This is a genomic window from Pseudomonas sp. 91RF, assembly GCF_003576265.1.
In the GTDB taxonomy this organism is placed as follows: domain Bacteria; phylum Pseudomonadota; class Gammaproteobacteria; order Pseudomonadales; family Pseudomonadaceae; genus Aquipseudomonas; species Aquipseudomonas kribbensis.
Map to the genome: position 1 here is coordinate 1 of NZ_QWFC01000013.1, position 111398 is coordinate 111398.

Consider the following 111398-nt stretch of genomic DNA (forward strand, 5'->3'; position numbering starts at 1 on the left):
AGATGTGTATAAGAGACAGAAGTCGTTCCGGCGGCACCAACTACGCGGCCCTGGCCTCGCTGGGCATGATGGCATTCCAGGCCTATCAGGCCTGGCAACGCAGCCAGGCGTCAGCCGCGCCGCAACAGACACCGCAGACCGCGGACCTGCTGGCCGGCCCGCAAGTCGAGGAGCACAGCCACGCGGTATTGCGCGCACTGATCGCGGCGGCCAAGGCCGACGGGCGAATCGACGAGTCGGAGAAGCAGCTGATCGGCAGCGAAATCGGCCGCCACACCGATGACCCCGACCTGCAGCAATGGCTGGACGCCGAAGTCGCCAAACCCCTCGATGCCCGCGAAGTCGCGCAGGCGGCGAACAATGATCCGGCGGTGGCTGCCGAAATGTATATCGCCAGTGTGATGCTGGTGGACGACCAGCAGGACGCCGAACGCAATTACCTGGATGAACTGGCGGCGGCACTGCAGATCGACCCCGAGTTGCAGGTGCATCTGGAGCAGCAGGCCAAACGCTCCGCCTGAAACACCTCAACACCCGGGCCCCGGACGATTCCATCCGTCCGGGGCTTTTTTATGTCGATTGAATTTTTCCGCGCCGGCGTCGCTCTTCTGCATAACAGCACCAGACTGCAGCAGGAGCCGCCATGAACAGGAACCTCGACGACTACAACCGCATGCGCGACTTCTCGGCGACTTCGGAACCGGCAGCGGTCAAGCGGCGGGGCAAGAAGGCAGGCACCGAACACGCGTTGCAGTTCTGCATCCAGAAGCACGACGCTTCGCACCTGCATTATGACTTTCGCCTGGAGCTGGACGGCGCACTCAAGAGCTGGGCGGTGCCCAAGGGCCCGTCGCTGGATCCCAAGGTCAAGCGCCTGGCGATCCACGTCGAAGATCATCCGCTGGATTACGCGACTTTCGAAGGCAACATTCCCGAAGGGCACTATGGTGCAGGGGATGTGATTGTCTGGGACCGCGGTGTGTGGATTCCGCTGGAGGATCCGCAGAAGGCCTACGCCAAGGGCAAGCTCAAGTTCGAGCTGCAGGGCGAAAAGCTTGGCGGGGTGTGGAATCTGGTGCGTACCCACATGCCCGGCAAAAAGGAGCAGTGGTTCCTGATCAAGCATCAGGACGGCGCAGCCCGGCCGCAAAGCGATTACGACGTGCTGGTCGCCGAGCCGGACAGCGTGCTCAGCGAGCGAACTCTGGTCGACAGGCCCAAGCTCGACGCCAGGCAGGTCAAACCACTCAAAAAACCTGCGCGCAAACCTGCCTCGGGAAAGCTTGTCGGTGCACACAAGGCCCGGATTCCCGCGCAGTTGAAACCGCAACTGGCGACGTTGGTGGACAGTGCGCCAGAGGGAAACTGGAGTTACGAAATCAAGTTCGACGGCTACCGGATCATGGCGCGCATCGATCATGATGACGTACAGCTGTTCACCCGTAACGGCCATGACTGGACGCACAAACTGCCGGAGCAGGCCCAGGCACTCGCAGCGCTGGGGCTGGAGTCGGCGTGGCTTGACGGTGAAGTGGTGGTCACTAACGAAAACGGCATTCCGGATTTTCAGGCGTTGCAGAACGCCTTCGACGACAGCCGCAGCAGCGACATCCTTTATTACCTGTTCGACCTGCCTTACCTCAACGGTGTCGACCTGCGCGAAGTTCCGGTGGAAGAGCGGCGCGCGGCGCTGGCCACGATATTGAAGGCGCACAAGAGTCCGTTGCTGCGATTCTCCGAAGCTTTCGACGAAACCCCGGAGGCCTTGCTCAACAGCGCCTGCCAGATGCAAATGGAAGGCTTGATCGGCAAACGTCTTGGCTCCCCCTATGTGTCACGGCGCAGCAGCGACTGGATCAAGCTCAAGTGCAAACATCGTCAGGAATTCGTGATCGTCGGTTACACCGATCCGAAGGGTTCGCGCAGTGCCTTTGGTGCTTTGTTGCTGGGTCTGCACGATCGCGACAGCGGCGAGTTGCGTTATGCCGGGAAGGTCGGAACGGGCTTCAACGAGGCCACCCTGAAGACAGTGCTTGCCCGGCTCAAGCCGTTGCGGGCGAAGAAGACCGCGCTGGCCAACCCGCCCAGTGGTTTCGAGGCCAAGGGGGTGCACTGGCTTAAACCGAGTTTGCTGGCCGAGGTGGCGTTTGCCGAAATGACTCGCGAGGGCTCGGTTCGCCACGCCGTGTTCCATGGCCTGCGCGACGACAAACCGGCCAAGGACATCACCGAGGAGCGCGCCAAACCCATGAAGACTTCAAAGGCTCAAACTACCGCGCCGTCTCAATCCGGCCTGGCCGACGGCAAGGTACGCATCACTCATCCCGACCGCGTGATCGACGCCAGCAGCGGTACCACCAAGATGCAATTGGCCGAGTATTACGCCAGCGTCGCCGAATGGATCCTTCCGCAGCTCAAGGATCGGCCCGTGGCACTGATGCGGGCGCCGGATGGTATCGCTGGCGAATTGTTCTTCCAGAAGAACGCCGAACACCTGGCGATCCCCGGCATCCGCACGTTGGACAAGGAGCTGACCGGACAACCGATGATGCTGATCAACAACGCCGAAGCGCTGATCGGTGCGGTGCAGATGAGCACCGTCGAACTGCACACCTGGAACGCCACCACGGTAGATCTGGAAAAACCCGACCGCTTCGTTCTCGACCTCGACCCGGATCCGGCGCTGCCCTGGAAAAGCATGGTCGAAGCCACCGCCCTGACCCTGACCGTGCTGGATGAGCTCGGTTTGCGGGCATTCCTCAAGACCAGCGGCGGCAAGGGCATTCATCTGGTGGTGCCGCTGATTCGCAAGCACGGTTGGGATGAGGTCAAGGATTTCAGCCATGCGATCGTCAGTCACATGGCCAAACAGTTGCCGGAGCGGTTTTCCGCGGTGTCCGGACCGAAGAACCGCGTGGGGAGGATCTTCATCGATTACCTGCGCAACGGGCTCGGCGCCACTACGATTTGTGCTTACGCCGCGCGGACCCGCGAAGGGCTGCCGGTGTCGGTGCCGCTGTTTGCCGATGAAGTGAAGGCGATCAAGGGCGGCAATCAGTGGAATATTCATAACGTCCACGAACGGCTGGCGGACGTCGGCGATGAACCTTGGGCGGACATGAAGAAAACCCGCCAGAGCATTACCGCCGAAATGCGCAAACGGGTCGGCCTGAAAACGTGATCAGGCGTCGCGCAGCAAGTCGTGGGCGTTGAGCAGTTCGAAGGCGATTTCCGGGTGTTTTTCCAGCCCGCGGCGAATGGCGGCGGGGATTGCCTGACGGGTCTTGCGACACATCCCCGGCAGCTCATCGATCTCGATGGCGATGCCGCGCATGGTCCGCACTTCGTTGAGGCCCGGGGCGATGGCCATGCGAATCCCCAACTGTTCGAACATTCGCTGTTGCAGGCGTTCGAGGTCAGCCAGGCTTTGCAGGTTTTCCAGGCGTTCGAGCAGACGCTTCTCCTCCTGCCGCGTGAGCAAGAGTATGCGCAGATCCGCGCCGGGCATTTCCAGCAACGGATCGCGCCCGCAGATGCAGGCGCCGGGCGGGCAGGGGGAGCGAAGTGGGGCGGCAATCGTCATGGCCTCCATCATAGAGGCCGTTCGACGGTTTTGCCCATGGTCGCCCGGCTGCCGTCCATCGGCAGAACGCAGAGGTGGCAAATCCGTCAGCCACCGTCGTCGAGCGCGCGGCTGTTACTGCGACAGGCCTTCGTAGTGGACCAGGATCGCATTGGCCAGCTCTTCATCGCTGGCGTTCAAGCCCGGGTTTTGCTGACGAACCTGTTGCAGCGCCGATTCCAGATACGCGCCACGGATGGCACCGCCGCTGGCAACGAATGCGGACAGGTCGTCACGGGCCGGAATCACCATTTTGTGATCCTTGAAGGTGGAATACAGCGACGCGGAAACACCGGCCGAAGTGGCGACATCCCCCGCATCCACGCGGGCGAAGGCCGAGCCAAAAGGCAGGCAGAGCACAAGAGACGAAACGAGTAATAAACGACGCATGACGGTGTTCCTCCAGCAGCGTAAAGCGAAAAGGAAGTACCACATAATGTGAGAGGTGCGGCGTGGCTCGGGAGTTCCATGCGCCGGAACAAGTTCTCGGGGCTGCAAACCGATAACTGCCGCACAGAATTCTTCTTTACCGGATGTGACGACATACCTTGAGACGCTCTAACCCGGCGGGTTCGCGGAAATAGGCTTAACTGAAGCGTTGAAAGCGCTGTGCGGCGCGACCAGGGAGGAAATCACCGTGTCGATCAAACTGCGTTTGGTGCTGCTGATCGCGACCAGCCTGCTGACGGCGCTGATCGTGAGCCTGGTCAGTTATGTCGGCAATCAGCGCATGGCGTCGGCAGTCAGTGCCAACGCGGTGAGCATGAGCGCGCTGCGCAATCACATGGAAGCCGACATGATGCACGACGCCCTGCGCGCCGATGTCTACTCGGCCATGTTGGTGGGGCTGGGCAAAAGCACCGGCACGGCGGACGAGGTGCGCAGTTCTGTCGAAGAGCACGCCGGGCATTTTCGCGAGGTGCTGGGCGAGAACCTGAAACTGCCGCTCGACACCACAATCCGGTCTGCACTGGAGCAGATCAAGCCAAGTCTCGACACTTACATCAACGCGGGCGAACGGATTGTCGGGCTGGCGCTGGACAATCCCGACACGGCGCAACGGGAGCTTGGCACCTTCAGCACTGCGTTCAGCCAGCTCGAAGAGCAGATGGCGTCTCTGAGCGAACTGATCGAAACCAACACCCGACAGACCAGCCAAGGCACCGAAGTCGCGATCCGCAATGCCAACATCTCCCTCGGCATCGTGTTGATCGCCAGTCTGTTGCTGCTGTTGGTGCAGGGGCGCTGGGTAATCCTGAGCATCACCGGCCCGCTGAAAACCGCCAGTCGCATCGCTGAAAGCATTGCTCATGGCAATCTCAGCGAGCCGATCGCCGAGCCCTCCGGAAAAGACGAAGCCAGCACGCTGATCCGCACCCTGGCGACCATGCAGCGGGATCTGCGGGACATGATCGACGTGGTGCGGCGCAACGCCCATGGTGTCAGTGGCATGAGCGAGCAACTGAGCCACGGCTGCCATCGGGTGGCCGACAGCAGCCAGCAACAAAGCACCGCTGCCGGCACCATGGCCGCTGCCGCGAGCCAGATGACCGCCAGCATCGAGGAAATCACCCGGCACGCCGAACGGGCCCTGAGCATGGCGAATCAGGCCGAGTCATTGGCAAAGAACGGCGGACAGGTGATTCATCAAGTGGTCAGCGACATGGACGACATCGCCCGCTCTGCCCAACAGTCGGCACAGGTGATCCGCACGCTGGACCATGAGTCCGAAGGCATCTTCAACATCATCCAGGTGATCAAGAGCATCGCCGACCAGACCAACCTGCTGGCGCTCAATGCGGCCATCGAAGCGGCCCGGGCGGGGGAGCAGGGCAGAGGGTTTGCGGTGGTTGCCGATGAGGTGCGCAGTCTGGCAGCCCGCACCAGCGCCTCGACCCAGGAAATCGCCGCGATGGTCGCGCGCATCCAGAACAGCACCCGCGAAGCGGTCAGCAGCATGGAGGCGGGTGTGGCTCAGGTCGACAAGGGCATGGCCGTTACCGCCGATGTCGAACGCGCCATCCGCGAAATCCTCGACGCCACGTTGAACACTACGCAACTGGTCAACGACATCACCCGCACCATCGGCGAACAGAGCCAGGCCAGCAACGAAATAGCCCATCAGGTGGAAATGATCGCCGGCATGTCGGAAGGCAACAGCAAGGTGATCGGCGAGACGGCGAATACCACGGATGAACTGTCGAGTCTGGCGGGGAGGCTGGCGCAGTCGGTGGATCGATTCAGACTGTGAGCCTGGCGCCCTCAACCTCATTTGTAACAAGCGCAAGGCTGCAGGCGAGCGAGGGGAAAGGCCATCAAGTAGCTGAAAGGCTTCAGCCAGAGGCGTTTCCGGGGTCATGTTCGGCGATTGGCCGCCGATAAGTCTTTGGCGGATAAAGACCATCAAGTCGGGAACAGACGCGCGGGTTTGCCCTGACGTGATATTCTTCGCGCCACTTGGTTTGACCTAATTCAGTCTGGCGCGCTTTTTTGGCGAGCCGACCGAACCCCTGTCGCTCAAGTAGCTGAAGCCAATAATGATAAAAAGTCAGTTCAGAAGGGACATATAACTGAGGTCGACGCAGCCTGTCGGCCTTGTGTGCCCACCCGTCAAAATTGAAGTGTGCCGGAACCCGCGACGCTGGCCTGAGTGTCGCGAAAAAAGGGGAACGCATACGCACAACAGCGGCGGGCGGAAGGCGTTTTATCATAGGTGCAACAGATGTTTAAAAAAGTGAACACAGCCTTGCTGGGGCTGGCTTTGGCGATGGGGATGTCGTCCGCCAATGCCGCAGAAGCAAAGAAAGTCGACGTCCTGCTGATCGGCGGCGGCATCATGAGCACCACCCTGGGTGTGTGGATCAATGAGCTGGAACCTAGCTGGTCGATGGAAATGGTCGAGCGCCTCGACGGCGTCGCCCTGGAAAGCTCCAACGGCTGGAACAACGCCGGTACCGGTCACTCCGCCCTGGCCGAGCTGAACTACACCCCGGAAGACGACAAGGGCAACGTAACGATCCCGAAAGCCGTCGAGATCAACGAAGCGTTCCAGGTTTCCCGTCAGTTCTGGGCCTGGCAGGTTCAGCAAGGCGTTCTGAAAAACCCTCGCTCGTTCATCAACACCACTCCGCACATGAGCTTCGTGTGGGGCGATGACAACATCAAGTTCCTGAAAAAGCGCTACGAAGCCCTGCAGGCGAGCCCGCTGTTCGCCGGCATGCAGTACTCCGAAGACCCGGCTGTGATCAAGAAGTGGGTCCCGCTGATGATGGAAGGGCGTGACCCGAACCAGAAAATCGCGGCCACCTGGAGCCCGCTGGGCACCGACATGAACTTCGGCGAAATCACCCGCCAGTTCGCCGGTTACCTGCAGACCAAGCCTAACTTCGATCTGAAACTGTCGAGCGAAGTACAGGACATCACCAAGAACGCCGACGGCACCTGGCGCGTCAGCTACAAGAACCTGAAAGACGGCACCAAGACTGAAACCGACGCCAAGTTCGTGTTCATCGGCGCCGGCGGCGGTGCCCTGCACCTGCTGCAGAAGTCCGGTATCGAAGAAGCCAAGGAATACGCTGGCTTCCCGGTAGGCGGCTCGTTCCTGGTGACCGATAACCCGGCCATCGCCGAGCAGCACCTGGCCAAGGCCTACGGTAAAGCGTCGGTTGGCGCGCCGCCGATGTCCGTTCCGCACCTGGACACCCGTGTCCTGGACGGCAAGCGCGTCATCCTGTTTGGCCCGTTCGCAACCTTCAGCACCAAGTTCCTGAAAGAAGGCTCGTACCTGGACCTGCTGACCAGCACCACCACCCACAACATCTGGCCTATGACCAAGGTCGGCATCAAGGAATACCCGCTGGTCGAGTACCTGGCCGGTCAACTGATGCTGTCGGATGAAGACCGCATGAACGCGCTGAAGGAATACTTCCCGAACGCGAAAGCCGAAGACTGGCGCCTGTGGCAAGCCGGCCAGCGCGTGCAGATCATCAAGCGTGATGAAGCCGCTGGCGGCGTGCTGAAACTGGGCACCGAAATCGTTGCTTCGAAAGACGGCTCCATCGCCGGTCTGCTGGGCGCATCCCCAGGCGCATCGACCGCTGCACCGATCATGCTGAGCGTGCTGCAGAAAGTCTTCAAGGACAAGGTCGCTACCCCTGAGTGGCAAGCCAAGCTGCACCAGATCGTTCCAAGCTACGGCACCCAGCTGAACAACGACCCGGCCAAAGTGGCCGAAGAGTGGGCTTACACCGCCAAGATCCTGCAACTGCCAACGCCTCCGGCGATTGGCCAGGCTGCACCTGCGGCGGCACCAGCTTCGGCTGAAAAGCCACAGGCTCCGAAAGAAAGCGCTGCACGTGACATGGCTCTCTAATTTAGAAGCCTGACACACAAAGCCCACTGAACCGGTGACGGTCAGTGGGCTTTTTTGTGCCCGGACTTCAGGCTTTGGCGTTGGCCAGATAAGCCCCAAGCCGCCGTCCCATCTCTTCCCCCAACGCCTGTAACCCGCTCAACGGCCGCACCATCACCTCGAATTCAACAATCTTCCCCTGTTCATCGAAGCGGATCATGTCGATGCCTTTCAGCTCTTTCGCCCCGACCTTCGCGCTGAACTCCAGCACCACGTTCAAGCCATCCGCTGTCGCCAGTTCACGGTGGTATTTGAAGTCTTCGAACACGTTGAACACGGTGTTGAGGATCATCGAGACCACCGGTGCGCCGGGGTAAGGCGTGTGGGCCATCGGCGAGCGGAACACGGCTTGCGGATCGAGCAGGTCGGGCAGGGCCTTCAGGTTGCCGGTACGGATCATGTCGTGCCAGCGGTTAAGGGATTCGGCGGCGTTGGGGTGCAGGTTCAGTTCGGACATGGTTTCACTCCTGTATTTTTTGTTGTTCTTTGCGCGGCGCCCATGACTCTAGATCAAAGCGGCGCATTGGAAACCCTCTGTACCGGTCTGAATATCGATACATGCGCGGGCCGAATCCATCTGATCCGCTTTTTCCGGTTGAATCTGCATCTGTAACCGTCTCAGCCATAGGCCCAAAATACCCTTGCCGTTCGGCCATACGCGACGCGCTTCATTCCGAAGCACCCGGTGCGCCGGACATTCAGTATTCAGGAGGCCTTCATGGCTAAGATGGCGTTTTTCCTCGGCGGCTTTCTCGTGTTGACCATCATGATCGGCGTTCTGGCCACGATCTCTCCGGTCTGAGCCGTCCCGCGTCAGTCGTTTTTCCGCAGGCCCAGACTGGTGCCTGCACAGTATCTGAACTAAACCGGGGTATCCCTTCACTGGAGTACCCACCGTGGCGCCTACGTCATGGACTCGCTGATCAACGCTGCCGGCCGCGCCCTGGCGGCGGGTGACCCGTTGGCCGCGCTGAATTTTGTGGCGCTGCGCGAAGACCCTCCGGCCCTGGCCTTACGCGGAATCGCCATGGCCCAGCTCGGCGACATGGTGCGGGCCAAGGCATTGCTGCAACGCGCGGTAAAAGCGTTCGGCGCCAACGAGCCCTTGTCCCGGGCGCGCTGCGTGGTGGCCGAGGCGGAAGTGGCGCTGGCGGCGCGGGATCTGGGCTGGCCGGTGAAGGCGCTGGAGGCGGCGCGGCAGGTCTTGCAGGATCACGGTGACCGGCTCAATGGGGCGCACGCGCGCTATCTGCAGATTCGTCGGTTGTTGTTGATCGGGCAGTTGAATGAGGCTGACGCGCTGCTCGATGAACAGGACCCGGCACCGTTACCCCCGGCCTTGCGCGCCGCCCATGAACTGATGTCAGCCGGGATCGCGCTGCGGCGAGTGCAGGCGCACAAGGCGCAATCGGCGCTGGAGCGTGCGCAACGGGCGGCGCAACTGGCCGATATTCCGGCGCTGCTGGCGGAGATCGAACACGCCCGGCAAACCCTCGACGCTCCCGCCGCCCGATTGCGCATTGCCGGTGACGTGAAAACGGTGACGCTCGCACAGGTCGAAGCCTTGTTTGCGTCTGCGACGCTGGTGGTGGATGCCTGTCGCTACAGCGTGCGCGGTGCCGGCATGACGCTGGCGCTGGCAACCCGACCGGTGTTGTTCAATCTGCTGCAACTGCTCGCCGAAGCCTGGCCCGGGGATGTTCCCCGAGAGACGCTGATCGCCAGGGCCTTTCGTTTGAAACTCGATGATGAATCCCACCGCGTCCGTTTGCGGGTCGAGATCGGCCGGCTGCGCGCCGCACTGAAACCGTTGGCCGGAATCACGGCGACGTCCCGTGGCTATGCGCTGGTCGCGCAAGAGGTGGCGCTGCTGACGTTACCCCTCGAAGACAAGCACGCGGCACTGCTGGCCCTGCTTGCCGACGGCGAGGCGTGGTCGAGTTCGGCACTGGCGCTTGCGCTGGGCAGCAGCCAGCGTCAGATACAACGGGCCCTGGAAACCCTGGCCGCGCAAGGCAAGGTCCAGGCATTCGGTGTCGGTCGTGCACGTCGCTGGCTGACACCGCCGGTGCCGGGTTTCGCGACGATCTTGTTACTCCCGGTGTCGTTGGGCAATGGCTAGGCTGGACTCACCACTCAACGAGGCAACCGACATGAAACAGGCAAACGCAGAAATTCTTCGTGAATACGGCCCGTTCGAAGGCATCCACGGCGTCCATGGTGTGACCTTCGACGGCCAGCAGGTCTGGTTCGCCAGCGACGGCCAGCTCAATGCGCTGGACCCGGCCAGCGGCGAAACCGTGCGTACGATCAAGATCGGGGCCGATGGCGGCACGGCATTCGACGGCAAGCATCTGTACCAGATTGCCGATCGGCGTATCCACAAGATCGATCCGGCCACCGGCAAGGTGCTCCATACCATCGCGGCTCCCGGCGGTGGTGGTGATTCGGGCATGGCCTGGGCCGAGGGCACGTTGTGGGTCGGACAGTATCGCGAGCGCAAGATCCATCAGATCGACCCGGAAACCGGCAAGATCCTTCGCACGCTGGAGTCAAACCGCTTTGTCACCGGCGTGACCTGGGTTGACGGGGCGCTGTGGCATGGGACGTGGGAGGGCGATGAAAGCGAGATCCGGCGTGTCGATCCGGGCAACGGCGAGGTGCTGGAAAGCCTCGCGTTGCCCAGCGGCATCGGCGTCTCGGGGCTGGAAGCCGATGGCGGTGAACGCTTCTACTGTGGCGGCGGGGACACCAGCAGCGTCCGGGCGGTGCGCCGGCCGAAGTGAGTCAGGGCGCGCCGAACAGCATCGTCCAGTACACACCGTTGTCACTGCGGGCATCACTGGCAAAACCGGCGCCGACCTGGGTGAACATCGGGTTCATCAGGTTGGCGCAGTGACCGGGGCTGGCGAGCCAGCCGGCCATCGCGCTGCCGGGAGAACTTTGCCCGGCGGCGATGTTCTCGCCGATCTGCCGCCCACGGTAACCGGCGGATCTTGCACGGTCTGCAGGCATGTCGCCGTCCGGGTCCTGGTGAGCGAAGTAGTTGCCGTAAGCCATGGCCTTGCTGTGACCCTGGGCAGCGGCGCCGAGGGCCGGGTTCCAACTCAGGGGCCGGGCGGCGGCGAAACGCTGGCGTCCGCACATCCGGGGCCGGGCGCGGGCAGCGTTGACTTGCGCCAGCAGGGCCTTGCCGACGCTGCGGTTGTCGCCCATGCGACTGTCGATCACCGGCCGCGCCAACACTACTTGCCATTCACTGCGGGCGCGGCTGATGCCGATGTCGGCGTACTGCGCGTCGATCAGTGCGCTGCAATGTTCGTCCTGCAATTGATCGAACGCCTCTTCGGCATCCTCGGCCCCGACAATGCGGATGCTGCGCACGGCCACCGCCGCATAACCGGAAGCCTTCAACTGCTCGCGCAACCCGCCGCCGTAGCCATAGCCGATGGGCAACGCAATGTTCTGCTTGAGCGCCAGTGGCACCAGGCGTTGTCCCGCGCGCCGGTCACAGCGTTGCGGATGGGCGCGCAGGTCATTGATGGCGGCCGCCAGTTGTCGCTCCGAGCCGGCATGGGCAGAGGGGGCGAGCATAGGGGAGAGGATCAACAGGCACAGCGATACGAAGCGAGACGAACGAACGGCGTGGCGCATGGGACGCAGGACTCTGAAAAAAGACAGCGCTGACAGGGAGTTAACCGCGAATGCGGCGCGAGTAGGACTGGCCTTTCTGCACTTGGTTCACGGGGCGCCCATGGCTTTGTCCGGACGCCGACGAACTGCGCAGTGGCCGCTCACCGGTTCAACACTTCCTTCATCCATTGCAGGTATTGCGGGCGTTCGGAAATCGAATTGTGCGTCGCCTCCGGCACTACTTTCAGGGTCGCCACGCCATCCGGGAAATTGCGCAGCAGAGTTTCGCTGCTGACCCGTGGCACCACCTCGTCATCACTCGCTGCCATCAGCAGGGTCGGCGCGCGGATATGCTCGGCGTATTTGCCCGATTCGTAACGCTCCTTGAGCAGCCATTTCACCGGCACCCACGGGTAATGCCGGACGGCGAGTTCCTGGAGGCTGTTGAAGGGTGTGACCAGAATCAGCCGGGTCACCGGCCGCTGACTGGCGAGCCGCACAGCGACGCCGGAGCCGAGGCTACGCCCGATCAGAGCAATCTGCGGATGCCTGGAAAACACCTGATCGAACAACCCCAGGGCATCCCGGGCAATCGCCTCTTCGGACGGCGAACCGCCGCTGCCGCCAAAACCGCGATAGTGCAGCAGGTAGATCGCGTAGTCGGGAAACGCCTCGGCAAAGGCCGGCAGATTGCGCGAAACGTCCTCGGCATTGCCGCCGAAGTAGATCAACGCCCGCGCCCCGGAATGCTCGCGGACACTGACCCGAATGTCCGCATCGGGCATGGTCAGGGTCATCCGCGATTCCGCCGAATCCACTGAGCCCGACTGCGGAAAATAGATCAGCGAGCGCTGGAACACGAACAGCGCTGCACACAGGATCAGGTACAGGGCCAGCAGCAAAGCGACGAGTGACATCAGGATTCTGGACATTCGACTAACTTTAACGGGGCGTGAGGGTTCGCCAATGCAGTGTAGTTGAGCCTTCCCCGGTGACCGCCGCCGCACACAAGGTGCAACAGATCCACCCGACAGAGAAGCCAGCATGAGCCACACTGAGGGCTATTCCCGCCGCCGTCTGCTCGAGCTGGCAGCGGGGATAACGACCGTTTTCACGTTTGACCGGGCGTTGGCTGCCGCCACGTCGTCGAGTGCCCCAGGAGGCCAGACCATGCAGACCCGCGCCATTCCTTCCAGCTCCGAGTTGCTGCCGTTGGTAGGGCTGGGCACCTATCGCGGCTTCGACGTTGCGCCCGGCGAACCGGCCTATAAACAATTGCCGGCGGTGCTCGACGAGTTGTTCAGGAAGGGCGGCACGCTGATCGACAGTTCACCGATGTATGGCCGCGCCGAAGAAACCACCGGCGAGTTGCTGTCGATTCACGAACCCCGTTCACCGGCGTTTCTGGCGACCAAGGTGTGGACCCGCGGGCGCGAGGAGGGGATCGCGCAGATGGAAAACTCCTTTCGCCTGCTGCGCACCGATCGCATCGACCTGATGCAGATCCATAACCTGCTGGACTGGCAGACTCATCTGCCGACCCTGCGGGAATGGAAGGAACAGGGCCGCATCCGCTACATCGGCATCACCCATTACACGCCCTCGGCCTACGAGGAGGTTGAAGCGGTGTTGAATGCCGAACCGCTCGACTTCCTGCAAATCAATTACGCCCTCGATGACCGGGGCGTGGAAAAACGCATCCTGCCGTTGTGTCGCGAACGGGGTGTGGCGGTGATCTGCAACCGGCCGTTTGGCGGTGGCGGGCTGTTGGCCCGGCTCAAGGGCAAATCCCTGCCGGGCTGGGTATCGGACGTGCAGGTCAACAGCTGGCCGCAACTGGCGCTGAAGTTTTTGCTCTCGAACACGGCGGTGACTTGCGTAATCCCCGGCACCGGCAATCCACGTTACATGGCCGACAACGCCGGCGCCGGGTTCGGGCCGATGCTGACGGATGCGCAGCGGCAGCAATTGATTGCGCTGGTCGGGTAATTTCTATCGGAGGAGTGAATGGCGCACCAGCACCCCATGCTAGTGCGCGAGCGGATCAGATCATCGTCGGCAACGAATCGAGAATCTTGTCCAAGGTAATCGGATACTCCCGCACCCGCGCTCCAGTGGCGTTGTAGATCGCATTCGCCACCGCCGCGCTGACCCCGCAGATGCCCAGTTCGCCCACGCCCTTGGCCTTCATCGGCGAAGAGATCGGGTCGTTTTCATCGAGGAAGATCACCTCCTGATGCGGTATGTCGGCGTGCACCGGCACCTCGTAGCCGGCCAGGTCGTGATTGACGAAAAAGCCCAGGCGCTTGTCCACTGCGAGCTCTTCCATCAGCGCCGCCCCGACGCCCATGGTCATCGCGCCGATCACCTGGCTGCGGGCGGATTTCGGGTTGAGAATCCGCCCGGCAGCGCAGACCGCGAGCATACGTCGCACCCGCACTTCGCCGGTGGCGGCATCGACCGCGACTTCGACGAAATGCGCACCGAACGTCGACTGCTGATACTGCTTGGCGAGATCGGCGAATTCGATGCTGTCCTCGGCTTCAATCGCCCCGTTTTGTGCGGCGTTGCGCAACGGCACCTGTTTGTTGCCGAGCTGCACCTGGCCATCGGCGAACACTGCGTCACCCTCGGTCATGCCCAGTTTCGTCGTCACCGCTTCGCGCAGTTTCATGCACGCGGCGTAGACCCCGGCGGTCGAGCAATTGGCGCCGAACTGGCCACCGGAGCCGGACGACACCGGAAAACTCGAATCCCCCAGATGCACCACCACATCCTCCAGGCCCACGCCCATCATTTCGGCGGCGGTCTGGGCGATGATCGTGTAACTGCCAGTGCCGATATCGGTCATGTCGGTTTCCACGGTGATCTTGCCGTCACGCTCAAGCCGCACCCGGGCGCCGGATTTCACCAGCAGGTTGTTGCGAATCGCCGCCGCCACGCCCATGCCGATCAGCCAGCGACCTTCGCGACGGGTGCCGGGCGTTGCATTGCGCTTGTCCCAGCCGAAGTGTTCGGCGCCGGTTTGCAGACATTCGATCAGGCGTCGTTGCGAGAACGGCCGTTCGGTTTTTACTGGATCGACCTGGGTGTCGTTGAGGATGCGGAACTGGATCGGGTCGAGTTTGAGCTTTTCCGCCATCTCGTCCATGGCGATCTCCAGCACCATCAAACCCGGTGTTTCGCCGGGCGCGCGCATGGCGTTGCCTTCCGGAAGATCCAGCGGGGCGAGACGCATGGTCACCAGACGATTTTCTCCGGCATACAGCAGTTGGCTCGGCTGCGCGGCGACTTCGACCTTGCCCTCGGCCAGGTTACCCGACCAGCCTTCGTGGGCGATGGCGGTGAGTTTGCCGTCCGCCGTGGCGCCCATGCGGATGCGCTGGATGGTGGCGGGGCGGTGGGTGGTGTTGTTGGCGATCTGCGGGCGGGCGAGGGCGACTTTCACCGGGCGGTTGGCCAGGCGCGCGCCGAGGGCGGCGAGGATCGAGTCGGCACGGATGAACAGCTTGCCGCCGAAACCGCCGCCGATGTAGGGCGAAATCAATCGCACTTTTTCTTTGGGCAGGCCGAGCGTAGCGGCGATGTCACCGACGCTCCAGGCAATCATCTGATTCGAGGTCCACAGGGTCAGTTCATCGCCTTGCCACGCGGCGAGGGTCGCGTGGGGTTCCATCATCGCGTGGGACTGGTCCGGGGTGCTGTAGGTCTGGTCGAACTGCACCGGGGCGGCGGCAAACGCGGTGGCGAAATCGCCGTGTTTGACGTCCGGCAGTTCCTCCTTCGGCTCCTTGCCCTGATCGCGTACGGCGGCCAGTTCGAACTGGCCTTTGTCCGTCGCGTACTCGACATGCACAAGCTGCGCGGCGGCCCGCGCCTGTTCGAAGGTTTCAGCGACCACCAGCGCCACTGCCTGGTGATAGTGCTGCACCTCGGGCCCGGCCAGCAGGTGTGCGGCATTGTATTTGCCCTTGCCGAGTTTGCCGGCATTGGCGGCGGTGACAATGGCCAGCACGCCAGCGGCGGCGTGGGCCTCGTCCAGATCCATGCGCGTGATGCGACCCTTGGCAATGGCCGCACCGACCATGACGCCGTAAGCCTGATTTTTTGCCGCTTCATGTTGTTCGTAAGCGTAAGGCGCCTGACCGCTGGTCTTCAGCGGGCCTTCGATGCGGTCGGCGGGTTTGCCGATGACCTTCAACTGGTCAATCGGATTGGTCGCGGCGGGTGTGTCGAATTTCATGCTTCGTCCCTCGCTTGGGCCAGCACCGAGGCGAGCGTGCGCTCCACCAGCGTTACCTTGAACTGGTTGTCATGGGTGGGCGTGGCGCCGTCGAGCAGACGTGCACTGACGGCTTTGGCGCCTTGAGGCAGCAGCGCTTCTGCGGCCTCGACGCGCCAGGGTTTCGGCGCGATGCCACCGACGGCAATGCGGCCGCTGCCGTCCTTTTGCAGGATCAACCCGACAGACACCAGCGCAAACGCGTAGGACGAGCGATCCCGCACCTTGTGATAGACCTGGGTGCCGCCAACCGGGGTGGGCAGGGTTACGCTGGTAATCAGTTCTCCGGGTGTGAGCGCGGTTTCGAGATGCGGCGTGCTGCCGGGCAAAGAGTGGAAATCGCCCATGGCGATGCGCCGGGTGCTGCCATCGGGTTTGAGGGTTTCGATCTGCGCATCCAGCGCCCGCAGGGCAATCGCCATGTCGCTGGGGTGCGTGGCGATGCACGCGTCGCTGACACCGATGATTCCCAGTTGGCGGGTGACCCCGCCAATCGCTGCGCAACCACTGCCGGGATTGCGTTTGTTGCAGGCCTGGTTGGTGTCGTAGAAGTACGGGCAGCGGGTGCGTTGCAGCAGGTTGCCGGCGGTGGTTGCCATGTTGCGCAACTGTCCCGAAGCCCCGGCCAGCAAGGCACGGGAGAGCAGGCCGTAGTCTTTGCGCACACGCGGGTCGGCGGCCAGGTCGGTGTTGCGCACCAGTGCGCCGATGCGCAAGCCGCCGTCGTCGGTCGCTTCGATCCCGTCGAGTCCCAGATGATTGACGTCGATCAGGTGTGGCGGCGTTTCGATGTCGAGCTTCATCAAATCCAGCAGATTGGTGCCGCCGGCGATGAACCGCGCGCCTTGCGTTTGCGCCGCTTGTGCCGCGGCTGCGGCGGGGGAGTCGGCGCGACTGTAATTGAACGCTCTCATGCCGAGACCTCCGCGACTTCGCTGATGGCTTCGATGATGTTGGAGTAGGCGCCGCAACGGCAGATGTTGCCGCTCATGCGTTCCTGCAATTCACTGGCGATCAGTTGCGGCGGCTCGGTCAGACTGGGGCTGACGTGACTGGGAATGCCGTCGCGGATTTCCTTGAGCACGGCCACCGCCGAGCAGATCTGCCCCGGCGTGCAATAGCCGCACTGATAACCGTCATGCTTGATGAACGCGGCCTGCATCGGATGCAACCGGTCCGGCATGCCGAGGCCTTCGATGGTGGTGACCTTGGCGCCGTCCTGCATCACGGCCAGGGTCAGGCATGAATTGATCCGCCGGCCATCGACGATCACCGTGCAGGCGCCGCACTGGCCGTGGTCACAGCCTTTTTTGCTGCCGGTCAGGTGCAGGTGCTCGCGAAGAGCATCCAGCAGCGTGGTGCGGGTATCGATATCAAGGGCCTGCGGCGTGCCGTTGACCTCAAGTGTCACTTTGCTCATGGCCGGTTGCTCCAGACTGGCCGCATAGGCCTTGAGGCTGATGAAAGGCGGTAGCGCAAAGGCTGTCGCGGTCACGGCACCGAGAATCAGGAACCGGCGTCGGGACATCCCCGATGGCGGATGATCGTTCATGGCTGGGCTTCCTCTGATCAGGTCGGCGGGTCGCGGATGACCCGCACGCATGCCGGCGTGGTTGCCAGTCTTGGTCTGTTCTAGGAGTGACCGCCAGGGAGAGGAAAAGGTTTTGTCGGATTTTTGTTCGGGCATCAGGCCCGCCACGCAGGGGCTACCGAGGCGATCAACGGTCATGGGCCATCAGTGAATCATCGGTGTTTTCCCCGGTCGAAACCGCGTCTGCGCGCATTGCGCTGACCACTTCCGTCGTCAAGACCTTGGTTTTAGGGAAATTCTGAATGATGCGTGCAACAAGCCTGTTGCTGACAGTTTCTGCCGCCGTACTGCTGGGCGGTTGTGTGGCGGACTTTGATGATGACTACCGCCATGGCCGGCATTACGACCGCGATCATGGCCGTTACTACGATCATGACCGGCGTTGGGATGATCGCGACTATGACCGGCGCGACGGGCGTCGCTATCATCGCGGCGATAACGACGACCAGTAATGGGCAAAAAGGGGCGTTCCCTCACGGGAACGCCCCTTGGCATTAAAAATGAGCGTTCGCCCGGACGCTGGATCGCGCAGGCACGGAGGCCTCGATGTCCAGCAAATGGGTGGCGAGTATGTCGCTCAGAAAGCGGAACTGATCGTTGAGGCCCACCACTTCATTGCTGAAGTGATTGCTCGCGGCGGGCATCAGCAGATCTTCGAAATCTTCGTTGAACACCAGCGGCTGTGTCTTCAGCGACACCGGGTGCTGGTCGTAATAGTTGTTGCCGAAGACCGGGAAGCTCACGGCGAGGGTGACGGTATGACTCATGATGTGAACGCCTCGTGGTGTGTGTCTCGGATGGGTGAATCCTGCGCCGGACGCGTCTGATGCGGAAGGCAATCGTAGTAATGGTGATCATCGACGTCAGTGATGGTTGGAACAAAAGCTGAAATCCCGCGCCCGGATCGAGGATCGATACAACCGGACAAACGGCTGAAACCCGCACCTATACTCAAGTCGTTACCTCCAGATCTGACCACCAAAGGACACCGCCACCGTGAACCTGCGTGCGCTGATCGTCGCCGCACTGATGTTGCTGGCCGGTTGCGCGAGTTCGGCGCGGGGCCCGGCGAGCGCGCCGGCGGTGGTAGTTTCGCCGGCCACCTGGCAGCAGATCGACCGGGATATCGTTGTGGCTTCCCGACAGTCCACCGAACAGGTCAAGGCTTTTGCCCGCGGTTCAATGGAACATTGGCGCATTCGGGTCTACGAGCAAACTGAAGAAAAATTCATTCCGTGGTTCAGCAGCTACTGGACCCAGGAATGGCTGTCGATGAAAGTCAGCTGGTACACCCTCAGTGCCGGTGGCGAACAGGATGCTTCGTCCAAGCGCCTGGCTGCCTATTTACTGGAGCAATATCAGGAGCGGGTGCTGGTGCCCGTGGCTCAGGAGATCGATCCGGACGCGATCCTCGCCCAGTCCACCGCGTTCTACGCGCAACTGATGGCGCAGCAGATGCCGGTCATCGCCCAGCGCTACGGCGTGCCCGTCGCCCAGCTCAACGGGCACTTGCAGAAAATTCCCGCCATCGCCCTCGGGCCGCCGCCGGCCCGGGATGCCTCGCTGTATCAGGTCGTCAGCACCGAGCCGCTGAACACCTTGCCGGCCTATGCCGCGCTGATCGACAAGATCCACACCGAAGGCGGGGCCAAGGGCATCGCCTCGACCGATGCCGGCATGGCCCCGGTGGCCAAACGTGCCAGCCAGCGCATGGAGGCGGAGATGGCGCCCCGGGGCGCTGCCAGTGCAGTGGCGGCGGCGGCCGGCAAACTTGTCGGCGGGGTGATCTCGGTCGGCGTGGCGGGCATCCGCGCCATTCTTCAGGCCAATGATCGCCCGGACAGCGAAGCGCTGATCCGCAGCAGCCTGGGCAACACGTTCGACAAGGCCTGGTTGAAACTGGTGCAGAACCCGACGACCGGTGTGATGGCCGGTACGCTGCACATGGCGGCGCAGGTCGAGGGCAATCTCGGGGGAGCAGAGGAACCGTCGGTCGGATTGGGCGCTACACCTGTCGAATGGCATCCGCCTGAGTCGACTAGTCAGCAGATCGATCCCTAAACCCGCAGGAGCACGACCATGGCTTACATCGATGTTTTTGTCGCACCCGTTCCGAACGCCAATCGCGAACAGTACAAAAAACACTGCGAAATCGCCGAGAAACTGTTCAAGGAATACGGCGCTCTGGAGGTGGTTCAAGGCTGGGGCGATGACGTGCCGGACGGCAAGGTCACCTCATTTCCGATGGCGGTGAAACTCAAGGAAGGCGAAACCGTGTCGGCTGGTTGGCTGGTATGGCCGGACAAGGCCACCCGCGACGCCGGCATGGGCAAAATGATGGAAGACCCGCGCATGCAACCGGACGTCAATCCGATGCCGTTCGATGGGATGCGGATGATTTTCGGCGGCTTCAAGAACATTCTCGAGCCTTGAGGCAGAACAGCCGGATCACTCCGCCGACGGGGTGATCCGGCAGCCTTTGCGGTTGCGAATCTGCTCGTCCGTCGGCCGCTCGCGCACGAATTCGAAACGCGGTTCTCCCTCGCTGTAATGCACCAGCCAGCCCCATTCCAGCTCGTTTTCATCCTGTCCGGGATTCGGTGGCCGAGCCCACCAGGGTTCTTTGCTGAGGATCTCGCGCATGGCGTCCTCCGGTTGTTGGCAATCGTTGAACTATAAACCCCATGCCGAGAGTCGCCAGAAACGGGCGTGTAGAATCCAGGGATCTCGACGAACGAAGGAGCGTGGCCATGACGGACGAAACACGCGGGGATCAACCGTTCAAGCGGCTGTTCTTTGCCCTGGACTGCCCGCCGGCACAGCGCAAGGCAATTGCCCAGTGGCGCAGCGAACTGGGGTTGCGTACCGGCAAACCGGTGCCGGCGGACAACTTTCATCTGACGTTGCTGTTTCTCGGTGCGGTGCCGTTGGCGCAGATCGGTGAAGTCTGTGAGGCAGCGTCCAAAGTGCGCACGCCGGGTGAGGCGCTGAAAATTTCGCTGGATCGTTTGCAGGTCTGGCATCGTGCCGGGGTGTTGTCGCTGGCGCCGGAGCAGGCACCTGCGGGTTTATTGCGACTGGTTTACGGACTGGAGCAGGCGATGCTGCCGTTCGGGTTTGAAGAGGCGACGCGTGAGTATCGTCCGCACCTGACGCTGGCCCGGGACTATCGCGCTCCGGAGCCGGAATCTGCGACGCCGCCGGAGTTCTTCCTGCGGGCCGAACGCTTTGCGCTGTTCGAATCCCACAAGGGTCGTTATCGGATTGTTCAGGATTGGCCGCTGACCTGAGCCCACAAAAAAAGGCGCCCGAGGGCGCCTGAATTCACCTGAACCGAGGGAGACCAGGTGAGGCCGTTCAGAGCGAGGGTGCAGCGGTGGTAAGGCGCTGCGTGAACGGAAATCGATTTAGAAACACAATCCCTGTGGGAGCGAGCCTGCTCGCGATGACGTTGGCGGATTCAAAACCAATGTCGCCTGAAACTCCGCTATCGCGAGCAGGCTCGCTCCCACAGAACTTCAATTACTTGCCGAGTTTTACGCGGGTCCATCCCCGGGTCATGATCCGTTGCGTGGCAATCGGCTGATCCGGCACCGCATACAGCGTGGCCATCACTTCCTGCGACGGGTACGAGCCCGGGTCGTTGCGGATCGCTTCGTCCACCAGTGGCGTGGCGGCGGCGTTGGCGTTGCTGTAGCCGTTGCTGTTGGTGATCTCGGCGATGATGTCCGGACGCATCAGGAAGTCCATGAACAGGTAAGCGTTCTCGACGTTCGCCGCATCGCGCGGGATGGCGACCATGTCGTAGAAGCTGCCGGCACCTTCCTTGGGAATGCTGTAGTCGATCACCACGTTGTTGCCCGATTCCACCGCGCGAGCCTTGGCCTGCAGCACGTCACCGGAGTAACCGACCGCCACGCAGATGTTGCCGTTGGCCAGGTCCGAGATGTATTTCGACGAGTGGAAGTACGCCACGTTCGGGCGAATCTTCATGAACAGCGCCTCGGCTTCCTTGATGTGCGCGGTGTCCTTGTCGTTCACCGGATAGCCCAGATAGTGCAGGGCCGCCGGGATCATTTCGGTCGGCGAGTCGAGGAAACTGATGCCGCAAGCCTTGAGCTTCTCGGCGTTCTCCGGTTTGAACAGCAGGTCCCAGGAGTTGGTCGGCGCGTTCTTGCCGAGCACTTCCTTGACCTTGGCCGGGTTGAAACCGATGCCGATCGAGCCCCACATGTACGGGAACGCGTGAGCGTTGCCCGGATCACTGGCGGAGGCGTTTTTCAGCAGCACCGGGTTGAGATTCTTCCAGTTCGGCAGCTTCGATTTGTCCAGGGTCTGATAGACCCCGGCCTTGATCTGCTTGGCCAGGAAACTGTTGGACGGCACCACGATGTCGTAGCCGGATTTGCCCGCGAGCAGACGCGCTTCGAGGGTTTCATTGCTGTCGAACACATCGTAGGTCACGCGGATGCCGGTCTCGTCTTCGAACTTCTTGACGGTGTCCGGGGCGATGTAGTCCGACCAGTTGTAAACGCGCAGCACCTTGTCGTTGGCCTGGGCGCCCGTGGCGATTGCGCCCAATAAGGACAGTGTCAGCAGAGTCCTGCCAAACATTTTCATCGGTACAACTCCATTCTTTTTATTCAAAAGCTTTATTCAGAAACACAAAGCGGAATTTCAGTGAATCGGTGGCGGGGGAGAGCCTCCCTCGCCACCCGGTACTCAGGCTGTCGCTGCCACTCGTTGAGGTTGCGGTTGCTGCCACGATTCGTTGGCGGTCTGATCCATCGCTTCCTGAATCGCACGCTTGCGGTTGGCTTCTGCCTTGCGGCCGAAGTACCAGACCAGGAAGGTCACCAGCGACACCGCCAGCAGAATCAGGCTGGCCACGGCGTTGATCTCGGGCTTCACGCCCAGACGCACGGCCGAGAACACTTCCATCGGCAGGGTGGTGGAACCCGGCCCCGACACGAAGCTCGCCAGCACCAGGTCATCCAGCGACAGGGCGAACGACATCATGCCGCCCGCTGCCAGCGACGGCGCGATCATCGGGATGGTGATCAGGAAAAACACCTTGAACGGTTTCGCGCCCAGATCCATCGCTGCTTCTTCGATCGACAGATCCAGCTCACGCAAGCGGGCGGAGACTACCACCGCCACATAAGCGGCACAAAACGTGGTGTGGGCGATCCAGATCGTGACGATGCCACGCTCCTGCGGCCAGCCGATCAGTTGTGCCATTGCCACGAACAGCAGCAACAGCGACAGACCGGTGATCACCTCAGGCATCACCAGCGGCGCGGTCACCAGACCACCGAACAATGTACGACCCTTGAAGCGTGGCACGCGGGTCAGCACGAACGCGGCGAGGGTGCCCAGCGCCACTGCGGCGACAGCGGTGTAGCAGGCGATTTCCAGCGAGCGCACCACCGAGCCCATCAGTTGCGTGTTGTCGAGCAGGCCGACGTACCACTTCACCGACCAGCCACCCCAGACCGTCACCAGTTTCGAGGCATTGAACGAGTAGATCACCAGAATCAGCATCGGCAGATAGATGAACATCAGGCCGAAGATCAGCATGAACTTTGAAAATCCGAAGCGTTTCATCCACGTCCCTCCATCTCTTTGGCCTGGCTGCGGTTGAACAGCAGGATCGGCACAATCAGGATCAACAGCATCACCACCGCCAGGGCGGACGCCACCGGCCAGTCGCGGTTATTGAAGAACTCTTGCCACAGCACGCGACCGATCATCAGGGTCTCCGGGCCACCCAGCAGCTCCGGAATCACGAACTCGCCCACCACCGGAATGAACACCAGCATGCAGCCGGCGATGATGCCGTTCTTGGCCAGCGGCACGGTGATTTTCCAGAAGTTGTTGAAGTTGCTCGAACCCAGATCCTGCGCGGCTTCCAGCAGGCTGCCGTCGTGCTTCACAAGGTTGGCGTAGAGCGGCAGCACCATGAATGGCAGATAGGCGTAAACCACGCCGATATACACGGCCGTGTTGGTGTTGAGGATCTCGATTGGGTGATCGGTGAGCCCGGTCCACATCAGGAACGCGTTGAGCAGACCGTTGTTGCTGAGGATGCCCATCCACGCATAAACGCGGATCAGGATCGCGGTCCAGGTCGGCATCATGATCAACAGCAGCAGGACGTTTTGCGCTTCCTTGCTGGCCTTGGTGATCGCGTAGGCCATCGGGAAACCGATCACCAGGCACATCATCGTGCTCAGTGCCGCGACCTTCAGCGAACCGAGGTAGGCCGACAGGTACAGCTCGTCTTCGCCGAGCATGGTGTAGTTGCCGATGTTCAGGAACAGCTGGAATTTCTGTTCGGCGTAGGTGTAGATCTCCGAGTACGGCGGGATCGACAGCGCGGCTTCCGAGAAGCTGATCTTCATCACCAGAAAGAACGGCAGCATGAAGAACAGGAACAGCCAGATGAACGGGATGCCGATGACGAACTTTCGCCCGCTGGGCACCAGGCGCAGGAATTGCTGATTGAAGGTTCTCATGAGCGCAGTACCACGCCGCTGTCGTCTTCCCACCAGACGTAGACCTTGTCGTCCCAGGTCGGCCGCGCGCCCCGGCGTTCGGCGTTGGCCATGAACGACTGGACGATCTTGCCGCTCGGCAATTCGACGTAGAACACCGAGTGGCCGCCGAGGTAGGCGATGTCATGCACCTTGCCTTCGGACCAGTTGTAGCGAGTCTCCGGTTTGATCGTGCTGACCAGCATTTTTTCCGGGCGGATCGCGTAGGTGATCGACTTGTCCTGCACCGACGTGCTGACGCCATGACCGACGTAGATCTTTTGCTGCAAGTCCGGGCTGTGAATGATCGCGTGACCTTCAAGGTCCTCGACCACGGTGCCGTCGAAGGCGTTCACGTTGCCGATGAATTCGCAGACCATGCGGCTGACCGGTGCTTCATAGATGTCGACCGGGCTGCCGATCTGGGCGATCCAGCCCAGGTGCATGATCGCGATGCGCTCGGCCATGGTCATGGCCTCTTCCTGGTCGTGGGTCACCATCACGCAGGTCACGCCGACGCGCTCGATGATCTCAACCAGCTCAAGCTGCATCTGCGAACGCAGCTTTTTATCCAGTGCGCCCATCGGTTCGTCGAGCAGCAACAGCTTCGGACGCTTGGCCAGGGAGCGGGCGAGGGCCACGCGCTGACGCTGACCGCCGGACAGTTGATGCGGGCGGCGCTTGGCGTATTGGGTCATGTGGACGAGGCGCAGCATTTCTTCGACGCGGGCGTCGATTTCGCTGGCCGGCAAACGGTCCTGCTTGAGGCCGAAGGCGATGTTCTGCGCCACGGTCATGTGCGGGAACAGGGCGTAGGACTGGAACATCATATTGATCGGCCGCTCGTACGGCGGCATGTCGGTGATGTCGACGCCGTCGAGCAGAATGCGTCCTTCAGTCGGCCGTTCGAAACCGGCGAGCATGCGCAGCAGGGTCGATTTGCCCGAGCCGGAGCCGCCGAGCAGGGCGAAGATTTCGCCCTGATGGATCTCCAGGGACACATCGTCCACCGCAGTGGTTTCGTCGAACTTCTTGGTGACGCGATCGACTTTCACCAGAACCTTTTTCGGTTGCTGATGACCTTCAAGAGCCTTCCTGTAAGTGCTGGAGGCGTTTGCCATGTGAAACTCCCAACAGGTTTCAGTCGCCGGGCCAACACGGCCTGGCTTAAGAGTGGATTGCAGACCCGCACCGTGCGGGTTGTTCGGCGCCGCCGTCCTGGCTGCCGGGTGGTGCTTTTTGTTTTCGCGGTGTGTTGCTGATCGCGGATGACGGATGCGCAAGCGCGCAGCCGCCGACCCCGCGGGGGCAGTAAATGGTTTTGCAATCGTTGGGTGGCGTCAGCGCTGGTTGCGTCGCGCCGCACGCTGGCGGCAAGCCTCGCCGAATGCCTGGAAAATCCGCAGGTAGTTCGGGTTGTCCAGCACTTGCCATTCCGGGTGCCATTGCACGCCGAGGGCGAAGGTCGGGCTGTGCTCCACCGAGACCGCCTCGATCAGGCCATCCGGCGCCACGGCTTCGGCACGCAGGCCGGGAGCGAGGCGGTCGATGCCCTGACTGTGAATCGAGTTGACCTGGAATTCACCCGGCAGCTCCAGCGCTTCGAACACGCCACCGGGCAGTACCGACACGGCGTGGGCCGGGGCGTATTGCACGGCGACATCCGGACTGTCGGCTTCGCGGTGATCGAGCATGCCCGGCAGCTCATGCACCTTCTGGTGCAGGCTGCCGCCGAACGCCACGTTCATTTCCTGGAAACCCCGGCAGATGCCGAGTACCGGAACGCCCGCCGCGATGGCTGCACGCAATAGAGGAAGGGTAGTGGCATCCCGCGCCGGATCGTGATCCGTGCCGGGAGCGCTGGCCGGGCCCTGATAGTGGAAGGGTTCCACATTGGACGGCGAGCCGGTCAGCAACAGACCGTCGAGCTGACCCAGCAGGTCTTCGATTTCAGTCAGTTTGCCAAGGGAAGGAATGACGACGGGCAACCCCAGCGCCGCAACGCTGACAGCGCGAACGTACTTGTCGCCGCTGATGTGATAGGGGTGCAGGCCAATCTGTTTGACGCACGCAGTAACGCCGATCAATGGCTTGAATGCCATTTTTATTCACCTCGAAGTTTGACACTTGAACGAGCTTTTCCGGAGCTTAGCCTCGTTGATTTTAATTAACAACTCCCATGTAAAAAATTCTAAACGCCGTTCATCAAATCTTCATCAAGACCGGGGCTCTGGCGCCTGTGTTGGCACGAGAGTGTTAAAAAAAGCCCGAAAAATAAACGCTGAACGGCCATGTGTTCGCTATTGACTTCACTTTGCCGTTCGGGTTGACTGGCTCCGCGAAACAGCAGTGAACATAATAATTAACAGCTAAATAGGTGCATCATGTCGGTCCCTCTGCGTGCCGTTCAACTCAACGAAGCAAACGCATTCCTTAAGAAACATCCTGAGGTTTTGTACGTCGACCTTCTGATTGCAGACATGAACGGTGTGGTGCGCGGCAAGCGCATCGAGCGCACCAGTCTTCATAAGGTGTACGAAAAAGGCATCAACTTGCCGGCCTCGCTTTTCGCCCTCGACATCAATGGCTCCACGGTGGAAAGCACCGGCCTGGGCCTGGACATCGGCGACGCCGACCGTATCTGCTACCCGATCCCGGGCACCCTGAGCATCGAGCCTTGGCAGAAGCGTCCGACCGCTCAACTGCTGATGACCATGCACGAGCTGGAAGGCGAGCCGTTCTTCGCCGACCCCCGTGAAGTGCTGGCCAACGTGGTGCGCAAATTCGACGAATTGGGCCTGACCATCTGCGCCGCGTTCGAACTCGAGTTCTACCTGATCGACCAGGACAACGTGAACGGCCGTCCGCAATCGCCACGTTCGCCAGTCTCCGGCAAGCGTCCGGTATCGACTCAGGTTTATCTGATCGACGATCTGGACGAATACGTCGACTGCCTGCAAGACATCCTCGAAGGCGCGAAAGAGCAGGGCATTCCTGCCGACGCCATCGTCAAGGAAAGCGCCCCGGCGCAGTTCGAAGTCAACCTGCACCACGTTTCCGATCCTGTTAAGGCGTGCGACTACGCCGTCCTGCTCAAGCGTCTGGTGAAGAACATCGCCTACGACCACGAGATGGACACCACCTTCATGGCCAAGCCGTATCCGGGCCAGGCGGGCAACGGTCTGCACGTGCACATTTCGATTCTGGACAAGGAAGGCAACAACATCTTCGCCAGCGAGGATCCCGAGCAGAACGCCGCGCTGCGCCACGCGATCGGCGGTGTGCTGGAGACCCTGCCTGCGCAAATGGCTTTCCTGTGCCCGAACGTCAACTCGTACCGCCGTTTCGGTGCACAGTTCTACGTACCGAACTCGCCGAGCTGGGGCATCGACAACCGTACCGTGGCCGTTCGTGTGCCAACCGGTTCGGCAGACGCCGTGCGCATCGAGCACCGTGTCGCCGGCGCCGACGCCAACCCGTACCTGCTGATGGCTTCCGTTCTGGCCGGTATTCACCACGGCTTGACCAACCAGATCGAACCGGGCGCCCCGGTCGAAGGCAACAGCTACGAGCAGAACGAACAGAGCCTGCCGAACAACCTGCGCGACGCCCTGCGTGAGCTGGACGACAGCGAAGTCATGGCCCGCTACATCGATCCGATGTACATCGACGTGTTCGTCGCGTGCAAGGAAAGCGAGCTGGCCGAGTTCGAGAACTCGATCTCTGACCTTGAGTACAACTGGTATCTGCATACCGTCTAAGGGCTAACCGAAAACCTTGTGGGAGCGAGCCTGCTCGCGATTACGGAGTGTCAGCCGACATCGTTGTTATCTGATGCACCGCTATCGCGAGCAGGCTCGCTCCCACAGGGGATCGTATTACCAAAGTTTTGATGGGTGGGCACCTGCTCGCCTTTCACCAACTATTCTGTGTGAGTCACCCCCATGACCATGACCCGCAACGACTGGGAACAACGCTTCCAGTCCCTGACCCTCGAATCCCGTGCCTTCATCAACGGCGAATACCGCCCGGCCATCAGCGGCGACACTTTCGAATGCCTGAGCCCCGTCGACGGCCGTTTCCTGGCCTCCGTCGCCAGCACCGATGAAGCCGACGCCAACCTCGCCGTCGAAGTCGCGCGCCAGTCCTTCAACTCCGGCGTGTGGGCCAACAAGGCCCCGGCCGAGCGCAAGCGCATCCTGATCCGCTTCGCCGACCTGATCCTGCAGCACCAGGAAGAACTGGCGCTGCTCGAAACCCTCGACATGGGCAAACCGATCAGCGACTCGATGAGCATCGACATCCCGGCGACCGCCAACGCGATCCGCTGGAGCGCCGAAGCCATCGACAAGATCTACGACGAAGTCGCCGCCACTCCGCACGATCAACTCGGTCTGGTCACCCGCGAGCCAGCGGGCGTAGTCGCGGCCATCGTGCCGTGGAACTTCCCGCTGATCATGGCCAGCTGGAAATTCGCCCCGGCGCTGGCGGCAGGTAACTCGTTCATCCTCAAGCCTTCGGAAAAATCCCCGCTGACCGCGATCCGCATTGCGCAACTCGCACTGGATGCCGGTATTCCGAAAGGCGTGTTCAACGTCCTGCCAGGCTTCGGCCACACCGTCGGCAAGGCGCTGGCGCTGCACATGGACGTCGATGTGCTGGCCTTCACCGGCTCCACGGCGATTGCCAAGCAACTGATGATTTATGCCGGCCAAAGCAACATGAAGCGCGTCTGGCTCGAAGCAGGGGGCAAGAGCCCGAACGTGGTGTTTGCCGACGCACCGGACTTGCGCGCGGCAGCACAAGCGGCGGCCGGCGCCATTGCGTTCAACCAGGGCGAAGTCTGCACCGCCGGCTCGCGTCTGCTGGTGGAGCGTTCGATCCGCGAGCAATTCATCCCGCTGCTGGTGGAAGCGCTGCAAGCGTGGAAACCGGGTCATGCCCTGGATCCGGCGACCACCGTCGGTGCCGTGGTCGATCAGCGTCAACTGGACAACGTGCTGCGCTACATCAGCATCGGCCGCGAGCAGGGCGCCGAGCTGATCGCCGGCGGCCGCCGCACCCTCGAAGAAACCGGTGGCACCTACATCGAGCCAACGATTTTCGACGGCGTGACCAACGCCATGACCATCGCCAAGGAAGAAATTTTCGGCCCGGTGCTGTCGCTGATCACCTTCGACACCGTTGAAGAAGCGCTGCAGATCGCCAACGACAGCATCTTCGGCCTCGCCGCCGGGGTCTGGACCAGCAACCTGAGCAAGGCTCACACCTTCGCCCGTGGCCTGCGCGCCGGCAGCGTGTGGGTCAACCAGTACGACGGCGGCGACATGACCGCACCGTTCGGTGGCTTCAAACAGTCGGGCAACGGTCGCGACAAATCGCTGCACGCGTTCGACAAGTACACCGAGCTGAAAGCGACCTGGATCAAGCTCTGACTCTTTTACAGCGGTGGTCGCCTGCAACCGGCGACCCTCGGAGAATAAAAAAATGAAACAACAACACGTGAACAGCTACTACGCCGCCACCCGCAACGAAGTGATCGATTTCCCGGTCCTCGAAGAGTCGGTGGAGTGCGATGTCTGCATCATCGGCGCCGGCTACACCGGCCTGTCCTCGGCACTGTTCCTGAGCGAAGCCGGCTACAAGGTGACGGTGCTGGAAGCGGCCAAAGTCGGCTACGGCGCCAGCGGTCGCAACGGCGGTCAACTGGTCAACTCCTACAGCCGCGACGTCGACGTGATCGAAGAACGCTACGGCGACAAGACCGCGGAAATCCTCGGCAGCATGATCTTCGAAGGCGCCGACATCATCCGTTCGCGCATCAAGGAATACGACATCAAGTGCGACTACCGCCCGGGCGGCATTTTCGCGGCGATGAACAACAAGCAGCTCAAGGGCCTCGCCGAACAAAAACGCAGCTGGGAACGTTACGGCAATAAAAACCTGAAGATGCTCGACGCTGCGGACATCCGTCGCGAAGTCGGCTCCGACGCCTACGTCGGCGGTCTGCTGGACATGCAGGGCGGCCACATCCATCCGCTGAACCTGGCCCTCGGTGAAGCCGCGGCCATCGTGCGTCTGGGTGGCAAGATCTACGAGCAATCCGCAGCGGTGGAAATCAAGTACGGCGAGCCCAACGTCGTGCGCACCGCCAAAGGCCAGGTCCGCGCCAAATACCTGTTGATCGCCGGCAACGCCTACCTGCCGCAAGGCCTCGACAACCGCGTGACGGCCAAGAGCATGCCGTGCGGCTCGCAGATCTGCGTCACCGAACCGCTGACCGAAAAGCAGGCTCGCAGCCTGATCACCAACAACTACTGCGTCGAAGACTGCAACTACCTGCTCGACTACTACCGCCTCACCGCCGACAACCGTCTGCTCTACGGCGGCGGCGTGGTCTACGGCGCCCGTGAACCGGACGACATCGAAACCCTGATCCGCCCGAAGATCCTCAAGACCTTCCCGCAGCTCAAGGACGTGAAAATCGACTACCGCTGGACCGGCAACTTCCTGCTGACCATGTCACGCATGCCGCAATTCGGCCGCATCGAGAAAAACGCCTACTACATGCAGGGCTACAGCGGCCATGGCGTCACCTGCTCGCACCTGGCCGGCAAACTGATCTCGGAAATGATCCGTGGCGACGCCGAACGCTTCGACGCTTTCGCCTCGCTGCCACACATGCCGATGATCGGCGGCCGCACCTTCTCGGCCCCGCTGACCGCCCTCGGCGCGGTGTATTACTCGCTGCGCGACCGTTTCGGCATCTGATTTACCTCGCCGGCGACGCCCCCAAAAAGGGCGCCGCCGGCTTTTTCATGTGCCGTCCATCGAACCTGCTGAGCAACACCGACAAACGTGATTTAATAGCCGCCTTTCACGGTTCCGGGACACGGGAGCAACGTGATCCGCGCGCCTTGCGCGGCACCCGCCACCCACCCCCATTACCCTTAAGTCGTTCTCACATAAGGCTGTCATGGATACGGGTTCTCGACTCAAACTAGTACGCGAAAGCTACAAACTCTCCCAGCGCGAGCTGGCCCGGCGTAGCGGCGTGACCAATGCCACCATCTCCCTGATCGAACAGAATCGTGTCAGTCCTTCCGTCAGCTCACTGAAAAAGCTGCTCGAAGGCATCCCGATGTCCCTGGCCGACTTCTTCACCTTCGACCAGCCCCCCCGCGAACACCAATACGTCTTCCGCGCCAACGAACAACCCGACCTGGGCCGCCACGGCCTGCGCCTGCTGCTCATCGGCGCCTCGGTCCCCAGCCGCCAGATGCGCCTGCTGCGCGAGCAATACGCACCGGGCGCGAGCTCCGGGGAAGAGCCGATTGTGCACGCGGAAGGTGAAGAGTGCGGATTGGTGACGCGCGGCACTGTGGAGTTGACGGTGGATGGGCAGGTGAGCGTGCTGAGTGCGGGGGATGGGTATTATTTTCCGACGACGCTACCGCACAAGTTCCGGAATATCGGGGCGGATGAGGCTGAGATTATCAGTGCGAATACGCCGGCGAATTTCTGAGTTTGATTTTTCACAGCGCTTTCGAGTGATCTATAAAAAACCGCAGAAGTGCGGTTTTTTTGTGCCTGATTTTCAGTACCCCGATTCGGTTCATGTGATAAATTTGGCGATGTCCATATGCCATCATTTAGGGCGAGAGCGAAAATAATCGCTAAGGCTCGCGATAAAGGCGCGTGATTTATTGCCCTCGTTGCTGCGGTTTCCACGTGTAAGGTCTTGAGAAAGTGGACGTGGCGATTGATTGAAATGAAAGCGACGAAAACCTTCTTCACGGGTTTTCGGATTGTTGAGCCAATGGGTTTTGATTGAATTTGTAATTGGGGTGAGTCTTGCTTGGGAAAATTGCTGGTTTGTTAGGGATCGTGAGTAAAGACAGATCAACTCCAGCTGTCATACTTAATACAAGGCGACTCAATCGTTTCTCGAAAGGTTTGTTGTGTTTTTCTTTTTTTCTGACGTTGATGGCCTATTCGCTCTGGATTTACCCGGTATTTGAAGAAGTCGATATCACAAACTCGGCAGTGGTGGGTGTTGTGACTTCGAAGGAGTATCAATCGATCACGAATGGGCAGTTTGAAAAGCTCGCTTCTTATAATGAAGGGTCTTTAAGTGAAAATGATTTTGTAAGGTATGACCTTCATGGGGTTCAGGGTTTTAAAGGTGTAGTTGTAAAGTTTGACCTTAATCTTGTTCCTGTGTCGGAAGAAAGGTCTGGAGGAGGGCATAAATACAAGTATGAGAGTGTTTACAGGTTGAGTTTGAACTTCGTTCACCTGGTTGTGTTTTTGATCATTGAAGCCTGTATTTTGTTGTTTGGCTGGTATTTTCTTCTTTGGAAGCCGCCCGCGGCGCAGATTGAGTTTGAAGAAGATGTATTAAGGAATTTTTTTGCTTTTGAAACGGGTGAAAACGCTTCCAGTAACTTGAGCGTGGAAGAGCGTGTAGAGTTGCTTTTTCGGAAATTCCATCGTTTCGCGAAAGACTTGAGTGTACGCAAGCGTAATCGTCCGGCACTTTTGGTGGAGGATGAGTACGATGTTCAGTATCTGGTTTTCGCATTGTTGAGAATGTATTTTTCAAATGTCAAATCAGAGGACATCGCGCCAAACGTCCTGGGTGGAGGGTCAAGGGTGGACTTCTCGATTCCCGATGAGGAACTGGTGGTGGAAGTCAAAATGGCACGAGCGAGTATGACTGATCGCTCGCTTGCTGATGAGTTGATTCTGGATATCGCCAGGTATCAGTCGCACACGGCGTGCAAGACAATTATATTTTTTGTGTATGATCCGGACGGTCATATAAGAAATCCGACTGCCTTGAAAAAGGAGTTTTGCGCGGCTTCGGATAAGTTGAAAGTCATTGTGGTGTTTGCTCCCGATTACTAAGTCTAGAGAAAAGGTGACAGATTTATTTATGTGAATCTGTCACCTTCAAATGTTCTATCCAGGAACATCAAACCCTCGTTGCTCTATGACTCGAAACACATCACTTACGTCTTGCACCATGAGTCTGGCGATGGTGCTGACGGTGATGATGTCGGGGAGGTGGATGCAGGCCATCAGATCCAGGTATTTGAGAACTGCGTTGAGACGCTCACTGGCACATGCATGCAGGTCGCGCAATGGCGCGTCGGCATCAATGAACAGGACGGGCTGATCGGTGGCGGGGTGGGACATATTCGCGTAATTGCGGAGCGGTTTATCCATCGGCATAAGTAAAGCTTCCTCGTATCCGTGAGAAGAGCTACTGCCGTTCGCTGCGAGTCGAAGGGTGGTAGCCATGTGCGGGTTCGCAGACCGAGGATACGAGGAACCCGGCAGACCCGAAGATCTCCCACACACAGCCACCATTACGCGGTTGTCGGACGCTATTGCGACCGTCACCGTTTTTGGGGGGCGTCAGGTTACTACACGTATCGTCAGGGCTGCGAAACCCTATCGCCAAATTCGTTCAGCGACAGACCCACTCTAGGCATCGACCCCCACCGTCGCAATCAGCCCGTAGGACACAATATCACCACGTCTGGCCAGAGAGTTCACTCCCGTTCGGCGGCACAACCGACGTAAATCAAGGGCTACGGAGTGCCAGGAAAAATGACTCGACCAATTTCGGCCTGCTTCGTATCCCATCGAGAGCAAGCTCCCTCACCACGCGCGGTCATTTCCTACGAAGTTTTCAGATCCCAAAATCCAGTCCTCATCCCCGTCCCGGAACTTTCCTGAAAAGCGATGCCAATTTGATGGCATGTCGCGACGCTCATTTCGAACGGATCAACCAGTGCCTGGCTGTTTTCCGGCAAACCCGAGGAAGTGTGAGATGAAACTGATTCTTGCGATGTTGTTGCTGTTCAGCGGTTACGTTTCCGCCAGTTGAGCCAGCATCAGTGACCCTGACAAGCGCAACTATTGCCAGGCCATGGAGGAAGGCAGCAGCTGTTATTCCATCGACAATTACGATTTGCGCACGGCCTGCCAGGCAGAGAAGGGCGGCTCATTCGCGGGTATCGAGGATCGTGACCAGCGCGCCTATTGCGACGCCAAGAAAGGCAGTAGTTGTGCCTCGATCGATAATTACGATCTGCGCACGGCTTGCGAAGGGGAGAAAGGCGGTTCATGCGCGAGTATCCAGGATCGTGACAAGCGCTCCTTCTGTGAAGCGAAGCAGGGCAGTAGCTGTGCGAGCATCGGCGATTGGGACCTGCGCAACCAGTGCGAAGCCATGAAACGTTGATTGATCCGCAAACCCCGAACGCAAAAAATGGACACCCGGTGTGTCCCTTTTTCATGGGCGTAAATCTTCAACGTCATTCGATGTGCATGAAGGCCGATGCCCAGGTGGGCATCGGCGTTTTTTGCATCGGAAACGTCAGGCGGCCTTGCTCAGCAGCGCTGCAAACTTGCGTTTGGCATCTTCCACTGCATCGGCAATGTCGCGGGCGGCATTGCTTGATTCGGCGCGGTAGCTGTCGGTCAGGCTCTGCATGTCGGTCTGGAAGCTCAGGGTCGCATCGGCAAGTGCGCGAACCGAATCGACCTTGATGGTCGAGCCGTAACTGGCTTTGACCGCGGCTTCAATCTGTTGATTGCCGGCAGAGCCCAGCGTTTCGAGCCCTTTGCTGATGCCTTCGGTGGTGGCGTTGAGTGTGTGGGTCGCTTCGGCCAGGCCGCTGTTGCTGGTGAAGGATACGGCGAGGCCGGTCAGTACCACTTCGTTGGTGGAGAAGAACGAGACCATGCGCTGATATTGGCGTTCCTTGATCACATGCACCTGATTGATCCGGGCAAACACCATTTCAGCAGTGTTGTACCCGACCTTCAAATCATCGGCGATGTCCTTGACGATCTGGTAGCGCTTGTCTTCATCCTGCAAGGCACGTACGGCTTCATCGCGTTGCAGCTCCAGACTGGCGCGCCGGGCCGGCTCGGAAGTATCGGCAGCGGAGACCAGAGCACTGGCGTCGTTCAGCGCTTGAGTGCGTTGCTCCAGCGCTTTGCCGGCCACAGCCAGAACTTGCTGGGCGTCGACTTCGGCGGCTTTCATTGCCATCCGGAAATCCATGTACGCCTCAAGTACCACGCTTTCCCGGGCAATCTGGTCATTGGCCGATTTGCACACCTGCAAGTAGCTTTCGCGGATGTCATTGAAGCGGCTGGGAATCGAGCCGCGGCGCAGGTTCATCCAGTTCAGCTTGAGTTTTTCCAGGGTGTCGAGGCGGCCGTCGTCCATCCATTCGGCCATGGACGAAGCGTCTTCACGGATCGAGGTGAAGCGCTGGGTGATGTCCATGAAGCGCGTGGAAATGTCCATGCCTTCAATCTGCTCGCGGACCATGCTGTTGAACGCGGTCGACTGCTGCAGTACCGAAGCGATGGCGGTGACTTTGCTGTTGTCGTACTGAGCGACGCGGTCGAGCAGTACCAGCACTGGTGCATCGTGAACCGGTTGAAACAGGTTGATGCCGATCGTGCGCAGACCCGTGAGTGCCCGTTCGAGGTAGTTGGTCATCGAGTGTCCTTACGTGGTGTCGTCTGTTCTGGGGTGGGGGCAAAGATAATGCTCAGCGGGCAGGTTTGCCGTGCAGCTCTTCATTGCGCGCCTGCATCGCCAGCAGCATCAGCTCGTTCTGGCGATTGCCAGCGTAGTTGATGCGTTTGGCCAGCAGGCCGTCGAGCCAGCGCTGGAAAAAACCGAACGCGTATTGGTCGGTGCCATAGGCTCGATCGCGCAGGAAGACATAGGCTTCGTTTTCACTGTAGGCGCGCAGTTTTTCCCTGCATTCCTGGCGGATGTCTTCGTAGTCTTTGGCACTGTGGGCCGGCGTCTGTCTGGCGGTCGATTGACTGGTCGATGACGCCTTGTTCTGGGTGGTTGAGGTCATTGCTGTACCTGTTGAGTCGCTGGTCAAGGGAAGAAATTGCAGGCTGAAAGTCGGCCTGGTCAATACAGCGACCAATAGCCTGCTGCCCTGAGTTTTTGTCGTGTCTGAGTGATTTTTTTCTCGGCGGCGTTCGAGTCGCCCTTGTTCAGGTCGGTTTCGATTTCCTGCAGGCGCGACTGCAAGGATTCGCGTAGTTCTGCTGGAAATTCCTTGCGCTCAATCCGTGCCCGCAAGCCTTGGAAGCGGCTGGTCTGCAACTCCAACAGGCTGGTATCGCCGAACAGATCACGCGACAGCTCCCAGTAAGCGGCATTCGCCGCCCCCTGATCGTCATCCATGTTTTTCAGCGCCAGATCAATCTCGGCCAGGCGTTCATCGAGGTTGCTCGACTGGGCAATGGCGGCGGCACGTTTCGGATCTTTCAGTAATTCCTGGACCTTTCGGCGTGTGCCGAGAATACCGCTGGCGCGCTGGATGTCTTTGTCGGCCGCGTAGGTGTCCCGATTCAATTGCAGACGTTGCCGCTCAAGGTCGTTGATCTGCGAGTCCAGGGCCAGGACGTTATCGCGGGTGACTTGGGTGTTACTGCTGATATCGGTCTGCAGGCCGCGAGCCGGGAGTTTCTGTTCGGCACGCTGGAGCAGGCGGGTCGCGGTTTCGTCCGGCTGTTGTGCGTTTTCGTGCTGAACCTTTGCCAGCAGCGTCCGAAGCTTCTCAAGCTCTGTGTTCTGATCGCGCAGACTGCCGGACAGGTTATGCGCAGCTAATTTGACTTCAATAAGCTTCAGGTCGTCCCCGCCGGAAGCCCACTGCTTTTGCAACAGCAGGCCACCCCCGAGTACGACTCCCAACAGCAGCAGGATCCCGAACCGGGGCAGCAGGCGTCGAATGCGACCGGCCAGCATCTGCCGATCAACCAGCGTCCTGATCAGCCACGAGTCGACAGGATGGGTTGGCGGCGCCTCGAGGATCAAGCGCCGGGCAAAGAATTGATGCACGCCCTGTTCGATCAGGTCGTCGTCCACGGGCAGGTCCTGGCTCAGGTAATAGGCACGGATGCGCTCGGCGATCTCTGCGCGGCGGCGAGGCAGGTCGAGGTGCTCCTGGACCTGCTTGCGCTGATACCGCAGTTCGTCGATCAGGGCTACGACCTTCATTTGTTCCGAGAGTGAAATGCTGCGCATCAGGAGTCCTTTCGTGAGGGGGCCAGGCAGTCGGTGGTTTATAGACTGAGGCCAAACAGCTCATCGTCGATATCGCGGAACGTGGAGAACGCATCGCCGTAAGCCTTCTCGTTGTTGATACGCTCAAGCTGTTGCCCGAGCAGGGTCAGTCGCTGTTTCAGACTGCTGGACTGTTCGATCCTGGCGACATTCTTCGGGTCCTGGCGGATGTCACGCAGGGTCTGGCGCATCCAGATGATTGCACCGGCATACTTCATGTCGATGTAGATCTGTTCAGAGTCGGCTTCGAACCGCCATTGCTGCGCGTTGAGTGCCATGACCTGCGATTCCATCAGGTCCAGATTGTCCTTGGTGATTTTTATATCCACCCCGAGATCCGTGCGAAAAGCGCTGGCGGGCACTCTGGACTGCGCATGTTGGAGCAAACGGCCGACGTTCGCGTTCGGGTGCTCGGCGTTGCTCTTGCGCAACACCGCGAGACGTTTGGTGATTGACTGCATTTTCTCGTTCAACTGGAAACTTCTGTCGCGCAACGTCCCGGCATTTTTGACGACGCCGTCAACTCTCCCGGCATCCTTGTAGTGGTGAGTCGCCCACAGGGTCAGCGCGCTGGATAACAGGATCAGCAGCATGAGCGGCCACCGGCGTCTGTTTGCCGGTTTGACGCTCGCTGGCGAAGCGCCGCGGCGGCAGAGCCACTTGACCAGCCACGCATCGAACCCGTTGAGCGCCGGTGTTTCCAGCGTCAATCTATGGGCGAAAAATTGCCGCACACCCTGTTCGATCAGTTTGTCATCGAACTCTATGGCGTTGCTGATGTAGTAGGCGCGGATGCGCTCGGCGATGTCCGCGCGGCGGCTGGGCAGGTCCAGATGATCCTGAATCTGCTTTTGCTCATGGCGCAGTTTGTCGATGAACGCCATCGCCGTCAGTTGCTCGGAGAGTGCGGTGCTGCTCATGGGGGGTGTCCTTTTCAATCTGTCATTCTCCCGAACCACCCCAGCGGCGCCAGTAGCCTGCATCTTTCATCGAGCTGATCAGATGATTGATTTTTCGCTCGGCGGCCGTCGAGTCACCGGCTTTCAGGACCTGGTGGATGACTTCGACTTTTCTGCGCAACTGGGTTCGGATTTCATCCGGTACCCAGCGGGAGGCGATGCGCTCTTTCAGCGAGCGGTAGCGCTTCGACTGCAGTTTGAGCATGTCTTGTTCATAGTCCCAGAGATCGCTACGCAGATCGTTGTACGCATCTTGTGCATCCTGGTGACTGTCGTAGTCGTTGACTTGCTTGAGCAACTGGTCGATTTCCGCCAGGCGCTGATCCAGATTGCTGGAGTGGGCAATCCCGATGGCAAACTGCGGGTCTTGCAGCATTGTTTTAAGGTCATTGCGAGTGTCGAGGATACGTCGGGCGTACTTCACGTTGTTTTCAACATCGCTCAGAGACCGGTTGATCGCATACCGGCCCTCCTCGAGTTCTTTGACGCGGGTATTGATCGCGCCCGCGTTTGCCGATGTCACGGGTTCGGAAAGGCCGATAGACGTACGCACGTCGGTAGCCGGCAACGCACTTCGGGCGCGCTGCAGCAATACGCTGGCGTGCGGGTCCGGTTGTTCGGCCAGCCTTCGAGCCAGGGCCTCTACGGCGCCACGCTGCTTGTCCACTTCCAGGAACAGCTTTTTGCGATCATCGCGGACCATCGCGGCGGCGGTGCTGACCTTGCGCACTTCGACCGGACTGTAAACCGTCGGGCTGGTGAATTTGTAGACCGCGAAGGCAATGACCAACAGCACCAGGGCAGAGGTTCGCAGCGTTTTGAACACACTGGAACGCCGGACTAACAAGTTGATCAGCCAGGTGTCGATGGCACCCGTGGGCGGTATTTCCAGCAGCAGGCGACGCGCAAACACCTGACGCACGCCTTGCTCGATCAGGTTGTCGTCGAATGCGATGTTGTGGTTCTGGTAATAGGTGCGAATGTGCTCGGCAATTTCGGCTCGGCGTCGCGGCAGGTCGAGGTGTTCCTGAACCTGTTTGCGCTGATGGCGCAACTCATCGACCAAGGCCATTGCGCCCATCTGTTCGGAGAGTGGAATACTGCTCATCGGTGTCCTTTCCAGGTTGAGGCGTCATGCAGGGCAAGTATGGCGGGGGAGTATACCGGGGCGGTCAATCCCGAGTGCCGGCCTCGTGCCAGAGGCAGGCAAACATCATTCTCGAGATGACCGGACCGGAGTGACTCCTGGTGGCTGCGGCGTCAGCGGCAACCTTCAGCCATTGGTCGTGGCTCTGCAATCTCTGCGCATGTCATCGTTTTTGATGTTCTGGCAGCCACCCCGACCTTGTTGTGCCCTGCACAAGTTACGCAGGTCATCGTCGTGAATGTTCGTGCAGCTGTCGATGCCTCTCTTGCCTTTGCAGAGATTGCGCTGATCATCGTCGCGGATGTTCCCACAGCTATCGCTACCCTCTGCTTCGGATTTGCAGGCGTTGCGCATGTCATCATTTTTGATGTTCTGGCAGCCACCCCAGCCTTCCTTGGCCTTGCAATAGTTGCGTTGGTCATCGTCCTTGATGTTTTCACAACCGGCGTGCGCGTAGCCGCTCAACATCAATAACATCACGAGAATCAGTCTCATCGGGGGGGGTACTTCCATGATTGTCAGGAAACAGCCTGACGCTGGGGGATGCCGTATGCCTGAAGACAAACAGCGATATCGCATTGACATCATTTTAAAGAAAAGTTCATGGACGGCCTATGTGCAGGGCGGAAATTTTGGAGCGTCTCCGGACGTTGATGGGTGCAGTTCAGTTGATTTTTGATTTGCCATGGCGGGGTGAATCCGTGAAGGTATACATGAAACAGTTTGTAACGCCTCGCCAGGGATGGAACCGCGCATGATTCAGATCGGCCATCGCAACAACGCCCCCACGCCGCAGCACAAAACCCAGGACATCTACATCTTCAGCATCGACCTGTCCCGACCGGCGACGCCGTTCTGTTTCGAGCAATCGATTGGTGGCGGGCATGTCGAGCAGGGTGGTGCGCGGTGGCTGGCGCTGGATGAGCTGGATGGCTGGCCCGGGGAGTGGCGTGAGCATTTGAAGAAGGCCAATTGCGCCTGGGTGGCCGAGTTGCTGGATGCGCATCCGGGGGAGAGTCAGGCTGATCTGGTTTCGCTGATTCTCCAGCGCTACGCCGAGCCGGCGCAACCGACCGGGCGCTTGCAGGCGATCGGGCGCTGGTTCAAGCGTCATTTCTATATTGGCGGCCGGTACGGCGTCTGACCCGAGGAAACGCCATGACTCAGACTCTGGAACGCGCCATCGCCATTGCCGCCACGGCCCACGCCGGGCAGTTAGACAAGGGTGGTGCGCCGTACATTTTGCATCCGCTGAAAGTCATGCTGCGCATGAGCAGCCTGGAAGAACGCATCGTCGCGGTGCTGCACGATGTGGTCGAGGATTGCGGCATCAGCCTGGATGATTTGCGCAAGGAAGGCTTCAGCGAAGAGGTTTTGTCGGCTATCGAATCGGTGACCAAAGTGCCGGGCGAATCCTACGAGGATTTCGTCGAGCGCGCCGCGCAGAACCCGATCGGGCGGGTGGTGAAACTGGCGGATCTGGAGGAGAACAGCGACCTGTCGCGGATTGCCTCGCCGAGCTGGGAGGATCTGGAGCGGGTCGAAAAGTATCGGCGGGCGATTGGCCGGTTGCGCGCTTAAACTCGTTTAAATAGCCAGGAAGGCGACCATGAAATCCATTCTATGTCTGTTGATCGCTGCCGGATTCGGCGCGCTGTTGCAGTTCGAAGGCGTGCCCCACGGCTTGCTGCTGGGCTCGATCCTTGTCACCGCTCTTGCCGCTACCAAATTCGGTTTTGCACCCAGGACCCCCTATGGCTTGGGTTACATCCAGGTCACGCTGGGCATCGCCACCGGACTGATGTTCGAAGCGTGGGACAGCGCGACCGTAACGACAATGCTGCCAAGCCTCGGCCTGTTGCTGCTGTGCCTGACAGTACAAGTGGTGCTGTCTGCCTGGTGGCTGGCGCGCGGAGCGGGGTGGAATCGCACCGACGCCTTGCTGGCGGTGTATCCGGGGGCGTTGGCGGCGGTGTTTGATTTGCTGGAATCACATCAAGCGTCGAGCAAGGTCATCGTCGTGCACCTGATGCGTTTGCTGCTGATCACGGTGTTGGTGAGTTTGCTGATTCCCGGTCAGGCAGCGGTCGCGGTGGCCGAGGTCGATCCGTTGTCCACGGGCATGGCGTTGACCGTGTTCTCGCTGATTATTTCGAGCATCGTGGTCGGGCGATTGCTGCTGGCGATTGGCGTACCGGCGCCGTTCATGTTGACGGCGATTATCCTGACGGCCGTGTTCTTGAAATCGGGATGGCTGCACGGCTTTCACATGCCGGACTGGAGCCTGAATCTGGCGGCGCTGATTCTCGGGGTGCGGATCGGCTCACGCTTCCAGGGCCTTGGTCTTGCGGAACTGGGACGTCATGGCCGTACGGCACTGGTCTCGGTGGGTTTGATGATTCTGGTCGCGGCGGGGTTCGCCGAAGTGGCGGCGCGATTGCTGGGCAGTGATGCGTTGTCGCTGTGGCTGGCCTACATGCCGGGAGCAATCGAGACTATCGCCATCGTGGCGTTTGGTGGCGGATTGAACGTGGTGTTTATCCTGACTCACCATCTGGTGCGGATGGTGCTGCTGCACTTTGCGCCGGCGTTGCTGGTGCAGGTGCGTAGAGCGCGGGAAGAAGTTTGATCTGTGTGTCGTTCGCTTTTTTGTGTCTTGAGGTAGGTCATGGGGTCATGGGTTCGGTGCAAATGTGATGAGCTGGTTCACAAAAACTGGTTTTGCGGGACGGGTGTTTCTCTGGTGGCTTCAGAGGGTGCGCTTGATCTGCCGGATGGAAATCAAATGACCGCCAATCAACTCGTCGACAAGCTGTTTGCGGAGTCCGACATGCTTCTCAGATGCTGGAATTGCGCTCGGATCATTTTGTTGAACGAGCGGGGCGGGGAGTTTGATATCAGGTTTTTCGCCCCCGAGCCTGATTGATCGGCGGTGCCCTGCTACTAAATCTGGGCTGCTGTGCAGCCCAGCGAAAGCAGGTCGAGCAACACTAGAAGATGTGCGTTGCGAATCCCTCGAGTCCCGGCGCAATCCCGTCCTTCAATGTCAGCGCCGGAATCTCATAATCCCCGCCATTTTGCCGTCGAAACCCTATCGGCTGGGCACTCCACAACTCATCCAGTCTCAGCCCCAGTTCTTCACACGTCCGGGCAAACCGCGCCTCATCCATTTTCCCCGTGCGATACACCACAAACGGCGGCAGCACTTCGAATCCGGGGTAGTAGAGAATCCCGTGATGAATCGGGAACAACAGATCATCGATCGGCCCGTTGATCCCGCGCTGACTGTAGTGCGATTCCCAGCCGCCGGCCGTGACCATCAACATCGCCCGTTTGCCTTTCAACGTCCCTTCGCCATAACGATCACCCCAGCGGGCGTCAGAATGTTCGCCGACGCCGTAGGCAAATCCGTAGGCGTACACGCGCTCGACCCAGCCCTTGAGGATCGCCGGCATGGAAAACCACCAGAGCGGAAATTGCAGTATCAACGTGTCTGCCCACAGCAGTTTTGCCTGTTCGGCGGCGATGTCAGTGGCTTGCCGGGCTTGTTCGAACGCGAGTTTCGAGTCGAGGGAGGCATCGAATGGCCGACTGCTGTCGCGACCGGGGCTGTCGTCGGCGTCGAGGCTGGCTTTCCAGTTCATCGCGTAGAGGTCGGAAACCTGCACGCTGTGGCCGGCGGCTTCCAGACGCTGGACGGTGAAGTCTTTCAACGCGCCGTTTAGCGATTGCGGTTCGGGGTGGGCGTAGACCAGTAGCACATTCATGGTGAAACTCCGTTGCTGAGTGACAGCAGGATCGGCGCCCGGCAGGTATATTGGAAATGAATGTCTGATATATCTGGTATAGCCATGAATAATTTACGTCGCCTGGATATCAACCTGCTGCTGACCCTCGACGTGCTGCTGTCGGAGCACAACGTCACCCGCGCCGCGCAGCGGCTGAACCTGTCGCAGCCGTCGGTCAGTGTGCATCTGGCCAAGTTACGCGACATCTTTGGCGATCCGCTGCTGCTGCCCGGCCCACGGGGCATGCGCCCGACAGCACGGGCCGATGAATTGCGCGAGCCGTTGCGCGAGGCACTGGAAGCGCTGGAGCGGGCGGTGGCGCCGGCCAGTGCGTTCGACCCGGCACAGGCAACGAATACCTGGAAAGTTGCGGCATCGGACTACGGCGAATCGACCGTAATCCTGTCGGCGCTGGCCGGATTACGCACCCAGGCGCCGGGTTCGCGCCTGGCGGTACTCGACCTGTCGCCGCAGCATCTGGTGAAGCAGGCGGAGCAGGGCGTGATCGATCTGGCTCTGCACACCAGCGAAGATGCGCCATTGGAGCTGCATCGACGGGCGCTGTTTACCGAGCGCTACGTGCTGGCAGGGCGCGCGGGGCATCCGAAACTGCAATGCAAGCCGACGCGCGAGCAATTTTGCGAGCTTGAGCATGTGCTGGTGTCGCCGGAGGGCGGAGGTTTTTTCGGGGTGACGGACAAGGCATTGGCGGAGGCGGGGCTGAGCAGGAAAGTCGTGCTGTCGGTGCCGCACTTTCTGTTGCTGATGTCAGTGCTGGCGAGTACCGATCTGGTGGCGATGCTGCCGTCGCGGCTGGTGCGCGACCGTTCAGCGTTGCAGGTGGTTGAACCGCCGCTGGCTGTGCCGGGTTACGAGATGGCGATGCTCTGGGCCGAGCGCTCGCATCGTGATCCGGCTCACAAGTGGTTTCGCGAGCATCTGGCGGCGTCCGTGTGAATCATGCATGCCCCAACGCAATCGCAAACGACACCACGATCATGCACGCAAACGCAAAATTGAGATTCATGAGCTGTTCATCCTGAGCCTTATTAAAGTGGGGCCATTGTGAACAGGCTGAAAGCAAAGAAAAAATTCGGCTTCATGATTTCAAAGATCGAAACAATTGATATCAGCCGGTTTGTGTTTGGCAGATGCATTGGTTAGGCTCGCCAAACCTGCAACTACAAGCACAAACAGGCAAAACCATGCACGATCATTCCGCTTCCGAGCTTCCCTCTCTGCGTCGGCAGAAAATCCTGCTGATCCTCGAACGTGATGGCAAGGTCATGGCGTCCGAGTTGAGCCAGCACTTTGCGGTGTCCGAAGACACCATCCGCCGCGATCTGGCCGAGCTGGACAACGCCGGGCTGGTGCAGCGGGTGCATGGCGGAGCGCTGCCGCGACCGAAGGACACCGGCAAGGATTACTTCACGCGGATCAGTGAAACCGACGAGGTGAAAACCAGCCTTGCGCAGCTGGCGGCCGGAAGGGTGAAGGACGGTCAGATCGTGCTGTTCGATTCCGGCACCACCACGTTGCAGATCGCCCGTTCGTTGCCCTCGGATATTTCGATCACCGCCGTGACGACGTCACCGATGACGGCGATCACCCTGGCGGAATACAAGGGGATCAAGGTGATTCTGGCGGGCGGGCAACTGAATCTGGCGACGATGTCGGTCAGTGGTCACGAGACGGTGCGACTGTTGCAAAGCATCAAGGCTGACGTGCTGTTTACCGGAGTGTGCGCGATTCATCCGGAGGTGGGGTTGAGTTCGCTGTATTTCGATGAGGTGCCGGTGAAACAGGCGTTGTTCGACAGTGCGGCGCAGGTGATAGCTGTGACCACGGCGGACAAGCTGGGGGCGGTGGAGCCGTTTGTGGTGGCGCCGTGCAGCCGGGTGCATACATTGATTACCGAGCGGCATCTGGCGTCGGGTAGTGCCGAGGATTATCGGCGGTTGGGGATTGAGGTTGAACAGTTGCCCGACTGAGGTTTTGTAGTGAAGCGGGTGGCCTTATCGCCAGCAGGCTGGCTCCCAAAGTTGGTGTGAGGGAGCCAGCCTGCTGGCGATAGGGCCAGACCTATCAGCGCAGTTTTTCCAGCATCTGGTAGTACCACATGCCCGCCGCCAGCATCGGATTCCCCAGCAGATCCCCCATCGGCACGCGAATGTGCGAGCACGCGGCGAACGTGTCGAACTGCTGCATCTGCCCGGTGATCGCGCGGCTCATGATTTCGCCCATGATGTGGGTCGTGGCGATGCCATGGCCGGAGTAGCCCTGGCAATACCAGACGTTGTCCGAGAGCTTGCCCAGTTGCGGGATGCGGTTGATGACGATGCCCATCGCGCAGCTCCACTGGTAATCGATCTTCACCCCCTTGAGCGCCGGGAAGGTCTGCTCGATGCACGGCCGCAGTTCGCCGGCGATGTCCCGTGAGTCCTTGCCGCTGTAGTTGGCGCCGCCGCCGAACAGCAGGCGGCCGTCGGCGGTGAGGCGGTAGTAGTCGAGGACGAAGCGGCAGTCGTAAACGGCGAGGTCTTCGGGGTTGATCTGCCGGGCCAGATCCCCCAGCGGTTCGGTGGTGACGATGCCGCCCATGGCCGGGAAGATCTTGCCCTTGAGCTGGCCCGGTTCGAGCTTGTGGTAGACATCGCCGGCCAGCAGCACCTGATTGGCGTCGATCCGGCCATGGGCCGTGCGAACGCCCGGACTGTCGCCGTGGATGATCTCCAGCACTTCGCTGTTTTCGAAGATCAACGCGCCGAGGCTTTCCGCCGCCCGCGCCTCGCCGATGCACAGATTGAGCGGGTGCAGATGCATGTTGCGGGTGTTCTTGATTGCGCCGTGATAGAGGTCGCTTTGCAGCAGATCGCGCACCTGGCTGCGGTCGAGCAGACTGACTTCATCGCCCATGCCGCGACGCACGGCTTCGTCGTAGTCGCTGCGCAAACCGGCCATGTGGCTTGGCTTGTAGGCGGCGTGCAGGTGACCGTGCTTGAGGTCGCAGTCGATGCCGTATTTCTCGACGCGCTGCTTGATGATTTCGTGGCCGCGCCAGCGCAGGTGCCAGATGAAGTCGTCGACCTCATCGCCCAAGGTGTTGCGCATCTGTTTGCGCATCGCGCCGTCGCCGGACAGGCTGCCGGTCACCTGTCCACCATTGCGCCCGGTAGCGCCCCAGCCGATCTTGTGGCTGTCGACGATGGCGACTTTCAGGCCTTTTTCCGCCAGTTCGACGGCGGTGGCGACGCCGGTGAAACCGCCGCCGATGATCACCACATCGACCTTGTGCCGGCCTTGCAGGGTCGGGTAGTCGGTGTCGCGGTTGAGGGTGGCGGTGTAGTAGGAATTGCTGCGTTCAGTCATTTTAAGTTCCACACAAAATTCGGGAGGCAGAGTGCAGTCCTTGTGGGAGCCAGCCTGCTGGCGATGAGGGCCTGTCAGACACATGAATGTTGAAAGACACACCGCTATCGCCAGCAGGCTGGCTCCCACAGGGTTCAGTGGGAGGCGTCAGGCTTCTGTGAGGTACCAGCGCCAGTCCTGCTCACCCACTTCGGCCATGAACTGCCGGTATTCCGCGCGTTTCACTGCCAGATACACCCCGAGAAATTCCTGCCCCAGCGCATCCCGTGCCCAGGCCGATTTTTCCAGCGCCGTGAGCGAAGTCAGCCAGTCGGTCGGCAGCAATTCCTTCGCCTGCGCATAGCCATTGCCTTGCACCGGTTCGCCCGGATCGATGTCTTCTTTTATGCCGCGATGAATGCCCGCGAGGATCGCCGCAGCCGCCAGATACGGGTTGGCATCGGCGCCGCAGATGCGGTGTTCGATGTGCCGGGTGTTGGCCGGGCCGCCGGGTACGCGCAGGCTGACGGTGCGGTTGTCGACGCCCCAGGTAGGCGCCAGTGGCGCGTAGCTGTTGGCCTGGAAGCGACGGTAGGAGTTGGCGTTGGGGCAGAACAGCAGCAGCGAATCGAGCAACGAGGCGAGCATCCCGCCAATCGCGGTACGCAGCAGCGGGGTGCCGGCCGGGTCTTCGGAGGCAAACAGATTGCGGCCCGCGGCATCGGCGAGGCTGACGTGCATGTGCATGCCGGTGCCCGCCAGATCATCGAAGGGTTTGGCCATGAACGTTGCCTGCATCCCGTGCTTGTGCGCCACGGCTTTGACCAGCCGTTTGTAGCGCACGGCCTGGTCCATCGCCTCCAGCGCATCGCCGTGTTCGAGGGTGATTTCCACCTGGCCCGGCGCGTATTCCGAAATCGCCGTGCGCGCCGGAATACCGTGCAGCTTGCAGGCGCTGTAGAGGTCGGCGAGGAACGGTTCGATCTGCTCCAGCTCACGCAAACCGTAGACCTGGGTGTGCCTCGGTCGACCGCCGTCGGCATCCAGCGCCGGTTGCGGGCGACCATTGTGATCGCGTTTGGCGTCGAGCAAGTAGAACTCCAGCTCGCAGGCCATCACCGGGTGATAACCCTCGGCCTTGAGGGCGTCGATGACCTTGATCAGCAGGTGACGCGGGTCGGCAATACTGGCCGGCATGCCTTGTTCCGGGTGCATGCTGACTTGCACCGCCGCAGTCGGGATCTGTCGCCATGGCAGGCGCACCAGACTGCCTTCCAGCGGGTAGGCGCGGCAGTCGATGTCGCCGACGTCCCACACCAGACCGGAGTTTTCCACGTCTTCGCCATGTACGGTCAGGCCGAGAATGGTGCTTGGCAGCGGGCGACCGCTTTCGTACACGGCGAGCAGTTCTTCGCGGTGCAACAACTTGCCGCGTGGCACCCCGTTGGCGTCGAGGATGAACAGCTCGATCATGTCGATGTCGGGGTTCTGATCCAGAAAGTTGTGTGCGTCTTCAATGGCTGCGAATTTCATAATCAATCAATCACTCACGATGGCGCCGCACAGGCGCGCAGATTCGGGCCGGACGCAGCTCGGCAAAAGGCGCGGGCGTCCTGGCAGGGATATCGAAAAAAGAGGGGGAGCTGTCGCGATTTTTAACGGCGCGATCAGACGGACAGACAGATATCCGGCGGGCGTGCGGAGTGACGCAGCTTGGAACGGCTCAGGGCCATGGGGAGATTGACGATGCGATTCATGCGCGGCCCCTGTGAAGGAGGGCGCACAGTGCAGAGACGTTCAACGATTCTGATTGTTGTAGTGACGTGCTCATGACGCGTGTTTCCGTTGGCGGAAAACGTCGGCGGCGGGAGTGTCCCGCCATGCCGGTGTGGCTGGATAGTAAGGGGGAAGTCCGGGATAAGTAAACGCCTGATTCCGATGCGCGCGGCATGCCACCGGTTCAGCGCAGCAGATGAAACCCCAGCCCGACGAGGGCGCAAACGATCAACACCTCGATCACGCCGCGCTTGAAAACAAACAGCCCGAGGGTGGCGGCGAGGGCGAGCAACAGCGCAAAAAAATCTGGCTGTGCGGCAAAACCCTTGGGCCAGAACACGTGGTAAGCAAAGAAACACGCCAGATTCAGGATCACGCCGACCACGGCAGCGGTGATCGCCGTCAGCGGTGCGGTGAACTTCAATTCGTTGTGGGTCGACTCCACCAGCGGCCCGCCGGCAAGGATGAACAGGAACGAGGGCAGGAAGGTGAACCAGGTCACCAGCGTCGCGGCCAGCGCACCAGCGGCGAACGCGTGTTCCGGGCCGAACGTCGGTTGCACGTAAGCGCCGATGAACCCGACAAACGCCACCACCATGATCAGCGGCCCCGGCGTAGTTTCGCCCAGGGCCAGTCCGTCGATCATCTGCGTCGGCGTCAGCCAGCCGTAATGCCCGACCGCACCTTGATACACATAGGGCAGCACGGCGTAAGCGCCGCCGAAGGTCAGCAGCGCCGCTTTGGTGAAGAACCAGCCCATCTGGGTGAAGGTGCCGTCCCAGCCGAACAGCGCCGTCAGCAGCGCCATTGGCAGACACCACAGCAACGCACCGATCAGCACCAGACGCAACAGCCTCGGCAGGCTGAATCGCGTATGTTCGGGTGGTGGGGTATCGTCATCGATCAGCGCCGGGCCGAAGGACTTTTCGCTGCCGCGATGACCGCCATTGTTGAACCGCTGAGGTGCCCAGCGTCCGCCGAAATATCCGATCATGGCCGCGCCGAGCACGATCAGCGGAAACGGCACGTTGAAGGCGAAGATCGCCACGAACGCCGCTCCGGCAATTGCCCACAACCAGCCACTTTTCAAGGCCCGCGAGCCGATGCGATGGGCCGCGTGCAACACAATCGCAGTCACCGCCGGTTTGATCCCGTAAAACACCCCGGCCACCACCGGTACGTCGCCAAACGCGATGTACACCCAGGACAGGGCAATCAGGATCAGCAGCGATGGCAGCACAAACAGCGCCCCGGCCAGCACGCCGCCACGGGTGCGGTGAAGCAGCCAGCCGATGTAGGTCGCCAGTTGCTGGGCCTCGGGGCCGGGCAGCAACATGCAGTAGTTGAGTGCATGCAGAAAGCGCCGTTCGGAAATCCAGCGACGGCGCTCCACCAGTTCCTGATGCATGATCGCGATCTGCCCGGCGGGGCCGCCGAAGCCGATGCAGCCGAGTTTGAGCCAGAAAGGCCAGGCTTGGCGCAGGCTGACAGGCTGGGGGCGGGGCAAGTCCTCGGGGGGCGTTGTGCTCAAGTGCGGCTCCACGGTCGATTCGGCGGGAGTCGCTATCTAATCAGGCTTTTGTTGCAGCCGACAGTGCCCTGTCAGGCATGCGCCAGACTCCAGCGAAACGCCGCATTCTGATCACTCTCCCGCGCCTCGACCCAATGCGACCCTTCAGGCGTAGTCTCGCGCTTCCAGAACGGCGCACGGGTCTTCAGCACATCCATGATGAACGCGCAGGCCTCGAACGCCGCATGCCGATGCTTGCTGCTGACGCCGACGAACACAATCGGCTCGCTCACCGACAGTGCGCCGACCCGATGCACAATCTCCACCGCCAGCAGCGGCCAGCGCTCGCGGGCCTGTTCGGCGATCTGCTCCAGAGCCTTCTCGGTCATGCCCGGATAGTGCTCCAGAAACAGCTCGGTCACTGACTGCCCGACGTTCAGATCCCGCACATAACCAATGAAATTCACCACCGCGCCCACCCGTGGATTACGCGAATGCAAATCGGCAATCAACTGGCCGGCATCGAAGCCTTTACGCTGGACTCGAACCCCCATGGTTCAACCTCCCGTGACCGGCGGGAAAAACGCGATCTCGTCGAAATCCTCGATGGCCTGATCCGGCTGGCACAGCTCCTGATTCACCGCACACATCAGGTTGCCGGCGCCGAGCACTTCACGCCACAGATCACCACGCTGCATCAGCATCTGCCGCACGTCTTCGACACTGTTGAGTGAATCCGTCACCGGGATCTTTTCACCCCCAAGATTGAGCCGGTCACGGTAGCTGGCGAAGTAGTTGATCAGAATCATTGCGGGTTCTCCCATTGAAAGTGCCCTGAGCGGCCGCCCTGTTTGCTCAGCAGGCGGATGTCGCCGATGGCCATCGCCCGGTCCACCGCTTTGCACATGTCATAGATCGTCAGCGCGGCGACGCTGGCGGCGGTCAGGGCTTCGAGTTCGACCCCGGTCTGGCCGGTGAGGCGGCAGGTGCTGGTGATCTGCACGCGGTCCGGTTCGCAAGCCTTGAGTTCGACGTGGATTGAACTGAGCAGCAATGCGTGACACAGCGGAATCAGTTCGTGGGTGCGCTTGGCCGCCTGAATCCCGGCGATCCGCGCCACGGCGAATACGTCGCCCTTGGGGTGACCGTTGGACTGAATCATTTGCAGGGTTTCCGGACGCATCTGTACCCAGGCCTGGGCGGTAGCTTCGCGGCGGGTCGCGGCTTTGTCGCTGACGTCGACCATGTTGGCGCGGCCCTGATCGTCGAGGTGGGTGAGGGTGTCGCTCATTCGGTTGGCTCCTGGATCGGGCTGTAGATTCGCGGGGCGTTACGGTGCGGGACGTGGATCAGGTTCAAGCGGTGCTTGAGTGACCAACGCACGGTCAGCGCGGTGGGGGCGGACAGGCTGACGAGGGTGCCCAGGCGGGCACGCACGGCTTTGTGGATCAGTTCGAGGCTGCAACGGCTGGTGACCACGACGAAGCCCTGACGCGCATCGAGGCCTTCGAATTGCAGGGCGCCGATCAGCTTGTCGAGGGCGTTGTGGCGGCCGATGTCTTCGCGGCACAGCAGCGCTTCGCCGTCGGCGTCGAAGTACAACGCCGCGTGCAGTGCGCCGCTGCTGCGCGCCAGTTGCTGGGCCTGTTCGATGCGCTGGCGGATGCCGTCGAAATGCGCGGCCGGTGGCAGCGGCGTCGGCGTCAGGATCTCCAGTTGCGGCAGCGCCTGTTCAAGGGCTTCCACACCGCAGAGGCCGCAACCGCTGGTGCCCGCCATCTGCCGCCGGTGATCCTTCAGGGCCCAGAATGCACGGCTGGAAATCTGCACGTCGGCCTGACAGGCCTGGTCGAAATGGGTCAGGCGGATGTCATGAATATCATCGAGGCTGTCGACGATGGCGTTGCTCAGGCTGAACCCGCGAATGAAGTCCTCGATGTTGCCGGGCGAGACCATCATCACCGCCTGGTTCAAGCCGTTGTAGCTGATGGCCAGTGCGATTTCGGCCGCCAACGCCGCGTGGGACACCGGCGTGTCGTCGAGGTATTCGCGATAAGCGACCTGCGCCGGTTGTGGCGCGGGGGCGTTGGCATCGCCCGTTTCGATGGTTGGTTCAACCTGGCACAGCATCCTGAAAATCCCCGAAGCGCTGAAGTGGGTTCAGGCTACGGGGCAGGGAAAAGTGCGTCCAATCGCTTGTTCCGATGCAGTGATTGGATTGGTCGATCACTGAAGGCGTTAAACGGCAGGCGCCTCGATCCCGAACATCTTCCGCGCCTCGGCAAAACACTTCTCGGCAATCGCCGAACGCGGTTCGGTCTTGCGCATCACCAGCCCCAGCGGCGCGAGCACGCTGGCATCCGGCAGGTTGATGAAGGCCAGGTGCTCGATCGGTTCTTCCAGCCCGCTGTCCAGCGGCATGATCGAGCAGCAGAAACCCTGGTGGATCGCCTGCAGCAGTTGATAGGTCGAATCGCTTTCCATGATCGGCTGTGGATTGAGCCCGCGACTGCGGAAGCTCAGGTCAATTGATTTGCGGTAATGCATGCCGGTGGTGATCATCCCCAGCGGCAGTTCGGCGGCGTCTTCCCAGCTCATTTCCGGGCCTTCGAAATGGAAGTGACGGGTGTCGTAGAGCAGGCCGACGCGGGTTTCGCCGATCTCGAAAAACTCGAAATAGTTCGGGTTGACGTGGTCCAGATAACACACGCCCAGGTCCAGCTGATTGTTGCCCAGGCCTTCGATGATCTCGTCCGAACTCAGGGACGACAGGCTGTATTTCAGCTCGGGAAATATCCCCGACAAACCCTGAATGTAATTGACCGGATTGAAGTTGCTCAGCGGCACCAGCCCCAGACGCAGGCTGCCGACCAGTTGCCCGCGACAGGCAGCGGCTTCGGCGAATAACCCGTCGTGGGCCGCCAGCAACGTGCGGGCCCAGGCCAGTACGCGTTCGCCGGCCTGGGTGAAACCCTCGAAGCGCTGGCCGCGATTGACCAGCACCAGATCCAGCTCGTCTTCCAGATTGCGCAGGCGCATCGACAGGGTCGGCTGGGTGATGTGGCAGCGCGCGGCGGCCTGGCCGAAGTGGCGGGTTTCGTCCAGCGCGATCAGGAACTTGAGTTGTTTGATGTCCACGATGGCACCTGCTCGAAGGGAAATTTGGATTGAGTATTGACGCAGATGCGTACGGCGCACGAAAAGCGCAGGTGGCGACGATCCCATTGATCGCGTTTTACGTCCAATCGGAAGCGTTGAAGAAGCTATCGAGGGATTCAATCATGGCCGGTTTCATTGGCTGGATCAGTGAGCGCCGCCCGATAAAAAAACAGCCGATAGAGCGGGTCGATAGTGTGGTTGGTTAGAGTGATTAGACAGTCTTGATAAGTGGCACTTAGGCTCTGGCCCAATTGAATTGGCGAAGGCCGGAGAGTGCCATGAGTGTTAAAGCGGATGCCCTGTTTGTTCCCTTGAATATTGCCGTGCTGACGGTCAGCGATACCCGCGATTACGCCAGCGATACCTCCGGCCAGTTGCTGGTCAGCCGCTTGCTCGAAGCCGGCCACACCTTGAGTGAACGCAACCTGCTCAAGGACGACCTGTACAAGATCCGCGCCCAGGTCGCGCAGTGGATCGCCGACGACAACATCCAAGTGGTATTGATCACCGGCGGCACCGGTTTCACTGGCCGCGACAGCACCCCGGAAGCCGTGGCTTGCCTGCTGGACAAGCAGATCGACGGTTTCGGCGAACTGTTCCGCGCCATCTCGATACTCGACATCGGCACCTCGACCATACAAAGCCGTGCGCTGGCAGGCCTGTCCAACGGCACGCTGGTGTGCTGCCTGCCGGGTTCCACCGGCGCTTGCCGCACGGCGTGGGAGGGCATCCTCGCCGAGCAACTGGATAACCGTCACCGCCCGTGCAACTTCGTCCCGCATCTCAAACCGGTGCAAGCCTGCGGGCCAAGGGGATGAGCAAGCCCGGATTGATGCCGGTCGAGGACGCACTCGACCAGTTGCTGGCGATGGCCAACGAACAGCGCCTGCCGGACAGCGAACCGGTGCCGCTCAATGAGGCGCGCGGTCGAGTGCTGGCCAGCGATCTGGTCGCGACCCTCGACCTGCCGCCATGGCCGAACAGCGCCATGGACGGTTACGCCTTGAATCTCGCCGATCTGCATCGCCAGCCGTTGGGCGTTTCGCAGCGGGTCTATGCCGGGCTGGCGCCGGACGCCTTGCTGCCCTGCACCTGCGCGCGGATCTTCACTGGCGCGCCATTGCCCAATGGCGCCAATTGCGTGGAAATGCAGGAAAACACCGAGGTGCTGGAGGACGGTCGCGTGCGGTTTCTGCAGCCGCTGAAAGTCGGCCAGAACATCCGCGCCCAGGGCCAGGAAAACCGTGTCGGCGACACTCTGCTGCGCGCAGGTAAACGCCTCGGCCCCTTCGAACTGGCGGTGGCTGCGGGGCAGGGCATGACCCATCTGCCGGTGGTCCGTCGTCCGCGCGTGGCATTGCTGTCGACCGGTGATGAGCTGGTGGAACCGGGCCAGCCTTTGCGTCCCGGCAGCATCTACAACAGCAATCGCACCTTGCTCGACCACTGGTTACGCGAACTCGGTTGCGAGGTGATCGACGCCGGGATTCTTCCCGATCGCCCGGCGCAGACCCGGCTCAAACTTGAGCAGTTGCAAGTGGCGGCCGATCTGATTCTGACCACCGGCGGCGTGTCTGCCGGTGATGCCGACTGCCTCGGCCAGGTGCTGCGTGACAACGGCAAACCGCTGCTGTGGAAACTCGCAATCAAACCCGGCAAGCCGCTGACGGTCGGGCATTTCGGCACGGTGCCGGTGATCGGTCTGCCGGGCAATCCGACCTCGGCACTGGTGACCTTCGGCCTGTTGGCGCGCCCGTATCTGCTGCGCATTCAAGGCGTGGAAGAGGTGATGCCGTTGAGCTTCACCGTCAACGCCGGGTTCGACTGGCCGAAACCCGGCAGCCGCCGCGAGTACCTGCGGGTGCGTCTGGAGGGCGGACAAGCGGCGCTATATCCGAACCAGAGTTCCGGCGTGCTGCTTGGCGCGACCTGGGCGGACGGGCTGGTGGACATCCCGGAGAACAGCACGTTGCGAATGGGCGATCCACTGCGCTTCATTCCGTTCAGCGAGCTGTTCTGAGCACGATCAAAAGGTGTAGATCACTTGCCCGGCAAGGGACGTCTGCAGCCGACGCTCGACAATCGGGCTGTCGGCGGCTTCGTGATTCAGGTACTGCACCGCCAGCACCGTCGACACGCTCCATTGCTTGTCCAGCGGCAATGACCACGTCAGGTCAGCGCCGCGACTGATCAACCCGGCCCGGGCCTTGTACGCGCGGAACTGGCTGCGCGAAGCCTGGGCGTCGCTGACGCCGTACCAGGTGCGCATGTAATTGCTGTCGCCGAACTGGCTGTTGAGGCCGCCGGAAACCTTGCCGAATCGTCCTTCGTAGAGCGGCGCGCTGATGCTCAGTTTGAGGCGGTTCCAGGACGAGCCGGTGTCGTGGTCATCGTCGTCCTTTTCCAGTGCATGTTCGAAACTTGCGCCGAGAATGAGCGGGCCGAGGTGATACGTGCCGTCGAGCCCGATCACCGGGCGCGACTTGATCGAGCCCATGCCGTTGAGTTCGTCCGAGCCTTTGTAACCGGTCTTGCGATCCTTGCGCACGTCGCTGGCGCCGATGTAGACGCTGAGGCCGAAATCCTCTTCATCGAAACCCCAGCCGAGGCCTCGGCTAGTGTCGAGGAACACACCGTAAGGGCTGACGATTTCGACACCCACCAATGGCGCCACCACTCGTTCATCACTGCCGCTGTAACGCGGCGCACTGGCCGCCCCGGCGCGCAGCGTGGTGTGCCAGTCTTCGGCACGTAGCGAGTCGCCGGGCAGCAACAGACAAAGGGAGGTCAGGGACAGCGAAAAAGTACGCAGCGAAACCGGCATGGGGCACCCGATGGGGAAGATGGATGCGCCATGCTAGGCGGGCGTCGCCCGGCAATCTTTGGCAGCTTTGTCGGGAAACTGTCAAAGACTGTGAAGGCGGCTAACGGGTCAATCCCAGTCGTTCGTGCCATTGGGCGATGGACTCTTCAGGGTAGACCTCGAATTGCCGGTCCTTCGCGCTCGCCTGCACTTCGACCCACGGCGCTTTCGAGCCGAGCATCAGGTGGGTGTGCTCCGGCGGCACCGGCAACGGTGTATCGATGGCCGAGGCGAACGGGTGGATCAGTTCCGGCCATTCCGGGCTGAACAGCCACAGACCGCTGCCGCACAACGAGCAGAAATGCCGCTCGGCGGTGCTGCGATGAGCGCGTTTGCCGCCATCGTCTTTCATCTTCGCGTGGTAGATCGTGATGTGTTTGCGTCCGCTCACCTTGAGGCTGGCTGCGTCGCCGCCAAGATTGATCGCATAGCCGCCACCGCCCTGGGTCTTGCGGCAGATCGAACAGTAGCAGCGCTGATAAGGGTAGGGGTGGGCGCTGTCGAGGGTGAATGAAACCGCGCCGCAGTGGCAGGAGCCTTCGAGGTGCATGGTGGCCTCCGGTATTTTTTGTCGATGCGGTTCAGCCTAGAAGAGAAGGGGTGAATGTGCTGACGCCATCGCGAGCAGGCTCGCTCCCACACTTGAAACACGGTCCAACTGTGGGAGCGAGCCTGCTCGCGATAAACGATAACGCGGTACAACTGGACGCCCACGAATCCGAAGGTCAGCATGTCCGCAAAAAAAGGGACCCAAACCCATGCGCCGACTACCTTCCCTGGCCGCCCTGCGAACCTTCGAATGCGCCGCCCGCCACGCGCATTTCGGCCGGGCCGCCGCCGAGCTGTGCGTTACCGACAGCGCCGTCAGTCATCAGATCCGCCAGCTCGAAGAGCAACTGGGCGTGTCGCTGTTCATTCGCGAGGGTCGGCAGATCCGCCCGACCATCGCCGCCGGGCGCTTGATGCAGAGCCTGCAACAAGCCTTCGAACTGATCGGCGATGCATGCGATGAATTACGCGATCCATCCTCGCTCGCCGTGTTGCGGCTGGCGGTCACGGCGGAGCTGGCGCAGAAGTGGCTGATGAACCGCCTCACCGATTTCTACGCGCGTTATCCGCACATCACCTTGCACCTCTACGAACAGCCGATCGACGCCACCGCACCCGGCGAAGACATCGATCTGGCGATCACCTACGGCACCGGTCCGGTGGACAGCAGCGCGTATTTCGTTCGCCCGCTGCCGGCGTTGCAGTTCTTCCCGGTGTGCAGTCCGGGTCTGTTCAACCAGGGCAACCTGAAAACCCCGAAGGACCTGGCCCGCCATTGTCTGCTGCACGACGATCAGGACGGCAAGACCTGGACCGCGTGGCTCACCAGCCATGCCGGCGACTTGCGCCCGGAACGTCAGTTGTATTTCGCCCACGCCGGGCTGGCGCTGGAGGCGGCGGCGCAAGGGCAGGGTGTGGCGATGGGCGATAACCTCACGGCGCAGGAAGACTTGCAGAGCGGACGTCTGGTGCGTCCGTTCACCTCCAGCATGACCGCGCTGGGCCAATACGCGCTGGTCTGCGAGCGGGTGCGGCTGGAGCGTCCGGCGGTGGCGCAGATGCTGGAATGGTTCAACGATCAGCTGGCGGATTGATGAGTTGAATTCAACTGTTCCGAAATAATCATCGTTGGCGAGCCGACCGCTCGCGACCGTAGCCTGAGGTCATTCCCATCCCGATGACGAGGTTTGACCATGGCACGTTTGCTCGACACCACCCCGAAACAGGACGGCTTCCGTCTGCCCGGCGAATTCGAAGCCAAGTCCGGTTGCTGGCTCGGCTGGCCGGAGCGCACCGACGTCTGGCGCAACGGCGCCAAGCCAGCGCAGAAAGTCTGGGTACAGATCGTCACCGCGATTTCCCAGAGCGAACAGGTGACGGTCTGCGCCTCGGCCTCCCAGTTCGCCACCGCCCGCCGCCAGTTGCCGCCGCAAGTGCGGGTAGTCGAGATGACCTGCAACGACACCTGGTTCCGCGACAGTGGCCCGTGTTTCGTGGTCAACGACCAGAGCGGTGAAGTGCGTGGCGTCGATTTCGAATTCAATGCCTACGGTGGCCTCGATGGCGGGCTCTACTACCCGTGGGACAAGGACGATCAGATCGCCAGCAAGATCCTCGAAATCGAACGTTTCGACCGCTACCGCGCCCCGTTGATTGCCGAACTCGGCGGCATCCAGAGTGACGGCCAGGGCAGCATCCTCACCACCGAGCAATGCCTGCTCAACCGCAATCGCAACCAGCATCTGGGCAAGGACGAAGTGACCCGCCGGTTGACCGACTACCTCGGCGCCGAGCAAGTGATCTGGCTGCCGCGCGGTTGCAAGTTCGACGAAACCGACGGCCATGTCGACGACCTCGCGTGCTTCGTGCGCCCCGGCGAAGTGGTGCTGCAATGGACCGACAACCGTGACGATCCGCAGTGGGAAATCTACCAGGAGGCCTACGACATCCTGCGCAGTACCCGCGACAGCCGTGGCCGCGAACTGATCGTGCACAAGCTGCCGCAGCCGGACGTGCTGGAGTGGACCGCCGAAGAAGCCGAAGGCCTCGATCAGCAGGACAGCACCCACACCCGTCAGGCCGGCACCAAAATCTGCGCGTCGTATATCAACTACTACGCCGGCAACACCTCGATCGTGGTGCCGCTGTTCGGTGATCGCAACGATCAGGTGGCGCTGGCGACCCTCGCCGAACTGTTCCCGCAGCACAAGATTGTCGGCATCGAAAACTCCCGGGAAATCCTGCTCGGTGGCGGCAACGTCGCGTGCATCACCATGCCGCAATACGCCGGCCAGAAAAAAGGAGCCTGAGCATGGGCCTGCACAAACTGAGTAAAGCGTTATTGCTGGTGCTTGCACCCCTGTGTGTGCAGGCCGCCGAGCCGGCGAAGCCGGTGGTCAATCTGTATATCTGGGGCGAGTACCTGGCCCCGGACACCCTGAAGAATTTCGAGGCGAAAACCGGGATTCAGGTGGTCGCCGATCACTTCGACTCACTGGAGACCGTCGAAACCAAACTGCTCACTGGCCGCAGCGGCTACGACCTGGTGCTGACCGCCGGCCAGCACCTGTCGCGGGCCATCGAGAGCGGTGCGATCCAGACCCTGAACAAGCAGCAGCTCCCGCATTTTTCCGGAGTCGGTGAAGAGTTCCGTCAGCACATGGCGGTGTTCGATCCGGGCAACCGCTACGCCGGGATCTACGCCTGGGGCACCACCGGCGTCGGCTATCAGGAGGAGGCCGTGAAGCAGCGCCTGCCGGAGGCGCCACGGGACAGCTGGGCGATGCTGTTCGATCCGGCGGTAGTGTCGAAATTCGCCGATTGCGGGGTGAGCCTGCTCAACGATCCGAACGAAGTATTCGCGGCGGTCATGAAGTACATGGGCCTGGACATCAACCGCCAGAGCCTCGATGACCTGAAACTCGCCGAGCAGCAACTGGCGAAGATCCGCCCCTACATCCGCTATTTCGACAATGACCTGAACATCAGCGACCTGGCCAACGGTAACACCTGCGTGGCGATGTCGTGGAACGGCAACGTTGCCATTGCGGCGGGTCAGGCAGAGGCGGCGAAAAAGCCGTTCAAGTTGAATTACCGGATTCCGAAGGAGGGCACGCTGATCTGGTTCGATGCGATGGTCATTCCCAAGGGTGCACCACATCCCAAGGCCGGAATGGCATTGATGGATTATTTGATGACGCCTGAGGTGATCGCGCCGATCACCGATACCATTCACTACGCCAATGCGATCACGGCGGCGGACGGGTTGATTGATCCGGCGATTCGCAATGATCCGGGGACTTATCCGCCGGAGGCGGTTAGGGCTTCTCTGTACAGCAAGAACGACAATGGCAAGGCGTTCAACCGGGCTTTGATTCGGGCGTTCAGTCGGTTGAAGTCCGGCCTTTGATGCGTCATTGAACAGACAGACGCCATCGCGAGCAGGCTCGCTCCCACATTTGGAACGCATTTCAACTGTGGGAGCGAGCCTGCTCGCGATGAACGATAACGCGGTCTACGGCTTGGCTACCCGCCACAAATACCACGCCGCCACGGTGCGATACGGACGCCACCCCAACCCGATCTCGACCATCTGCCTGCGCGTCGGCTGCACCTCCAGCCCCTTCAACCGCCGATACCCCTCACGCACGCCAAAGTCATCCGCCGGCAAAATATCCGGCCGCTCCAGGCTATAAATCAGCAACATTTCGACAGTCCAGCGCCCAACCCCGCGCAGGCTGACCAGACGCTCGATCAGCGCTTCATCCTCCATCGCCAGCGCAGTCAAATAATCTGGCACCACGCCTTCCAGAGTCGCCTGGGCAATCCCCTGAATCGTCGCAATCTTGCCCGCCGAAAACCCGCAACTGCGCAATCGATCAAAATCCGTGGCAAGGATCTGCTCCGGACGCGGAAACGTCTGTCCGGGAAACAACCCCACCAGCCGCCCGACAATCGCGTCGCCAGCCTTGGCATGCAGTTGCTGATAGGCAATCGCCCGCACCAGCGATTCATAAGGATCCCGCGCCGGATGCGGTTGATGCAGGCAAGGGCCGACTGCAGCAATGTGGCGCTGCCAGTCGGCGTCGAGGCTGGCCAGAAACTCGCTGGCTGGTTGGTAGGGATCGGGCATGGCTTACTTCAGCAGACCGTTGACTTCGCCATAGGTGAAGGCCTTGAGGTCGTGGGTATCGAGCTTGCCGCTGGCGAGGAAACTTTTCACCAGAGAGCCCATGGCGCCGTACATGAACTCGGCGATCCCGGAGCCGGCACTCAAGCGGCGCACACCGAGGGTTTTCAGTTCGTCGGGGGAGGGCAGGCCGGCCAAGCCCAGGACGTTGACCGGCAAAGCCGTGCCTTTGCAGATCGCTTCGATTTCGTAGGCAGACGTCACCCCGGCGGCGAACAGCCCATCAGCCCCGGCTGCCTGATACAGCGCTGCGCGGCGCAAGGTTTCGGCAACGCGATCCTCGGCCGGCACCAGACTTTTCAGATAAACGTCGGTGCGGGCGTTGATGAACAGCTTCACATCGCGTTTGTCGGCAACCTTGCGCGCCACTTCGATCTTGCGGGCCAGCAGTTCCGGCGTGCCACTGCCGTCTTCGATATTGATCCCGACCGCGCCGGCGGCGACCACCGCATCGATCACTTCGGCGACCCGGTCGAGGTCATCGGAATAACCGGCCTCGATGTCCACGCTCAGCGGCACCTTGATGACACGGGCAATCGACTCAACGGTGCTGATCAAGCGCTCCAGTGGCAGGGTGTTGCCGTCCGGGTAACCGTGGGCCCAGGCCACGGCGGCGCTGCTGGTGGCGACCGCTTTGCCGCCGAGCTGCTCGACCAGCCGCGCGCCCGTGGCGTCGGCGACGTTGGTCAGGATCAGCAGGCCATCGTGGTGCAACTGGTGAAACTGTGTGTCGAGCGCGTTCATCGAAATCCCTTCTTGTCGTCGTTCAGAAAGCCAGCGGTTGCGTCAGTTGCACGGCAGCGTTTTCCAGCCTGAGCAAAAACGCCTTGCGCGGTTGCCCACCACCATAGCCGGTCAACGAGCCGTCCGCACCGATCACCCGATGGCAAGGCACCACGATCGACAGCCGATTGTGCCCGTTGGCCAGGCCCACCGCGCGGCTGGCGCCAGGTTTGCCCAGGCGCGCGGCGATGGTGCCGTAAGTGCTGGTGTGGCCGTAGGGGATTTGCCGCAGTTCGGCCCAGACCTGACGGGCAAACTCGCTGCCGGGCAGGTGCAACGGCACGCTGAATTCGCTCAGTTTGCCGGCAAAGTACAGCGCCAGTTCGCTTTCGATCTGCTGCAAATGCGCGTTGTGCCCCGGCGCGACGACGTAGCCGTAGCGGTTTTGCAGTTCTTCGACTTCCCGGGTCAGCGCCGGACGGTCGAGAAACTCCAGCAACACCAGCCCGCGTCGCTCGGCCATGGCGATCATCGGCCCCAGCGGCGTGGTCAGGCGGGTGAACAGCAGCGGCTCGCTGGCCGCTGCACGTCCCGGCGTGATGTGGAATGACTTCTGAAACGCATCGCGAAAGCCGCTGAGGGATTCATAGCCGGAATCGAACGCCGCGTGGTCGATGGACGTGCCTTGTTTGATCCCGCCTAAGGCCACGCCGAGCCGGCGGGTGCGCAGCCACGCATGGAAGGTCATGCCGAAATGCTGCTTGAACCAGCGCCGTAGTTTCAGCGGTTCGATGCCTTCGGCGAGCAATTGCGCATCGCTCCAGCGCAGCTCCGGATCGGCGTCGACGGCTTTCAACAGCCGTTGCACCCAGTCCGGGGCGATGGCGGCAGCGTCCAGCGGTTTGCAGCGCAGACAGGCGCGGTAACCGGCGGACAGGCAGTCGTCAGCGTGGGCGAAGAACTCGACGTTTTCCGGTTTCGGCTTGCGCGCCGTGCAGGTCGGGCGGCAAAAAATCCCGGTGGTTTTCACCGCCGTGAAGAACACGCCTTCATAGGCAGTGTCACTTGCGAGCATGGCGCGAACCATTTCGGCGTGAGGGGGCAGGACAGCGGTCTGTATGTTCATGGGCCGAGGATAAAACCAGTTATTCGATGGCTCCACCGAAAAATCGACAGTGAATTTTCGGGCCGCTGCACTACAGTGATCGGGTCGCTACAACTCGGGAAATGAAGGTATGCCACCGTTCACGATTCACCACATCGATCACATCGTGCTGCGCGTCGCCGATCTGCAACGCAGCATTGATTTCTACGACCGGGTCTTCGGCGCCGAAGTGGTCAAGCGCAACGAAAAGTTCGGTCTGGTGCACCTGCGTGCCGGTACGTCGATGATCGATCTGGTCGACCTCGACGGCGAAATCGGCCGCAAGGGCGGCGCCGCTGCCGGCAGCGAGCGGCGCAATGTCGATCACTTCTGCCTGCGCATCGAGCCGTTCGATGAAGCGGCGCTGATCAGCCATTTACAATCCTGCGGCCTGACCGTCGACAAGGCCGCCACCCGTTTCGGTGCCGAGGGCAACGGCCTGTCGCTGTACTGCTTTGATCCGGACGGCAATCAGGTCGAACTCAAAGGCCCGTCCGAAGCTTAGGCCCGTTTGGCCATCAGCAACACCGAAGCCGCCGCCGACAACAGCCCCGCGCAGCAACGGTTGAAAATCCGCTTGCCGCGCGGCTCGGCGAACCAGCGGCGCATGTGCAGGCCCATGTACGCGTAGACGCTGATCGCGATCCATTCCAGCAGCAGGAACAGCACCCCCAGCAGCATGAACTGCGGGGTGATGGCGCGGTTCGGGTCGACGAATTGCGGCAAGAAAGCGGTGAAGATCAGAATTGCTTTTGGATTTCCTGCGGCCACCAGGAATTCCTGACGTGCCAGCGCCAGCAGTCCACTTGCCGGTGCAGTAACGGCGTCTTCAGCGGCAGGATTGGCCCGCCACAGCTGCCACGCCAGATACAGCAGATACCCCGCGCCGACTATCTTGATCCCGTAGAACAACAGCTCGGACGTCTGCAGCACCACCGCCAGCCCCGCCGCCGCGAGGGCGATCATACCGGCGAACGCCAGCAACCGACCGACCCCGGCCACGCAGGCGCGGCGATAGCCGTAGCGGGTGGCGTTGCTGACCGACAGCAGGTTGTTCGGGCCGGGCGCCATGTTCAAGGCGAAACAGGCGGGCAGAAACAGGGAAAGGGTGGCGAGATCCATGGCGCGGGCTCCGGTGGCGGGACGGCTATTTTTATCACGCTGGCGGCAGGCCGGAACCGTACAGTCAGGCTGCGGAGTCGCGGTACAGCGATTGTCGGGCGTGAATCCGTTCGAACTTTCCACCGCCCCGTCAACTCTGAAACCGTCACAGGGTGATGAATCCGCCAGAAAAAATTATCTGCCGGGTCAGAAAGGACAATTGCCGTGTAAGCTTTCGCGCCATGCGTTTCCATTCCCTAATGGCCCCAGGCGGCCCACTGTACGAGCGACTACATGCAAGCAAAGGCCCGCGAGGTTCATGTGCCACCGGTGTTGCAGGACTTGCGCGCCGGCACCGCCGAACTGCACATCGCCCTGGAAAAACGCCTTCCTTTTTTCTCCGACACCCTTGATCTGCACGCTTTCGAGCGATTGATGCGCGCCTATTACGGCTTCTATCAGCCGCTGGAAGCCGCGTTGCAGGACAGCGGCGCGATCCCCGCCGATTTCGATCTGGCTTCGCGCCTCAAGGCGCCGACCCTGCAACGGGACCTGCACGCGTTGGGCGCAAAGGGCGGGGGCTTTTCACTCTGCCGTCAGTTGCCCGCCATTGATTCCGCCGCCGCCTGCCTGGGCGTGCTGTACGTGCTCGAAGGCGCGACCCTCGGCGGACAGATCCTGCGCCGGGAAATCGCCGCACGACTGAGCCTGGGTGCGGACAACGGCGCGGCGTTTCTGGACGTCTACGGCGCCGCCACCGGCCGGCGCTGGCGCGATTTCATCGAATACCTGGGCAGCCGCCCGATGGACGCCGACGAGCGTGATGCCGTCGTGGCGGCCGCCCACACCACATTCAGCTGTTTCGAGCGCTGGCTCGAAAGCCAGGAGGTTCTGGTATGACCCCGCAAGACAAAGAAGCCTTTGAAGAGTTGCTGGCCAACTGCGCCGACGAACCGATCCGCTTTCCCGGTGCGATCCAGCCCCACGGTCTGCTGCTGACCCTGAGCGAGCCGGACCTTTCGATCATTCAGGTCAGCGCCAACGTCGAGACCTTGCTCGCGCGTCCGGCACAGGAACTGATCGGCGAGCCGCTGCAAAGCCTGATTGGCGATGCCCATGCCGCGCAGGTTCGCGAGGCCTTGCAGCAGCCGACCCTGTCGGACGCGCCGCCGCTGCACTTTCGCCTCAACGGCACGGCGTTCGAAGGCTTGCTGCATCGGCATCAGGATGTGTTGATTCTGGAGCTGGAAATCCACGTCGAAAACTTCCAGCCGCGCAACGTCGCCGGCACCGAAACCCACCTCGGGCGGATGCTCGCGCGCCTGCAAAAGGCCCAGAGCCTGCAGGCGCTGTACGACATCAGCGTCAAGGAAATCCAGGCCATGACCGGTTACGACCGGGTGCTGATCTATCGCTTCGAAGAGGAGGGCCACGGTCAGGTCATCGCCGAAGCGTCCGACCCGTCGATGGAAGTCTTCAACGGTCTGTTTTTCCCGGCCTCGGACATCCCCGAGCAGGCCCGGGAGCTGTACCGCACCAACTGGCTGCGGATCATCCCGAATGCCGACTACCAACCGGTGCCGCTGGTGCCCAAGTTGCGTCCGGACACCCAGACCCCGCTGGACCTGAGCTTCGCCACGCTGCGCAGCGTGTCGCCGATTCACTGCCAGTACATGAAGAACATGGGCGTGTTGTCCTCGATGAGCATTTCCCTGCTCAAGGGCGACCGGCTCTGGGGCCTGATCAGTTGCGGCAACCGTCAGCCGCTGCACGTGCCGCACGAATTACGCACGGCGTGCCAGACCATCGGTCAGGTGCTGTCGTTGCAGATCAGCGCAATGGAAGCGCTGGAAGTCAGTCGTCAGCGCGAAGAAAAGGTCGAGGCGCTGGCGTTGCTCAATCAAGCGATGATCGATTCGCCGCAGAACGTCTTCGATGGCCTGGCCAACCAGCCGCAGGTCCTGATGGCGCTGGCCAATGCCGGTGGCATCGCGATCATCGAAGACAAGCAATTGCACCGTTACGGCAACTGCCCGGAGCCGGAAGAAATCCGCGCCCTGCACAAATGGTTGCAGGAGCGTGGCGAGCCGGTGTTTGCCAGTCATCACCTGGCCAGCGTCTACCCGCCGGCCGCGCAGTTTCAGCAGGTCGCCAGCGGCGTGCTCGCCATGAGCCTGCCCAAACCGGTGGACAACGGCGTGCTGTGGTTCCGCCCGGAAGTCAAAGAGAACATCAACTGGAGCGGCGACCCGCGCAAGCCGCTGGATCTGGAAAACTCCGACGCCGGCCTGCGCCTGCGGCCGCGTACTTCGTTCGAAATCTGGAAAGTCGAGATGGCCGGGATTTCCACCAAGTGGAGTCACGGCGACCTGTTTGCGGCCAATGACCTGCGCCGCTCGGCACTGGAAAACGACCTGGCCCGCCAGGTGCGTCGCGAGCAGGAAGCGGTGCGCGCCCGGGATGAGCTGGTGGCGGTGGTTTCCCACGATCTGCGCAATCCGATGACGGTTATTTCGATGCTGTGCGGCATGATGCAGAAGGCTTTCAGCTCCGACGGGCCGCACACTTCGCGGCGCATCTCCACTGCTATCGACACCATGCAGCAAGCCGCCGGGCGCATGAACACGCTGCTGGAAGACTTGCTCGATACCTCGAAAATCGACGCCGGGCGCTACACCATCGCCCCGCAGAAACTCGATGTCGCACAGATGTTCGAAGAGGCGCAGTCACTGCTTGCACCATTGGCGCTGGACAAGGACATCAGCATCTCGTTCGAGGCCGATCCCGACCTGAGCATCCATGCCGATCCTGAGCGATTGTTCCAGGTGTTGTCGAATCTGGTCGGCAATGCGATCAAGTTCACGCCGCGTCTGGGCACGGTCGATGTGTTTGCCAAATCGGTCGGTGACGACATCGTCTTCACGGTGCGCGACAGCGGCGAAGGCATTCCCAAGGATCACTTGCCGCATGTGTTCGACCGTTACTGGACGGTGAAGGAAGGCAACCCGAACGGTACCGGGCTGGGCCTGTACATCACGCAAGGCATCGTCGAGGCCCATGGCGGGCGGATCGTGGCCGAGAGCGAGCCGGGGCAGGGCAGCGAATTCCGCTTCACCGTGCCACGTCTGGACTGAATACTGGCTCGCGGCGGGTGGCCTGCAACAGGGCCACCCATTCGGCGGCGAATCGATGGCAGTCGCCGGGCCAGCGGGCCGTGAGTAGTTGCCCGTCGCGCACCACAAAACCGATTTGCGGGTTCTCTGCCTGGTCGCGTTTGGCGATGAGTGGGCCTCGCACGAAGTCGGACTTGCGGGCCAGTGCGGCGGTCACTTCTGCCTCGACGGTCTGCTTGTAGGTGCGGTAGTAGCGTCCCAGCCACGCAGCTGTCATCAGCCACGCCGGCAATTCCATGGTTGCCGCCAGCAGTGCCGTAACTTTGCGCCCGAACAACACCGAACGCCCGGTATCGGGATCGAGCGTGCGGGCCAGCAACAACACGCCATGACACACCGCCGCCACGGGTTTTTCGGCTTTGAAAAATTGCAGGGCGATCTGCTGGGCCTGCTTGGACTCCAGCAGCGTGCGCATCCCCTTGGCGTGGCCGCCGGGAATCAGCAGACCATCGAACTGGCTCGGGTCGACATCGGCATACGCCAGCGGCTGCCTGAACGCTTCGGACTCGATCATTTTCGCGTAACTGTCCAGATCGGCCTTGCGCGTCATCAGCATCGAACTCAGCACGCCGAAACCGATGTCCACCAGTCGCGAGTCGGCGTGGGCGGGCAAACCTTGCGGCGTGGCAAAGCGCACTTCGATACCCGCATCGCGCATGGCCTGCCAGGGCACGCTGCTTTCGGTTGGGTCGTAATCGGCGGCTGGCAACAGAATCAGAATCATCGAGGGCGACTTCCTGGTCGAGCGTGGTCACTGAGGTAGAGCGTAGTGGGTCTGCAGGCGCGGGGGGTAATTTCATTCAATACCGAAGGGCAGGGCGCTGGTTACCGTGAGCGCCTTGTTCCTCGATTTGAAGCAGGTGTGCGATGAGTCTGATTGTGTCGATGGCGGCGTTTGCCCTGGCCGCGTCCATTACCCCGGGGCCGGTGAATATCGTGGCGTTGAGTTCGGGCGCGCAGTTCGGCTTTCGCGCCAGTCAGCGGCACGTGGCCGGGGCGACGCTGGGGTTTGTGTTATTGCTGGTGTTGATGGGGCTCGGTCTTCACGAAGTGTTGAAACTGTGGCCGTCGCTGACCCGTGCGGTGCAACTGGCCGGGGTGGCGTTTCTGCTGTTCATGGCCTGGAAACTGGCCACCGATGACGGCCAGCTAAATACGGGAGAATCGGGCAGGGCGCCGTCAATGCTCTACGGTGCGGTGATGCAATGGCTCAATCCCAAGGCCTGGCTCGCCTGTGTGGCGGGGATGGGCGCGTTTGTGGCCGACGGTGAAGCACGGCTGGTGTGGCAGTTTGCGGCGGTGTATCTGGTGATCTGTTATCTGTCGGTGGGTTGCTGGGTGTATGCCGGGACGTTCTTGCGCGGCTATCTCGGCAACCCGGCGGGGATGCGCTTGTTCAACCGGGTGATGGCTTTGTTGCTGGCGGTAAGTGCGGGGTATCTGTTGCTGCCGTGAGCGTGGCGGGCCTTGGGTTTAAAGGTGTTTAAGGATGCGTCCGGCAAGCCACAACACCTTGCGCCATTGCCTACGCATCCGCCAGAATCCGCCGGCTTGTGGGCCTTGGGGCCGGGTTCTATCGTGTGTCGGTCGCTGACGAATCAGCGATCGGGTTTCGCAGCCCGGATCAATCAAGGCGCCCAGAGCGTCGTTTCCGTTCAGCTTTTTTGGCTGATCGCGTAATGGCGGTTGTGCGCGGGATACCTTCGGGTATGCCGGGTTCCTTGATTCCCGGTCTGCGAACCCGCGTACAGCTGTCACCTCCTTTCGTTTCGCAGCGAACCGTGGCAGCTCCATCAATCAGGGAGTTTTACCATGATCAAACCAACGCCAAACCCACCCGAAACCGACCCGACCTCGCCCTACGAAACCCTCGATTCCAGGAAATTCCACGAAGCCGCCGACCGCGCCCTCGATCACTACCTCAATCCGTTCCATCCCAGAAAACCGCTGCTCAAACCCAACACCCGCTACCTCATCGCTCCCGGCATCCCGAATGAAGAGCTGCTCGCCGACGCCTGCGAAACCCTGACCTCGGCCAAAACCATGGCCAGTGATTTCGCCGGGATGATCGATGCGCCGCAGCGGCATGTGCTGCTGGGCATCGGGCAACTGATCATGCTGGCGGAACTGGCGGTGAATCGGGTGCTGGATAATCTGGAGGTGGCGGCGGATACGGCTGTTTGATGCGTTGAACAAGAAACGGTCTGCATGCGGACTGTTTTCATGTGGGATGTGAGCGAATCAAGCATGACCACCTGTCGCTACTGTCAGAGTTGACAGTAGCGATGCTCCAGACGAAAGGCGTTCGATGGCTGAGGCCACTGCCGCGTCATTCGACATCACGAAGGAGCGTTTGCCATGAGCACCCAGAATCCGGTTTTCTCTTTTTTTACCACGCACCCGGGCGGGACCCCGCTGAATAACCCCGATATTACGCAATCCAAAGGCATTGAGATCGGAGCTGACGGGCCGCCCGGAGATCCGCTGGAAATAACCGACACCCATGGCGGCACCCTTAAGGTTCTGACGCCACCCGGCAGCGTGTTCAACCAGAGCGGCCGCTACCTCCATCAGGAGCTGAACATGCTTGACGGGGTGCACACCTTTGGCTTGCGTGCGAACTCGAGTTCGGCACCCTTCGACCAATGGGGCTTGACCGTGGGTGCGGCCGAGACGCTAACGATTGATTCGATCAAGGGTTTGGTCAGCGGGAAAGAAATTCCTGAGGGCACCAGCACCGCCGAGACGTTGTTTGCCATGAGTGGCAAAGCCAGGGCGAATTCGACCTGTTATCTACGTATTGACGGTGTTCGGCAACCGGGGCTGATCGGTGTTGACGGAAACGGCGACTGGGTCTGCAACACGGCCACTCAAGTACCGGGACGTCGTAGTTATGAGATTGAAGGCAACTATGATTCGGGTCCTGTATCGACGCCGCCGAGAACGCTGACTGTGATCCAGGCACTGAGCGTCGATACCTCGGTACTCCATCTTAATGGGGTGATGGTTCGAGGTGGCCATATCCGGGCTCACAATGTGCGAGATGCTCCAGGCAACACGGCTACACGTCTCCCTAGTGGGGGGGTTAGTCCCTACACTTATGAGGCATTTCCAAGTCATATCGCCCAAGTAAATGCACAGGGCAAAGTCGAAGGAATGCACAACGGGATCGCCACAATTACTATCAGGGATCAAAGCGGCTCGGCAGTCAGCTATCAGGTGGTGGTTTCAAATATCTATAACGTCGCCATATTCCACTATGTAGGTATGAACTATCCCTTGTATTTACAAGCTCTGCCTAATTACAACGCGATCTCAATGACGCCGCAAATTCAAGCTGCACTCGGATGTTACAACCCACCAGTATTTAATTGGCCCCCACAACCCCTGCCGACCCAATACCTCGCTTGGACGGGACCGGCGAATGGCAATTCCGCGCAAGGTTACAACGCTCAATATGGAACCTTTTCCTATTACTCTCAAACTGCGGAATTTCCCAATAACGGCATAGGATTTTATTTGGCGTAAAGGGAAAGGGGGAGAAAACGCATTTCTTCACCTGCAGCAAAGTCATGCCCAATGACTCCGCCCGCTCCCCTCACGGCCCGCAGCAACGCGGGCCGTATTTGCTTTCACCCCCGATACTGCCCCGGTGTCGCCGCCAGATGCTGCTTGAACGCCCGCTGAAAATGCGCCTGGTCAGCAAACCCCGCCTCCAGTGCCACATCCGCAATCAAATGCCCGCGACGCAAACACTCACGGGCAAACTGAATACGCTGGTTGACCAGAAACGCGTGGGGCGTCATGCCGAAGTGCTGTTTGAAGGCGCGGATCAGATAGGACGGTGACAGCTCGGCAGCCGCGCAGATGTCGTCGAGGCTGAGCAGCTCGGTGCAGTGCCGGCGGATGAAGTCGGCGGCGCGTTCGAGTTTGAAGTTCGGTTCGCGCAGTGGCTGTTCGATGGGGTCCAGGCGCAGTTGCAGCTCGCTGAAAAACTCCACCGCTGCGCTCTGTTTGTGCAGCACGTCTTGCTGCTCGTTGACCAACACGCCGTACAACGCATTCAAATCGCGAAACAGACGAGCATCATTCAAATGGGTATCGGAAAACCGCCGAAACTCAAGCTCCGCACTAAAGCCCAACTGATGCTGCAGATCCGTCAGCCACGGTGTTTCCACATACAGCATCAGATACGACCACGGCTGATCGTCGATCGGGTTGCACGCGTGCACGTCCCCCGGATTCATCAGCACCACCGTGCCGGCCGTCACTTCGAACGAGGATTGCTCATGCACATAAGTGCTGCGCCCGGCGGTGATCGCACCGATGGAAAAGTGCGCGTGGGAATGCCGTGAATAGCAGACCTCACGCCCGTCGGCGATGGCCCGGGCTTCGATGAAGGGCAGGGCATCGTCGCGCCAGAAGCGCGGGGCTTGTTCGGGGTTTTTGGCGGCAGCGTGTTTCATCGTTGTGGTTCTCGGCAGGCCAGTACCCGAGTGTATTAGCTCTGGCCGGCGAAGGCTCGCTCGAGTTCGGCGATGTCGAGTTTTTTCATCCCGAGCATGGCCTGCATCGCCCGTTGGGCCTTGGTCTGGTCGGCGTCGGTCATCATGTGCATGAACGCCACCGGCACGATCTGCCACGACACGCCGAACTTGTCCTTGAGCCAGCCGCACTGTTGCGCTTCCACTGGACCGCCAGCAGACAGGTTGCCCCAGAAATGGTCGACTTCTTCCTGGTTCTGGCAGTTGACCTGAAACGAAATCGCCTCATTGAACTTGAACACCGGCCCGCCATTGAGGCCGGTGAAGGTGTGGCCGTCGAGTTCGAAACTGACGGTCATCACCGAGCCTTCCGGGCGACCGTGAAATTCCTGGCCGGCCTTGCCGTAGTGGGTGAGGGCGGTGATTTTCGAGTGGTCGAAGATCGAGCAGTAAAACTTCGCCGCCGCCTCGGCCTGATCGTCGAACCACAGGCAGGGCGTCAGTTTTTGAAAGCGTTGCATGGCAGTCATCCTCGGCAGGTTGGACACGCTGGATTAAGAGCTTAGCCAGTCTGTGCCCGGCTGGCGGTGCCGCGGATCGATGGTTGGATGCAATGAGGATGTAATGTAGTCGTATTGACTTTGTTGTTTGTCAAAATGACTCTTTTGTGTTTGTGTCAAATTGACTCGTATTTTCGCAACTGGCTGATATTGCTGGGCTAAAAATCTGGCACGCAAGTTGAAGTGTCTTGCGTACAAACCGACCCGCTCAGGAGTACGAAAACATGTTCACTTTCTTCGAGAGTCCGCTGAACGTTCTGCACCTGTCGAGCAAAGTGCTCGTCGCCGGTCTTGTCATGTTGCTGGCCGGGATCTACGGCGCTTATCTGTATCAGGGCCACATGCCGATTGCGCTGCTGGTGGCGATGCACGCGATGACCATCGTAGGCCCGACGCTGATCAAGATCGGTTACGTCATGCGGTTGCTGTCGCAATATCGACTGGCCCGGTTCCCTGTCATGGCGGTGGCCTGAGATGCGCAGACTCGCCGCAGCACCTGTGTTCAGCCTTGGTTTTCGGCCGCTGTTTCTGGCCGGTGCCGGATTTGCCGCTCTGGCGATCCTGGTCTGGGGTCTGTGGCTTTACGGCCACTGGTTCGACCTGCAACCGGCGGGCGGCATGCTCGCCTGGCACCGGCATGAAATGCCGTTCGGTTTCGCGGCGGCGATTGTTGCCGGGTTTCTGCTGACGGCGGTGCCCAACTGGACGGGGATTCCTGGCGTGCGCGGCGGGGCGTTGATTGCGTTGGTTTCGGTCTGGCTTTTCGGGCGTATGGCGTGGTGGATGCCGTTGCCCGTTGAATTGCTCCTCACGCTGCAATGGATTTTTCTGCCGCTGCTGGCGGTGATGCTGGCGCGGGATCTGATTGCTGCGGGCAAGCGCGATAACTACCCGATTGTGCTGGTACTCGCGCTGATGGCGGGTTGTCAGGCGCTGACTTTGATTGGCCTGTTCAACGACGACACCGGCCTGCAACGCCAAGGCGTGCTGGGTGCGCTGTGGCTGATTGCAGCACTGATGACCGTGATCGGCGGGCGGGTGATTCCGTTCTTCATCCAGCGTGGCTTGAACCGTCCACCGGCGCCGGCCGCCCATCCGTTACCCACGCGGTTGCTGTTGATCGGCAGTCTACTGACGGCGATCACGTTTGCGGCGGGTCTCAACGATTCACCCCGGCTGTGGCTGGCAGCGCTGTTTGCGCTCACCGGCAGTTTGCAGATACTGCGGCTGATCCGCTGGCATGATCGCGGGATGTGGCGGGTGCCGCTGCTCTGGTCTTTGTACCTGGCTTACGGCTGGATGGCATTGGCAACCTGGGCCATGGCGGCGTGGCATCTGGGGCTGATCGGCCAGCAAAGCCTGGCGACCCATGCGCTGGCGGTTGGCGGTGTCGGCGGCTTGATTCTGGCGATGATTGCGCGGGTCAGCCTCGGCCACACCGGGCGGCTGTTGCAGCCGCCGAAAGCCGTGGTGCTGGGGTTTGCATTGGTGTTGATCGCGGCGGGTTGTCGGGTGTTGCTGGTGCCGTTTTCGAGTCTGGGGCTCGGGCTGTCCGTGGTGCTCTGGTGCGCTGCGTTTGCTCTGTTTTTACGGCATTACACCGGGATCCTGCTCAAACCGAGGCTGTAGATTCTTTAGCCGCGACGCTCGGCAATCATCAACAACGACTGCGGCACGGGGCTTTGCGGATGCTGCGGCTCGCGCAGGCTGGTCAACTGAAACCCGGCCATGTCCAGCGCATTCAGCCAACTGGACAAGGTGCGGAAATACCACGGCATCGGCTGCCACTGGCCCTTGAACCCGTCGAAGGTTTCTTCCCGCCAGCCATCCTGATAATCACCCGCTGCCACCGACCACGGATGCAGTGTCTGGATCACCAGCGCGCCGCCGGGCACGAGCAGGGCGTTCATGGCGGCGAGCAACGGGATGATGTCCTGATGCAGCAGGGAGAAGTTGGCGCAGATCAGGTCGTAATCGCAGCCGATGTCGACTTTCGCTTCCACCAGATCTTCATAACTGGCGACGTGCACCGCACACGATCCCGCCGCTTGCGCTGCCTCGACCAGCGTCGCATCACCGTCCACGCCAACCGCTTCGATTCCCCGTTCTGCCAGTGCTCGCAACAGCCAGCCCTCGCCGCATCCCAGATCGAGCACACGCTCCGGCTGGCGCCCCATCACCGCCAACAGAATCGACTGATCGGTGACTTGTTGGCGGCTCTCGATGGCGCCACTGCGGATGGCTTCGGTCCAGGCCTGAGCGTTGTGGCTCCAGCTCTGGAGGAGGGTGGACTCAGGCGAGGACATGGCGAACTCCGAGGATGCGGGTGCAGGCAAGGATAGGTCAGGTGCAGTCCGCCAGACGAATCCGGTTGCGTCCGCCGCGCTTGGATTCGTAGAGCGCGCTGTCACCCTGTTCGATCAATGCCGCGAGGCTGGCCGGCGGCTGGTCGAAGACCTTGGCGCCGATGCTCAGCGTTACCGCTTCCGGGGTGACGTAGGACTGAGAAGTCATCTGCTGAAACTGCTCACGCAGCTCGCTGCCCAGCACCATGATCTGTTCGTGGGAAGCATCGCCCAGCAACATGACGAATTCATCTCCGCCCAGCCTTGCCGCCAGCGCGTCCTGAGGCAACTGCGAGCGGATCATCTCGCTGAGCGAAATCAGCAGGCGGTCGCCGGCGGTGTGGCCATACAGATCGTTGATCAGTTTGAAGTTGTCGATGTCGATCAGCAGCAGGGCGCCGGGGCGGGCGCTGGAGACTTCCCCGAGCAGGCGCGGCGCGCGGACTTCGAGGGCGCGGCGGTTGTACAACGCGGTCAGCGGATCCCGGGCGGCCAGTTCGGCGATCTGTTTTTCCCGGCGGTAGCGCTCGGTGCCGGTCATCGACAGCGCGATCAGCATGATCGCCATCGCGCCTTCGACCAGAGAGATCTGAATGATCTCGCCGCGCAGCGACGCCAGATCGATCAGCGTGCCCGGGAGTACCGCCGTAATCGCCTTGGCGAAATAAAACAGCCCGTGAATCAACAGCACATAACGCAGTTGCACGGCGCCAATGCTCAATGATTTGCCGTGAGGGCGCAGCAGCAGACTGGCCCGCAGCATCAGCACGGCCACCAGCAGCGAGTTGGCCACCAGCATGATCTTCGACCACGAGGGATCTTCCGGTAACAGCAGCAACCCCAGCCACACGAGGAACATCAAGTACCAGGCTCGTGATAGCGACCGCTGGGTAAACCTCGCGACGCCCAGCAGGAACAGCCAGTGCGCAACGACCAGCAAGCCGTTGGCGAACCAGATGCCGATCAATGGATAACCGTTGGCGCGCAGCAGGGCCAGGCTCGAGCCGACGGTGATGGTGGCGAAACCGGCGCTCCAGAACAGCAACGAGGATTCGCGGATGCTGCGCCATTCGACCGCCAGGTAAAGGGCGGCCGCCGCTGCCAGGGCGGTGGAAATGGTCAACATCGTAAGGGGGTCGAGCGCCATGAAAAGAGAGGTCTGTCTGAATGGTGGTAATGGGCCACGATTGTAAGCGTTCCCCCAGTGCGCTGCTATTTTCACTCACCGGATATTCCATTTGCGGGAGGTGTGCCATGGATCGACTGACTGGCGGTTGTCTGTGCGGCGCGGTACGGATCGAAACGACGGGCCGACCCTGGCGGGTTGGCGTTTGCCATTGTCTGGATTGCCGCAAACATCACGGCGCGCTGTTTGCGTCGGCGGCGATCTTTCCGGCGGAGGCGGTGACCATCACGGGCGAAACCCGGGACTACGCCGGGCGGTTTTTCTGCCCGCGCTGTGGTTCATCGGTGTTCGGTCGCAGTGGCGATGAAATCGAGGTCAGTCTGGGCGCGCTGGATGCGCCCGATCGGTTGCAGCCGACTTATGAACTGTGGACGGTGCGTCGCGAGTCGTGGCTGCCGGCGTTTCCATTGGCCAGACACTATGTGGGTAATCGCGAGGGGGCGGGGAGAACCGAAGAGTAGCCGGGGTCAGGTATGGCGCCTGACCCCGGCCAATAAAATCAGCCGCGAATAAAGGCCAGCAGATCAGCGTTGATCGTCGGCGCCTCGGTGGTCGGCATGCCGTGAGGGAAGCCTGGATAAATCTTCAGCGTGCTGTTTTTCAGCAGTTTCGCCGAGAGTACGCCGGCGTTTTCGTACGGCACGATCTGGTCGTCGTCGCCGTGCATCACCAGCACCGGGATCGAGATGCCTTTCAGATCCTCGGTGAAGTCGGTCTGCGAGAAAGCGACGATCCCGTCATAGTGCGCCTTGGCGCCGCCCATCATGCCCTGACGCCACCAGTTGAGCACGACAGGCTCCGAAGGCTTGGCCCCCGGCCGGTTGTAGCCATAGAACGGGCCGGCCGGCACGTCGTGATAGAACTGCGCACGATTGGCTGCCAGTTGGGCCTGAAGATCGTCGAACACCGACTTCGGCAGGCCGCCGGGATTGCTTTCGGTTTTCACCATCAGCGGCGGGACGGCACTGATGATCGCGGCTTTGGAGACTCGATCTTCGCCATGTCGGGCGATGTAGTGAATCACCTCGCCGCCACCGGTGGAGTGGCCAACGTGCACGGCTTTCTGCGTTCCCAGATGATTGACCACCGCCGCCACATCATCGGCGTAGTGATCCATGTCGTGGCCGTCCCAGACCTGGCTCGAGCGACCGTGACCCCGTCGGTCATGGGCCACCACCCGGAAGCCCTGAGCAAGGAAGAACAGCATCTGCGCATCCCAATCGTCCGAGCTCAGCGGCCAGCCGTGGTGGAAGTGGATCACCGGGGCGTCTTTCGGCCCCCAGTCCTTGTAGAAGATTTCGACGCCGTCTTTCGTTGTGACATAGCCCATGTTCGCTACTCCTGAAAATGCGGAACGGAAACCTGAAGGGGTGAGGACAAGCGCTATGAACTCTAGGACTGAAGTGCGCTTTAAGGTCAAGCAAGTTCCGAACGGTCATCGCTGGCGTGAATGGTGGGCCATAGCCGTTGTGCGCTTGACCTTAAAGTCTGGTTGAACCTTAGAGTGGCGCTGACCGGCCACCTGCCGGGCCACTCATCGAGAAAGGTCAGCGAACATGAGCAAGCGCTTTACAGAAGTCGAATTCGGATCGCATAAGGTCGAGGTGCTGGAGGGCGGCTACTACGACCGTTTCCGCATGAACCCCAACCTCGACGAAGTGGCCCGGGACAAGGCCGCCGGCAACATCGACTTCTTCCGGCGCATTCCCAAGCAGCAGGTCGCGTCCAGAGTCGGGCCGACCTGGGCACCAAACTTCTATTACCGATCCGGCAGCGTGCAGTTGCTGTTCCTCGCACCGCTGGACCGCTTGCGCGCCACCTTGCCTGCGCCGCTTGAACCGCTGCGGGCGCTTCCCGGTTACGGACTGGTGGCGCTGACGTTTTTCTCCTACTCGGTCTGCGACAACGACCCGTACGACGAAGTCTCCGTGGCGATTGTCGTGCGTCGCCCCGGCGCCCGTGGCTCCCATGCGCTTGAACTGATGGACGCCATGCGCCGGCGCAGCTTCACCGCCCATGTGCTGGCGCTGCCGGTGAACACCGAAATCGCCCGGGTGCGCGGCGTGCACGGCTATCAACTGCCCAAGTGGCGCGCCGACATCAACGTGAACATCGGCGCTAGCGTCAGTGCTCGCATCGACGGGCCCAAGGGCCTGCCGGACCTGGTGTTGAAAGCGCCGCTGCCGACCCTGAAAAACGTCACCCCGCAATCACGCATGAACACCGCCACCATGATTCATCAGGTCGATGGCCTGTGGCACCAGAGCGTGGTGCAGAGCAACACACTATCCTTTGCCCAACGCCTGTTTCCCCGCGATGTGCAGCTGGATCGCAATGGCGGCCCCCTGAGCCAGTTGCTCGACGGCCTCGGGGCTACGCGGATCCTGCGCCTGGACGTGATCAAGGACGCCCAGATCGTGCTCAACCTGCCGGTGCCGCTGACAGCACGGCCATGACCGGTGGTCGCGGCGGCTGGTCGTCGGGGCAAAATGCGCTTAGCTGAAAGGGATAAGCCGAGGCGTGCACGGCATCGAATGCTGTCGCAACGCCCCTTCAGAACACCGTGAGTCTGAGGAAATCCCCGATGCTGACCTTGAACATCAATGGCAAGGATCAGGAGCTCGATGTCCCCGCGGACATGCCGTTGCTCTGGGTTCTGCGCGATGTCGCGCACCTGACCGGCACCAAGTTCGGTTGTGGCATGGCCCAGTGTGGCGCGTGCACCGTGCATGTCGATGGCGCGCCGTTGCGCTCCTGCATCACGCCGGCCACCGCCGTCGCCCATGGCCAGAAAATCCTCACCATCGAAGGTCTCTCGACCGACGGTTCGCACCCGGTGCAGCAAGCCTGGGCCGAACTGGACGTGGTGCAGTGCGGTTACTGCCAGTCCGGGCAGATCATGTCCGCCGCCGCGTTGCTGGCGAAAATCCCCAAACCCACCGACGACGACATCGATCAGGCGCTCTCCGGCAACATCTGCCGCTGCGGCACCTATCCAAGAATCCGCGCGGCGGTCAAACGTGCCGCCGACATCGGTTGAGCGAGGGGAGGTGAGTGATGAACAGTCCTGTATCCCGTCGCGGATTTCTCAAGGGCAGTGCCGTGCTTGGCGGTGGTCTCGTCGTGGCGTTTGTGGTGCCCGGTGGCAACCGCTTTGCCTCGGCGGCGGAGAATGAAGGCAAGGCCTTCGCGCCGAACGCGTTCCTGCGGATTGCGCCGGACAACAGCGTCACCGTGCTGCTCGGCCATTCGGAAATGGGCCAGGGCATCTGGACCGGCCTGACCATGCTGATTGCCGAAGAACTCGACGCCGACTGGTCGAAGATCCGCGTCGAGCACTCGCCGGCCTCGGCTGCCGATTACGGCATGCCGGCGTTTGGCGGGATGCAGATCACCGGCGGTTCGACTTCGACCTGGATGGAGTTCGACCGTTACCGGCTCGCGGGCGCCACCGCGCGGCAGATGTTGATCGAGGCGGCCGCCAAGCGTTTCAACGTGGCGCCGTCGACGATCCGCACCGAATCCGGCGTGGTGATTGCCGGCGACAACCGCGCCACCTACGGCGAACTGGCGGACGCCGCCGGACAACTGCCGGTGCCGGATCCGAAGTCGATCACCTTCAAGGAAGCCAAGGACTGGAAAGTCATCGGCAAACCCACCAAACGACTCGATACACCGGAGAAAATCACCGGCCGTGCCAAGTTCGGCATGGACGTGCAGTTCGACGGGTTGATGACGGCGATGGTCGCGAGGGCCCCGGTGTTCGGCGCCAGTGTAAAGTCCTTCGAAGGCGCGCAAGCGCTGGCCATTCCCGGCGTGCGCAAAGTGGTGCAGGTGCCCACGGGCGTGGCGGTGATTGCCGATCATTACTGGGCGGCAAAACTGGGGCGTGATGCATTGAAAGTCGATTGGGATCTGGGGCCGCACGCGGATCTGAGCAGCGAAAAACTGCTGGAGAGTTTCCGCAAACTTGCCGCCACACCGGGCATTTCCGCCAGTCAGGCCGGGGATGCCAAGGGCAGCTTTGGCAAAGCGGCGAAGAAAATCGATGTCGAGTACAGCGTGCCGTATCTGGCTCATGCGCCGATGGAGCCGCTGAACTGCACGGTGAAGATCACCGCAGACAAATGCGAGATCTGGACCGGTACCCAGTTTCAGACGCTGGACCAAATGATCGCCGGCAAGATCACCGGACTGAAACCCGAGCAGGTGGAAATCCATACCGAATTTCTCGGCGGCGGTTTCGGGCGCCGGGCCAACCCGACTTCGGATTTTGTCGCCGAAGCGGTGCAGGTGGCGAAGGCTGCCGCGATGCCGGTGAAAACCGTGTGGTCGCGGGAGGATGACATTCGCGGCGGGTATTACCGCTCGATGTTCCTGCATCAGGCGCGGATCGGCCTCGGCGCCGACGGCATGCCGCAAGCGTGGCAGCATGTGCTGGTCGGGCAGTCGATCATGGCCGGCACCATGCTGGAAAAAACCATGGTCAAGAACGGCGTCGACCAGACCTCGGTCGAGGGCGTGGCGGACAGTCCGTACATAAAGGGGCTGGCGGATCATCAGGTCGATCTGCATTCGCCGGCCACCGGGATCAACGTGCTGTGGTTGCGTTCGGTGGGCCACAGCCACACCGCGTTTGTCATGGAGTCGCTGATCGATGAAATGGCCACGGCGGCGGGCAAGGACCCGGTGGAATACCGGCGAACGTTGCTCAAGGATCACGCCCGGCACCTTGGCGTGCTGAATCTGGCGGTGGAGAAGGCCAACTGGAAAGCGCCGCTGCCCGACGGCCATGCGCTGGGCGTGGCGGTGCACGAGTCATTCGGCAGTTATGTGGCGCAGGTGGCCGAGGTATCGCAGGACAACCTGAAGATTCGCGTGCACCGGGTGGTGTGCGCAGTGGATTGCGGGATTGCGGTCAACCCGCAGAGCATCGCGGCGCAGATGGAATCGTGCATCACCTTCGGCCTGGGCATGGCGCTGCACAGCAAGCTGACACTCAAGGACGGTCAGGTCGTGCAGTCCAACTATCACGACTATCAGGTGCTTCGGCTGAACGAGATGCCGGTGGTCGAGGTGCATATCGTGCCGAGCACGGACAAGCCCGGCGGCATCGGCGAGGCCGGTGTGCCGCCGACCGCGCCGGCGGTGGCCAACGCGGTGTTCGCCCTGACCGGGCAGCGCCTGCGGGAATTGCCGCTGCAACTGTCGGGGGTGTGAGATGAAACGACATCTGTTGTTGGGCACGGTGATTCTGGTCGGTCTGGGCGGTTATGCGTCGGACCTGTTCGCTGACGATCAGGAAGCCCTGAAGGCTTTTGGCACGGTGCAGAAAGTGTTCCAGAGCCCGCGTTGTCAGAACTGCCACATTCCCGGCGATTCACCGTTGCAGTTCGACGCCGGCACGCCCCACGCGATGAACGTGGTGCGCGGCATGGACGGCAAGGGAGCCGCCGGTTTGCCCTGCGCCACCTGCCACGCCGAAACCAATCCGCCGGCCAGTTACGGCCCCCACGCACCACCGGGTGCGCCGCACTGGAGCCTGCCGCCGGCCTCGCACAAGATGGCCTGGATCGGTCTGCCGCCGGATCGCTTGTGCGCGATGATCAAGGACCGCAGCAGCAACGGCGACCGGGACTTCGCCGCGCTGATCAAGCACGTCAGCGAGGACAAACTGGTGCTCTGGGGCTGGAATCCAGGAGCAGGGCGGCAACCGGTGCCGGTGCCCCACGACATCTTCGTCAGTCAATTCAAGCTTTGGGCGGATGCCGGAGGGCCATGCCCGGTGGCCGGCGGATGAGCATTTGAGTCATCGCCGAATCGGTCTACGCTAAAGACCACTGATGACAATGGAGTGCACTGATGCTGGTTCCAGGCAAACCCGTTAATGAAGCGGCACGCATACAGGCGTTGCATGGATTGAATCTTCTCGATACCGCCCCCGAAGAGCGTTTCGACCGCCTGACACGTCTGGCCAGGCGCCTGTTCAACGTACCGATCGCGCTGGTCACGCTGGTGGACAAGGAGCGGCAATGGTTCAAGTCCTGCGTGGGGCTGGACACTACCGAAACGCCACGTTCTGTTTCGTTCTGCGGCCACGCGATTCTCAAGGATGAACTGCTGCTGGTGCCCGATGCCCGCGAGGACGAGCGTTTTCACGACAATCCGTTGGTGACCGGGGAGCCGAAGATCCGTTTCTATGCCGGTTACCCGCTGACCGTGCCCGACGGCAACAAGATGGGCACCTTGTGCCTGATCGACACCAGACCCCGTGATCTTGACGATGAAGAGCGCGCCTTGTTGCGCGATCTGGCGGGCATGGCCGAGCAGGAACTGATGGCCGTGCAGATGGCGAGCATGGACGAGCTGACGCTGCTGTCCAACCGCCGGGGCTTCAAGATGCTGGCCCAACATGCGCTGGACGCCTGCGCACGCCTGGAAAAACCGGCGACGCTGCTGTTTTTCGACCTCAACGACTTCAAGCAGATCAACGACCTTTACGGGCATGCCGAGGGCGACAGCGCGCTAAAGACCTTCGCCGATGTGTTGCGCATTGCCTTTCGCGAGAGCGACGTGGTCGGGCGTCTGGGCGGCGATGAATTCGTGGCGCTGCTGACGGGCTCAAGTCATGTGGAAACCACCAGAATCATGGCACGGCTCAAGGAAATTCTCGAAGAGCGCAATGCCACGTTGCATCGGGGTTACGCGATTCGCTTCAGTGTCGGGCAGATCGAGTACGACCCGCGACGGCATGAAACCGTGGACAAGCTGCTGGCGGATGCGGATGGGGCGATGTATCCCCATAAGCAGGCTTTAAAGCGTTGTTAGTAGTGGTCAACAATTCGCGGACACAGAATCGAGTTTTTTTTCAGCAACCGCCGGTGGCACGAAACCGTTGTAGAAATGTGGCCGTGTTCAGTTGTACCGCTGCATAAGGTATCGGCCAAGGCTCTGCTCAGCCAGCGCCTTCGTCATGTAACCCACCGTCGGCACCCACTCCGCATTCAGGCTACAAAACAGCCGCTCCATCGACGAGTTGTCGGAGCAACTTCCCCGTCTGCTCAGGCTGCTTGCTGATCAACCCCCGCTCCTTCATCAAATCTCTGACCTTGAAGCGTCCCGCCTCGAAGCCCTCATCCCGGAGCATCGCAACGATACTCCGGCTACCGGTAGAGCTTTGGTTTTAGCTGAATTGCTTTTTGATACGGCTGTGTAGGCTCACTTGGCGAACATCGATACAACGTCACCAGGCCAGATGGACGCAATAACAAGATCAAGGCAACTCGAACATCAAACGCAACAGTTTAACAAGGTGGTGCTTGGCACAAGCAGGCCTTGACGCGCCGCTGAACGGGATGTCGTCAGTGACTTTTAGCCAGTGGTCTGGTTGGTCAAGGGCTGTAAAGACATCTAAATGGCCTGTAAAGGTATTAAAACTGTCATTTTTTACAGGTGCGTTGAGGGGGCTGTTAGCGCAACAGTAAGGCGCGAATAAACAGATCTTTCTCGGATGGCCGACACGCAACGGTTCGTTTCTGGGGAGGACATCGAATCTCTTACTTAACGGCACAAGGAGAAGGTGCATGAAAAGTCAGTTCGACGAGCTTCCTCGTCTGTACGAAGAAATGGCGGACTGGCCGTTCCGCAGCTGTATGGAAATCCCGAACGTTTTGGCCTTGCTGGGCAATGTGACCCACCGGGACGTGCTGGACTTCGGCTGCGGCAATGGTATGTACTCGCGCTGGCTCAGGGAGGCTGGAGCCAGTCGTGTGGTTGGCTATGACGTTTCCGACGGTATGTTGCATTACGCCAAGCGTCGGGAGGAAAAGGACAAGCTCGGTATTGAATACACATCCCGTCTCGATGCCAGTCACGAGGCCAAGTTCGACAAAGTACTGGCCGTCTATGTGATTCCGTACGCCGATACAAGGCAGGCGCTGCTGGAAATGTGCGAGGCGATGGCGCGGGTGCTGCGTCCCGGTGGGCAACTGGTCGCCTTGCCTATACATCCCGAATATCACCGTAACCCGGCCTACTACGAGCCTTACGGCTTGAGAATGACGCCTGAGGGACCGGACATTGACGGCGGCAAGATCCGCCTGGATCTGATCTTGCCGCCATACGATGCCAGCGTGAGAGCATTTTACTGGGGTAAAGACACCCTCGAACGCGCGATGCTGGGTGCCGGTTTCAAGCTCGTGCAGTGGGTGCAGCCCGGACTGCCGAATGAGCCAGAGGACGACGAGTCCAATAGGTTCATGCGGGATTACTGGCTCAAGCCGCATGCGGCGATAATGAACTGCCAGCGCTGACAGATCATGAGCATCGTTGGAACCGCGCGCATTCACGACGGGTTGCGCACTGTGATCGTTCCGTCCGTCTCGTCCCTCAATTGTCACGCTTGGGACGCCTTGGTGGCTGATCGCGATTTCTATCATTGCCATGGCTGGCTTTCTGCTCTTGAGCACGCGCTCGGACCGGCGGAACTGCTGACTTTGCAAGGTCCTAACGGCCTGTCCGGCGGTTGTGCGCTTTGGAGCGGTGAGCGCGAACCGGGATTGTTCTGTCTGTCCGATTACTTCCCCGGCCTCGCCGGACCTTGGCAAAGGGAGTTTCTCTGGATTGGTGCGCGCCGCTCTACCCACAACGAGATTCCCTGCTCATTGGGTAGCAGTCGTGACCGAATCCTGCGTTCGATAATGCAGGCGTCGGTCGATTTGGCGCAAAAGCGTGGTCTGGCAGGGGTGTTGGCTCCGTACATGCCTTTGGGCAAGGCGCTCGAGTTGGCGGCGTGGCACGACCAGGCGCGAGTGATCCTGCATTCGGCGGAAGCGTCGCTGGCGGTTCCTCCCGGCGGGTTGGCTGGAGCGATGGAGGTGATCGACAAGCGTTCGCGCTGGCGCACTCGCAAGGAACTGTCGGTGTTTGCTGAGCGTGGCTGTCGGGTCGAATGGCGGACGTTCGACCCCGAGCTGGAGCAGGTCGCTTCCGGGCTGATCGCGCAGAACCGCTCCAAATACGGCAGCCAGCAGGGCGCAATGTGGATGCGCCGCATGTTTGACGGACAGCGGCGTTCAGGCGTGCTCGATGCGGCGATCGCGGCGGTGGCCTACCGCAGCGACAAAGTCATCGCGGTGGCGGTGTTCTATCGGCTCGGCAAAACTTTGCACTACCGCTACTTCGGTTCCGACTACAGGGTAACGGACGACGATTTCCGTTATTTCGTACTGTCCTTTTATGAATTGCTGGATTGGGCTGCTGCGCATGGCGTCGAGACGGTCGAGCTGTCGACCTCGTCGTTACAGGCAAAGTCGTTGCGCGGAGGGATAGTAAATCCGCTGGCCGCAGTCGTGCTCCTGACCGATTCAGCTCCACCATCCCATGAGTCCGTCGCCCGACATAACACATGCTTTGCAGTGGAGCACCGAGACGCGTTCAAGCGCCGGCTATCGCCGGATTGGAATCTTATCTTTTCGTGACTCACCAAGGAGAAAGCCATGTTGTATTTAGTCTACGTCATGCGCCCAACGGCCAAAGCACGCAGCGATCTCAAGGCGTTCTGGAAATGGGTGCGAGAAAGGGAAGACTGGTTCTACGACAGTCTTCACATGACCCACGATCCGCGCTGGCTGGTCAGAACGATAGGTACCGACGTCCATGCAGTGGAGCATTCAGTCTCCTTCGCGGACGAGGCAGCGTGGGGCGCCTATCGCCAGGAGGTTCATCGTCGCTCGCAGGATCCGGACTGGGAAAAGCGCCGAGTAGAGCAAGATCTGTGGTGGGAAATTATCGAGGCGAGTCTGCTCAACGACGCGCCGCTTCCGCCTGTCTCTGATCGAAGCTCGTCGCCCGAGCACATCCACCGTTCGTCGACAGGACAGGGGGAGACATGACCGAGCTTTCTTCGCTGTCACAACGAAGTCGAATGCTGCTGAGTAGCGCACGCTTCATGACCCTGGCCACGGTAACGCCGCGGGGCGAGCCATGGGCATCGACGGTCAACTACGTTTGCCAGGCTGAGCCATTGAAGGTGATCTGGTATTCCTCGCGTGATGCGATGCACTCACTCAATATCACCAGTCGCGCAGACGTATCCGCCAGCGTTTTTCGCTGCGACCTGGGGGACGCGTCGCCGATCGGACTGGACGGTGGCCAACTCTTCGGTGAATGTCGCGTCATCGTCGGAGCCGAAGTCGAAGAGGTCCATCGGCATTACTACGAACGGAACTTTCCTGATGTTTTGGCAAGGCGACAATGGATGCTGCCGACCGAGCAGTTCCATGGGGAAGGGCCGCGCCGCTTCTACGAACTATCAATCATGAGCTGGTGGTTGTTCGACATCGAGCAGTGGTTGCAGGATAGACGGGACCGTCGGATCGAGGTGCCATTGTCGGACTTGATATCCGTGTGGCCGGGAGCTTGAAGTGGAGACATCAAACTGGTTTTCCCGCTTGAAGGGCAGGCTGGTAGTCTCCTGTCAGGCGCTGGAGGACGAGCCGCTGCATGGTAGCGCGGTGATGTGCCGGATGGCGCAGGCTGCCCGCATGGGGGGCGCCTCGGCCATCCTGGCCAATGGTGGAACAGACATCGCGGCGATCCGTGCCAGTGTGGACCTGCCGATCATCGGCGTAATCAACCGGGTCTACGCTGATTCTGTGGTTACGCTGACTGCAACAATGCGCGAAGTGGACGAATTGATGGCAGTTGGGCCGGACATGATCGGTGTAGAAGCGACCTTAGGTCTCCGTCCTGGTGGCGAAACCCTGACCGAGTTCGTCACCTGCATCCGTCTGCGCTATCCACATGTACGGCTGATGGCCGATGTCGCTACCGTCGAGGAAGCCCGACTGGCCGAATGCCTCGGATTCGACTGCGTTTCCAGCGCCTTTTACGGTCATACCGAGGGGACCATCGGGCAGCACCTGCCGGCGCAGGCGTTTGCCCATCTGCGTGCACTGCGTAAGGCCGTCACGTGCCCACTCTGGGCCGAAGGTGGTATCACCACGCCCGAGCAGGCCGCCGCCGCGCTGGCGGCAGGAGCTGATACTGTGGTGGTCGGCAGTGCTATAACACGTCCACAGACGATCACTGCACGTTTCGTGGTGGAGATGGCGCGGGTCATTTCCGAAACTGGTTTGGCGCCCACAGTAAACTGAGAGGACTTCAGGGCAGGAGGGTTAGCAGTATTGCCGATGAGCACCATGCAACGAGCGATTAGCGTACTTGGGGCACGTCAAATGAAGGTATTGATGGGCTAATAAGCTTTTTTCTGTCTTTCACTCGCACAAAAGCAAACGCCCCGAACAAGACGGGGCGTTTGCTTAGGCCGTCACTCGTGTGTTTTTCACACGGTCTGAATCAGCCGGATCCTTGTGATAACGAAGATTACTCTTCGATGTTGCCCATGGCGGTGGTGTTGAAGCCGCCGTCCACGTAGGTGATTTCACCGCTGATGCCGGACGCCAGGTCCGAGCACAGGAAGGCGCCGACGTTGCCGACTTCTTCGATGGTGACGTTGCGACGCAGAGGGGTCTGCGCTTCGTTGGCGGCCAGCATCTTGCGGAAGCTCTTGATGCCGGAAGCGGCCAGGGTGCGGATCGGGCCGGCCGATACGCAGTTGACGCGGGTGCCTTCCGGGCCCAGGGATCCGGCCAGGTAGCGTACGCCGGCTTCCAGCGAAGCCTTGGCCATGCCCATGACGTTGTAGTTCGGCATGGTGCGCTCGGCGCCCAGGTAGGACAGGGTCAGCAGGCTGCCGTTGCGGCCCTTCATCATTTCGCGACCGGCCTTGGCCAGGGCGACGAAGCTGTAGGCGCTGATGTCGTGGGAGATGCGGTAGCCTTCACGGGTGGTGACTTCGGTGAAGTCGCCGTCCAGCTGGTCGCCCGGTGCGAAGCCTACGGAGTGCACGATGCAGTCCAGGCCGTCCCACTTCTTGCTCAGTTCTTCGAAGACCTTGGCGATTTCCGCATCGCTGGCCACGTCGCACGGGAAGCACAGCTCAGGGCTCGAACCCCAGCCCTGTGCGAACTCTTCAACACGACCTTTCAGTTTTTCGTTCTGATAAGTGAAGGCAAGCTCAGCGCCCTCGCGATGCATGGCGGCAGCGATGCCGGATGCGATGGACAGCTTGCTGGCGACACCGACGATCAGTACGCGCTTACCGGCGAGAAAACCCATGTGTTGCTCCTCTTTCAGGTTATTGCGCAGTGGCTGGTGCCAGAAAAGCGGCTTCCAGCAACTGCTGTGTATACGGATGTTGGGGGGCGGCAAAGATACTTTGCGCGTCTCCCTGTTCGACCACTTGGCCATGCTTGACCACCATCAACTGGTGGCTCAGCGCTTTCACAACAGCCAGATCATGGCTGATGAACAAATACGTCAGGTTGTACTTGGCTTGCAGTGAACGCAACAGCTCCACCACTTGCCGCTGCACCGTCCGGTCGAGCGCCGAAGTCGGCTCGTCCAGAAGGATCAGCGCCGGTTTGAGCACCAAAGCCCGGGCAATGGCGATACGCTGCCGCTGCCCACCGGAAAATTCGTGGGGGTAGCGGTGCCGGGTTTCCGGATCCAGACCTACCTCCTTCAATGCCGCAATGATCGCCGCTTCCTGCTCGGCGGCGGTACCCATCCTGTGGATCCGCAAACCTTCGCCAACGATGTCGCTCACGCACATCCGCGGGCTCAGGCTGCCAAACGGGTCCTGGAACACTACCTGCATCTCCCGACGCAACGGGCGAACCTCGTTCTGCGTCAGGCAGTCTAGCTGCTTGCCTTCAAAACGGATCGCGCCTTTGCTGCCGATCAACCGCAAGATCGCCAGCCCCAGAGTGGATTTGCCGGAACCGCTTTCCCCCACGATCCCCAGGGTCTGACCCTGAGGCAGGCTGAAATTGATGCCGTCCACTGCCTTGACGTGATCCACCGTGCGCTTGAGCAGGCCTTTCTTGATCGGGAACCAGACTTTCAAGTCCTCGACCTGCAACAGCGGCGCGCCGATTTTATTGCTCGCCGGGCCTCCGCTGGGCTCCGCCGCCAGCAGCTCCCGAGTGTACGGATGCTGCGGAGAACGGAACAGCTCTGCGCACGATGCCTGTTCGACGATGCAACCGCGCTGCATGACACATACGCGATGCGCAATTCTTCGCACCAGGTTCAAATCGTGACTGATCAGGAGCAGCGCCATGCCCAATCGAGCCTGCAATTCCTTGAGCAGGTCGAGGATTTTCAGCTGAACGGTCACGTCCAGCGCGGTGGTCGGCTCGTCGGCGATCAGCAGTTCCGGCTCGTTGGCCAGGGCCATGGCGATCATCACCCTCTGGCGCTGGCCGCCGGACAACTCGTGGGGCAGGGCCTTGAGCCGCTTGTGCGGCTCGGGGATGCCGACCATTTCCAGCAGTTCCAGCGTGCGCTTGGTCGCGACCTTGCCGGTCAGGCCTTTATGGATGCCGAGGATCTCGTTGATCTGTTTTTCGATGGAGTGCAGCGGGTTGAGCGAGGTCATCGGCTCCTGAAAGATCATCGCGATCCGGTTGCCACGGATGTGACGGATGGTCTTTTCGCTCAGTTCCAGCAGGTTCTGCCCGGAATAAGTGATGCTGCCGGCCGGATGGCGGGCCAGCGGGTAGGGCAGCAGGCGCAGGATCGAGTGCGCCGTCACCGACTTGCCCGAGCCGGATTCGCCCACCAGCGCCAGAGTCTCGCCACGCTTGATGTCGAAGCTGATGCCCTCGACCACCCGATGGGCGCGATCCCCCGTGCCGAATTCGACGGCGAGGTCGCGGATTTCGATCAGATTGTCCTGATTCATTTCACTTCCTCGGGTCGAAGGCATCGCGAGCGGACTCGCCGATAAACACCAGCAAACTCAACATCAGCGCCAGCACCGCAAACGCGCTCATGCCCAGCCACGGCGCCTGCAGGTTGGATTTGCCCTGGGCCACCAGCTCACCCAGCGACGGACTGCCGGCCGGCAAGCCGAAGCCGAGGAAGTCCAGTGCGGTGAGGGTGCCGATGGCGCCGGTCAGGATGAACGGCATGAAGGTCATGGTCGAGACCATGGCGTTGGGCAGGATGTGGCGGAACATGATCGCGCCGTTCTGCATGCCCAGCGCCCGTGCCGCGCGTACGTATTCGAGGTTGCGCCCGCGCAGGAACTCGGCGCGCACCACGTCCACAAGGCTCATCCACGAGAACAGCAGCATGATCCCCAGCAGCCACCAGAAATTCGGCTGGACGAAACTGGCGAGAATGATCAGCAGGTACAGCACCGGCAAACCCGACCAGATCTCCAGAAAGCGCTGGCCGGCCAGGTCGACCCAGCCGCCATAGAAGCCCTGCAGCGCGCCGGCGATCACGCCGATGATCGAGCTGAGCACGGTCAGGGTCAGGGCGAACAGCACGGAGATACGGAAGCCGTAGATCACCCGCGCCAGCACATCGCGGCCCTGATCGTCGGTGCCCAGCAGGTTCACCGTCGAGGGCGGGGCAGGGGCCGGGACTTTAAGGTCATAGTTGATGCTCTGGTAGCTGAACGGAATCGGCGCCCACAACACCCACGCGTCCTTGGCCTTGAGCAGTTCCTGGATGTACGGGCTCTTGTAGTTGGCTTCCAGCGGGAACTCGCCGCCGAAGGTGGTTTCCGGGTAACGCTTGATCGCCGGGAAGTACCAGTTGTTGTCGTAGTGCACCACCAGCGGCTTGTCGTTGGCGATCAGTTCGGCGCCGAGGCTCAGGCCGAACAGGATCAGGAACAGCCACAGCGACCACCAGCCACGCTTGTTGGCCTTGAACAGTTCGAAGCGCCGGCGGTTGAGCGGGGACAGATTCATCTCAATGCTCCCGGCTGGCGAAGTCGATGCGCGGATCGACCAGGGTGTAGGTGAGGTCGCCGATCAGTTTCACCACCAGCCCCAGCAGGGTGAAGATGAACAGGGTGCCGAACACCACCGGGTAATCGCGGTTGATCGCCGCTTCGAAACTCATCAGGCCGAGGCCGTCGAGGGAGAAGATCACTTCCACCAGCAGCGAGCCGGTGAAGAAGATGCCAATGAACGCCGACGGGAACCCGGCGATCACCAGCAGCATCGCGTTGCGGAATACATGGCCGTAGAGCACGCGATGGCGGGTCAGGCCCTTGGCTTTGGCGGTGACTACGTATTGTTTGTTGATCTCGTCGAGAAAGCTGTTCTTGGTCAGCAGGGTCATGGTCGCGAAGTTGCCGATCACCAATGCCGTCACCGGCAGCGCCAGGTGCCAGAAGTAGTCGAGGACCTTGCCGCCCAGGCTCAGCTCATCGAAGTTGTTCGACGTCAGCCCTCGTAGCGGGAACCAGTCCAGATAACTGCCGCCGGCAAACACCACGATCAGCAGAATCGCGAACAGGAACGCCGGGATCGCATAACCGACGATGATCGCCGAACTGGTCCAGACGTCGAAGTGACTGCCGTGCCGCGTGGCCTTGGCGATCCCCAGCGGGATCGATACCAGGTACATGATCAGCGTGCTCCACAACCCCAGCGAGATCGACACCGGCATCTTCTCCTTGATCAGGTCGATGACCTTGGCGTCGCGGAAGAAACTGTCGCCGAAGTCCAGCCGCGCATAGTTCTTGACCATGATCCACAGCCGTTCCGGCGCCGACTTGTCGAAACCGTACATGTGCTCGATTTCCTTGATCAGCGCCGGGTCCAGACCTTGCGCGCCGCGATAGGCCGAGCCGGCCACCGACACTTCGGCACCGCCGCCGGCGATGCGGCTGGTGGCGCCTTCGAAGCCTTCGAGCTTGGCGATCATCTGCTCCACCGGCCCGCCGGGCGCGGCCTGGATGATCACGAAGTTGATCAGCAGAATGCCGAACAGGGTCGGGATGATCAGCAACAGTCGCCGAAAAATGTACGCCAGCATCTGATTACTCCGTGCCCACAGGGTCGGCTTGCAGTTGGGTTTGCACTTCTACCGCAGGTTTCGTGTCGGGCTTGACCCACCAGGTATTAATGCCGATGTCGTACTTGGGGGAGACTTTCGGATGGCCTATGTGGTTCCAGTACGCCACTCGCCAGCTCTTGATGTGCCAGTTGGGGATCACGTAGTAACCCCATTGCAGCACGCGGTCCAGCGCCCGGGCGTGGGCCACCAGGCTTTTGCGCGAGTCGGCGTTGATCAGGCTCTCGACCAGATGATCGACGATCGGGTCTTTCAGGCCCATGGAGTTGCGGCTGCTCGGTTTGTCGGCGGCGGCGCTCATCCAGAATTCGCGCTGCTCGTTGCCCGGCGAGTTGGATTGCGGGAAGCTGCCGACGATCATGTCGAAATCTCGAGAACGCACGCGGTTGACGTATTGCGAGACGTCGACGCGGCGGATCACCAGATCGATGCCCAAGTCGGCGAGGTTGCGCTTGAACGGCAGCAGCACCCGCTCGAATTCGGTCTGGGCCAGCAGGAACTCGATGACCACCGGTTTGCCGGTGGTGTCGACCATTTTGTCGTCGACGATCTTCCAGCCGGCCTCTTGCAGCAGTTGATAAGCCTCACGTTGTTGCAGGCGGATCATGCCGCTGGCGTCGGTCTTGGGGTTTTCGAAGGCTTCGCTGAACACCTGCGCCGGGAGCTGGCGGCGGAACGGGTCGAGGATCGCCAGTTGATCGGCGTCCGGCAGGCCGGTGGCGGCCATTTCCGAGTTTTCGAAATAACTGCGGGTGCGCACGTAGGCGCTGTTGAACAGCTGCTTGTTGGTCCATTCGAAGTCGAGCAGCAGGCTCAGGGCCTGACGCACACGAACGTCCTGGAACACCGGACGGCGCAGGTTGAAGACGAACCCCTGCATGCCGGTCGGATTACCGTTGGGGATCAGTTCCTTGACCAGCCGGCCTTCGGTGACGGCGGGGATGTTGTAGGCGTTGGCCCAGTTCTTCGCGGTCATTTCCAGCCAGTAGTCGAACTGGCCGGCCTTCAGCGCTTCCAGGGCGACGGTGTTGTCGCGGAAGTAGTCGGTGGTCATCACGTCGAAATTGTAGAAACCGCGATTGACCGGCAGGTCCTTGCCCCAGTAATCCTTGACCCGCTCGTAACGTACCGAGCGGCCAGCTTTCACTTCGGCGACCCTGTACGGGCCGCTGCCCAGCGGGATTTCCAGATTGCCCTTGTTGAAATCGCGACTGGCCCACCAGTGTTTCGGCAGTACCGGCAACTGGCCGAGGATCAGCGGCAGCTCGCGATTGTTGTTGTGCTTGAACTTGAACAGCACCGTCAGCGGGTCTTCGGCGACGGCCTCTTCGACGTCGCTGTAGTAACCGCGAAACATCGGCGAGCCTTCTTTCGTCAGGGTCTCGAAGCTGAACACCACGTCCTCGGCACGCACCGGATGGCCGTCATGGAAGCGCGCTTCGGGGCGCAGGTAGAAACGCACCCAGCTGTTGTCCGGGGCTTTTTCGATCTTGCCGGCGATCAGACCGTATTCGGTGAACGGCTCGTCGAGGCTGTGCCGGGTCAGGGTGTCGTAGATCTGCCCGACATCGTCCGCCGGCACGCCTTTGCTGATGAACGGGTTGAGGCTGTCGAAGCCGCCGAAACCGGCCTGACGGAAAACCCCGCCCTTGGGCGCATTGGGGTCGACGTAATCGAAATGCTTGAAGTCGGCGGGGTATTTCGGCGGCTCGTTGTACAGGGTCACGGCGTGTTGCGGGGCGGCGCAGGCCAGCCCGGCGAACAACAGGCCGCAAGCCTGCACGAGCAGGGTGCGAACGGCGTTCATTGACCTTTCTCCGAAGATTTCAGCCACCACGCGCTCAGGCCCAGGGTGTAGGGCGGCGTGGTGACGAAGGCGAACCGGTTGCGGTAGGCCAGACGGTGATAATTGAGGTACCAGTTGGGAATGCTGTAGTGCTGCCAGAGCAACACGCGGTCCAGCGCCTTGCCGGCGGCGACCTGTTCGTCGCGGGTGCGGGCGGCGAGCAATTGCTCAAGCAGATGATCGACCACCGGGTTGGCGATGCCCGCGTAATTCTTGCTGCCCTTGACCCCGACCTGGCTGGAGTGGAAGTACTGCCACTGTTCCAGCCCCGGGCTGAGGGTCTGGTTGAGGGTCATGAGGATCATGTCGAAGTCGAACTGATCCAGACGCTGTTTGTACTGGGCGCGATCCACCGTGCGCAGGCGCGCGTCGATGCCGATGCTGTTGAGGTTCTCGATGTACGGCTGGAGGATCCGCTCAAGGTTCGGGTTGACCAGCAGCAGTTCAAAACTCAGCGGTTGGCCGGAAGTGTTCTGCAGGCGCTGGCCATTGAGCTTCCAGCCGGCCTCGGCCAGCAGCGCGAGGGCCTTGCGCATGGTTTCCCGGGGAATGCCGCGTCCGTCAGTCTTTGGCAGCGTGAACGGCTCGGTGAACAGCCGGGCCGGCAGTTGATCCTTGTAGGGCTTGAGCATCAGCCATTCGTGACCGACGGGCAGGCCGCTGGCGCTGAACTCGCTGTTCGGGTAGTAACTGGTGGTGCGCTGGTAGGCGTCGCTGAACAACGCGCGGTTGGTCCACTCGAAGTCGAACATCAGGCCCAGGGCTTCGCGGGTCTTGACGTCCGAGAAGGTGGCTCGTCGGGTGTTCATGAACAGGCCTTGGCTCTGGGTCGGGATCCGGTGCGGGATCTGCGCCTTGATCACGTCGCCACGGCGCACGGCCGGGAAGGTGTAGCCATTGGCCCAGTTCTTCGCCTGATGCTCGATATAGATGTCGAACTCGCCCGCCTTGAAGGCTTCGAAGGCCACATCGCTGTCGCGATAGAACTCGACTTCCATGCGATCGAAGTTGTACTTGCCGCGATTGACCGGCAAGTCCTTGCCCCAGTAATCCTTGACCCGTTCGAAAATCAACTGCCGCCCAGGCGTCACCGAAGTGATGCGATAAGGCCCGCTGCCCAGCGGCGGCTCGAAGGTGGTGGCCTTGAAGTCGCGGCTCTTCCAGTAATGCTGGGGCAGCACTGGCAACTCGCCCAGGCGCAGGATCAGCAACGGATTGCCCGAGCGCTTCATGATGAAGCGAATGCGCTGCGGGTTGAGGATGTCGACCCGCGACACTTCCTGAAGCGCCGTGCGGTACAGCGGATGACCTTCCTTGAGCAGCGTCCGGTAGGAGAACGCCACGTCGTAGGCGGTAATCGGTGTGCCATCGTGGAAACGCGCTTCCGGGCGCAGGTTGAACACCACCCAGCTGCGGTCTTCGCTGTATTCCACCGATTGCGCGATCAGGCCATAGCTGGAGGCCGGCTCATCGCCGGATGGCGAATACTGACCGGTGCCGACCATCAGCGGCTCGTTCAGCTCGTTGATGCCGTACTGCAGGAAATTCGGGGTGGTGACCGGGCTGGTGCCCTTGAAGGTGTAAGGATTGAGCGTATCGAAGGTGCCAAACGCCATCACCCGCAACGTACCGCCCTTGGGCGCTTGCGGGTTGACCCAGTCGAAGTGGGTAAATCTGGCCGGGTACTTGAGCGTGCCGAACTGCGCATAACCGTGACTTTCGGTGATCGTGGCGCTGACGGGGGAGCTCAAGGCCAGGCTGATCAGGAGCAGGAGGAGGGGACGCTTCAAGTCAGATCCGATCCAGGCGGCTTGGGCTTTGTGGGCCGTACAGTAACAGCTTGTATGGACAGGAAAAAGACAGGGGCTTAATGCGCGGTTAATTGTGGGAGTCGCCTGCATCGACAGCAAAAAATGACAGGCAAAAAAAAGCCCCTGAAATTCAGGGGCTCTTTGTCAGTGCGGCTGGTAGACCGTGAGCATCTGCCCAGGCTTGAGCGCCTTGCCGGCGCCCGGGTTCCAGCGCTTGAGATGCTGCATCTCGACGTTGAAACGCTTGGCAACAACATACAGCGTGTCGCCGCGCTGGACCTTGTACTGGGTCTGCTGCTTGCTGTCGTCCTTGGCTTTGGTCTTGCTGTTGGCCGCGATCACGGTGTTGATGCGCCCGCCGGTCTTGCCGGCCGGGGTGCGTTTGCTGGTGTCCTGCATGACCAGGGTCTGGCCGACCTTGAGGTTCTTGCCGGTCAGCTTGTTCCAGCGTTGCAGGTCCTTGACGTCGACCTTGTTGGCCTTGGCGATGGAGCCGAGGTTGTCGCCGCGCTTGACCCGGTACGCACGCTTGAGCTTCGCGACTTCGGTCGGGTCGGCGCCTTCGAAGACCGGCTTCAGCGAACGAGGGCTGATCAGTTCTTCAGGACGCATGGTCTGCAGGCTGGCGGTCAGCAATTGCGCCTTCGAGGTCGGCACCAGCAGGTGCTGCGGGCCGTCGATGGTGGTGCGCTGCTTGAACGCCGGGTTGAGCTGGAACAGCTCGTCTTCGTCGATGTTGGCCACGGCGGCGACCTTGGACAGGTCCATGCGCTGGTTGATTTCGACGACCTGGAAGTAAGGTTCGTTGGCGATCGGGTTGAGGTTCACCCCGTAGGCTTCCGGCGACAGCACCACTTGCGACAGGGCCAGCAGTTTCGGCACGTAGGCCTGGGTTTCTGCCGGCAGCGGCAGGTTCCAGTAGTCGGTTGGCAGGCCGAGCTTCTCGTTGCGTTCGATGGCGCGGCTGACCGTGCCTTCGCCGGCATTGTAGGCTGCCAGGGCCAGCAGCCAGTCGCCGTTGAACATGTCGTGCAGGCGGGTCAGGTAATCCATCGCTGCCGTGGTCGAGGCGGTGATGTCGCGACGGCCGTCGTAGAAACGGGTCTGGCGCAGGTTGTAGTAACGCCCGGTGGAAGGGATGAATTGCCAGAGCCCCACCGCGTCGGCCCGGGAATAGGCCATCGGGTTGTAGGCACTTTCAATCACTGGCAGCAGGGCCAGTTCCAGCGGCATGTTGCGTTCTTCGAGGCGCTCGACGATGTAATGAATGTAGAGGCTGCCGCGCTCGCCGGCGTTCTCGAGAAAGGAAGGGTTACTGGCGAACCACAGGCGCTGCTGCTCGATGCGCGGGTTTACGCCCAGGCCTTCCTGAAGTTGAAAACCACCGCGCATGCGTTCCCAGATGTCCTGGGGCACCTGCGGGCTGGGCTTCTCGGACAACCAGATCGGCTTCTGCTTGGCTCGCGCAGCAATGTTCGGCGTATGGGTCGCTTCAGTCTGCGGAGCATGGCTGGAACAGCCCGCCAGCGTGGCGGACACAGCCACCGCGATGGCTTGCGCCAGGCGGGTCAATGCGTCTGAATTGACGGACTTACGTATGGATGACGACATTGGCTGGAAGTAAGTTCCGGGCAAAAATGTCGGGCGATTCTAGAAAGCGCACCCCCTGCGGTCAACCATTCAGCGTTTTTGTACCAAGTGGTGAACGCCTTAGAACTTATCTTTCCAAGCCCGCAGAGCCGCAAAAACCTCACTCGGCGCCCGGTTTTGAGCGCCATTCCGTTCGTCCACTTTTTGTGTAACTAATGTTTCACTGGTACGCAGAAACGGGTTTGTGAGCTTTTCCAGGGCAATGGTCGAGGGCAGGGTCATGACCCCGTTCTGCCGTTGCTGGCTGACTTTTTCCAGACGGGCGGCAATGTCCGGGTTGCCCGGCTCCACGGCAGCGGCGAACTTCAGGTTGCTCAGGGTGTATTCGTGGGTGCAGTAGACCAGCGTGTCTTCCGGCAGGGCTGCCAGACGACCGAGGGAATAGTGCATCTGCTCCGGCGTGCCTTCGAACAACCGGCCGCAACCGGCGGCGAACAGGGTGTCGCCGCAGAACAGCAGGCCGTGGTGGTAATAGGCGATGTGCCCCAGGGTGTGGCCGGGAACGGCGTAGACATCGAAATCCCAGCCAAGCACGCGAACCTGGTCGTTATCCTTGAGCGCCACATCCCGCCCCGGAATGCTTTCGCTGGCCGGACCGTAGACAGTCGCGCCGGTAGCCTTTTTAAGCGTCTCGACACCGCCGACATGATCATGGTGATGATGAGTGATCAGAATATCGCCCAGCACCCAGCCCGGATGCGCGGCGAGCCACGCCTGCACGGGGGCGGCATCTCCCGGATCGACCACGGCGCAACGCTGGGTGGCATGATCCTGTAACAACCAGATGTAGTTGTCGGTGAAGGCGGGCAGGGCACTGATCTGTATCATCTTCGGATTCGCCAAGCGGGTAACATTGGCGCATCTTAGAGGTTCCTGGCGTGTTGGAGAATGCAATGATCGATAAAGCGTTCGCTCAGGCCGATCCTGACTGGCTGGCCCTGATCGGGGCGGCCCGTGAATGGCTGTCCGGTCCCCTCGGGCAATTTCTGCTGGACGAAGAGCGACGCATGCTCGAAGACGAGCTCGGCCGGTTCTTTGGCGGCTATCTGGTGCATTACGGCCCTTCTGCGGAAACACCGCCGTCGGCGCCGCAGGTGCAGCGTAACGTGCGGCTCGGTGCGCCATTGCCCGGCGTCGAGATCGTCTGCGAAGAGCAGGCCTGGCCGTTGAGCGAGCACGCCGCCGACGTGGTGGTGTTGCAGCACGGTCTGGATTTCTGCCTGTCGCCCCACGGCCTGCTGCGTGAAGCGGCGAGCAGCGTGCGCCCCGGCGGGCATCTGCTGATTGTCGGCATCAATCCCTGGAGCACCTGGGGTCTGCGCCATGTGTTCGCTCACGATGCGTTGCATCAGGCGCGCTGCATCTCGCCGTCGCGGGTCGCCGACTGGCTCAATCTGCTGGGCTTCGCGCTGGAGAAACGCCGCTTCGGGTGCTATCGTCCGCCGCTCGCGTCACCCAAGTGGCAGGCCCGTCTGGCCGGCTGGGAACGCAAGGCCGGCGACTGGCAACTGGCGGGCGGCGGTTTCTATCTGTTGGTCGCGCGCAAGATCGTGGTCGGCCTGCGTCCGGTGCGCCAGGAACGCCGCGAGCCGATGGGCAAGCTGATTCCGTTGCCGATGGCCAAGGTCAATCGTCGCCGCATCGAACCGTAAACCTTCTTTTATTGTGGCCGGGTGTGTCCCGGCCCGGGCCGTTGTCGATCCGTGATCGGCGAGGCCAGGCATTTTTCTGGATAGATTGGCATGAGCGAAAGCGTCGATAGCGTAGAACTGTTCACTGACGGCGCCTGCAAGGGCAACCCCGGCCCGGGCGGCTGGGGCGCCTTGCTGGTGTGCAAGGGCGTCGAAAAGGAACTGTGGGGCGGCGAAGCCAACACCACCAACAACCGCATGGAGCTGCTCGGCGCGATTCGCGGCCTCGAAGCTCTCAAGCGTCCTTGCGAAGTGCTGCTGGTGACCGACTCGCAATACGTGATGAAAGGCATCAATGAGTGGATGGCCAACTGGAAGAAACGCGGCTGGAAAACTGCGGCCAAAGAGCCAGTAAAAAATGCCGACCTGTGGAAAGAGCTGGACGAGCAGGTCAACCGCCACAAGGTCACCTGGAAATGGGTTCGCGGCCACATCGGCCACCACGGCAACGAACGGGCCGACCAATTGGCCAATCGTGGTGTGGATGAAGTGCGCGGCTACAAGCAGGACTGATTCCGTCTGGCTGAAACACCTCCGGCGAGCGTGTTAACATCGCCGCTTTTGCACGATTGACCCCGTTGAGAGCTGAACACTGATGGCCACCAGATCCGTTGTACTCGATACCGAAACCACCGGCATGCCGGTGACCGATGGTCACCGGATCATTGAAATCGGTTGCGTCGAGCTGATTGGTCGGCGCCTGACGGGGCGGCACTTTCACGTCTACCTGCAACCGGACCGCGAGAGTGACGAAGGCGCGATCGGCGTCCACGGCATCACCAACGAATTCCTCGTCGGCAAGCCGCGTTTCGCTGAAGTGGCCGATGAGTTCTTCGAGTTCATCAACGGCGCGCAGCTGATCATCCATAACGCGGCGTTCGACGTTGGTTTCATCAACAACGAATTCGCCCTGATGGGCCAGCAGGATCGCGCGGACATCACGCAGCACTGCACGATCCTCGACACCCTGATGATGGCCCGGGAACGTCACCCGGGGCAGCGCAACAGCCTCGATGCCTTGTGCAAACGTTACGGCGTCGACAACTCCGGCCGTGAGCTGCACGGCGCATTGCTCGACTCGGAGATTCTTGCCGACGTCTACCTGACCATGACCGGTGGCCAGACCAGCCTGTCGCTGGCCGGTAACGCCTCCGACGGTAACGGCACGGGCGAGGGCGCGGACAACTCCGCCACTGAAATCCGTCGCTTGCCGGCGGATCGCAAGCCGGGGCGGATCATTCGCGCCACCGAAGCGGAACTGGCCGAGCACCAGGTGCGTCTGGAGATCATCGCCAAATCCGCTGGCGCGCCGGCGCTGTGGACGCAGTTGCTGGAAGCCGAAGCCCAGGCTTGAAGATAAAAGGATCGTCCGAAGGCGCTGGCCGCGTCCGGACGATCCTTTGTTTTTGGCAGTACTGACAACTGGCCACCCTCGCCACATCCGCTCCGACCCTCTACCCTGAGGACAATGGCAGACCACTCTCCGCCGCCTCAGGACACTGAGCCTCATGTACAAAGATCTGAAGTTTCCGGTGTTGATTGTTCACCGCGACATCAAGGCCGACACGGTTGCCGGCGAACGCATTCGCGGCATTGCCCGTGAGCTCGAGCAGGAAGGTTTCAGCATCGTTTCGGCCACGGACTACACCGAGGGCCGGCTGGTGGCGTCGACCCACCATGGTCTGGCGTGCATGTTGATTGCCGCGGAAGACGCCAGTACCAATTCCCATTTGTTACAGAACATGGCCGAACTGATCGGCTTGGCTCGTGTGCGGGCGCCGGATCTGCCGATCTTCGCCCTCGGCGAGCAGGTCACCCTGGAAAACGCCCCGGCCGATGCCATGGCCGAACTGAATCAGTTGCGCGGTATTCTTTACCTGTTCGAAGACACCGTACCGTTTCTGGCCCGGCAGGTGGCGCGGGCGGCGCGCAAGTATCTGGACGGGCTGCTGCCGCCGTTCTTCAAGGCCTTGGTGCAGCACACCGCCGATTCCAACTATTCCTGGCACACCCCCGGGCATGGTGGTGGGGTGGCGTATCACAAGAGCCCGGTGGGGCAGGCGTTTCACCAGTTCTTCGGGGAAAATACCCTGCGTTCGGATTTGTCGGTGTCGGTGCCGGAGCTGGGCTCGCTGCTCGATCACACCGGGCCGCTGGCCGAAGCGGAAGCGCGGGCGGCGCGCAATTTCGGCGCCGATCACACCTTTTTCGTGATCAATGGCACCTCGACCGCCAACAAAATCGTCTGGCATTCGATGGTCGGGCGCGATGATCTGGTGCTGGTGGATCGCAACTGCCACAAGTCGGTGTTGCACGCGATCATCATGACCGGGGCGATTCCGCTGTACCTGTGCCCGGAGCGCAACGAGCTCGGGATCATCGGTCCGATTCCGCTGAGTGAATTCAGCCGCGAATCGATCCAGGCCAAGATCGATGCGAGCCCGCTGACCAAGGGTCGGGAGCCGAAAGTCAAACTCGCCGTGGTCACCAATTCCACATACGACGGCCTCTGCTACAACGCCGAACTGATCAAGCAGAGCTTGGGCAACAGCGTCGAAGTCCTGCATTTCGACGAGGCCTGGTACGCCTATGCGGCGTTTCACGAATTTTTTGCCGGCCGTTACGGCATGGCCACCTCGCGCAGTGCCGACAGCCCGCTGGTGTTTACCACCCATTCCACCCACAAATTGTTGGCGGCATTCAGTCAGGCTTCGATGATTCATGTGCAGGACGGCGGGGCGCGACAACTGGACCGTGACCGGTTCAACGAAGCATTCATGATGCATATCTCGACGTCGCCGCAGTACAGCATCATCGCTTCGCTGGACGTGGCCTCGGCCATGATGGAAGGCCCGGCCGGGCGTTCGCTGTTGCAGGAAACCTTCGATGAAGCTCTGAGCTTTCGCCGGGCGCTGGCCAATTTGCGGCAACACATCGACGCCAATGACTGGTGGTTCTCGATCTGGCAGCCGCCGGGTGTCGAGGGTATTGACCGGGTGCAGACCGAAGACTGGCTGCTGAAGCCCGAGGCGGACTGGCACGGTTTCGGCGAGGTCAGCGACGACTATGTGCTGCTCGACCCGATCAAGGTCACTCTGGTGATGCCCGGCCTGACCGCTGGTGGCGCGCTGAGCGACAAGGGGATTCCGGCGGCGGTAGTCAGCCGTTTCCTCTGGGAACGCGGGTTGGTGGTGGAGAAAACCGGGCTCTATTCGTTTCTGGTGCTGTTCTCCATGGGCATCACCAAGGGCAAGTGGAGCACGCTGCTGACCGAGCTTTTGGAGTTCAAGCGCAGCTACGACGCCAACGTCAGCCTCGACACCTGCCTGAAATGTGTCGCTCAGGAAGCCCCGGCGCGCTATCGCGGCATGGGTCTGCGCGACCTGTGCGATCAGCTCCATGCCTGTTACCGCAGCAACGCCACCGCCAGGCACCTCAAGCGCATGTACACCGTGCTGCCGGAAATCGCCATGAAACCGGCCCATGCCTACGATCAACTGGTGCGCGGCGAAGTCGAGGCAGTGCCGATCGATGAGCTGGAGGGGCGTGTCGCGGCGGTGATGCTGGTGCCTTATCCGCCGGGGATTCCGTTGATCATGCCCGGCGAGCGTTTTACCGAATCCACCCGGTCGATCATCGATTACCTGAAGTTTGCCCGCACGTTCGATGCGAGTTTCCCGGGTTTCGTGGTCGATGTGCACGGACTGCAACACGAAGACGAGGGCAATGGACGGCACTACACCGTCGATTGCGTCAAGGAATGAGGGCGTTTCCCAGTATGCAACCGGCCATGAATCCAAAATACCCCGGGCTGTCGGTGCGCGTTGCCGACGACGGCTTTGCCGCCTATATCTGGGGCAGCGATTTCAGTTTTGAGGTCGCCGCCTATGGCGCCGCCGAAATCGGCAAATCCGTCGCGCAGTGGGGCGTGACGCCCATCGTGCCGTACCGCAAGTGCTACGGCATCGATCCCGAGGAGTTCAGCAGTTTTCGCGATGCCGCCGACAGTGCGATTTTCATGGCGTATCTGGAAGATCAGCCGGTAGGGCATCTGGTGATCAGCACCAACTGGAATGGTTTTGCCCATATCGATGAACTGGCGGTGCATGCGCCGGCACGGCGTCATGGTGTTGCCAAGGCACTGCTGGATGTAGCGCAGTTCTGGAGCCGCAAGAAAAAACTGCCGGGGATCATGCTCGAGACCCAGAACAACAACCTCGGTGCCTGTCGCCTGTATGAGCGTTGCGGTTATGTGATCGGTGGCATCGACCATCTGCGCTATCGCGGCATCGATCCGAACACCGCCGAGGTGGCGTTGTTCTGGTATCGATTGTTCGATAATCCGCTGGAAAACCCGATCAGCTCGCCAGCATCGCCTCGGCTTGTTCCGTAACGATACCCAGCAATGTCTGGACGGCCGATGTCGGCGGCGCGTGCTTGAAGGTCAGTGCATAGAGGCTGATCGGCACTGCCGGTGACAACGGACAAGTGTCGATCCCACTGGCCCGGGCACCCAGCGCGGTGAACGGGTCGACGATGGCCAGGCCTTCGCCGGCCTCGACCATGCTGCGCATCATCTGATGAGTCTGCACCCGGGTGTGGATGCTCGGTGCCGGGCGCAAGGCCTGGAGTTTGTGTTCCAGCGCCGGGCTCAGCGGGTCCTGACCTTCGAGGCCGACCATCGCCTGGCCGGCCAGGTCCTGCAGCGAAATGTACTTCTGCTTCGGTTGTAGCCAGCCGTGAGGCGCGAGCAATTGCAGCTTGCCCTGGGCCAGCGGCTGGCAATGGATATCCGGATGTTCGGGGTCGTGCAGGCTCAGTCCCAGATCGCTCTCGCGCAGCAACAGACTGCGAACGATGTGGCGGGTGGGTTCACTGAGCAGCGTGCAGGGCACGTCCGGCAGGCGTCGGCGCAATGCGGCGAGACTTTGCGGCAACAGCTGCTGGGCCAGCGGCGGGGTGCCAATGATTCGAAGGGGTGGGGCGAGGTATTGCTTGAGACTGCTGGCCAGCCGTTGCACCGGTTCCAGCGCGTCATAGATGTGGGCGATTTCAACTTGCAGCGCACGGGCTTCGGCCGTGGCCTGAAGCCGTCCGCGCACACTGGCGAACAGCATGAAACCCAACTGACTCTCGGCTTCACGCAGTCGCTCCTCGACATCGCCCGCCGGCAATTGCAGCCATTCGGCGGCGGTGCCTACGTGACCCGTCTGTAAAAGCGCCTGTATCACCTCGATATGACGTAAACGCATGCGTGAAGTCCATGTCCGGCCGTTGGGGTCAGTGGCTGAATCCTACCCCAACTCGGCGCGGATGACTTCTGCTCATAACAATCGGTTATGAAGCGACAGTCGGCTCGGGTTCGCGAATCAACGTGATGCCCGACTGAACCAGCAGGAATTCGTTGTCGTCGATTTTATTGACCCGATCGCCAATGGCCAGTTTGTAGGTGGTAACAGGCTCCATGCCGGTGAAACCGTCTGCCGACGGGTTGGATTCCTGGAACTCATGCACGGAATAAACGCGGCCTTCCGCATCTCTTGCATGGAACTGACCGACGAGTACTGCTGCCATCTGCTTAGAACCTCTGGAGATAAAACGCTTGATTTGCGGCTTGGTAGACCGTCATCAAGCTTGGTAAGTTTTCCTACAGGAAAAAAATAATCCGGACGCGGGAAATATCCCTCGTCGTCTGGTGGAATCGTCGCTGGATCATCTATAACTACAGGCTCCTCCCACGGACAGTCGAGAGTCTTCCCATGAGCAATGTCTATAACGTCGCGGTAGTGGTCGGCAGCCTGCGTAAAGCATCGATCAATCGCAAGGTCGCGCTGGCGCTGGCGGAACTGGCACCGGCCAACCTCAAGCTGAACATTGTGGAAATTGGCGATCTGCCACTCTATAACGAAGACATCGACGGCGATTCACCGCCGGCAGCCTACAGCACTTTTCGGCAAAAAGTGGGCTCATCCGACGCGGTGCTGTTTGTCACCCCGGAGTACAACCGCTCGGTACCGGCACCCTTGAAGAACGCCATTGACGTTGGTTCGCGGCCTTATGGCAAGAGTGTCTGGGGTGGCAAACCGGGCGCGGTGATCAGCGTTTCGCCGGGTGCCATCGGCGGTTTCGGCGCCAACCAGCATTTGCGCCAGTCCTTCGTTTTCCTCAATGTGCCTTGCATGCAGCAGCCGGAAGCCTACCTGGGCGGCGCCGGTACGGCGTTCGATGAGTCGGGCAAGCTGAACGAGTCGGTCAAGCCGTTCCTGCAGAGCTTCATCAATGCCTATGGCGAGTGGGTGGCGCAGCACAAGAAGTGATCCACTGAATTTTCTGACAAGATATCGACCCTGTGGGAGCGAGCCTGCTCGCGATGGCGGTGTATCAGCTGGCACATCAGTTGAATGACACACCGCAATCGCGAGCAGGCTCGCTCCCACAAGTTTTGTGGTGTGGCTCAATCTTTCCCTTTTATTGAAGGCTGTCGCGAATGCTCGCTGCGTCACTGATTTTCCTGCTGACCATTACTCTGGTGATCTGGCAACCCAAAGGCCTCGGGGTCGGCTGGAGTGCAACGCTCGGCGCCATTGTCGCGCTGCTTTTTGGCGTGGTGCATCTGAGCGATATTCCGCTGGTGTGGCAGATCATCTGGAACGCTACCGGCACTTTTGTGGCGCTGATCATCATCAGCCTGTTGCTCGACGAAGCGGGGTTCTTTGCCTGGGCTGCGTTGCACGTGGCGCGATGGGGGCGGGGCAGCGGGCGCAAGCTGTTCGCCTTCATGGTGTTGCTCGGTGCGCTGGTGTCGGCGTTGTTCGCCAATGACGGCGCGGCGCTGATCCTCACACCGATCGTGATTTCCATGCTGCTGGCCCTGCGTTTTTCCCCGGCGGCGACCCTGGCGTTCGTCATGGGCGCCGGCTTCATTGCCGACACCGCGAGCCTGCCGCTGGTGGTGTCGAACCTGGTCAACATCGTTTCGGCCGACTTCTTTCACATCGGTTTCAATCGCTATGCAGCGGTGATGGTGCCGGTCAACTTTGTCAGCGTCGCGGCCACGCTGGCGGTGTTGTTGTGGTTCTTCCGCCGCGACATTCCAAAAGACTACGACCCTGAACAGCTTGAGCATCCGGAGACGGCGATCCACGACAAGGCCACGTTCTACGCCGGCTGGGCGGTGTTGCTGATTCTGTTGCTGGGCTGTTTTGCCCTGGAGCCGGTGGGCATTCCAATCAGCGCCATCTCGGCAGTGTGCGCGGCGTTGTTGCTGGGCATCGCCGCCCGTGGGCACAAAATCTCCACGCGCAAAGTGATGAAAGAAGCGCCGTGGCAGATCGTGATTTTCTCCCTGGGCATGTATCTGGTGGTCTACGGTCTGCGCAATGCCGGGCTGACGGATCATCTGGCCGGCTGGCTGGATGCCTTTGCCGGGTATGGCGTGTGGGGCGCGGCCATGGGCACCGGGGTGCTGACGGCCTTGTTGTCGTCGATCATGAACAATCTGCCGACGGTGCTGATCGGGCTGCTGTCGATCGATGCCAGTCAGGCGACCGGTGTGGTGAAAGAGGCGATGATCTACGCCAACGTGATCGGCAGCGACCTGGGACCGAAAATCACCCCGATCGGCAGTCTCGCGACTCTGCTCTGGCTACATGTGCTGGAGCGCAAGGACATCCGGATCGGCTGGGGGTATTACTTCAAGGTCGGGATTGTGCTGACGGTGCCGGTTCTTTTGGTCACCTTGGCGGCGCTGGCGCTGCGGTTGAGCGTCTAACTCTGTCCGGGCACGTTCGGCCACAGATCCGAAACCAGAAACAGCCGCTCGGCTTCTTCCCATTCGCCCCGGGTATTCTCGGTCAGGCGCACCATCAACTGCGCCGGGGCGAGCGGTTCGAGCTCATTGAGCCAGGCGCGCAACTGCTCGTGACTCCAGGCCTGATCCGCCGGGTAATGTGCCGGCGCCAGCCACGCGTGGCGGGGCAGGGGTTGCCAGCGTCCGGCCGGGCGCTGGGCGATAAACGCCGGCCAGTCCTTTTGATGCAGCCAGCTGCCGCGCAAGTGCTGCGGATGGGCGCCGCCCGGCGGTTCGGACTGCCCGGGCCATGGATACAGCAGATAACCGCCCAGCCACAACTGCGCACTGAATGACTCGATATCCAGCGCCGCCAGGGCCTCGCGGCTTTCCGGGCGGGCGGAAATCGGTAACTGGTGTTCGCTCAGATGGGCCAGTTTGCGGTCCAGTCGATCGTGGCAGCCAGGCCCGAGCCACTGCGCCGGATCGCGGCCGTCACCCTTCTGCGGGCCGAGGTAGAGCTTGATCGCCAGTTCCAGGTGATGCACGCCGTCGCGGTCGCGCAGCAGCATGTCGAGTTCGCCGAGGGTGTGGCCCTCGCGGCGGATCGGCAGGTTGGCGGCGATCAGTTCGATCCCCGGCGCATGCTCCACGGCAAACTGCCACAGCCGCTCGTAATACAGGCCCAGGCGCCGGGTGCGAGCCTGGGACAGCCATTGCAGCAGACCGTAACTGTCCCGGTCGAGCCGGTGCAGCCAGTGCGCCAGCCGCTCGGGGTCGTGCACCCAGTCGCTGCCGGCCAGCGGATGACGTTGCGGCCACGGCGTGGCGGCGAGCATCGGCGGGGCGAGGATCACCCACGCCAGATCGCGCACTTCCGGGTGGCGCAACTGATGGGGCAACTGGAGCAAATCGGGAAATAGGATCATCTTGCGAGCATAGCCTTAAACGCAGGCGCACTCTCGGGCTGAAAGGGTTTTGTCTATCCGTCGCTTTCGCCCATAATCGTCGTTTTCGCCGTCGCAGCCCCAGCAGGAGTCCCATGGAGCAATTTCGTAATATCGGCATCATCGGTCGCCTGGGCAGTTCCCAGGTGCTGGATACCGTCCGCCGACTGAAACGCTTTCTGCTCGATCGTCACCTGCATGTGATCCTCGAAGACACCATCGCCGAAGTCCTGCCCGGCCATGGCCTGCAAACCTCGTCGCGCAAGATGCTCGGCGAAGTCTGCGACATGGTCATCGTCGTCGGCGGTGACGGCAGCCTGCTCGGTGCGGCCCGGGCGCTGGCCAAGCACAACATTCCGGTGCTCGGGATCAACCGTGGCAGCCTCGGCTTTCTCACCGACATCCGCCCCGACGAGCTGGAAATCAAGGTCGCCGAAGTACTCGACGGCCACTATCTGGTGGAAAACCGCTTCCTGCTGCAGGCCGAAGTCCGCCGGCACGCCGAGGCCATCGGCCAGGGCGATGCGCTGAATGACGTGGTGCTGCACCCGGGCAAATCGACGCGGATGATCGAGTTCGAGCTGTACATCGACGGCCAGTTCGTCTGCAGCCAGAAGGCCGACGGCCTGATCGTCGCCACGCCGACCGGCTCCACCGCGTACGCGCTGTCCGCCGGCGGCCCGATCATGCATCCCAAGCTCGACGCTATTGTGATTGTGCCGATGTACCCCCATACCTTGTCGGGCAGACCGATCGTGGTCGATGGCAACAGTGAGCTGAAAATCGTCGTGTCCAAAGATATGCAGATCTACCCGCAGGTCTCCTGCGACGGGCAGAACCACTTTACCTGCGCGCCGGGCGACACCATCACCGTCAGCAAGAAAGCGCAGAAGCTGCGGCTGATCCATCCGCTCGACCACAACTACTACGAGGTCTGCCGCACCAAACTCGGCTGGGGCAGCAAGCTGGGTGGTGGAGGCGACTGATGCTCGATCCCGCGCGCAGTTATGACCTGATCGGTGACGTGCACGGATGCGCCCTGACCCTGGAACACCTGCTGGACCGTCTCGGTTACCACAAGCAGGGCGGGGTCTGGCGGCATCCTTCGCGCATGGCCGTGTTCGTCGGCGACATCATCGACCGTGGCCCGCGGATCCGCGAGGCGCTGCACATCGTCCACGACATGGTCGAGGCCGGCCAGGCGTTGTGCATCATGGGCAACCACGAATTCAACGCACTGGGCTGGAGCACGCCGGCGCCACCGGGCAGCGGCAAGCAGTTCGTGCGCGAGCACACGCCGCGTCATGCCCGTTTGCTGCATGAAACCCTGACCCAGTTCGAAGACCATCCCGGTGACTGGCACGACTTCCAGCGCTGGTTCTATGAGCTTCCGCTGTTTGTCGACGCCGGACGCTTCCGGGTCGTGCATGCCTGCTGGGATGCCGGCTTGATCGAACCGTTGCGCGCGCTGTTCCCCGATGGCTGCATCGATGAGCACTTCCTTCAGGCGTCGGCCGTGCCGGGCAGCTTCGCCTGCACCGTCTTCGATCGCCTGCTGCGCGGCACCGACATGCGCCTGCCGGATGGTCTGACCATGACCAGCGGCGATGGTCTGGTGCGTTCGTTCTTCCGCACCAAGTTCTGGGAAGACGACCCGCAGACTTACGGCGACATCGTGTTCCAGCCCGATGCGCTGCCGGAGCCGGTGGCGCAGAAGCCGCTGACCTCCAGCGAAAAGAATTCCCTGCTGCGCTATGGCGTCGATGAACCGTTGCTGTTCGTCGGCCACTACTGGCGCAGCGGCAAACCGGCGCCGATTCGCCCGAACCTCGCGTGCCTGGATTACAGCGCCGTGCTCTACGGCAAACTGGTGGCTTATCGTCTGGATCAGGAAACCCGCCTGGATCCACATAAATTTGTCTGGGTCGATGTCGAGCGGCCGGAGGTGCTGCGATGAGCGCGGTAGCGGTATTGCGTCTGCCACTGGCGGCGGACCTGAGTGGTTTCGTCAAACTGCTGCAACGCATGCAGGTGCCTCACCGCGTCAGCGAAGAATCGGGCGAGCAGGTGTTGTGGGTGCCGTCGGAAATCAGCGAAGACGTGCGTTCGCTGTACGAGCGCTTCCCGGCAGGTGACCCGGATCAGCAACTGGACATTCCGGTGGCGCCGACCTTCAAGCGGCCTAGCTTCGCCGAGCAACTGAAACACGCCAGGGCCACCGGGTTCATCCTGTTGCTGAGCCTGCTGGTCGGCGGTCTGACGTATCTGGGTGACAACCTCGACACGATGCGCTGGCTGACCTTCCTCGATTTCCGCGTGGTCGGCGACTACATCCACTTCACCTCACTGGCCGACAGCCTGGCGGCGGGGCAGTGGTGGCGCCTGTTCACGCCGATGCTGATCCACTTCGGCATCCTGCACCTGGCCATGAACGGCATGTGGTACTGGGAACTGGGGCGGCGCATCGAGTCGCGTCAGGGCAGTATCAACCTGATCGGCCTGACGCTGCTGTTCAGCCTGGTGTCCAACTACGCACAGTTTGCCTGGAGCGGCCCGAGCCTGTTCGGCGGCCTGTCCGGCGTGCTTTACGGGTTGCTCGGTCACTGCTGGATCTTCCAGTTGCTGGCGCCGAACCCGGCCTATCGTCTGCCCCGCGGCGTGCTGGTGATGATGCTGGTGTGGTTGCTGGTGTGCATGTCCGGGCTGATCTCGATGATCGGCTTCGGCCAGATCGCCAATGCCGCCCACGTCGGCGGGTTACTCATCGGATGCTTCACCGGTTTGTTGGGCGGTTTGTACAACCGCCGTAAACTGGCCGCCTGAATTTTTGAATAAAGAGCACGGAGACCCTGATGTCCTCTTTTAACGACCTGATCAAGAACATCACCCCGGATATCTACCAGAGTCTGAAACTGGCCGTAGAGATCGGCAAATGGTCCGACGGTGGCAAACTCACCGCCGAACAGCGCGAGCTGTCGCTGCAGGCGATGATCGCCTGGGAAATCCAGAACCTGCCCGAAGAAGAGCGCACCGGTTACATGGGCCCGCAGGAGTGTGCGTCGAAGTCGATCGAAGTGCCGAACATCCTGTTCAAGTCGGACGCCATCCATTGATCGAGATTGGCCGCGGTGCAATCAGCAAAATGTCGGCGCGCCTGGACGGGCCGAACGTGCAATACGCGTTTCGTCTGGATGACGTCGAGGTGCCGGTCAACCCGTTGATCGGCAGCACGGTGCGTCTGGAGTATCTGGGGGCGATTCACTGCACCCATTGCGGACGCAAGACCAAGACCAGTTTCAGTCAGGGTTACTGCTATCCGTGCATGACCAAGCTGGCCCAGTGCGACGTGTGCATCATGAGCCCGGAGCGCTGCCACTTCGACGCCGGCACCTGCCGGGAACCGGAGTGGGGCGAGAAGTTCTGCATGACCGACCATGTCGTCTACCTGGCCAATTCGTCGGGGATCAAGGTCGGCATCACTCGCGCCACCCAGCTGCCGACCCGCTGGCTCGACCAGGGCGCCAGTCAGGCGCTGCCGATCATGCGCGTCGCCACGCGCCAACAGTCGGGCTTCGTCGAAGACCTGTTCCGCAGTCAGGTGGCGGACAAGACCAACTGGCGCGCGCTGCTCAAGGGCGATGCGGCGGCGGTGGATCTTGCCGAGGTGCGCGACCAGTTGTTCGCCAGCTGCGCCGAAGGCCTGCGAGGCTTGCAGGATCGGTTCGGTCTGCAGGCGATTCAGCCGGTCACCGACGTTGAGCCGCTGGAAATCCGTTACCCGGTCGAGCAGTACCCGGCCAAGATCGTCAGCTTCAACCTGGACAAGAACCCGATTGCCGAAGGCACGCTGCTGGGGATCAAGGGCCAGTACCTGATCTTCGACACCGGCGTGATCAACATTCGCAAGTACACGGCCTATCAGCTCGCCGTGCATCAATAAGGACTTCAGCATGCGCACCGAACAACCGAAGATGATTTACCTGAAGGACTATCAGGCGCCCGAGTACCTGATCGATGAAACACACCTGACCTTCGAGTTGTTCGAGGACCACAGTCTGGTCCACGCGCAACTGGTGATGCGCCGCAACCCGGCCCGTGGCCCGGGCCTGCCGCCGCTGGTGCTCGATGGCCAGCAGCTGGAATTGCTCTCGGTGACCCTGGCCGACCAGGAACTGAGCGCTGCCGACTACCAGTTGACCGAGAATCACCTGACCCTGCAGCCGAAGAGTGAAACCTTCACGGTCGACACCAGCGTCAGGATCCACCCGGAAACCAACACCGCGCTGGAAGGCCTGTACAAGTCCGGCACGATGTTCTGCACCCAGTGCGAGGCCGAAGGCTTCCGCAAGATCACCTATTACCTCGACCGCCCGGATGTGATGAGCAAGTTCACCACCACGGTGGTCGCCGAGCAGCACAGCTATCCGGTGCTGCTGTCCAACGGCAACCCGATCGCCAGCGGCCCCGGCGAAGACGGCCGGCACTGGGCGACCTGGGAAGACCCGTTCATGAAG

At 61.1% G+C, this 111398-nt stretch carries 114 protein-coding genes and 3 pseudogenes (1 of these 117 running past the window's edge); 62 read left to right on the top strand and 55 right to left on the bottom strand.

Annotated features, from left to right (window positions below; all coding sequences use genetic code 11):
• Together DXT77_RS02610 and ligD are read left to right on the top strand one after the other, a co-directional pair.
• The coding region (locus DXT77_RS02610) for a tellurite resistance TerB family protein (protein ID WP_147406979.1) at positions 1–521 on the top strand (521 nt) is incomplete at its 5' end.
• A 122-nt stretch (positions 522–643) separates the two neighbouring features.
• A complete protein-coding gene (gene ligD / locus DXT77_RS02615; RefSeq protein ID WP_119426517.1) occupies positions 644–3181 on the top strand; it encodes a DNA ligase D in 2538 nt (845 codons plus the stop codon).
• Here the strand turns inward: ligD and DXT77_RS02620 are convergent, their stop codons facing one another.
• A complete protein-coding gene (locus DXT77_RS02620; RefSeq protein WP_119426628.1) occupies positions 3182–3583 on the bottom strand; it encodes a hypothetical protein in 402 nt (133 codons plus the stop codon).
• Positions 3584–3697: 114 nt separating this feature from the next.
• Positions 3698–4012 carry a DUF2388 domain-containing protein gene (locus tag DXT77_RS02625; protein ID WP_119426518.1) on the bottom strand — a complete coding sequence of 105 codons (315 nt, stop codon included), beginning with the start codon at positions 4010–4012 and terminating at the stop codon, positions 3698–3700.
• Between the two features lie 247 nt (positions 4013–4259).
• Between DXT77_RS02625 and DXT77_RS30330 the strand changes: the two are divergent.
• From DXT77_RS30330 to mqo, 3 genes and pseudogenes are all read left to right on the top strand, one after another.
• Positions 4260–5018: pseudogene (locus DXT77_RS30330) on the top strand (MCP four helix bundle domain-containing protein); the annotation flags it as partial.
• Positions 5019–5147: 129 nt separating this feature from the next.
• The gene (locus tag DXT77_RS30335) at positions 5148–5873 is read left to right on the top strand and encodes a methyl-accepting chemotaxis protein (RefSeq protein ID WP_372238666.1); all 726 of its coding nucleotides are present in this window, start codon (positions 5148–5150) and stop codon (positions 5871–5873) included.
• A gap of 471 nt (positions 5874–6344) precedes the next feature.
• Positions 6345–7994 (top strand): malate dehydrogenase (quinone), encoded by a 1650-nt coding sequence (gene mqo / locus DXT77_RS02635; RefSeq protein WP_085708677.1) that lies wholly within the window; start codon positions 6345–6347, stop codon positions 7992–7994.
• Positions 7995–8061: 67 nt separating this feature from the next.
• Here mqo and DXT77_RS02640 read toward each other — a convergent pair whose 3' ends face one another.
• Positions 8062–8490: a nuclear transport factor 2 family protein gene (locus DXT77_RS02640; protein WP_119426520.1), complete on the bottom strand. Its 429-nt coding sequence runs from the start codon at positions 8488–8490 to the stop codon at positions 8062–8064.
• A 453-nt stretch (positions 8491–8943) separates the two neighbouring features.
• Between DXT77_RS02640 and DXT77_RS02650 the strand changes: the two genes are divergently transcribed.
• Complete coding sequence (locus tag DXT77_RS02650; RefSeq protein ID WP_119426521.1) at positions 8944–10155, top strand: helix-turn-helix domain-containing protein; 1212 nt, start codon at positions 8944–8946, stop codon at positions 10153–10155.
• Between the two features lie 31 nt (positions 10156–10186).
• On the top strand, positions 10187–10819 hold the full coding sequence (locus DXT77_RS02655; RefSeq protein ID WP_085708674.1) for a PQQ-binding-like beta-propeller repeat protein: 633 nt from the start codon (positions 10187–10189) through the stop codon (positions 10817–10819).
• Between the two features lies 1 nt (position 10820).
• Here DXT77_RS02655 and DXT77_RS02660 read toward each other — a convergent pair whose 3' ends face one another.
• Both DXT77_RS02660 and DXT77_RS02665 read right to left on the bottom strand, forming a co-directional pair.
• Positions 10821–11687 carry a CAP domain-containing protein gene (locus DXT77_RS02660; protein ID WP_119426522.1) on the bottom strand — a complete coding sequence of 289 codons (867 nt, stop codon included), beginning with the start codon at positions 11685–11687 and terminating at the stop codon, positions 10821–10823.
• 140 nt (positions 11688–11827) lie between these two features.
• Positions 11828–12598: an alpha/beta hydrolase gene (locus DXT77_RS02665; protein WP_119426523.1), complete on the bottom strand. Its 771-nt coding sequence runs from the start codon at positions 12596–12598 to the stop codon at positions 11828–11830.
• A gap of 112 nt (positions 12599–12710) precedes the next feature.
• Between DXT77_RS02665 and DXT77_RS02670 the strand changes: the two genes are divergently transcribed.
• Complete coding sequence (locus tag DXT77_RS02670; RefSeq protein WP_178083436.1) at positions 12711–13655, top strand: aldo/keto reductase; 945 nt, start codon at positions 12711–12713, stop codon at positions 13653–13655.
• A 55-nt stretch (positions 13656–13710) separates the two neighbouring features.
• Here the strand turns inward: DXT77_RS02670 and paoC are convergent, their stop codons facing one another.
• The 3 genes from paoC to paoA are packed head-to-tail and all read right to left on the bottom strand — an operon-like array spanning position 13711 to position 17500.
• A complete protein-coding gene (gene paoC / locus DXT77_RS02675) occupies positions 13711–15909 on the bottom strand; it encodes an aldehyde oxidoreductase molybdenum-binding subunit PaoC (RefSeq protein ID WP_119426525.1) in 2199 nt (732 codons plus the stop codon).
• Positions 15906–16862 carry a xanthine dehydrogenase family protein subunit M gene (locus tag DXT77_RS02680; RefSeq protein ID WP_119426526.1) on the bottom strand — a complete coding sequence of 319 codons (957 nt, stop codon included), beginning with the start codon at positions 16860–16862 and terminating at the stop codon, positions 15906–15908. Before DXT77_RS02680 ends, paoC begins: the two co-directional genes overlap by 4 nt.
• Complete coding sequence (gene paoA, locus DXT77_RS02685; RefSeq protein ID WP_119426527.1) at positions 16859–17500, bottom strand: aldehyde dehydrogenase iron-sulfur subunit PaoA; 642 nt, start codon at positions 17498–17500, stop codon at positions 16859–16861. The genes DXT77_RS02680 and paoA overlap by 4 nt, the downstream gene beginning before the upstream one ends.
• A 281-nt stretch (positions 17501–17781) precedes the next feature.
• On the opposite strand from paoA, the gene DXT77_RS02690 reads away from it, so the two are divergent.
• On the top strand, positions 17782–17991 hold the full coding sequence (locus DXT77_RS02690; RefSeq protein ID WP_085708661.1) for a hypothetical protein: 210 nt from the start codon (positions 17782–17784) through the stop codon (positions 17989–17991).
• A gap of 42 nt (positions 17992–18033) precedes the next feature.
• Here DXT77_RS02690 and DXT77_RS02695 read toward each other — a convergent pair whose 3' ends face one another.
• Complete coding sequence (locus DXT77_RS02695) at positions 18034–18306, bottom strand: hypothetical protein (protein WP_114882235.1); 273 nt, start codon at positions 18304–18306, stop codon at positions 18034–18036.
• A 229-nt stretch (positions 18307–18535) separates the two neighbouring features.
• On the opposite strand from DXT77_RS02695, the gene DXT77_RS02700 reads away from it, so the two are divergent.
• Positions 18536–19600: a hypothetical protein gene (locus DXT77_RS02700; protein ID WP_119426528.1), complete on the top strand. Its 1065-nt coding sequence runs from the start codon at positions 18536–18538 to the stop codon at positions 19598–19600.
• 18 nt (positions 19601–19618) lie between these two features.
• Positions 19619–19972, top strand: coding sequence for a DUF1428 domain-containing protein (locus DXT77_RS02705; protein WP_119426529.1), 354 nt, complete (start codon positions 19619–19621; stop codon positions 19970–19972).
• Positions 19973–19987: 15 nt separating this feature from the next.
• On the opposite strand, the gene DXT77_RS02710 is transcribed toward DXT77_RS02705, so the two are convergent.
• Entirely contained in the window at positions 19988–20182 is a 195-nt protein-coding gene (locus DXT77_RS02710) for a hypothetical protein (RefSeq protein ID WP_096822860.1), read from the bottom strand.
• A 107-nt stretch (positions 20183–20289) separates the two neighbouring features.
• Between DXT77_RS02710 and thpR the strand changes: the two genes are divergently transcribed.
• Positions 20290–20829, top strand: coding sequence for an RNA 2',3'-cyclic phosphodiesterase (gene thpR, locus DXT77_RS02715; protein ID WP_119426530.1), 540 nt, complete (start codon positions 20290–20292; stop codon positions 20827–20829).
• A gap of 232 nt (positions 20830–21061) precedes the next feature.
• On the opposite strand, the gene DXT77_RS02720 is transcribed toward thpR, so the two are convergent.
• The 5 genes from DXT77_RS02720 to DXT77_RS02740 form a co-directional block, all read right to left on the bottom strand.
• Positions 21062–22159 carry a polyamine ABC transporter substrate-binding protein gene (locus tag DXT77_RS02720; protein ID WP_085708656.1) on the bottom strand — a complete coding sequence of 366 codons (1098 nt, stop codon included), beginning with the start codon at positions 22157–22159 and terminating at the stop codon, positions 21062–21064.
• 102 nt (positions 22160–22261) lie between these two features.
• Positions 22262–23146, bottom strand: a complete 885-nt coding sequence (locus DXT77_RS02725; protein ID WP_119426531.1) for an ABC transporter permease subunit — start codon at positions 23144–23146, stop codon at positions 22262–22264.
• The gene (locus tag DXT77_RS02730) at positions 23143–24024 is read right to left on the bottom strand and encodes an ABC transporter permease subunit (RefSeq protein WP_371321054.1); all 882 of its coding nucleotides are present in this window, start codon (positions 24022–24024) and stop codon (positions 23143–23145) included. The genes DXT77_RS02725 and DXT77_RS02730 overlap by 4 nt, the downstream gene beginning before the upstream one ends.
• 29 nt (positions 24025–24053) lie before the next feature.
• Positions 24054–25196 (bottom strand): polyamine ABC transporter ATP-binding protein, encoded by a 1143-nt coding sequence (gene potA, locus DXT77_RS02735; RefSeq protein ID WP_007957110.1) that lies wholly within the window; start codon positions 25194–25196, stop codon positions 24054–24056.
• Positions 25197–25415: 219 nt separating this feature from the next.
• The gene (locus tag DXT77_RS02740) at positions 25416–26177 is read right to left on the bottom strand and encodes a gamma-glutamyl-gamma-aminobutyrate hydrolase family protein (protein WP_114882239.1); all 762 of its coding nucleotides are present in this window, start codon (positions 26175–26177) and stop codon (positions 25416–25418) included.
• Positions 26178–26459: 282 nt separating this feature from the next.
• On the opposite strand from DXT77_RS02740, the gene DXT77_RS02745 reads away from it, so the two are divergent.
• The 5 genes from DXT77_RS02745 to DXT77_RS02765 all read left to right on the top strand — a co-directional run bounded on the left by DXT77_RS02745 (position 26460) and on the right by DXT77_RS02765 (position 32985).
• On the top strand, positions 26460–27836 hold the full coding sequence (locus DXT77_RS02745) for a glutamine synthetase family protein (RefSeq protein WP_085708652.1): 1377 nt from the start codon (positions 26460–26462) through the stop codon (positions 27834–27836).
• A gap of 183 nt (positions 27837–28019) precedes the next feature.
• The gene (locus tag DXT77_RS02750; RefSeq protein WP_119426532.1) at positions 28020–29510 is read left to right on the top strand and encodes an aldehyde dehydrogenase; all 1491 of its coding nucleotides are present in this window, start codon (positions 28020–28022) and stop codon (positions 29508–29510) included.
• 52 nt (positions 29511–29562) lie between these two features.
• Positions 29563–30846, top strand: coding sequence for an FAD-binding oxidoreductase (locus DXT77_RS02755; protein ID WP_085686396.1), 1284 nt, complete (start codon positions 29563–29565; stop codon positions 30844–30846).
• Between the two features lie 205 nt (positions 30847–31051).
• Positions 31052–31600 carry a cupin domain-containing protein gene (locus tag DXT77_RS02760; RefSeq protein ID WP_011333561.1) on the top strand — a complete coding sequence of 183 codons (549 nt, stop codon included), beginning with the start codon at positions 31052–31054 and terminating at the stop codon, positions 31598–31600.
• Positions 31601–31929: 329 nt separating this feature from the next.
• Complete coding sequence (locus DXT77_RS02765) at positions 31930–32985, top strand: hypothetical protein (RefSeq protein WP_147406980.1); 1056 nt, start codon at positions 31930–31932, stop codon at positions 32983–32985.
• Between the two features lie 54 nt (positions 32986–33039).
• Here the strand turns inward: DXT77_RS02765 and DXT77_RS02770 are convergent, their stop codons facing one another.
• Entirely contained in the window at positions 33040–33312 is a 273-nt protein-coding gene (locus DXT77_RS02770) for a fructose-bisphosphate aldolase (RefSeq protein ID WP_119426534.1), read from the bottom strand.
• A 604-nt stretch (positions 33313–33916) separates the two neighbouring features.
• Between DXT77_RS02770 and DXT77_RS02775 the strand changes: the two are divergent.
• Positions 33917–34330 (top strand): annotated as a pseudogene (locus DXT77_RS02775) (hypothetical protein).
• 135 nt (positions 34331–34465) lie between these two features.
• On the opposite strand, the gene DXT77_RS02780 reads toward DXT77_RS02775, so the two are convergent.
• The 6 genes from DXT77_RS02780 to DXT77_RS02805 all read right to left on the bottom strand — a co-directional run bounded on the left by DXT77_RS02780 (position 34466) and on the right by DXT77_RS02805 (position 39802).
• Positions 34466–35605 (bottom strand): merozoite surface protein 3b, encoded by a 1140-nt coding sequence (locus DXT77_RS02780; RefSeq protein WP_119426535.1) that lies wholly within the window; start codon positions 35603–35605, stop codon positions 34466–34468.
• Positions 35606–35657: 52 nt separating this feature from the next.
• A complete protein-coding gene (locus tag DXT77_RS02785) occupies positions 35658–35978 on the bottom strand; it encodes a hypothetical protein (protein WP_119426536.1) in 321 nt (106 codons plus the stop codon).
• 59 nt (positions 35979–36037) lie between these two features.
• A complete protein-coding gene (locus DXT77_RS02790) occupies positions 36038–37162 on the bottom strand; it encodes a DUF6384 family protein (RefSeq protein ID WP_119426537.1) in 1125 nt (374 codons plus the stop codon).
• Between the two features lie 38 nt (positions 37163–37200).
• Positions 37201–38121 (bottom strand): DUF6384 family protein, encoded by a 921-nt coding sequence (locus DXT77_RS02795; protein WP_114882245.1) that lies wholly within the window; start codon positions 38119–38121, stop codon positions 37201–37203.
• A gap of 22 nt (positions 38122–38143) precedes the next feature.
• A complete protein-coding gene (locus DXT77_RS02800) occupies positions 38144–39268 on the bottom strand; it encodes a DUF6384 family protein (protein ID WP_119426538.1) in 1125 nt (374 codons plus the stop codon).
• 165 nt (positions 39269–39433) lie between these two features.
• A complete protein-coding gene (locus DXT77_RS02805) occupies positions 39434–39802 on the bottom strand; it encodes a hypothetical protein (protein WP_085708648.1) in 369 nt (122 codons plus the stop codon).
• Positions 39803–40061: 259 nt separating this feature from the next.
• Here DXT77_RS02805 and DXT77_RS02810 point away from each other — a divergent pair, with 259 nt between their 5' ends.
• The 4 genes from DXT77_RS02810 (at position 40062) to DXT77_RS29800 (ending at position 42233) form a co-directional block, all read left to right on the top strand.
• The gene (locus DXT77_RS02810; RefSeq protein WP_085708647.1) at positions 40062–40451 is read left to right on the top strand and encodes a hypothetical protein; all 390 of its coding nucleotides are present in this window, start codon (positions 40062–40064) and stop codon (positions 40449–40451) included.
• Positions 40452–40465: 14 nt separating this feature from the next.
• Entirely contained in the window at positions 40466–40888 is a 423-nt protein-coding gene (locus tag DXT77_RS02815; protein ID WP_119426539.1) for an HD domain-containing protein, read from the top strand.
• A gap of 28 nt (positions 40889–40916) precedes the next feature.
• Positions 40917–41936: an AbrB family transcriptional regulator gene (locus DXT77_RS02820; RefSeq protein ID WP_119426540.1), complete on the top strand. Its 1020-nt coding sequence runs from the start codon at positions 40917–40919 to the stop codon at positions 41934–41936.
• Between the two features lie 156 nt (positions 41937–42092).
• Positions 42093–42233 (top strand): hypothetical protein, encoded by a 141-nt coding sequence (locus DXT77_RS29800; RefSeq protein WP_158593088.1) that lies wholly within the window; start codon positions 42093–42095, stop codon positions 42231–42233.
• A gap of 64 nt (positions 42234–42297) precedes the next feature.
• Here DXT77_RS29800 and DXT77_RS02825 read toward each other — a convergent pair whose 3' ends face one another.
• Complete coding sequence (locus tag DXT77_RS02825; protein WP_119426541.1) at positions 42298–43074, bottom strand: NAD(P)H-dependent oxidoreductase; 777 nt, start codon at positions 43072–43074, stop codon at positions 42298–42300.
• A gap of 84 nt (positions 43075–43158) precedes the next feature.
• Here DXT77_RS02825 and DXT77_RS02830 point away from each other — a divergent pair, with 84 nt between their 5' ends.
• Entirely contained in the window at positions 43159–44052 is an 894-nt protein-coding gene (locus tag DXT77_RS02830) for a LysR family transcriptional regulator (RefSeq protein ID WP_178083437.1), read from the top strand.
• A 248-nt stretch (positions 44053–44300) separates the two neighbouring features.
• Positions 44301–45086 carry a DeoR/GlpR family DNA-binding transcription regulator gene (locus DXT77_RS02835; protein WP_119426543.1) on the top strand — a complete coding sequence of 262 codons (786 nt, stop codon included), beginning with the start codon at positions 44301–44303 and terminating at the stop codon, positions 45084–45086.
• 94 nt (positions 45087–45180) lie between these two features.
• On the opposite strand, the gene DXT77_RS02840 is transcribed toward DXT77_RS02835, so the two are convergent.
• The 8 genes from DXT77_RS02840 to DXT77_RS02875 form a co-directional block, all read right to left on the bottom strand.
• Complete coding sequence (locus DXT77_RS02840) at positions 45181–46464, bottom strand: FAD-binding oxidoreductase (RefSeq protein WP_119426544.1); 1284 nt, start codon at positions 46462–46464, stop codon at positions 45181–45183.
• Positions 46465–46611: 147 nt separating this feature from the next.
• Positions 46612–47976 (bottom strand): glutamine synthetase family protein, encoded by a 1365-nt coding sequence (locus DXT77_RS02845; protein ID WP_119426545.1) that lies wholly within the window; start codon positions 47974–47976, stop codon positions 46612–46614.
• A gap of 427 nt (positions 47977–48403) precedes the next feature.
• Positions 48404–49750, bottom strand: coding sequence for a chromate efflux transporter (gene chrA, locus DXT77_RS02850; RefSeq protein WP_119426546.1), 1347 nt, complete (start codon positions 49748–49750; stop codon positions 48404–48406).
• Between the two features lie 71 nt (positions 49751–49821).
• On the bottom strand, positions 49822–50283 hold the full coding sequence (gene moaE, locus DXT77_RS02855; protein ID WP_119426547.1) for a molybdopterin synthase catalytic subunit MoaE: 462 nt from the start codon (positions 50281–50283) through the stop codon (positions 49822–49824).
• 3 nt (positions 50284–50286) lie between these two features.
• Complete coding sequence (moaD, locus tag DXT77_RS02860; protein ID WP_114882252.1) at positions 50287–50538, bottom strand: molybdopterin converting factor subunit 1; 252 nt, start codon at positions 50536–50538, stop codon at positions 50287–50289.
• Positions 50535–51020, bottom strand: coding sequence for a cyclic pyranopterin monophosphate synthase MoaC (moaC, locus tag DXT77_RS02865; protein WP_119426548.1), 486 nt, complete (start codon positions 51018–51020; stop codon positions 50535–50537). The genes moaD and moaC overlap by 4 nt, the downstream gene beginning before the upstream one ends.
• The gene (gene fdhD / locus DXT77_RS02870; RefSeq protein ID WP_119426549.1) at positions 51017–51859 is read right to left on the bottom strand and encodes a formate dehydrogenase accessory sulfurtransferase FdhD; all 843 of its coding nucleotides are present in this window, start codon (positions 51857–51859) and stop codon (positions 51017–51019) included. Before fdhD ends, moaC begins: the two co-directional genes overlap by 4 nt.
• Positions 51860–51967: 108 nt before the next feature.
• Positions 51968–52867, bottom strand: coding sequence for a LysR family transcriptional regulator (locus tag DXT77_RS02875; RefSeq protein WP_085708636.1), 900 nt, complete (start codon positions 52865–52867; stop codon positions 51968–51970).
• A 29-nt stretch (positions 52868–52896) separates the two neighbouring features.
• Between DXT77_RS02875 and DXT77_RS02880 the strand changes: the two genes are divergently transcribed.
• The 3 genes from DXT77_RS02880 to glp all read left to right on the top strand — a co-directional run bounded on the left by DXT77_RS02880 (position 52897) and on the right by glp (position 54908).
• Positions 52897–53094: a hypothetical protein gene (locus DXT77_RS02880; protein WP_119426550.1), complete on the top strand. Its 198-nt coding sequence runs from the start codon at positions 52897–52899 to the stop codon at positions 53092–53094.
• A 72-nt stretch (positions 53095–53166) separates the two neighbouring features.
• Complete coding sequence (gene moaB, locus DXT77_RS02885; protein ID WP_119426551.1) at positions 53167–53706, top strand: molybdenum cofactor biosynthesis protein B; 540 nt, start codon at positions 53167–53169, stop codon at positions 53704–53706.
• Complete coding sequence (gene glp / locus DXT77_RS02890) at positions 53703–54908, top strand: gephyrin-like molybdotransferase Glp (RefSeq protein WP_119426552.1); 1206 nt, start codon at positions 53703–53705, stop codon at positions 54906–54908. The genes moaB and glp overlap by 4 nt, the downstream gene beginning before the upstream one ends.
• 6 nt (positions 54909–54914) lie before the next feature.
• Here the strand turns inward: glp and DXT77_RS02895 are convergent, their stop codons facing one another.
• Positions 54915–55712 (bottom strand): MipA/OmpV family protein, encoded by a 798-nt coding sequence (locus tag DXT77_RS02895; protein ID WP_119426553.1) that lies wholly within the window; start codon positions 55710–55712, stop codon positions 54915–54917.
• 100 nt (positions 55713–55812) lie between these two features.
• On the bottom strand, positions 55813–56301 hold the full coding sequence (locus tag DXT77_RS02900) for a GFA family protein (protein ID WP_119426554.1): 489 nt from the start codon (positions 56299–56301) through the stop codon (positions 55813–55815).
• 208 nt (positions 56302–56509) lie between these two features.
• Here DXT77_RS02900 and DXT77_RS02905 point away from each other — a divergent pair, with 208 nt between their 5' ends.
• From DXT77_RS02905 to DXT77_RS02915, 3 genes are all read left to right on the top strand, one after another.
• Entirely contained in the window at positions 56510–57394 is an 885-nt protein-coding gene (locus tag DXT77_RS02905) for a LysR substrate-binding domain-containing protein (protein WP_102621920.1), read from the top strand.
• Positions 57395–57493: 99 nt separating this feature from the next.
• Positions 57494–58609 carry an agmatine deiminase gene (gene aguA / locus DXT77_RS02910; protein ID WP_119426555.1) on the top strand — a complete coding sequence of 372 codons (1116 nt, stop codon included), beginning with the start codon at positions 57494–57496 and terminating at the stop codon, positions 58607–58609.
• 2 nt (positions 58610–58611) lie between these two features.
• Positions 58612–59709: an extracellular solute-binding protein gene (locus tag DXT77_RS02915; RefSeq protein WP_119426556.1), complete on the top strand. Its 1098-nt coding sequence runs from the start codon at positions 58612–58614 to the stop codon at positions 59707–59709.
• A 105-nt stretch (positions 59710–59814) separates the two neighbouring features.
• On the opposite strand, the gene DXT77_RS02920 is transcribed toward DXT77_RS02915, so the two are convergent.
• The 3 genes from DXT77_RS02920 to DXT77_RS02930 are packed head-to-tail and all read right to left on the bottom strand — an operon-like array spanning position 59815 to position 62338.
• The gene (locus DXT77_RS02920) at positions 59815–60432 is read right to left on the bottom strand and encodes a DNA-3-methyladenine glycosylase (RefSeq protein ID WP_119426557.1); all 618 of its coding nucleotides are present in this window, start codon (positions 60430–60432) and stop codon (positions 59815–59817) included.
• A 3-nt stretch (positions 60433–60435) separates the two neighbouring features.
• Complete coding sequence (locus tag DXT77_RS02925) at positions 60436–61233, bottom strand: isocitrate lyase/phosphoenolpyruvate mutase family protein (protein WP_119426558.1); 798 nt, start codon at positions 61231–61233, stop codon at positions 60436–60438.
• Positions 61234–61255: 22 nt separating this feature from the next.
• Positions 61256–62338: a bifunctional transcriptional activator/DNA repair enzyme AdaA gene (locus DXT77_RS02930; RefSeq protein WP_119426559.1), complete on the bottom strand. Its 1083-nt coding sequence runs from the start codon at positions 62336–62338 to the stop codon at positions 61256–61258.
• Between the two features lie 109 nt (positions 62339–62447).
• Here DXT77_RS02930 and DXT77_RS02935 point away from each other — a divergent pair, with 109 nt between their 5' ends.
• Positions 62448–62861, top strand: a complete 414-nt coding sequence (locus DXT77_RS02935) for a VOC family protein (protein ID WP_085733099.1) — start codon at positions 62448–62450, stop codon at positions 62859–62861.
• Here DXT77_RS02935 and DXT77_RS02940 read toward each other — a convergent pair.
• Entirely contained in the window at positions 62858–63478 is a 621-nt protein-coding gene (locus tag DXT77_RS02940; protein ID WP_119426560.1) for a LysE family translocator, read from the bottom strand. The two genes, DXT77_RS02935 and DXT77_RS02940, sit on opposite strands and share 4 nt — an antisense overlap.
• 273 nt (positions 63479–63751) lie before the next feature.
• On the opposite strand from DXT77_RS02940, the gene DXT77_RS02945 reads away from it, so the two are divergent.
• Entirely contained in the window at positions 63752–64357 is a 606-nt protein-coding gene (locus tag DXT77_RS02945; protein WP_119426561.1) for a biliverdin-producing heme oxygenase, read from the top strand.
• Entirely contained in the window at positions 64354–66591 is a 2238-nt protein-coding gene (locus DXT77_RS02950; RefSeq protein ID WP_119426562.1) for an ATP-binding protein, read from the top strand. Before DXT77_RS02945 ends, DXT77_RS02950 begins: the two co-directional genes overlap by 4 nt.
• Here DXT77_RS02950 and DXT77_RS02955 read toward each other — a convergent pair.
• Entirely contained in the window at positions 66569–67354 is a 786-nt protein-coding gene (locus DXT77_RS02955) for a type 1 glutamine amidotransferase domain-containing protein (RefSeq protein ID WP_119426563.1), read from the bottom strand. The two genes, DXT77_RS02950 and DXT77_RS02955, sit on opposite strands and share 23 nt — an antisense overlap.
• Positions 67355–67497: 143 nt before the next feature.
• On the opposite strand from DXT77_RS02955, the gene DXT77_RS02960 reads away from it, so the two are divergent.
• The 3 genes from DXT77_RS02960 (at position 67498) to DXT77_RS02970 (ending at position 70158) form a co-directional block, all read left to right on the top strand.
• A complete protein-coding gene (locus DXT77_RS02960) occupies positions 67498–68085 on the top strand; it encodes a LysE family translocator (protein WP_119426564.1) in 588 nt (195 codons plus the stop codon).
• Between the two features lie 357 nt (positions 68086–68442).
• Positions 68443–68814, top strand: a complete 372-nt coding sequence (locus tag DXT77_RS02965) for a DUF6124 family protein (RefSeq protein WP_119426565.1) — start codon at positions 68443–68445, stop codon at positions 68812–68814.
• A gap of 174 nt (positions 68815–68988) precedes the next feature.
• Positions 68989–70158, top strand: coding sequence for a hypothetical protein (locus tag DXT77_RS02970; protein ID WP_119426566.1), 1170 nt, complete (start codon positions 68989–68991; stop codon positions 70156–70158).
• A 104-nt stretch (positions 70159–70262) separates the two neighbouring features.
• Here the strand turns inward: DXT77_RS02970 and DXT77_RS02975 are convergent, their stop codons facing one another.
• Together DXT77_RS02975 and DXT77_RS02980 are read right to left on the bottom strand one after the other, a co-directional pair.
• Positions 70263–71096: an AraC family transcriptional regulator gene (locus tag DXT77_RS02975; protein WP_119426567.1), complete on the bottom strand. Its 834-nt coding sequence runs from the start codon at positions 71094–71096 to the stop codon at positions 70263–70265.
• Between the two features lie 35 nt (positions 71097–71131).
• Complete coding sequence (locus tag DXT77_RS02980) at positions 71132–71635, bottom strand: VOC family protein (RefSeq protein WP_085733091.1); 504 nt, start codon at positions 71633–71635, stop codon at positions 71132–71134.
• 263 nt (positions 71636–71898) lie between these two features.
• Here DXT77_RS02980 and DXT77_RS02985 point away from each other — a divergent pair, with 263 nt between their 5' ends.
• Both DXT77_RS02985 and DXT77_RS02990 read left to right on the top strand, forming a co-directional pair.
• Positions 71899–72147 carry a transmembrane sensor/regulator PpyR gene (locus tag DXT77_RS02985; RefSeq protein ID WP_119426568.1) on the top strand — a complete coding sequence of 83 codons (249 nt, stop codon included), beginning with the start codon at positions 71899–71901 and terminating at the stop codon, positions 72145–72147.
• Position 72148: 1 nt separating this feature from the next.
• Entirely contained in the window at positions 72149–73303 is a 1155-nt protein-coding gene (locus DXT77_RS02990; protein WP_119426569.1) for an NnrS family protein, read from the top strand.
• A 5-nt stretch (positions 73304–73308) separates the two neighbouring features.
• On the opposite strand, the gene DXT77_RS02995 is transcribed toward DXT77_RS02990, so the two are convergent.
• Complete coding sequence (locus DXT77_RS02995; RefSeq protein WP_119426570.1) at positions 73309–73980, bottom strand: bifunctional 2-polyprenyl-6-hydroxyphenol methylase/3-demethylubiquinol 3-O-methyltransferase UbiG; 672 nt, start codon at positions 73978–73980, stop codon at positions 73309–73311.
• Between the two features lie 37 nt (positions 73981–74017).
• A complete protein-coding gene (locus DXT77_RS03000; RefSeq protein ID WP_119426571.1) occupies positions 74018–75166 on the bottom strand; it encodes a GGDEF domain-containing protein in 1149 nt (382 codons plus the stop codon).
• Positions 75167–75273: 107 nt separating this feature from the next.
• On the opposite strand from DXT77_RS03000, the gene DXT77_RS03005 reads away from it, so the two are divergent.
• Positions 75274–75666: a GFA family protein gene (locus DXT77_RS03005; protein WP_119426572.1), complete on the top strand. Its 393-nt coding sequence runs from the start codon at positions 75274–75276 to the stop codon at positions 75664–75666.
• A 38-nt stretch (positions 75667–75704) separates the two neighbouring features.
• Here the strand turns inward: DXT77_RS03005 and DXT77_RS03010 are convergent, their stop codons facing one another.
• Complete coding sequence (locus tag DXT77_RS03010; RefSeq protein ID WP_119426573.1) at positions 75705–76535, bottom strand: alpha/beta fold hydrolase; 831 nt, start codon at positions 76533–76535, stop codon at positions 75705–75707.
• Positions 76536–76761: 226 nt separating this feature from the next.
• Here DXT77_RS03010 and DXT77_RS03015 point away from each other — a divergent pair, with 226 nt between their 5' ends.
• From DXT77_RS03015 to DXT77_RS03035, 5 genes are all read left to right on the top strand, one after another.
• Positions 76762–77661: an acetoacetate decarboxylase gene (locus DXT77_RS03015; protein WP_119426574.1), complete on the top strand. Its 900-nt coding sequence runs from the start codon at positions 76762–76764 to the stop codon at positions 77659–77661.
• Between the two features lie 128 nt (positions 77662–77789).
• The gene (locus DXT77_RS03020; RefSeq protein WP_119426575.1) at positions 77790–78245 is read left to right on the top strand and encodes a (2Fe-2S)-binding protein; all 456 of its coding nucleotides are present in this window, start codon (positions 77790–77792) and stop codon (positions 78243–78245) included.
• A gap of 17 nt (positions 78246–78262) precedes the next feature.
• A complete protein-coding gene (locus DXT77_RS03025) occupies positions 78263–80425 on the top strand; it encodes a xanthine dehydrogenase family protein molybdopterin-binding subunit (RefSeq protein ID WP_119426576.1) in 2163 nt (720 codons plus the stop codon).
• A gap of 1 nt (position 80426) precedes the next feature.
• Entirely contained in the window at positions 80427–81005 is a 579-nt protein-coding gene (locus DXT77_RS03030) for a hypothetical protein (RefSeq protein WP_119426577.1), read from the top strand.
• A gap of 62 nt (positions 81006–81067) precedes the next feature.
• Positions 81068–82033 carry a diguanylate cyclase gene (locus tag DXT77_RS03035; protein WP_119426578.1) on the top strand — a complete coding sequence of 322 codons (966 nt, stop codon included), beginning with the start codon at positions 81068–81070 and terminating at the stop codon, positions 82031–82033.
• 181 nt (positions 82034–82214) lie between these two features.
• On the opposite strand, the pseudogene DXT77_RS30340 reads toward DXT77_RS03035, so the two are convergent.
• Positions 82215–82367, bottom strand: a pseudogene (locus DXT77_RS30340) (hypothetical protein); the annotation flags it as partial.
• Positions 82368–82788: 421 nt separating this feature from the next.
• Between DXT77_RS30340 and DXT77_RS03045 the strand changes: the two are divergent.
• Genes DXT77_RS03045 through DXT77_RS03065 form a run of 5 tightly spaced genes read left to right on the top strand, consistent with a single transcriptional unit; the run spans position 82789 to position 86361 of the window.
• Positions 82789–83517 carry a class I SAM-dependent methyltransferase gene (locus DXT77_RS03045; RefSeq protein WP_119426580.1) on the top strand — a complete coding sequence of 243 codons (729 nt, stop codon included), beginning with the start codon at positions 82789–82791 and terminating at the stop codon, positions 83515–83517.
• A 6-nt stretch (positions 83518–83523) separates the two neighbouring features.
• Complete coding sequence (locus tag DXT77_RS03050) at positions 83524–84684, top strand: GNAT family N-acetyltransferase (RefSeq protein WP_119426581.1); 1161 nt, start codon at positions 83524–83526, stop codon at positions 84682–84684.
• Positions 84685–84702: 18 nt separating this feature from the next.
• Entirely contained in the window at positions 84703–85098 is a 396-nt protein-coding gene (locus DXT77_RS03055) for a hypothetical protein (RefSeq protein ID WP_218568647.1), read from the top strand.
• Positions 85095–85628, top strand: a complete 534-nt coding sequence (locus DXT77_RS03060) for a pyridoxamine 5'-phosphate oxidase family protein (protein WP_119426582.1) — start codon at positions 85095–85097, stop codon at positions 85626–85628. Before DXT77_RS03055 ends, DXT77_RS03060 begins: the two co-directional genes overlap by 4 nt.
• 1 nt (position 85629) lies before the next feature.
• Positions 85630–86361, top strand: coding sequence for an N-acetylmannosamine-6-phosphate 2-epimerase (locus DXT77_RS03065; RefSeq protein WP_119426583.1), 732 nt, complete (start codon positions 85630–85632; stop codon positions 86359–86361).
• Between the two features lie 229 nt (positions 86362–86590).
• Here the strand turns inward: DXT77_RS03065 and fabI are convergent, their stop codons facing one another.
• The 8 genes from fabI to gloB all read right to left on the bottom strand — a co-directional run bounded on the left by fabI (position 86591) and on the right by gloB (position 97285).
• Positions 86591–87385, bottom strand: coding sequence for an enoyl-ACP reductase FabI (gene fabI / locus DXT77_RS03070; protein WP_085708603.1), 795 nt, complete (start codon positions 87383–87385; stop codon positions 86591–86593).
• A gap of 19 nt (positions 87386–87404) precedes the next feature.
• Positions 87405–89015, bottom strand: a complete 1611-nt coding sequence (locus DXT77_RS03075; protein ID WP_119426584.1) for an ABC transporter ATP-binding protein — start codon at positions 89013–89015, stop codon at positions 87405–87407.
• A gap of 1 nt (position 89016) precedes the next feature.
• Complete coding sequence (locus tag DXT77_RS03080) at positions 89017–90036, bottom strand: ABC transporter permease (protein WP_085708601.1); 1020 nt, start codon at positions 90034–90036, stop codon at positions 89017–89019.
• Between the two features lies 1 nt (position 90037).
• A complete protein-coding gene (locus DXT77_RS03085) occupies positions 90038–91111 on the bottom strand; it encodes a microcin C ABC transporter permease YejB (RefSeq protein ID WP_085708600.1) in 1074 nt (357 codons plus the stop codon).
• Positions 91112–91115: 4 nt separating this feature from the next.
• The gene (locus DXT77_RS03090) at positions 91116–92957 is read right to left on the bottom strand and encodes an extracellular solute-binding protein (RefSeq protein ID WP_119426585.1); all 1842 of its coding nucleotides are present in this window, start codon (positions 92955–92957) and stop codon (positions 91116–91118) included.
• On the bottom strand, positions 92954–94786 hold the full coding sequence (locus DXT77_RS03095; protein WP_119426586.1) for an extracellular solute-binding protein: 1833 nt from the start codon (positions 94784–94786) through the stop codon (positions 92954–92956). Before DXT77_RS03095 ends, DXT77_RS03090 begins: the two co-directional genes overlap by 4 nt.
• A 165-nt stretch (positions 94787–94951) precedes the next feature.
• On the bottom strand, positions 94952–96418 hold the full coding sequence (locus DXT77_RS03100) for a transglycosylase SLT domain-containing protein (protein WP_119426587.1): 1467 nt from the start codon (positions 96416–96418) through the stop codon (positions 94952–94954).
• A 99-nt stretch (positions 96419–96517) separates the two neighbouring features.
• The gene (gene gloB, locus DXT77_RS03105; RefSeq protein WP_119426629.1) at positions 96518–97285 is read right to left on the bottom strand and encodes a hydroxyacylglutathione hydrolase; all 768 of its coding nucleotides are present in this window, start codon (positions 97283–97285) and stop codon (positions 96518–96520) included.
• A gap of 65 nt (positions 97286–97350) precedes the next feature.
• Here gloB and DXT77_RS03110 point away from each other — a divergent pair, with 65 nt between their 5' ends.
• The 5 genes from DXT77_RS03110 to DXT77_RS03130 all read left to right on the top strand — a co-directional run bounded on the left by DXT77_RS03110 (position 97351) and on the right by DXT77_RS03130 (position 102541).
• The gene (locus tag DXT77_RS03110) at positions 97351–98109 is read left to right on the top strand and encodes a methyltransferase domain-containing protein (protein ID WP_085708596.1); all 759 of its coding nucleotides are present in this window, start codon (positions 97351–97353) and stop codon (positions 98107–98109) included.
• Positions 98110–98199: 90 nt separating this feature from the next.
• A complete protein-coding gene (gene rnhA / locus DXT77_RS03115) occupies positions 98200–98661 on the top strand; it encodes a ribonuclease HI (protein ID WP_039770807.1) in 462 nt (153 codons plus the stop codon).
• 82 nt (positions 98662–98743) lie between these two features.
• On the top strand, positions 98744–99502 hold the full coding sequence (gene dnaQ, locus DXT77_RS03120) for a DNA polymerase III subunit epsilon (RefSeq protein ID WP_085708594.1): 759 nt from the start codon (positions 98744–98746) through the stop codon (positions 99500–99502).
• A gap of 154 nt (positions 99503–99656) precedes the next feature.
• Positions 99657–101912: an Orn/Lys/Arg decarboxylase N-terminal domain-containing protein gene (locus tag DXT77_RS03125; RefSeq protein ID WP_119426588.1), complete on the top strand. Its 2256-nt coding sequence runs from the start codon at positions 99657–99659 to the stop codon at positions 101910–101912.
• A gap of 14 nt (positions 101913–101926) precedes the next feature.
• Positions 101927–102541: a GNAT family N-acetyltransferase gene (locus tag DXT77_RS03130; protein WP_119426589.1), complete on the top strand. Its 615-nt coding sequence runs from the start codon at positions 101927–101929 to the stop codon at positions 102539–102541.
• Here DXT77_RS03130 and DXT77_RS03135 read toward each other — a convergent pair.
• A complete protein-coding gene (locus DXT77_RS03135) occupies positions 102507–103400 on the bottom strand; it encodes a LysR family transcriptional regulator (protein ID WP_119426590.1) in 894 nt (297 codons plus the stop codon). The two genes, DXT77_RS03130 and DXT77_RS03135, sit on opposite strands and share 35 nt — an antisense overlap.
• Positions 103401–103485: 85 nt before the next feature.
• Positions 103486–103722: a hypothetical protein gene (locus DXT77_RS03140; RefSeq protein WP_085708590.1), complete on the bottom strand. Its 237-nt coding sequence runs from the start codon at positions 103720–103722 to the stop codon at positions 103486–103488.
• Between the two features lie 185 nt (positions 103723–103907).
• Between DXT77_RS03140 and DXT77_RS03145 the strand changes: the two genes are divergently transcribed.
• Together DXT77_RS03145 and DXT77_RS03150 are read left to right on the top strand one after the other, a co-directional pair.
• Positions 103908–104465, top strand: coding sequence for an NADPH-dependent FMN reductase (locus DXT77_RS03145; protein ID WP_085708589.1), 558 nt, complete (start codon positions 103908–103910; stop codon positions 104463–104465).
• A 170-nt stretch (positions 104466–104635) separates the two neighbouring features.
• Complete coding sequence (locus DXT77_RS03150; RefSeq protein ID WP_119426591.1) at positions 104636–105919, top strand: arsenic transporter; 1284 nt, start codon at positions 104636–104638, stop codon at positions 105917–105919.
• On the opposite strand, the gene DXT77_RS03155 is transcribed toward DXT77_RS03150, so the two are convergent.
• A complete protein-coding gene (locus DXT77_RS03155) occupies positions 105916–106866 on the bottom strand; it encodes a DUF1853 family protein (RefSeq protein ID WP_119426592.1) in 951 nt (316 codons plus the stop codon). The two genes, DXT77_RS03150 and DXT77_RS03155, sit on opposite strands and share 4 nt — an antisense overlap.
• A gap of 113 nt (positions 106867–106979) precedes the next feature.
• Between DXT77_RS03155 and DXT77_RS03160 the strand changes: the two genes are divergently transcribed.
• The 6 genes in view from DXT77_RS03160 to pepN are tightly spaced (at most 29 nt apart) and all read left to right on the top strand, a layout consistent with a single transcriptional unit that may run on beyond the window.
• Positions 106980–107870, top strand: coding sequence for an NAD(+) kinase (locus DXT77_RS03160; RefSeq protein WP_011333623.1), 891 nt, complete (start codon positions 106980–106982; stop codon positions 107868–107870).
• Complete coding sequence (locus tag DXT77_RS03165) at positions 107867–108841, top strand: metallophosphoesterase (RefSeq protein WP_371856526.1); 975 nt, start codon at positions 107867–107869, stop codon at positions 108839–108841. The genes DXT77_RS03160 and DXT77_RS03165 overlap by 4 nt, the downstream gene beginning before the upstream one ends.
• Complete coding sequence (locus tag DXT77_RS03170) at positions 108838–109707, top strand: rhomboid family intramembrane serine protease (RefSeq protein ID WP_119426593.1); 870 nt, start codon at positions 108838–108840, stop codon at positions 109705–109707. The genes DXT77_RS03165 and DXT77_RS03170 overlap by 4 nt, the downstream gene beginning before the upstream one ends.
• Before the next feature lie 29 nt (positions 109708–109736).
• Positions 109737–109997, top strand: a complete 261-nt coding sequence (locus DXT77_RS03175) for a YeaC family protein (RefSeq protein WP_085698878.1) — start codon at positions 109737–109739, stop codon at positions 109995–109997.
• A complete protein-coding gene (locus DXT77_RS03180) occupies positions 109994–110824 on the top strand; it encodes a DUF2797 domain-containing protein (protein WP_119426594.1) in 831 nt (276 codons plus the stop codon). The genes DXT77_RS03175 and DXT77_RS03180 overlap by 4 nt, the downstream gene beginning before the upstream one ends.
• A 10-nt stretch (positions 110825–110834) precedes the next feature.
• A protein-coding gene (gene pepN / locus DXT77_RS03185) for an aminopeptidase N (protein ID WP_119426595.1) crosses the window boundary here: on the top strand, positions 110835–111398 show its beginning. Its footprint extends 2094 nt past the window's final position; only the first 564 of its 2658 coding nucleotides appear in the window; its start codon is at positions 110835–110837; its stop codon lies beyond the right edge, outside the window.

Coding starts and splice junctions, on each gene's coding strand:
- ligD (WP_119426517.1), top strand. CDS start 644: ATGAACAGGAACCTCGACGACTACAACCGCATGCGCGACTTCTCGGCG.
- DXT77_RS02620 (WP_119426628.1), bottom strand. CDS start 3,583: ATGACGATTGCCGCCCCACTTCGCTCCCCCTGCCCGCCCGGCGCCTGC.
- DXT77_RS02625 (WP_119426518.1), bottom strand. CDS start 4,012: ATGCGTCGTTTATTACTCGTTTCGTCTCTTGTGCTCTGCCTGCCTTTT.
- DXT77_RS30335 (WP_372238666.1), top strand. CDS start 5,148: ATGGCCGCTGCCGCGAGCCAGATGACCGCCAGCATCGAGGAAATCACC.
- mqo (WP_085708677.1), top strand. CDS start 6,345: ATGTTTAAAAAAGTGAACACAGCCTTGCTGGGGCTGGCTTTGGCGATG.
- DXT77_RS02640 (WP_119426520.1), bottom strand. CDS start 8,490: ATGTCCGAACTGAACCTGCACCCCAACGCCGCCGAATCCCTTAACCGC.
- DXT77_RS02650 (WP_119426521.1), top strand. CDS start 8,944: ATGGACTCGCTGATCAACGCTGCCGGCCGCGCCCTGGCGGCGGGTGAC.
- DXT77_RS02655 (WP_085708674.1), top strand. CDS start 10,187: ATGAAACAGGCAAACGCAGAAATTCTTCGTGAATACGGCCCGTTCGAA.
- DXT77_RS02660 (WP_119426522.1), bottom strand. CDS start 11,687: ATGCGCCACGCCGTTCGTTCGTCTCGCTTCGTATCGCTGTGCCTGTTG.
- DXT77_RS02665 (WP_119426523.1), bottom strand. CDS start 12,598: ATGTCCAGAATCCTGATGTCACTCGTCGCTTTGCTGCTGGCCCTGTAC.
- DXT77_RS02670 (WP_178083436.1), top strand. CDS start 12,711: ATGAGCCACACTGAGGGCTATTCCCGCCGCCGTCTGCTCGAGCTGGCA.
- paoC (WP_119426525.1), bottom strand. CDS start 15,909: ATGAAATTCGACACACCCGCCGCGACCAATCCGATTGACCAGTTGAAG.
- DXT77_RS02680 (WP_119426526.1), bottom strand. CDS start 16,862: ATGAGAGCGTTCAATTACAGTCGCGCCGACTCCCCCGCCGCAGCCGCG.
- paoA (WP_119426527.1), bottom strand. CDS start 17,500: ATGAACGATCATCCGCCATCGGGGATGTCCCGACGCCGGTTCCTGATT.
- DXT77_RS02690 (WP_085708661.1), top strand. CDS start 17,782: ATGATGCGTGCAACAAGCCTGTTGCTGACAGTTTCTGCCGCCGTACTG.
- DXT77_RS02695 (WP_114882235.1), bottom strand. CDS start 18,306: ATGAGTCATACCGTCACCCTCGCCGTGAGCTTCCCGGTCTTCGGCAAC.
- DXT77_RS02705 (WP_119426529.1), top strand. CDS start 19,619: ATGGCTTACATCGATGTTTTTGTCGCACCCGTTCCGAACGCCAATCGC.
- DXT77_RS02710 (WP_096822860.1), bottom strand. CDS start 20,182: ATGCGCGAGATCCTCAGCAAAGAACCCTGGTGGGCTCGGCCACCGAAT.
- thpR (WP_119426530.1), top strand. CDS start 20,290: ATGACGGACGAAACACGCGGGGATCAACCGTTCAAGCGGCTGTTCTTT.
- DXT77_RS02720 (WP_085708656.1), bottom strand. CDS start 22,159: ATGAAAATGTTTGGCAGGACTCTGCTGACACTGTCCTTATTGGGCGCA.
- DXT77_RS02725 (WP_119426531.1), bottom strand. CDS start 23,146: ATGAAACGCTTCGGATTTTCAAAGTTCATGCTGATCTTCGGCCTGATG.
- potA (WP_007957110.1), bottom strand. CDS start 25,196: ATGGCAAACGCCTCCAGCACTTACAGGAAGGCTCTTGAAGGTCATCAG.
- DXT77_RS02740 (WP_114882239.1), bottom strand. CDS start 26,177: ATGGCATTCAAGCCATTGATCGGCGTTACTGCGTGCGTCAAACAGATT.
- DXT77_RS02745 (WP_085708652.1), top strand. CDS start 26,460: ATGTCGGTCCCTCTGCGTGCCGTTCAACTCAACGAAGCAAACGCATTC.
- DXT77_RS02750 (WP_119426532.1), top strand. CDS start 28,020: ATGACCATGACCCGCAACGACTGGGAACAACGCTTCCAGTCCCTGACC.
- DXT77_RS02755 (WP_085686396.1), top strand. CDS start 29,563: ATGAAACAACAACACGTGAACAGCTACTACGCCGCCACCCGCAACGAA.
- DXT77_RS02760 (WP_011333561.1), top strand. CDS start 31,052: ATGGATACGGGTTCTCGACTCAAACTAGTACGCGAAAGCTACAAACTC.
- DXT77_RS02770 (WP_119426534.1), bottom strand. CDS start 33,312: ATGCCGATGGATAAACCGCTCCGCAATTACGCGAATATGTCCCACCCC.
- DXT77_RS02780 (WP_119426535.1), bottom strand. CDS start 35,605: ATGACCAACTACCTCGAACGGGCACTCACGGGTCTGCGCACGATCGGC.
- DXT77_RS02785 (WP_119426536.1), bottom strand. CDS start 35,978: ATGACCTCAACCACCCAGAACAAGGCGTCATCGACCAGTCAATCGACC.
- DXT77_RS02790 (WP_119426537.1), bottom strand. CDS start 37,162: ATGCGCAGCATTTCACTCTCGGAACAAATGAAGGTCGTAGCCCTGATC.
- DXT77_RS02795 (WP_114882245.1), bottom strand. CDS start 38,121: ATGAGCAGCACCGCACTCTCCGAGCAACTGACGGCGATGGCGTTCATC.
- DXT77_RS02800 (WP_119426538.1), bottom strand. CDS start 39,268: ATGAGCAGTATTCCACTCTCCGAACAGATGGGCGCAATGGCCTTGGTC.
- DXT77_RS02805 (WP_085708648.1), bottom strand. CDS start 39,802: ATGAGACTGATTCTCGTGATGTTATTGATGTTGAGCGGCTACGCGCAC.
- DXT77_RS02810 (WP_085708647.1), top strand. CDS start 40,062: ATGATTCAGATCGGCCATCGCAACAACGCCCCCACGCCGCAGCACAAA.
- DXT77_RS02815 (WP_119426539.1), top strand. CDS start 40,466: ATGACTCAGACTCTGGAACGCGCCATCGCCATTGCCGCCACGGCCCAC.
- DXT77_RS02820 (WP_119426540.1), top strand. CDS start 40,917: ATGAAATCCATTCTATGTCTGTTGATCGCTGCCGGATTCGGCGCGCTG.
- DXT77_RS29800 (WP_158593088.1), top strand. CDS start 42,093: ATGACCGCCAATCAACTCGTCGACAAGCTGTTTGCGGAGTCCGACATG.
- DXT77_RS02825 (WP_119426541.1), bottom strand. CDS start 43,074: ATGAATGTGCTACTGGTCTACGCCCACCCCGAACCGCAATCGCTAAAC.
- DXT77_RS02830 (WP_178083437.1), top strand. CDS start 43,159: ATGAATAATTTACGTCGCCTGGATATCAACCTGCTGCTGACCCTCGAC.
- DXT77_RS02835 (WP_119426543.1), top strand. CDS start 44,301: ATGCACGATCATTCCGCTTCCGAGCTTCCCTCTCTGCGTCGGCAGAAA.
- DXT77_RS02840 (WP_119426544.1), bottom strand. CDS start 46,464: ATGACTGAACGCAGCAATTCCTACTACACCGCCACCCTCAACCGCGAC.
- DXT77_RS02845 (WP_119426545.1), bottom strand. CDS start 47,976: ATGAAATTCGCAGCCATTGAAGACGCACACAACTTTCTGGATCAGAAC.
- moaE (WP_119426547.1), bottom strand. CDS start 50,283: ATGGGGGTTCGAGTCCAGCGTAAAGGCTTCGATGCCGGCCAGTTGATT.
- moaD (WP_114882252.1), bottom strand. CDS start 50,538: ATGATTCTGATCAACTACTTCGCCAGCTACCGTGACCGGCTCAATCTT.
- moaC (WP_119426548.1), bottom strand. CDS start 51,020: ATGAGCGACACCCTCACCCACCTCGACGATCAGGGCCGCGCCAACATG.
- fdhD (WP_119426549.1), bottom strand. CDS start 51,859: ATGCTGTGCCAGGTTGAACCAACCATCGAAACGGGCGATGCCAACGCC.
- moaB (WP_119426551.1), top strand. CDS start 53,167: ATGAGTGTTAAAGCGGATGCCCTGTTTGTTCCCTTGAATATTGCCGTG.
- glp (WP_119426552.1), top strand. CDS start 53,703: ATGAGCAAGCCCGGATTGATGCCGGTCGAGGACGCACTCGACCAGTTG.
- DXT77_RS02895 (WP_119426553.1), bottom strand. CDS start 55,712: ATGCCGGTTTCGCTGCGTACTTTTTCGCTGTCCCTGACCTCCCTTTGT.
- DXT77_RS02900 (WP_119426554.1), bottom strand. CDS start 56,301: ATGCACCTCGAAGGCTCCTGCCACTGCGGCGCGGTTTCATTCACCCTC.
- DXT77_RS02905 (WP_102621920.1), top strand. CDS start 56,510: ATGCGCCGACTACCTTCCCTGGCCGCCCTGCGAACCTTCGAATGCGCC.
- aguA (WP_119426555.1), top strand. CDS start 57,494: ATGGCACGTTTGCTCGACACCACCCCGAAACAGGACGGCTTCCGTCTG.
- DXT77_RS02915 (WP_119426556.1), top strand. CDS start 58,612: ATGGGCCTGCACAAACTGAGTAAAGCGTTATTGCTGGTGCTTGCACCC.
- DXT77_RS02920 (WP_119426557.1), bottom strand. CDS start 60,432: ATGCCCGATCCCTACCAACCAGCCAGCGAGTTTCTGGCCAGCCTCGAC.
- DXT77_RS02925 (WP_119426558.1), bottom strand. CDS start 61,233: ATGAACGCGCTCGACACACAGTTTCACCAGTTGCACCACGATGGCCTG.
- DXT77_RS02930 (WP_119426559.1), bottom strand. CDS start 62,338: ATGAACATACAGACCGCTGTCCTGCCCCCTCACGCCGAAATGGTTCGC.
- DXT77_RS02935 (WP_085733099.1), top strand. CDS start 62,448: ATGCCACCGTTCACGATTCACCACATCGATCACATCGTGCTGCGCGTC.
- DXT77_RS02940 (WP_119426560.1), bottom strand. CDS start 63,478: ATGGATCTCGCCACCCTTTCCCTGTTTCTGCCCGCCTGTTTCGCCTTG.
- DXT77_RS02945 (WP_119426561.1), top strand. CDS start 63,752: ATGCAAGCAAAGGCCCGCGAGGTTCATGTGCCACCGGTGTTGCAGGAC.
- DXT77_RS02950 (WP_119426562.1), top strand. CDS start 64,354: ATGACCCCGCAAGACAAAGAAGCCTTTGAAGAGTTGCTGGCCAACTGC.
- DXT77_RS02955 (WP_119426563.1), bottom strand. CDS start 67,354: ATGATTCTGATTCTGTTGCCAGCCGCCGATTACGACCCAACCGAAAGC.
- DXT77_RS02960 (WP_119426564.1), top strand. CDS start 67,498: ATGAGTCTGATTGTGTCGATGGCGGCGTTTGCCCTGGCCGCGTCCATT.
- DXT77_RS02965 (WP_119426565.1), top strand. CDS start 68,443: ATGATCAAACCAACGCCAAACCCACCCGAAACCGACCCGACCTCGCCC.
- DXT77_RS02970 (WP_119426566.1), top strand. CDS start 68,989: ATGAGCACCCAGAATCCGGTTTTCTCTTTTTTTACCACGCACCCGGGC.
- DXT77_RS02975 (WP_119426567.1), bottom strand. CDS start 71,096: ATGAAACACGCTGCCGCCAAAAACCCCGAACAAGCCCCGCGCTTCTGG.
- DXT77_RS02980 (WP_085733091.1), bottom strand. CDS start 71,635: ATGCAACGCTTTCAAAAACTGACGCCCTGCCTGTGGTTCGACGATCAG.
- DXT77_RS02985 (WP_119426568.1), top strand. CDS start 71,899: ATGTTCACTTTCTTCGAGAGTCCGCTGAACGTTCTGCACCTGTCGAGC.
- DXT77_RS02990 (WP_119426569.1), top strand. CDS start 72,149: ATGCGCAGACTCGCCGCAGCACCTGTGTTCAGCCTTGGTTTTCGGCCG.
- DXT77_RS02995 (WP_119426570.1), bottom strand. CDS start 73,980: ATGTCCTCGCCTGAGTCCACCCTCCTCCAGAGCTGGAGCCACAACGCT.
- DXT77_RS03000 (WP_119426571.1), bottom strand. CDS start 75,166: ATGGCGCTCGACCCCCTTACGATGTTGACCATTTCCACCGCCCTGGCA.
- DXT77_RS03005 (WP_119426572.1), top strand. CDS start 75,274: ATGGATCGACTGACTGGCGGTTGTCTGTGCGGCGCGGTACGGATCGAA.
- DXT77_RS03010 (WP_119426573.1), bottom strand. CDS start 76,535: ATGGGCTATGTCACAACGAAAGACGGCGTCGAAATCTTCTACAAGGAC.
- DXT77_RS03015 (WP_119426574.1), top strand. CDS start 76,762: ATGAGCAAGCGCTTTACAGAAGTCGAATTCGGATCGCATAAGGTCGAG.
- DXT77_RS03020 (WP_119426575.1), top strand. CDS start 77,790: ATGCTGACCTTGAACATCAATGGCAAGGATCAGGAGCTCGATGTCCCC.
- DXT77_RS03025 (WP_119426576.1), top strand. CDS start 78,263: ATGAACAGTCCTGTATCCCGTCGCGGATTTCTCAAGGGCAGTGCCGTG.
- DXT77_RS03030 (WP_119426577.1), top strand. CDS start 80,427: ATGAAACGACATCTGTTGTTGGGCACGGTGATTCTGGTCGGTCTGGGC.
- DXT77_RS03035 (WP_119426578.1), top strand. CDS start 81,068: ATGCTGGTTCCAGGCAAACCCGTTAATGAAGCGGCACGCATACAGGCG.
- DXT77_RS03045 (WP_119426580.1), top strand. CDS start 82,789: ATGAAAAGTCAGTTCGACGAGCTTCCTCGTCTGTACGAAGAAATGGCG.
- DXT77_RS03050 (WP_119426581.1), top strand. CDS start 83,524: ATGAGCATCGTTGGAACCGCGCGCATTCACGACGGGTTGCGCACTGTG.
- DXT77_RS03055 (WP_218568647.1), top strand. CDS start 84,703: ATGTTGTATTTAGTCTACGTCATGCGCCCAACGGCCAAAGCACGCAGC.
- DXT77_RS03060 (WP_119426582.1), top strand. CDS start 85,095: ATGACCGAGCTTTCTTCGCTGTCACAACGAAGTCGAATGCTGCTGAGT.
- fabI (WP_085708603.1), bottom strand. CDS start 87,385: ATGGGTTTTCTCGCCGGTAAGCGCGTACTGATCGTCGGTGTCGCCAGC.
- DXT77_RS03075 (WP_119426584.1), bottom strand. CDS start 89,015: ATGAATCAGGACAATCTGATCGAAATCCGCGACCTCGCCGTCGAATTC.
- DXT77_RS03080 (WP_085708601.1), bottom strand. CDS start 90,036: ATGAATCTGTCCCCGCTCAACCGCCGGCGCTTCGAACTGTTCAAGGCC.
- DXT77_RS03085 (WP_085708600.1), bottom strand. CDS start 91,111: ATGCTGGCGTACATTTTTCGGCGACTGTTGCTGATCATCCCGACCCTG.
- DXT77_RS03090 (WP_119426585.1), bottom strand. CDS start 92,957: ATGAACGCCGTTCGCACCCTGCTCGTGCAGGCTTGCGGCCTGTTGTTC.
- DXT77_RS03100 (WP_119426587.1), bottom strand. CDS start 96,418: ATGTCGTCATCCATACGTAAGTCCGTCAATTCAGACGCATTGACCCGC.
- gloB (WP_119426629.1), bottom strand. CDS start 97,285: ATGATACAGATCAGTGCCCTGCCCGCCTTCACCGACAACTACATCTGG.
- DXT77_RS03110 (WP_085708596.1), top strand. CDS start 97,351: ATGATCGATAAAGCGTTCGCTCAGGCCGATCCTGACTGGCTGGCCCTG.
- rnhA (WP_039770807.1), top strand. CDS start 98,200: ATGAGCGAAAGCGTCGATAGCGTAGAACTGTTCACTGACGGCGCCTGC.
- dnaQ (WP_085708594.1), top strand. CDS start 98,744: ATGGCCACCAGATCCGTTGTACTCGATACCGAAACCACCGGCATGCCG.
- DXT77_RS03125 (WP_119426588.1), top strand. CDS start 99,657: ATGTACAAAGATCTGAAGTTTCCGGTGTTGATTGTTCACCGCGACATC.
- DXT77_RS03130 (WP_119426589.1), top strand. CDS start 101,927: ATGCAACCGGCCATGAATCCAAAATACCCCGGGCTGTCGGTGCGCGTT.
- DXT77_RS03135 (WP_119426590.1), bottom strand. CDS start 103,400: ATGCGTTTACGTCATATCGAGGTGATACAGGCGCTTTTACAGACGGGT.
- DXT77_RS03140 (WP_085708590.1), bottom strand. CDS start 103,722: ATGGCAGCAGTACTCGTCGGTCAGTTCCATGCAAGAGATGCGGAAGGC.
- DXT77_RS03145 (WP_085708589.1), top strand. CDS start 103,908: ATGAGCAATGTCTATAACGTCGCGGTAGTGGTCGGCAGCCTGCGTAAA.
- DXT77_RS03150 (WP_119426591.1), top strand. CDS start 104,636: ATGCTCGCTGCGTCACTGATTTTCCTGCTGACCATTACTCTGGTGATC.
- DXT77_RS03155 (WP_119426592.1), bottom strand. CDS start 106,866: ATGATCCTATTTCCCGATTTGCTCCAGTTGCCCCATCAGTTGCGCCAC.
- DXT77_RS03160 (WP_011333623.1), top strand. CDS start 106,980: ATGGAGCAATTTCGTAATATCGGCATCATCGGTCGCCTGGGCAGTTCC.
- DXT77_RS03170 (WP_119426593.1), top strand. CDS start 108,838: ATGAGCGCGGTAGCGGTATTGCGTCTGCCACTGGCGGCGGACCTGAGT.
- DXT77_RS03175 (WP_085698878.1), top strand. CDS start 109,737: ATGTCCTCTTTTAACGACCTGATCAAGAACATCACCCCGGATATCTAC.